95 protein-coding genes and 1 pseudogene (1 of these 96 cut by a window edge) are annotated in these 95,201 nt (G+C 67.2%); 52 read left to right on the forward strand and 44 right to left on the reverse strand.

The window, feature by feature from the left end; genetic code table 11:
* Both D577_RS0106335 and D577_RS0106340 read right to left on the reverse strand, forming a co-directional pair.
* Positions 1–138: the 5' end (the start) of a gamma-glutamyl-gamma-aminobutyrate hydrolase family protein gene (locus tag D577_RS0106335; RefSeq protein ID WP_018946689.1), read on the reverse strand. 642 nt of this gene lie to the left of the window's left edge; 138 of the gene's 780 nt are visible here — the first part of the coding sequence; it begins with the start codon at positions 136–138; its stop codon lies beyond the left edge, outside the window.
* Positions 139–154: 16 nt separating this feature from the next.
* A complete protein-coding gene (locus tag D577_RS0106340) occupies positions 155–1,150 on the reverse strand; it encodes an amidoligase family protein (protein WP_018946690.1) in 996 nt (331 codons plus the stop codon).
* A 144-nt stretch (positions 1,151–1,294) separates the two neighbouring features.
* Between D577_RS0106340 and folB the strand changes: the two genes are divergently transcribed.
* The 5 genes from folB (at position 1,295) to D577_RS13605 (ending at position 5,839) form a co-directional block, all read left to right on the forward strand.
* Complete coding sequence (gene folB, locus D577_RS0106345; protein WP_018869194.1) at positions 1,295–1,657, forward strand: dihydroneopterin aldolase; 363 nt, start codon at positions 1,295–1,297, stop codon at positions 1,655–1,657.
* Between the two features lie 308 nt (positions 1,658–1,965).
* Positions 1,966–2,688 carry a TorF family putative porin gene (locus D577_RS0106350; RefSeq protein ID WP_018946692.1) on the forward strand — a complete coding sequence of 241 codons (723 nt, stop codon included), beginning with the start codon at positions 1,966–1,968 and terminating at the stop codon, positions 2,686–2,688.
* Positions 2,689–2,761: 73 nt separating this feature from the next.
* Positions 2,762–3,100, forward strand: a complete 339-nt coding sequence (gene glnK / locus D577_RS0106355) for a P-II family nitrogen regulator (protein ID WP_018869196.1) — start codon at positions 2,762–2,764, stop codon at positions 3,098–3,100.
* Positions 3,101–3,139: 39 nt separating this feature from the next.
* Positions 3,140–4,390: an ammonium transporter gene (locus D577_RS0106360; protein ID WP_018946693.1), complete on the forward strand. Its 1,251-nt coding sequence runs from the start codon at positions 3,140–3,142 to the stop codon at positions 4,388–4,390.
* 375 nt (positions 4,391–4,765) lie between these two features.
* On the forward strand, positions 4,766–5,839 hold the full coding sequence (locus D577_RS13605) for an ABC transporter substrate-binding protein (RefSeq protein WP_038036096.1): 1,074 nt from the start codon (positions 4,766–4,768) through the stop codon (positions 5,837–5,839).
* Positions 5,840–5,846: 7 nt separating this feature from the next.
* Here the strand turns inward: D577_RS13605 and D577_RS0106370 are convergent, their stop codons facing one another.
* Positions 5,847–6,464 (reverse strand): TetR/AcrR family transcriptional regulator, encoded by a 618-nt coding sequence (locus D577_RS0106370; protein WP_081618818.1) that lies wholly within the window; start codon positions 6,462–6,464, stop codon positions 5,847–5,849.
* A 354-nt stretch (positions 6,465–6,818) separates the two neighbouring features.
* Between D577_RS0106370 and D577_RS0106380 the strand changes: the two genes are divergently transcribed.
* From D577_RS0106380 to fetB, 10 genes are all read left to right on the forward strand, one after another.
* Positions 6,819–8,066, forward strand: a complete 1,248-nt coding sequence (locus tag D577_RS0106380) for an NAD(P)/FAD-dependent oxidoreductase (protein ID WP_038036134.1) — start codon at positions 6,819–6,821, stop codon at positions 8,064–8,066.
* 13 nt (positions 8,067–8,079) lie between these two features.
* Entirely contained in the window at positions 8,080–9,297 is a 1,218-nt protein-coding gene (locus D577_RS0106385; protein WP_018946698.1) for a DUF1116 domain-containing protein, read from the forward strand.
* On the forward strand, positions 9,287–10,219 hold the full coding sequence (locus D577_RS0106390; RefSeq protein WP_018946699.1) for an ABC transporter permease: 933 nt from the start codon (positions 9,287–9,289) through the stop codon (positions 10,217–10,219). The genes D577_RS0106385 and D577_RS0106390 overlap by 11 nt, the downstream gene beginning before the upstream one ends.
* Positions 10,216–11,049, forward strand: a complete 834-nt coding sequence (locus D577_RS13610) for an ABC transporter ATP-binding protein (RefSeq protein ID WP_244263437.1) — start codon at positions 10,216–10,218, stop codon at positions 11,047–11,049. The genes D577_RS0106390 and D577_RS13610 overlap by 4 nt, the downstream gene beginning before the upstream one ends.
* Before the next feature lie 15 nt (positions 11,050–11,064).
* Entirely contained in the window at positions 11,065–11,385 is a 321-nt protein-coding gene (locus D577_RS0106400; protein ID WP_024329285.1) for a 2Fe-2S iron-sulfur cluster-binding protein, read from the forward strand.
* The gene (locus D577_RS0106405; protein ID WP_018946702.1) at positions 11,385–12,827 is read left to right on the forward strand and encodes an FAD/NAD(P)-binding protein; all 1,443 of its coding nucleotides are present in this window, start codon (positions 11,385–11,387) and stop codon (positions 12,825–12,827) included. The genes D577_RS0106400 and D577_RS0106405 overlap by 1 nt, the downstream gene beginning before the upstream one ends.
* Before the next feature lie 168 nt (positions 12,828–12,995).
* Positions 12,996–13,394, forward strand: coding sequence for a RidA family protein (locus D577_RS0106410; RefSeq protein WP_018946703.1), 399 nt, complete (start codon positions 12,996–12,998; stop codon positions 13,392–13,394).
* 1 nt (position 13,395) lies between these two features.
* Entirely contained in the window at positions 13,396–14,577 is a 1,182-nt protein-coding gene (locus D577_RS0106415; RefSeq protein WP_018946704.1) for an NAD(P)/FAD-dependent oxidoreductase, read from the forward strand.
* Positions 14,578–14,753: 176 nt separating this feature from the next.
* Positions 14,754–15,374, forward strand: coding sequence for an ATP-binding cassette domain-containing protein (locus D577_RS0106420; RefSeq protein WP_018946705.1), 621 nt, complete (start codon positions 14,754–14,756; stop codon positions 15,372–15,374).
* Positions 15,365–16,171 (forward strand): iron export ABC transporter permease subunit FetB, encoded by an 807-nt coding sequence (fetB, locus tag D577_RS0106425; protein WP_018946706.1) that lies wholly within the window; start codon positions 15,365–15,367, stop codon positions 16,169–16,171. The genes D577_RS0106420 and fetB overlap by 10 nt, the downstream gene beginning before the upstream one ends.
* A gap of 34 nt (positions 16,172–16,205) precedes the next feature.
* On the opposite strand, the gene speE is transcribed toward fetB, so the two are convergent.
* Positions 16,206–17,057: a polyamine aminopropyltransferase gene (gene speE, locus D577_RS0106430; protein ID WP_018946707.1), complete on the reverse strand. Its 852-nt coding sequence runs from the start codon at positions 17,055–17,057 to the stop codon at positions 16,206–16,208.
* Between the two features lie 103 nt (positions 17,058–17,160).
* Here speE and speA point away from each other — a divergent pair, with 103 nt between their 5' ends.
* Entirely contained in the window at positions 17,161–19,065 is a 1,905-nt protein-coding gene (gene speA, locus D577_RS0106435) for a biosynthetic arginine decarboxylase (protein ID WP_018946708.1), read from the forward strand.
* Position 19,066: 1 nt separating this feature from the next.
* A complete protein-coding gene (locus tag D577_RS0106440) occupies positions 19,067–19,336 on the forward strand; it encodes a YcgL domain-containing protein (RefSeq protein ID WP_018946709.1) in 270 nt (89 codons plus the stop codon).
* 13 nt (positions 19,337–19,349) lie between these two features.
* Here the strand turns inward: D577_RS0106440 and D577_RS0106445 are convergent, their stop codons facing one another.
* Positions 19,350–19,736, reverse strand: a complete 387-nt coding sequence (locus tag D577_RS0106445; RefSeq protein ID WP_018935906.1) for a type II toxin-antitoxin system VapC family toxin — start codon at positions 19,734–19,736, stop codon at positions 19,350–19,352.
* Complete coding sequence (locus D577_RS0106450) at positions 19,736–19,966, reverse strand: type II toxin-antitoxin system Phd/YefM family antitoxin (RefSeq protein ID WP_018946710.1); 231 nt, start codon at positions 19,964–19,966, stop codon at positions 19,736–19,738. Before D577_RS0106450 ends, D577_RS0106445 begins: the two co-directional genes overlap by 1 nt.
* 133 nt (positions 19,967–20,099) lie before the next feature.
* Between D577_RS0106450 and typA the strand changes: the two genes are divergently transcribed.
* The 3 genes from typA (at position 20,100) to D577_RS0106465 (ending at position 22,567) form a co-directional block, all read left to right on the forward strand.
* Positions 20,100–21,926 carry a translational GTPase TypA gene (gene typA, locus D577_RS0106455; RefSeq protein ID WP_018869218.1) on the forward strand — a complete coding sequence of 609 codons (1,827 nt, stop codon included), beginning with the start codon at positions 20,100–20,102 and terminating at the stop codon, positions 21,924–21,926.
* A gap of 84 nt (positions 21,927–22,010) precedes the next feature.
* Positions 22,011–22,220 carry a hypothetical protein gene (locus D577_RS0106460; protein ID WP_018946711.1) on the forward strand — a complete coding sequence of 70 codons (210 nt, stop codon included), beginning with the start codon at positions 22,011–22,013 and terminating at the stop codon, positions 22,218–22,220.
* Complete coding sequence (locus D577_RS0106465; RefSeq protein ID WP_018946712.1) at positions 22,211–22,567, forward strand: type II toxin-antitoxin system PemK/MazF family toxin; 357 nt, start codon at positions 22,211–22,213, stop codon at positions 22,565–22,567. Before D577_RS0106460 ends, D577_RS0106465 begins: the two co-directional genes overlap by 10 nt.
* Positions 22,568–22,628: 61 nt before the next feature.
* On the opposite strand, the gene D577_RS0106470 is transcribed toward D577_RS0106465, so the two are convergent.
* A complete protein-coding gene (locus D577_RS0106470; protein WP_018946713.1) occupies positions 22,629–23,015 on the reverse strand; it encodes a hypothetical protein in 387 nt (128 codons plus the stop codon).
* A gap of 85 nt (positions 23,016–23,100) precedes the next feature.
* On the opposite strand from D577_RS0106470, the gene D577_RS0106475 reads away from it, so the two are divergent.
* Positions 23,101–23,307 carry a hypothetical protein gene (locus tag D577_RS0106475; RefSeq protein ID WP_018935903.1) on the forward strand — a complete coding sequence of 69 codons (207 nt, stop codon included), beginning with the start codon at positions 23,101–23,103 and terminating at the stop codon, positions 23,305–23,307.
* Positions 23,308–23,360: 53 nt separating this feature from the next.
* Here the strand turns inward: D577_RS0106475 and D577_RS13995 are convergent, their stop codons facing one another.
* Positions 23,361–23,711 (reverse strand): nucleotidyltransferase family protein, encoded by a 351-nt coding sequence (locus D577_RS13995; protein ID WP_077243636.1) that lies wholly within the window; start codon positions 23,709–23,711, stop codon positions 23,361–23,363.
* 14 nt (positions 23,712–23,725) lie between these two features.
* Positions 23,726–24,808, reverse strand: coding sequence for a quinolinate synthase NadA (nadA, locus tag D577_RS0106485; protein WP_018946715.1), 1,083 nt, complete (start codon positions 24,806–24,808; stop codon positions 23,726–23,728).
* Between the two features lie 71 nt (positions 24,809–24,879).
* Here nadA and D577_RS0106490 point away from each other — a divergent pair, with 71 nt between their 5' ends.
* The 4 genes from D577_RS0106490 (at position 24,880) to D577_RS0106505 (ending at position 26,589) form a co-directional block, all read left to right on the forward strand.
* Positions 24,880–25,311, forward strand: coding sequence for a hypothetical protein (locus tag D577_RS0106490; protein ID WP_026288939.1), 432 nt, complete (start codon positions 24,880–24,882; stop codon positions 25,309–25,311).
* Complete coding sequence (locus tag D577_RS0106495; protein WP_018946717.1) at positions 25,308–25,850, forward strand: protein disulfide oxidoreductase; 543 nt, start codon at positions 25,308–25,310, stop codon at positions 25,848–25,850. The genes D577_RS0106490 and D577_RS0106495 overlap by 4 nt, the downstream gene beginning before the upstream one ends.
* Positions 25,851–25,963: 113 nt before the next feature.
* Complete coding sequence (locus D577_RS0106500; RefSeq protein WP_018946718.1) at positions 25,964–26,209, forward strand: type II toxin-antitoxin system Phd/YefM family antitoxin; 246 nt, start codon at positions 25,964–25,966, stop codon at positions 26,207–26,209.
* Positions 26,209–26,589 carry a type II toxin-antitoxin system VapC family toxin gene (locus D577_RS0106505; RefSeq protein WP_018946719.1) on the forward strand — a complete coding sequence of 127 codons (381 nt, stop codon included), beginning with the start codon at positions 26,209–26,211 and terminating at the stop codon, positions 26,587–26,589. The genes D577_RS0106500 and D577_RS0106505 overlap by 1 nt, the downstream gene beginning before the upstream one ends.
* A 194-nt stretch (positions 26,590–26,783) precedes the next feature.
* Here D577_RS0106505 and D577_RS0106510 read toward each other — a convergent pair whose 3' ends face one another.
* Complete coding sequence (locus D577_RS0106510) at positions 26,784–27,650, reverse strand: formylglycine-generating enzyme family protein (RefSeq protein WP_026288940.1); 867 nt, start codon at positions 27,648–27,650, stop codon at positions 26,784–26,786.
* A 143-nt stretch (positions 27,651–27,793) separates the two neighbouring features.
* On the opposite strand from D577_RS0106510, the gene D577_RS0106515 reads away from it, so the two are divergent.
* On the forward strand, positions 27,794–28,327 hold the full coding sequence (locus D577_RS0106515) for a GspH/FimT family pseudopilin (protein ID WP_038036135.1): 534 nt from the start codon (positions 27,794–27,796) through the stop codon (positions 28,325–28,327).
* 24 nt (positions 28,328–28,351) lie between these two features.
* Here the strand turns inward: D577_RS0106515 and D577_RS0106520 are convergent, their stop codons facing one another.
* Entirely contained in the window at positions 28,352–28,756 is a 405-nt protein-coding gene (locus D577_RS0106520; RefSeq protein ID WP_026288941.1) for a type IV pilin protein, read from the reverse strand.
* A gap of 191 nt (positions 28,757–28,947) precedes the next feature.
* On the opposite strand from D577_RS0106520, the gene D577_RS14000 reads away from it, so the two are divergent.
* From D577_RS14000 to D577_RS13615, 4 genes are all read left to right on the forward strand, one after another.
* On the forward strand, positions 28,948–29,511 hold the full coding sequence (locus D577_RS14000; RefSeq protein WP_081618819.1) for a GspH/FimT family pseudopilin: 564 nt from the start codon (positions 28,948–28,950) through the stop codon (positions 29,509–29,511).
* Positions 29,512–29,546: 35 nt separating this feature from the next.
* On the forward strand, positions 29,547–30,347 hold the full coding sequence (locus tag D577_RS0106530) for a prepilin-type N-terminal cleavage/methylation domain-containing protein (protein WP_155985565.1): 801 nt from the start codon (positions 29,547–29,549) through the stop codon (positions 30,345–30,347).
* A gap of 22 nt (positions 30,348–30,369) precedes the next feature.
* A complete protein-coding gene (locus D577_RS0106535) occupies positions 30,370–31,659 on the forward strand; it encodes a pilus assembly PilX N-terminal domain-containing protein (protein ID WP_018946725.1) in 1,290 nt (429 codons plus the stop codon).
* 85 nt (positions 31,660–31,744) lie between these two features.
* The gene (locus tag D577_RS13615; RefSeq protein WP_155985562.1) at positions 31,745–33,382 is read left to right on the forward strand and encodes a prepilin-type N-terminal cleavage/methylation domain-containing protein; all 1,638 of its coding nucleotides are present in this window, start codon (positions 31,745–31,747) and stop codon (positions 33,380–33,382) included.
* 49 nt (positions 33,383–33,431) lie between these two features.
* Here D577_RS13615 and D577_RS0106545 read toward each other — a convergent pair whose 3' ends face one another.
* The gene (locus D577_RS0106545; RefSeq protein ID WP_018946727.1) at positions 33,432–33,884 is read right to left on the reverse strand and encodes a hypothetical protein; all 453 of its coding nucleotides are present in this window, start codon (positions 33,882–33,884) and stop codon (positions 33,432–33,434) included.
* Positions 33,885–34,050: 166 nt separating this feature from the next.
* Here D577_RS0106545 and D577_RS0106550 point away from each other — a divergent pair, with 166 nt between their 5' ends.
* Both D577_RS0106550 and D577_RS13620 read left to right on the forward strand, forming a co-directional pair.
* Positions 34,051–34,242: a hypothetical protein gene (locus tag D577_RS0106550; protein ID WP_018946728.1), complete on the forward strand. Its 192-nt coding sequence runs from the start codon at positions 34,051–34,053 to the stop codon at positions 34,240–34,242.
* Positions 34,239–34,559: a type II toxin-antitoxin system RelE/ParE family toxin gene (locus D577_RS13620; protein WP_018946729.1), complete on the forward strand. Its 321-nt coding sequence runs from the start codon at positions 34,239–34,241 to the stop codon at positions 34,557–34,559. Before D577_RS0106550 ends, D577_RS13620 begins: the two co-directional genes overlap by 4 nt.
* Positions 34,560–34,636: 77 nt before the next feature.
* Here the strand turns inward: D577_RS13620 and D577_RS0106560 are convergent, their stop codons facing one another.
* From D577_RS0106560 to D577_RS0106575, 3 genes are all read right to left on the reverse strand, one after another.
* On the reverse strand, positions 34,637–35,158 hold the full coding sequence (locus D577_RS0106560; RefSeq protein ID WP_026288943.1) for a hypothetical protein: 522 nt from the start codon (positions 35,156–35,158) through the stop codon (positions 34,637–34,639).
* Positions 35,159–35,334: 176 nt separating this feature from the next.
* Complete coding sequence (locus D577_RS0106570) at positions 35,335–35,715, reverse strand: type II toxin-antitoxin system VapC family toxin (RefSeq protein WP_018946731.1); 381 nt, start codon at positions 35,713–35,715, stop codon at positions 35,335–35,337.
* On the reverse strand, positions 35,712–35,918 hold the full coding sequence (locus D577_RS0106575) for an AbrB/MazE/SpoVT family DNA-binding domain-containing protein (protein ID WP_018946732.1): 207 nt from the start codon (positions 35,916–35,918) through the stop codon (positions 35,712–35,714). Before D577_RS0106575 ends, D577_RS0106570 begins: the two co-directional genes overlap by 4 nt.
* Before the next feature lie 330 nt (positions 35,919–36,248).
* Between D577_RS0106575 and D577_RS13630 the strand changes: the two genes are divergently transcribed.
* A complete protein-coding gene (locus tag D577_RS13630; RefSeq protein ID WP_026288944.1) occupies positions 36,249–36,947 on the forward strand; it encodes a DUF3800 domain-containing protein in 699 nt (232 codons plus the stop codon).
* 127 nt (positions 36,948–37,074) lie between these two features.
* Here the strand turns inward: D577_RS13630 and D577_RS14005 are convergent.
* Positions 37,075–37,690: pseudogene (locus D577_RS14005) on the reverse strand (Rpn family recombination-promoting nuclease/putative transposase).
* 496 nt (positions 37,691–38,186) lie between these two features.
* Between D577_RS14005 and D577_RS0106595 the strand changes: the two are divergent.
* Positions 38,187–39,386, forward strand: a complete 1,200-nt coding sequence (locus tag D577_RS0106595) for a Fic family protein (protein ID WP_026288945.1) — start codon at positions 38,187–38,189, stop codon at positions 39,384–39,386.
* Positions 39,387–39,798: 412 nt separating this feature from the next.
* On the opposite strand, the gene D577_RS0106600 is transcribed toward D577_RS0106595, so the two are convergent.
* Positions 39,799–40,380 carry a thioredoxin family protein gene (locus D577_RS0106600; RefSeq protein ID WP_018946737.1) on the reverse strand — a complete coding sequence of 194 codons (582 nt, stop codon included), beginning with the start codon at positions 40,378–40,380 and terminating at the stop codon, positions 39,799–39,801.
* Between the two features lie 123 nt (positions 40,381–40,503).
* Here D577_RS0106600 and D577_RS0106605 point away from each other — a divergent pair, with 123 nt between their 5' ends.
* Complete coding sequence (locus D577_RS0106605; RefSeq protein ID WP_018946738.1) at positions 40,504–41,244, forward strand: ferredoxin--NADP reductase; 741 nt, start codon at positions 40,504–40,506, stop codon at positions 41,242–41,244.
* A gap of 259 nt (positions 41,245–41,503) precedes the next feature.
* Here the strand turns inward: D577_RS0106605 and D577_RS0106610 are convergent, their stop codons facing one another.
* Positions 41,504–42,274 carry a carboxylesterase gene (locus D577_RS0106610; protein ID WP_018946739.1) on the reverse strand — a complete coding sequence of 257 codons (771 nt, stop codon included), beginning with the start codon at positions 42,272–42,274 and terminating at the stop codon, positions 41,504–41,506.
* Positions 42,275–42,378: 104 nt separating this feature from the next.
* Here D577_RS0106610 and D577_RS0106615 point away from each other — a divergent pair, with 104 nt between their 5' ends.
* Positions 42,379–42,579: a YdcH family protein gene (locus tag D577_RS0106615; RefSeq protein WP_018869247.1), complete on the forward strand. Its 201-nt coding sequence runs from the start codon at positions 42,379–42,381 to the stop codon at positions 42,577–42,579.
* Positions 42,580–42,679: 100 nt separating this feature from the next.
* On the opposite strand, the gene D577_RS0106620 is transcribed toward D577_RS0106615, so the two are convergent.
* Positions 42,680–43,975 carry an NAD(P)/FAD-dependent oxidoreductase gene (locus D577_RS0106620; protein WP_018946740.1) on the reverse strand — a complete coding sequence of 432 codons (1,296 nt, stop codon included), beginning with the start codon at positions 43,973–43,975 and terminating at the stop codon, positions 42,680–42,682.
* 32 nt (positions 43,976–44,007) lie between these two features.
* The gene (locus D577_RS0106625; RefSeq protein WP_018946741.1) at positions 44,008–44,319 is read right to left on the reverse strand and encodes a c-type cytochrome; all 312 of its coding nucleotides are present in this window, start codon (positions 44,317–44,319) and stop codon (positions 44,008–44,010) included.
* Positions 44,320–44,549: 230 nt separating this feature from the next.
* On the opposite strand from D577_RS0106625, the gene D577_RS0106630 reads away from it, so the two are divergent.
* A complete protein-coding gene (locus tag D577_RS0106630; protein WP_026288946.1) occupies positions 44,550–44,861 on the forward strand; it encodes a PilZ domain-containing protein in 312 nt (103 codons plus the stop codon).
* 102 nt (positions 44,862–44,963) lie between these two features.
* Here D577_RS0106630 and D577_RS0106635 read toward each other — a convergent pair whose 3' ends face one another.
* Entirely contained in the window at positions 44,964–45,299 is a 336-nt protein-coding gene (locus D577_RS0106635) for a DUF2288 domain-containing protein (RefSeq protein ID WP_018946743.1), read from the reverse strand.
* 131 nt (positions 45,300–45,430) lie between these two features.
* Between D577_RS0106635 and D577_RS0106640 the strand changes: the two genes are divergently transcribed.
* The 3 genes from D577_RS0106640 to D577_RS0106650 are packed head-to-tail and all read left to right on the forward strand — an operon-like array spanning position 45,431 to position 47,769.
* Positions 45,431–45,697, forward strand: a complete 267-nt coding sequence (locus tag D577_RS0106640) for a hypothetical protein (protein WP_018869252.1) — start codon at positions 45,431–45,433, stop codon at positions 45,695–45,697.
* Positions 45,694–46,395: a response regulator transcription factor gene (locus tag D577_RS0106645; RefSeq protein ID WP_018946744.1), complete on the forward strand. Its 702-nt coding sequence runs from the start codon at positions 45,694–45,696 to the stop codon at positions 46,393–46,395. Before D577_RS0106640 ends, D577_RS0106645 begins: the two co-directional genes overlap by 4 nt.
* A gap of 21 nt (positions 46,396–46,416) precedes the next feature.
* On the forward strand, positions 46,417–47,769 hold the full coding sequence (locus D577_RS0106650; protein ID WP_018946745.1) for an ATP-binding protein: 1,353 nt from the start codon (positions 46,417–46,419) through the stop codon (positions 47,767–47,769).
* A gap of 16 nt (positions 47,770–47,785) precedes the next feature.
* Here the strand turns inward: D577_RS0106650 and D577_RS0106655 are convergent, their stop codons facing one another.
* The 8 genes from D577_RS0106655 to D577_RS0106690 form a co-directional block, all read right to left on the reverse strand.
* On the reverse strand, positions 47,786–49,042 hold the full coding sequence (locus D577_RS0106655; RefSeq protein ID WP_018946746.1) for an FAD-dependent oxidoreductase: 1,257 nt from the start codon (positions 49,040–49,042) through the stop codon (positions 47,786–47,788).
* Between the two features lie 18 nt (positions 49,043–49,060).
* Positions 49,061–53,032, reverse strand: coding sequence for an ATP-dependent RNA helicase HrpA (gene hrpA, locus D577_RS0106660; protein ID WP_018946747.1), 3,972 nt, complete (start codon positions 53,030–53,032; stop codon positions 49,061–49,063).
* A gap of 2 nt (positions 53,033–53,034) precedes the next feature.
* Complete coding sequence (locus D577_RS0106665; RefSeq protein ID WP_018946748.1) at positions 53,035–53,637, reverse strand: SPOR domain-containing protein; 603 nt, start codon at positions 53,635–53,637, stop codon at positions 53,035–53,037.
* Between the two features lie 4 nt (positions 53,638–53,641).
* On the reverse strand, positions 53,642–55,405 hold the full coding sequence (gene argS, locus D577_RS0106670) for an arginine--tRNA ligase (protein ID WP_018946749.1): 1,764 nt from the start codon (positions 55,403–55,405) through the stop codon (positions 53,642–53,644).
* Positions 55,406–55,498: 93 nt separating this feature from the next.
* Positions 55,499–57,733 (reverse strand): primosomal protein N', encoded by a 2,235-nt coding sequence (locus D577_RS0106675; protein WP_018946750.1) that lies wholly within the window; start codon positions 57,731–57,733, stop codon positions 55,499–55,501.
* Positions 57,734–58,127: 394 nt separating this feature from the next.
* Complete coding sequence (locus tag D577_RS0106680) at positions 58,128–59,516, reverse strand: NAD(P)(+) transhydrogenase (Re/Si-specific) subunit beta (RefSeq protein ID WP_018946751.1); 1,389 nt, start codon at positions 59,514–59,516, stop codon at positions 58,128–58,130.
* On the reverse strand, positions 59,513–59,821 hold the full coding sequence (locus D577_RS0106685; protein ID WP_018935870.1) for an NAD(P) transhydrogenase subunit alpha: 309 nt from the start codon (positions 59,819–59,821) through the stop codon (positions 59,513–59,515). The genes D577_RS0106680 and D577_RS0106685 overlap by 4 nt, the downstream gene beginning before the upstream one ends.
* The gene (locus D577_RS0106690) at positions 59,818–60,948 is read right to left on the reverse strand and encodes an NAD(P) transhydrogenase subunit alpha (protein ID WP_018946752.1); all 1,131 of its coding nucleotides are present in this window, start codon (positions 60,946–60,948) and stop codon (positions 59,818–59,820) included. The genes D577_RS0106685 and D577_RS0106690 overlap by 4 nt, the downstream gene beginning before the upstream one ends.
* A gap of 350 nt (positions 60,949–61,298) precedes the next feature.
* Between D577_RS0106690 and D577_RS0106695 the strand changes: the two genes are divergently transcribed.
* The 6 genes from D577_RS0106695 (at position 61,299) to D577_RS0106720 (ending at position 68,062) form a co-directional block, all read left to right on the forward strand.
* Positions 61,299–61,895, forward strand: coding sequence for an HNH endonuclease (locus D577_RS0106695; RefSeq protein ID WP_026288948.1), 597 nt, complete (start codon positions 61,299–61,301; stop codon positions 61,893–61,895).
* Positions 61,896–61,967: 72 nt separating this feature from the next.
* Positions 61,968–63,062, forward strand: a complete 1,095-nt coding sequence (gene hemH / locus D577_RS0106700) for a ferrochelatase (RefSeq protein WP_018946754.1) — start codon at positions 61,968–61,970, stop codon at positions 63,060–63,062.
* 48 nt (positions 63,063–63,110) lie between these two features.
* Positions 63,111–63,869, forward strand: a complete 759-nt coding sequence (locus D577_RS0106705; protein ID WP_018946755.1) for a molybdopterin-binding protein — start codon at positions 63,111–63,113, stop codon at positions 63,867–63,869.
* Between the two features lie 91 nt (positions 63,870–63,960).
* Entirely contained in the window at positions 63,961–65,862 is a 1,902-nt protein-coding gene (locus D577_RS0106710) for a diguanylate cyclase (protein ID WP_018946756.1), read from the forward strand.
* 107 nt (positions 65,863–65,969) lie between these two features.
* Positions 65,970–66,770, forward strand: coding sequence for a 2OG-Fe(II) oxygenase (locus tag D577_RS0106715; protein ID WP_018946757.1), 801 nt, complete (start codon positions 65,970–65,972; stop codon positions 66,768–66,770).
* A gap of 272 nt (positions 66,771–67,042) precedes the next feature.
* Positions 67,043–68,062 (forward strand): DUF4382 domain-containing protein, encoded by a 1,020-nt coding sequence (locus tag D577_RS0106720; RefSeq protein WP_026288950.1) that lies wholly within the window; start codon positions 67,043–67,045, stop codon positions 68,060–68,062.
* Between the two features lie 11 nt (positions 68,063–68,073).
* On the opposite strand, the gene D577_RS0106725 is transcribed toward D577_RS0106720, so the two are convergent.
* From D577_RS0106725 to D577_RS0106790, 14 genes are read right to left on the reverse strand one after another with little or no spacing between them, the layout of a single operon-like run.
* Complete coding sequence (locus D577_RS0106725; protein WP_081618820.1) at positions 68,074–70,566, reverse strand: S8 family serine peptidase; 2,493 nt, start codon at positions 70,564–70,566, stop codon at positions 68,074–68,076.
* A 45-nt stretch (positions 70,567–70,611) separates the two neighbouring features.
* Positions 70,612–71,316 (reverse strand): outer membrane protein assembly factor BamD, encoded by a 705-nt coding sequence (gene bamD, locus D577_RS0106730; protein WP_038036106.1) that lies wholly within the window; start codon positions 71,314–71,316, stop codon positions 70,612–70,614.
* Positions 71,292–72,074: a type II secretion system protein N gene (gene gspN, locus D577_RS0106735; RefSeq protein ID WP_018946761.1), complete on the reverse strand. Its 783-nt coding sequence runs from the start codon at positions 72,072–72,074 to the stop codon at positions 71,292–71,294. The genes bamD and gspN overlap by 25 nt, the downstream gene beginning before the upstream one ends.
* Positions 72,067–72,576 (reverse strand): type II secretion system protein GspM, encoded by a 510-nt coding sequence (gene gspM / locus D577_RS0106740; RefSeq protein ID WP_018946762.1) that lies wholly within the window; start codon positions 72,574–72,576, stop codon positions 72,067–72,069. The genes gspN and gspM overlap by 8 nt, the downstream gene beginning before the upstream one ends.
* Positions 72,573–73,835, reverse strand: coding sequence for a type II secretion system protein GspL (gene gspL / locus D577_RS0106745; RefSeq protein WP_026288953.1), 1,263 nt, complete (start codon positions 73,833–73,835; stop codon positions 72,573–72,575). Before gspL ends, gspM begins: the two co-directional genes overlap by 4 nt.
* 2 nt (positions 73,836–73,837) lie before the next feature.
* Complete coding sequence (gspK, locus tag D577_RS0106750; protein WP_026288954.1) at positions 73,838–74,665, reverse strand: type II secretion system minor pseudopilin GspK; 828 nt, start codon at positions 74,663–74,665, stop codon at positions 73,838–73,840.
* Positions 74,665–75,330, reverse strand: a complete 666-nt coding sequence (gene gspJ, locus D577_RS0106755) for a type II secretion system minor pseudopilin GspJ (protein ID WP_018946765.1) — start codon at positions 75,328–75,330, stop codon at positions 74,665–74,667. Before gspJ ends, gspK begins: the two co-directional genes overlap by 1 nt.
* Positions 75,317–75,697, reverse strand: a complete 381-nt coding sequence (gene gspI, locus D577_RS0106760) for a type II secretion system minor pseudopilin GspI (protein WP_018946766.1) — start codon at positions 75,695–75,697, stop codon at positions 75,317–75,319. The genes gspJ and gspI overlap by 14 nt, the downstream gene beginning before the upstream one ends.
* Complete coding sequence (locus D577_RS0106765; protein WP_018946767.1) at positions 75,697–76,212, reverse strand: prepilin-type N-terminal cleavage/methylation domain-containing protein; 516 nt, start codon at positions 76,210–76,212, stop codon at positions 75,697–75,699. The genes gspI and D577_RS0106765 overlap by 1 nt, the downstream gene beginning before the upstream one ends.
* Positions 76,209–76,649, reverse strand: a complete 441-nt coding sequence (gene gspG / locus D577_RS0106770) for a type II secretion system major pseudopilin GspG (RefSeq protein ID WP_018946768.1) — start codon at positions 76,647–76,649, stop codon at positions 76,209–76,211. The genes D577_RS0106765 and gspG overlap by 4 nt, the downstream gene beginning before the upstream one ends.
* Before the next feature lie 4 nt (positions 76,650–76,653).
* Positions 76,654–77,880: a type II secretion system inner membrane protein GspF gene (gene gspF / locus D577_RS0106775; RefSeq protein ID WP_018946769.1), complete on the reverse strand. Its 1,227-nt coding sequence runs from the start codon at positions 77,878–77,880 to the stop codon at positions 76,654–76,656.
* 4 nt (positions 77,881–77,884) lie between these two features.
* Positions 77,885–79,399: a type II secretion system ATPase GspE gene (gene gspE / locus D577_RS0106780; protein ID WP_018946770.1), complete on the reverse strand. Its 1,515-nt coding sequence runs from the start codon at positions 79,397–79,399 to the stop codon at positions 77,885–77,887.
* Positions 79,389–81,332 (reverse strand): type II secretion system secretin GspD, encoded by a 1,944-nt coding sequence (gene gspD / locus D577_RS0106785; RefSeq protein WP_018946771.1) that lies wholly within the window; start codon positions 81,330–81,332, stop codon positions 79,389–79,391. The genes gspE and gspD overlap by 11 nt, the downstream gene beginning before the upstream one ends.
* Positions 81,329–82,192, reverse strand: a complete 864-nt coding sequence (locus tag D577_RS0106790) for a type II secretion system protein N (protein ID WP_018946772.1) — start codon at positions 82,190–82,192, stop codon at positions 81,329–81,331. The genes gspD and D577_RS0106790 overlap by 4 nt, the downstream gene beginning before the upstream one ends.
* Before the next feature lie 187 nt (positions 82,193–82,379).
* Here D577_RS0106790 and recC point away from each other — a divergent pair, with 187 nt between their 5' ends.
* The 6 genes from recC to D577_RS0106820 all read left to right on the forward strand — a co-directional run bounded on the left by recC (position 82,380) and on the right by D577_RS0106820 (position 93,154).
* Positions 82,380–85,925 (forward strand): exodeoxyribonuclease V subunit gamma, encoded by a 3,546-nt coding sequence (gene recC / locus D577_RS0106795; protein WP_018946773.1) that lies wholly within the window; start codon positions 82,380–82,382, stop codon positions 85,923–85,925.
* Positions 85,922–89,734 carry an exodeoxyribonuclease V subunit beta gene (recB, locus tag D577_RS0106800; RefSeq protein WP_018946774.1) on the forward strand — a complete coding sequence of 1,271 codons (3,813 nt, stop codon included), beginning with the start codon at positions 85,922–85,924 and terminating at the stop codon, positions 89,732–89,734. The genes recC and recB overlap by 4 nt, the downstream gene beginning before the upstream one ends.
* The gene (gene recD, locus D577_RS0106805) at positions 89,731–91,794 is read left to right on the forward strand and encodes an exodeoxyribonuclease V subunit alpha (protein ID WP_018946775.1); all 2,064 of its coding nucleotides are present in this window, start codon (positions 89,731–89,733) and stop codon (positions 91,792–91,794) included. The genes recB and recD overlap by 4 nt, the downstream gene beginning before the upstream one ends.
* A 61-nt stretch (positions 91,795–91,855) precedes the next feature.
* Positions 91,856–92,275 (forward strand): nucleotidyltransferase substrate binding protein, encoded by a 420-nt coding sequence (locus D577_RS0106810; protein WP_018946776.1) that lies wholly within the window; start codon positions 91,856–91,858, stop codon positions 92,273–92,275.
* Positions 92,272–92,610 (forward strand): nucleotidyltransferase family protein, encoded by a 339-nt coding sequence (locus D577_RS0106815; protein WP_026288955.1) that lies wholly within the window; start codon positions 92,272–92,274, stop codon positions 92,608–92,610. The genes D577_RS0106810 and D577_RS0106815 overlap by 4 nt, the downstream gene beginning before the upstream one ends.
* A gap of 124 nt (positions 92,611–92,734) precedes the next feature.
* Positions 92,735–93,154 carry a hypothetical protein gene (locus D577_RS0106820; protein WP_018946778.1) on the forward strand — a complete coding sequence of 140 codons (420 nt, stop codon included), beginning with the start codon at positions 92,735–92,737 and terminating at the stop codon, positions 93,152–93,154.
* 85 nt (positions 93,155–93,239) lie between these two features.
* Here D577_RS0106820 and D577_RS0106825 read toward each other — a convergent pair whose 3' ends face one another.
* Positions 93,240–94,616: a VWA domain-containing protein gene (locus D577_RS0106825; RefSeq protein WP_026288956.1), complete on the reverse strand. Its 1,377-nt coding sequence runs from the start codon at positions 94,614–94,616 to the stop codon at positions 93,240–93,242.
* Positions 94,617–95,201: the final 585 nt, after the last annotated feature.

Raw genomic sequence — 95,201 nt, forward strand, 5'->3', positions numbered from 1 at the left:
CAGGGCGTCGATGCGCCGGTTGCGGCGGGGGCGTCCGGGACGGATGCGCAGGGGGCGGCCGCCGGCCCGCCACACCGCGAGGGCGGTGAACAGCCACGCGGGCGTGCCGCCACGGTCCGGGCCGGTGACGGCGATCACCGGGCGGTGCGGGCGTTCAGAACCAGGCACGCAGCCGCTGCATCCATTCGTCGGCCCAGCGGCCCACCGCCTGGCCCGGGCGTTCCAGGTACTCCTGCGCGAGCCGTTCCAGACGTTCGGGATGAGCGGCCAGCTGTTCCACTTCCACCCAGCCGTTCAGCGGGTGCGCCAGGCTCCAGTTCGGGTCGTCGATGCGGCAGTCCGGCAGGCGGTAGTGCAGGGCGGGACGCGCCTTGATCAGTTCGTGTTCCACCGGTGCCGCCGCAACGCGTTCGGGGTCCAGTTCCGCCAGCACCGGGAGCAGGTCCAGCGGACGGTTGCGCGTGGGGTTGTGCGCCAGATAGGTGTCGATCAGCGATGCACGGTCCGGGGTGAAATCGGGATCGAGGATGTAGCGCACGAAGGCGCCGGGGAACGGCCGGATGTAGGGCGACAGGCGGCGCGACAGGTCGATGGCCCCCGCCTGCGCCAGGATCTCGTACATGAGCACGAAGGCTCGCAGGATGGCCAGCAGCCATTCGGGCTCGCGGCTGTGGATCTCGATGTTCAGCTGCAGCCCGAACGCGTACAGGAACGAGCGTTCGGTGCCCAGCGCGCCTTCCTGTTGCAGCGCGGCACGCACCCGGTCCAGCCGGGGCAGCTGCGCAGGTTCCAGGGGTGGCGCGACGATCTCGTGCGGGACCAGGCGCCCGGCGGCATCGGCCAGCCAGGCCTCCAGTGCTTCCTGGTCGCGGTCTTCCAGGTCGACCCCCAGGCGGGCCAGGTGCTCGCGATAGCCGCGGTCCTTGAGTACGCGGGCGTCCAGCTCCAGCTGGAAATCCCCCGCGTCGCTGTCGCGGACATGCAGCACGAAGGCATGCTCGGCCTCGATGTGCCCGCCGAATTCGTCGATGATGGCGCGGGCCATCGTCTCCAGCGAGACGCCCGCCATTTCGATTTCCACGCCGACCCGGCGCAGGGCCCCCTCGGGGGTCCGGGTCCACGGCAGTGGCTGAAACGAAGTGGTGGACATGCGGCGGCTCTCCTGGCGACGCTGTTCGGTCGGACTGTTCGGGCATGGTAGCGCGTTGCGCCACCATCGCACGCCCCGGTGTACGCGGGCGGGGGCAGGCAGTACGATAAGCCCCTCCGCAACCCTGTGTCCCCGGTGTTCCGCATGGACCGTATCTATCTGCGCGATCTCGAAATCCCCGCCGTGGTCGGCGTCTACGACTGGGAACAGCGCATGCAGCGCCCGCTGCGCTTCGACATCGAGCTGGCGGCGGACACTCGCGTGGCCGCCCACTCCGGCGAGATCGAAGACACGGTTGACTACGAGGCCGTGGCCAACGCGGTGCGGGCCATCGTGACCCGCGAACCCCACATCCTGCTCGAATCCCTCGCCGAGGAGATCGCCGAGACCCTGATGGCGCAGTTCGGTTCGCCGTGGCTGCGCATTACCCTGGGCAAACCGGGCGCGGTGGCCGGGGTGCGCGAGGTGGGCATCACCATCGAACGCGGCTCGCTCGCCACCGACTGAGACCGAGCAGGCCCCGACCGACCGCCAGGACGCTTCCGCGCTTCCTGCTCCTGTTTCCCGCACAGATTTCCCGCACTGCTCCTTCCCGCGCGGCGCCCTTTCCGGTGGCGTCCCCGGCTCGTATTGCCCTCTTTTGGTGCGTCTGCACTTTGTGATTGCACCCGTTCGTGGCAATCACCCGTGGTTTGCCCGCAACAGCGTTGCATAAAACCGGATTTTGCCCCGTTTCACGTTTCTGGCACGCCCCCTGCAAGGAACGGGTGTCGACAAGCAGCGACATCCAGAAAACACGCAGAGGGAGTCAATCAATGAAGAAATTCGCCTATTCCGCCGTCGCCACCGCGATCCTGGCCGTCGGGTCCACCGGGGGTGTCGTCTTTACTTCCAGCGCGGCCGCCGAGGTGTCGGCCAATATCTCGATCGTGTCCGATTATGAACTGCGGGGCTTTTCCGAAACCGATGGCGGCGCCGCTATCCAGGGTGGTTTTGACTGGGAGCATGCCTCCGGGTTTTACCTGGGGACCTGGGCATCCAACGTGGATTTCGGGGAAGACGACGGCACGACCTACGAGCTCGATCTTTACGGTGGGTTTGCCGATTCCTTTGACAACGGCTTCGGGTACGACGTGGGTTACGTGTATTACGCCTACCCCGATGCCGAGTTCGAGGGGGATTCCGTCTCTTACGATTTCGGCGAACTGGTCGGGTCAGTCAGTTATGACATGGACATGATCGGTTTTTACGGCGGTGTTCAGTGGGTGGTGACCGACAGCGCGTCCGAGTCGCTTCTGGAAAGCGACGACGTCTATTTCTACGGCGGCCTGGATGTGCCGTTCGCCGAGGTCTACAGCGCCGGTTTCATGGTCGGACGTCAGACGTACGACGACAGCGACAATGACGATTACACCCACTACTCCGCCAGCCTCGCCCGCGATGCCGGCGAGTTCGGCGAATTCAGCCTGAACCTGGCCTACGCCGATGTCGATGACGAAGACATGCGCGCCTGGGTGGGCTGGTCGAAATCCTTCTGATCGTTGAACCGGAAGCAAAACATCGTTGCGGGTCGTTGCCCCCGGGCAGCGGCTCGCCGGAGAGGAGTCTGACATGAAGATGATTACTGCCGTGATCAAGCCGTTCAAGCTTGATGATGTGCGCGAGGCGATGTCCGAGATCGGTGTGCAGGGCATCACCATGACCGAAGTCAAGGGTTTCGGTCGCCAGCGCGGCCACACCGAACTGTACCGCGGTGCTGAATACGTCGTGGACTTTCTGCCCAAGGTCAAGCTGGAGGTTGCGGTGGATGACAGCCTGGTCGACCAGGTGATCGAAGCCGTTTCGAAGGCCGCGAGCACCGGCAAGATCGGGGACGGAAAGATCTTTGTCTCGCCGGTCGAGCAGGTCCTGCGAATCCGCACGGGTGAAACCGGAACCGAAGCGCTCTGAGCGCCCATCTCGGTCATTATTAGATGAGGTAATCCGAAAATGGATATCGAACAGCAAGTCGTCGAGGTGGCCTACGCCCTTGACACCTTTTACTTCCTGATGGCCGGCGCACTGGTCATGTGGATGGCCGCGGGCTTTACCATGCTCGAGGCCGGCATGGTGCGGACCAAGAGCGTGGCCGAAATCCTCACCAAGAACATCTCCCTTTATTCCATCGCCTCGGTCATGTACATGCTGATCGGCTACAACATCATGTACAGCGACGGGCTCACCTCGTTGATCCCGGGCCTGGGCTTCTTTATCACCGGTGACAACGCCGTGTCCGAGGTGCTGGGCAGCGGTGGCGACATCTACTACTCCGACCGCGCGGACTTCTTCTTCCAGGTGGTGTTCGTGGCCACCGCGATGTCGATTGTTTCCGGGGCGGTTGCCGAACGCATGAAGCTGTGGGCCTTCCTCGCCTTCGCCGTGGTCCTCACCGGCGTGATCTACCCGATCCAGGGCTTCTGGAGCTGGGGCGGCGGCATGCTGGACCAGATCGGCTATCTCGACTACGCCGGTTCGGGCATCGTCCACTTCACCGGTGCCGTGGCCGCGCTGGCGGGCGTCCTGCTGCTGGGGGCGCGCAAGGGCAAGTACGGCAAGGACGGCCAGATCAACGCGATCCCGGGCTCCAGCATGCCGCTGGCGACGCTGGGCGTGCTGATCCTCTGGCTGGGCTGGTTCGGCTTCAACGGCGGTTCCGAGCTCAAGGTGTCCGACGTTGAATCCGCGAATGCCGTGGCGGCCGTGTTCACCAACACCAACCTGGCCGCGGCCGGGGGCGTGATTGCCGCGCTGATCACCACCCGTCTGATGTTCGGCAAGGCCGATCTGACCATGGCCCTGAACGGCGCGGTCGCCGGCCTGGTGTCCATCACCGCCGAACCGCTGATGCCCAGCCCGCTGCTGGCGACCTTCATCGGCGCCGTGGGTGGCGTGATCGTGGTGTTCTCCATCGTCGCCCTGGACAAGGTCAAGATCGATGACCCGGTGGGTGCGATCTCGGCCCACGGCACGGCCGGCATCTGGGGCGTGCTCGCGGTCCTGCTGTCCAACCCGGATGCGACCTTCGTGGCGCAGATCGCGGGTCTGGCGGCGATCTTCATCTTCGTCTTCCTCGCCAGCCTGCTGGTGTGGTTCATCCTCAAGATGGCCATGGGCATCCGCCTGGGCGAAGAGGAAGAAGAGATCGGTGCCGACGTGACCGAGTGCGGCCTCGAGGCCTACCCCGAGTTCACGAACAAGTAACGCGAAACCCATAGCCTGTACGCAGGCTGGACGGGGCCGGGAGGCCGGCCCCGCAACTTGTCTCCTCCGACGCCGACAGCACGGTCTCTCCCAGGACCCGGAAGTTGGCCTTCAGGGCGCCCTCGCGGCGCCCTCTTTTTTGGGGCGATGAACGCGGATCCCGCAGACCTGCCGATCGGAGGGTGCCTGTTCGTTGCGAGTGCGAATACGATCAGTGGCGGGGCAATTCGCACCAGTGTTGATCTTCCTTGTTTGGGGTTGTCTTAATAACCAATTGAAATTGCGGAAAGATTATTTCTGGCATCCCGTTTGCAGGCCAGTTACATGCGAGACAAATCAGTCTCTTTGTGGTGATGGTCAGCGGAGATAGAGCCAATGAAATTCAAAAAGCTTGCAAACCTCGTTTCGCCCGGTCGCGCGGACGCCGCGAATACGGCATTCAGCCCCGATCGCCGTAAGTTCCTTCGAACGGGATGTGCCTGTGGTGCGTTGAGTCTTTCCTCGGCCGGCATGGCATTGCTAGCGACCACCGGAAGTGCCAGGGCCGGGGTTGCGGATGAACTGGTGAAGGCGGGGCACCTGCCCGCGGGGTGTATTTCTCACCTGCTCCTGGCCGCGCAACGGGGGCTCTTCAAGGAGGCCGGGTTGGCCGTGGACATTACCCAGTTCAACGGACCCATGGAGAATCTCCGGGCGCTCGGCGTCGGGGGAGTGGATGTGGCCCACAACCCATGGACAGCGTCCATGGCGGATTATGCCGAGGGCAATGATGGCCTGCGGATTATTGGCGGTAGCGGCATCTCCGGGATCGAGCTGGTGGCACGCGAAGGCTCGGTGACGTCCGTGGAGGAGTTCGTCGAAGCGGCGGGCCAGGGGCTGCGGGTCGGCACGTTGCGGCTGGACACACTGGAGCTGGTTGCCTACGGGACGATGTCGCAGAACGGGCTTTCATACAGTGACTACGAGATGACGTTCTTTAACGGCATGCCGGGGATGGGCGAGGCCCTGATCAACGGCAACGTCGATGTCTGTACCCTTGCACAGCCCTACGCCGAGACCGTGGTCAAGGAGTCGGGCGGCAAATACATCGCCACCAGCAACGATGTCTGGGGCCCGGATGCGGCGGATTGCGTGATTAATGCCACTGCCGATTTCATGGAAGAGCGCCCGGAGGTGGCGACGCGCTACATGGAGGTCCTCAAGGAGGCAGGGGAACAGTTCCATTCCGACTTCGAGTCGGCGCTGGACGACCTGGAGCCTCTGTTCAGCGCGTCACGCGAGGTGCTGGAAGTCGCCCTGAAGCGTCAGCCGCCGGCACCGGTAATGTCGCAGGAATCCGCGGATGGGATCCGCCAGGGCGTCGACTACCTGATCGAACTCGGATATTTCGATTCGAACATCGCGGACGAGGTGATCGATTTGCGTCTGAGTCCGAGCGAGACCGCTTGACTGTGGATCATGCGGTGCCGTGATGTTCGGCGCCGCATGTTTGCCGGACCGGTTGGTGTGACCGGAGCAGGACTTCCGCGATGGCCCTGGTTTCCCGGGCAGCACTCGCTGTCCGGGTCACCATGGCTGTAACGGTTGCGCCATCCACGAGGATGGTCAGCTGTTCGCCAAGTTCCTCGGGCCGCGGAAACCCTTCGTCACGCAATAGCCGGATAATGGCCCGCCTGATCGAATCGCGATGATTCAGCGCCATCCTGCGGTATTCGTCGGCCCGTTTGTCATGTTCCGCAACCGTGTTCACGAAAGGACATCCATAGAATTCCTCGTTGAGGAACCAGTCCTCCAGGATGTCAAACACACCTGCGACACGATCTGCCCCGGTTCCCGGCAAAGCATCCAGCCGGCTCTCGAACCATTCCATCCAGCGATGGCCATCCCGCTCCAGAACCTCCTTGAGGAGATTCTGTTTGGAGCCGAATTGTTCATAAAGCGTCTTTCGCGCGACCCCGGCTTCGGCGAGTAGTCGGTTGAGTCCGGTGCAATTGACGCCGTCGCGGCAGAACAGCCTTGTTGCCGTGTCGAGCAGAATTTCCCTGGGATCTTCATCTCGCGGTCGACGCCCCATGTCGTGTGCACCCCGATGGCTGAGCCTGAGCGCGATCGTAACACGCGATCATCACGCGGGCTTGCCGCTTTTCCGGGGTGGCGCAGCGACCCCGGCGCCCGGTTCGGAATGGGCTCCCGTCAATGCCACATCGGGGTGCAACTGCTCGCTGATGGGGCCCGCCTATGGGGCCTCGGGGTATCGGGTAACCCGTTGTGCGTTTCTTAAGGTTCTGATTCTGCGGTTTGTAAAGGGTTGGCATGCTCTCTGCATCAGTAGCCAGTAGAAAGACCGGTCTCTTTATTATTCACGATACAAGCTTATCGCCCGGTGAGCCGGTCTTTGCCAGGCGAGGAAGCAATGAAGGAGACGGACATGCCGGAACCCAAGCATTACGACACCATCATCGTGGGGGCGCGCGTGGCGGGCAGCTCCCTGGCCATACAGCTTGCGCGTGCGGGTCAGAAAGTGGCCGTGCTCGATCGCACGACGTTCCCGTCGGACACGCTTTCGACCCATGTTGTCTATCCCAATACGCTGAAGCGGATGGACGAACTCGGGGTCCTCGACCGGGTGCTGGAGAATGGTCCGCCCCCCCTGTATACCGCCTGGCATTATGACGGACAGATGGTGGTCGCCCCCCATACGCCAATTGCAGGACGTGACTGGGCGATCTGTGTGCGGCGGATCACCCTCGATTCGATCCTGGTGGATCAGGCCCGGTCTGATGGGGCCGAGGTCTTCGAGGGGTGCCAGGTCACGGGCCTGATCGGTGAAGCGACCGACACCGATACGGTTCGTGGTGTCACCGCGTCCGGCCCCGAGGGTGAATTCACTCTGACGGCCGATGTGGTGGTGGGAGCGGACGGTGCCAACTCGTCGATCGCCCGGCTTGTCGGAGCAGAGAAGTACTCCGTCATGCCCAGCGAGACGATGCAGTACTTTGCTTACTGGAAGAATGCCGACGTTCGCAACACGCAGGACTTCTTCTTTGAGCCCCCCTGGATCGTCACCCACTTTCCTTCCGACAACGATCACCATGTGGTCTCGATCAACGGCCCCAAGAGTGAACGGAAGTCCATCAAGAATCTGGAAGAGTTCTATCTCTCCAAACTGGAATCCGTGCCTGCCTTGTGGGGCAGGCTTTCTCGGGCCGAAAAGGTCAGTCAGGTAAAGGGCACCACCCGTCTGGAAGGTTTCTACCGCCGGTCCACCGGTGCTGGCTGGGCGCTCACCGGCGACGCCGCGCACTTCAAGCATCCGGCGACCGCTCAGGGCATTGGTGACGCCCTGCATGCTGCCGAGGTCCTCGCACCGATGATCTGCAACGGTACCTACCGGGAAGAATACCCGCAGTGGCGACACGAAGCGTCCCGGGAGCTGTACGCGTTCAGCAAGCATCTGGCCGAGGTCCCAACGCATGCCTCCATGGAACTCATGTTCAAGGCCCTGGTGCATGACCCGGATACCGCGCGTCGACTGTTCGACGTCTGGTCTCGTCGGTCGCGCCCGTGGGAGGACGTCATTCCGAATATCCCCGGAATGGAGGCCACTACGGGTACCAGTGTCGAGGACGTCCTGACACCGATCGAGAGCCAAGATGATCTCCGCAAGACCGCCTGATCTTTCCGGCTCCATGAGCAGCGTCGATGCGGCCAACCAGGAGGCGCTGGACAGGATCCGGTCGTGCGAACCGCACCTGACCGGGATCCGTGTCGCCGGAGAGGCCCTCGGCATGGCGGAGCGACAGCTGGGTCATGCCGGGCCCCCGTTCCGCGATCCTTCACGGATTCCGCCGGTTGTGCTTTCCGCACTCGCGGGGGCGGCGGTCCTGGAGGGCTGGGCCACCAACCATGAAGAAGGGCGCCGCCTGATTCTCGAAGGCTCAATCCGGCTTACGCCCAATCATGAGCTCGGTACCGCCTCTCCCATGGCCGGCGTGGTCCGACCCTCTCAACCGGTGATGGAGGTGCGCAACCGCGGTGGCTCCGAGACGGGGTTTGCCACCTTTGCGGAGGGTGGGCGCCAGGGCCTGCGGTTTGGTGTCTGGGGCTCCAGCGTGGTGCGTCACCTCGCGGAACTCGAGCAAAGGATTGCTCCGGCGATCGCGGCCGCCCTCCCGCAAGAAGGGTTGCCCGTTTGGCCGCTGGTTTCACAGGGACTGCGCCAGGGCGACGACATCCACCAGAGGAATGAGGCCTTCACGCAGGCCTTCATCGACGCACTGAAGGGTTTGCCGCCGGATGTCGCGGCGTGGCTAGGCGAAAACCCCCAGCACTGCCTCAACTACGCGATGGGTGCGGCCAAACTCGCCCTGGATACGGCCCGAGGTGTCTCCGGCAGTTCGATCGTGGTGTCCATTGCACGCAACGGCGATGAATGTGGCATCCAGCTCGCGGGTACCGGGGACCGCTGGTTCTGTGCCCCGTCCAATCTGCCTCGCGGCCAGTTGTTCGGGGAGTTCATGCCGGACGACTGCCAGCCCGACCTCGGAGACAGCGCGATCATGGAGACGATCGGCCTGGGCGGAGGTGCGGCGTTCTCGGCCCCGGAGCTCAATCGCAAGCTGGGTGTCGCACAGGATCAGGCCGACCGTGATGCCGTTGTCCAGCGTTCCTGGTTTCTCGCCGCAAATCCGTGGTTTGTGCCGCCGGATGTCCCCGACGCACGCGACTATGGCCTCGGGCTCGACGCGCGGAAGGTCGCCACTTCGCATGCCGAACTTCTGATCCATACCGGTATCGCCCACCGCGACGGCGCGACCGGCTGGATCGGCATCGGTCGTGTACGGGCGCCGGGTGCCTGTTTTTCACAGGCCGTGCAAACCCTGCAGGAGATTACTGATGCGCCATAGTCCCGATGTTGACTCGCATTCTCAGCCAGTCCCCGCTTCGGCCACAGAGCCCTCGGACGCGGGGTCCCTCGCTCAAGGCGATGGTTCCCCGCCGTCGGGCCACTCGCTCGGTACCTGGCTTGCGTTGCGCTGGCGTGACGTGCGCGGAACCGTGTCAACGGTTATCTGGTTTTTGCTGGCCTGGCTTCTGATTGGCGTCCTCTGGGAAGTAGCGGTGCACTTCCACTGGGTGCACGGCCGCATCCTGCCACCGCCCAGCGAAACGATCCCGTACCTTTTGTCGGGCCCTGCTCCTGCCGGTATCGGTACGCAGCAACTGACGTACGGCGGTGCCGTCCTCGACACCCTGGGTCGTATTGCCATCGGTTTTGTCCTTGGGGTCACCGTGGCCATTGTTATCGGGGTCATGATTTCCCTGGTTCGGCCATTCCGGAATCTGATCCTGCCCATCGTGCAGACCATCGCCCCCATCTCGCCGGTTGCATGGATTCCTTTTGCAATCGCCATTGTCGGTATTGGCGGTCCGGCGGCCATATTCGTGGTTTTCATGGCCATTATAGGTTCGATGACCATCTCGGTCGTGACCGCGATCGAAAATACCCCGCAGGAATATCTGATGGTCGCCCGCAACCTGGGGACCCGTGGGGTGCGTCTGTGGACGCATGTCATTCTGCCGTCGGCCGCCCCGACTCTCATCGAGACTGCCCGATTGAGTTTTTTTGCCGCATGGATGGCGGTCCTGGCCGGAGAGATGGCGGGCATCGATTCCGGCCTTGGCTATCTCATCATGCTGGGGCAGCAGATGTATAACATGAAGCTTGTCATGGTGGGCATCATTACGATCGGATTCCTTGGCTTCGCGATCGATCGAGCCCTGGTTCTGTTGAAGAAAAAGGCTGCATGGTGGGGGTCCCAGCAATGAATGATCATGCGCGCAACGTTCCAGCTCAGGATGCCGAAGTGATCTTCGAGGATGTGACGAAGAAATTCGATGGCCATCCTGCCATTGAGAATGTGAACTTTCGGGTCCCTCGAGGCAGCTTTACCGTCGTCATCGGACCCAGTGGCTGCGGAAAAAGCACCCTTCTGGGGATGGCGGCGGGCCTGTCCTCGCCCGACGAAGGCTATGTGTTTGCGAATGGTCGACAGGCCCTGGGTCCCACTCCGAAGACCGCGCTCCTGTTTCAAAGCTACAACCTTTTTCCGTGGCTTTCGGCCCAGGGGAACGTCGCATTCGCCCTGCGCAACCAGGGTTGCCGCCCTGCCGAGGCACGAAAACGGGCAAAGGCGCTTCTGGGCGCCGTCGGCCTGGGGGGCTGCATCCAAAAATACCCCATGCAGCTTTCCGGTGGGATGAAACAGCGGGTTGCGCTGGTGCGTGCCTTCGCCCTGAGTCCTCGGCTGCTGCTTCTGGATGAGCCGTTCGCAGCCCTCGATCACCAGACCAAGAAGCTCATGCACCAGTACCTCCTCATGACGTGGGAAGAAACCGGGTGTTCGGTCGTGATGGTGACGCACAGCCTGGATGAAGCGCTCGCGCTCGCCGACCGGATTGTTCTTGTGACGGGTTCGCCCGGGCGTGTTTCGGACATCATCGACGTTGATCTTCCGCGTCCAAGAGACCCCTTCGATGACGGCATGCGGGAGTTGCATGCACAACTGGAGAATCACCTGGAGCGCGAGGTTACAAGGGGAGAATTTACCGCCGAGGAACGAGAGATCCTGGGTGCGGCCGGCGGCAGCAAAAACTGAAAGAGGTTGACCAAGATGCCAAATGTGATTTTTGTCGAAAGTGACGGCCAGACCCACGAAGTGGAAGCCGAGGTCGGATCCTCGTTGATGGCATCCGCCGTGGGGAATGGCGTGCCGGGGATACTGGCCGATTGTGGCGGGGATTGCGCCTGTGCTACGTGCCATGTCTATGTGGATGATGACTGGTCCGAGCGGATCGGTCCGCCCAACCCCATGGAGGATGAACTCCTCTCTGCACGTGAAGACCGGCGGGACAACAGCCGCCTCTCCTGCCAGGTGAACATCGAACCGGACCATGAAGGGCTTCGGGTGTTTCTGCCCGAAGAGCAGTTCTGATGGAAACAGTGAACACCGGGACCTGTGACCTGGCGGTCGTGGGCGGGGGATTCACCGGCGCCTCGCTCGCCCTCCACCTGGCTCGCGAGAAAGCGGATCTCTCGATCGCTTTCTTCGAACCACGGGGGCGGCTGGGCTACGGGCTCGCCTATGACACCGCAGACCCGTTGCACCGCATTAACGTGCCGGCCGAAAAGATGACCGTCTTTGCGGATGCGCCTGACGATTTCCTGCAGTGGTGCTTGCACGAGGCGGGCGTCGACGAATTCGATCCGGATGCCAGAGGCGCGGACGGGCATTTGTATCCCGCGCGGGGCGATTTCGGACGATATGTGGAGGAGCGGCTCGCCGCACACCCCTTGCCTGTGGAGACGGTCCCTTCCGCCGCGAGGGTCGTGGAACGGATCTCCGGTGGTTTCCGGGTTGAGGCGGTGAACGGTCAATCGCTCGTAGCCCGGCGGCTGGTTCTCTGCAACAGCCATGGATCGCCGCAGTTTCCCTGGGCCACGGACAACGATGTTGTGGGGCATCCCCGGCGTCTGGATGACCCCTGGAAGCCCGAAGCGCTCGGGCGTATCGGAACGCGCGACGAGGTGCTGATTTTTGGTACGGGCCTGACCATGGCAGACACGGTGGTGGGCCTGCTGGACCGAGGCCACGTGGGTCCCATCCGGGCCGTATCCCGGCGTGGCCTGCTGCCCCGCCCGCACGGTTGCTCGTACGAACCCGTCCCGATCGATCCATGCCCGGGGGGCGAGACGCCCGGCCCCGCGAAGTTCCTGCGGATCATCCGCTCCATGCTCAGGGATGCGGAGAGCCGGGGAATGGAGTGGCAACCGGTGATCGAAGGCGTGCGTGCGGCGCTGCCGACGATCTGGCCGCAGTGGTCGATGCGGGAGCGTCGCTCGGTCCTCCGTCATCTGCGCCCGTACTGGGATACGCACCGTTACCGCCTGTCCCCGCAGGTCCTGCAGGTTCTGGCGGATGCACGCTCCAGCGGTCAGCTCACCGTGACGGCAGGATCCATCGTCGGCGTTCGGTTGGATGCAAGTGAAGACCGGTTCCGCGTGGGGATCAGGCCGAGGGGCTCGGAAGAAGCCAGAACGTTTTCCGCGGACTCGCTGGTTAACTGCATCGGCCCCGTGAGTGATATCCGGCGGTCACGTGACCCCCTGTTCTCGGGACTGCTGCAAAAGGAAATGATCGCGGCCGATTCGCTGGGCCTGGGCGTCCAGGTTGATCAGCAATGTCGGGTGCTGGATTCGGACCATGAAGTGGTGCCCGGGCTTTATGCCGCCGGCCCCCTGACGCGTTCGGTGTTCGGCGAGGTCATGGGCGTTCCCGAGATTGCGGCGCAGACCGCCGCGCTGTCCCGTGTGATTAAAAGGGACCCCTTGCCTGAAGCGCAGACATCACCGGACGAAGAGCGAGCGATGCTCTGAGATTCTCTCCATATGGAGTGAGGGGCGCCCGGCATGGAGCCGGGCAGGCGCCCTGGGCGCTGTCGCGTGGTTGCCGCCGTTCCCGGCGGCATGAGGCGTGTCCTTGAGAGGCCCGCCACGGAGGGTGATTAAAAATGCAAATCGCTAATGTTTGATAAAGGAGAAACCATGAGCAGCATCAGTTATCACAATGTCGAATCGGCCCCGGCGCCGGTCGCTCCCTATCACCATGCGGTCGAGGCGGATGGATGGCTTTATGTGACCGGCCAGTTGCCGATCGACCCGTACAATGACGGCGCTCCTCTTCCGGAGGGCATCGTCGCTCAGACCGAGCTGGTTTTTAAGAATATCCAGGAGATTCTCGATCAGGCCGGCTACAAGTTCACCGATGCAGTCTATGTGCGGATGTTCCTGACCCGGTTCCACGAAGATTTTGCCGGGATGAATACCGTTTATACCCAATATTTCGAGCGGGACACGCTTCCTGCCAGGACGACCGTTGGTGTGGCCGCGCTCGGGCGCGACGCCCTCGTGGAGATCGACATGGTCCTGTACCGAGGAAAATAAGATGAAGAGTGGCGGTGTGGTGATCGTGGGCGGTGGGCACGCGGCTGCGGAACTTGCGGCCCATCTGGTTCAGAACGGATACGAGGAGAGGGTCTCCATCATCTCCGAGGAGGACCGGGCTCCCTATCACAGGCCGCCACTCTCCAAGGGCGTTCTGGATGGCGCCCAGCAGCCGGAGGAGATTGCTCTTCGTCCGGAAAGATTCTACGAGGAGCGGGGCATTCAGCTGCTGCTCGGAAGAAAGGTGGTGCGGGTCGACCCGCAAGCCCGTGAGGTACTGCTGGATGACGGGTCGAGCGTCCGGTTCGAGAAACTCGTCATCGCTACCGGCGCTGCGCCGGTCGTTCCTCCGATTGAAGGGGCGGATCTTCCGGGGGTGTGCACGCTGCGCTCGCTGGAAGATGCGATCAGTCTTCGCGAGGCGTTCGGGAGGAGCAGCAGAGTGCTTCTTGTCGGCGGCGGGTACGTCGGCCTCGAGGTGGCGGCCAGTGCAAGGCGCATGGGCCTGGAGGTCGCGGTTCTTGAGGCGGGGGCAGAGGTGATGTCGCGGTCGGTCAGTCCGACGATCGGCGCTTTCATGCGAAGGATCCATGAAGGAAAGGGTGTGGAGATGAATCTCCGGGCCAGGGTGGAGAAGATCGAAGGGGATTCCCGTTGTCGGGGCGTAACTACGGCGGACGGGATGGTGCATGAGGCGGACCTGGTCGTGCTGGGGGTCGGGGCTGCACCGCGTGACGAGCTCGGGGTGGAATGCGGGCTGGCTTGCGACAGGGGGATTCGGGTCGACGAGTTCGGTTTTACGGGGGTGCCGGGCATCCATGCGATCGGTGACTGTTCGGTGATCCATGAGTCCGGCCGGGACGAGGGCCTGCGGCTCGAATCGGTCAGTGGCGCGGTGGGGCAGGCCCGTCGCCTGGCGGCGCATCTGACAGGACGGCCGGACCCCGGGCGCGACATCTTCAATTTCTGGACCCATCAGTACGACTACAAGGTTCAGGTGGCGGGTCTGCCGGGCGGTGACTGGGCGACGGAGATCGCCGGGAACATGGACGAGGGCGCGTTTGCGGTGTATCACACCGACGAGGAGGGTCGTGTGCAGGTGGTTGAGGCGGTGAACCAGCCCTCGGCATTCGTTCGGGGCAAGGCCGCTATCCGCAAGGGCGCGCCAGTCCCCGGGGGGTGAGGTACCCGCTCGCAACGAGTGGAAGGGTTTCAGTCGCGCCGGGGGCGCGTCTGGCAAGCCCGGTCGAACCGGACTGGCCCGCCCTGGGTCGCGGCCGCCGGTGACGACCGGAATGCATGCAAGGCTTGCCGGGCAGGTTACCATTCGTTCCTCGTGATAGCGGGGCCTGATCATTGATGGATTGCCTTCTCGAGGTGAGTCACCTCCAAACAGAACGTCTGGGGCCGCTGTCCCTCAGGCTGCAGCCCGGCGAGCTGGTGCAGATCACCGGCGCCTCCGGCGCGGGGAAGTCGCTGCTTCTGCGCGCGATCGCCGATCTGGATCCGAACACCGGCGAGGTGTGGCTGGACGGGCAGGCGCGTGACGCGCTGACGCCCCCGGAGTGGCGCCGGCAGGTGGCCTACGTCCCGGCGGAGACCGCCTGGTGGGGCGATCGCGTGGACGAGCATCTGCCCGCGGACTGGGCGCGCGACGATGCCGAGTCCTTCCTCGAGCATCTGGGGCTGGAACACGGCGCCCTGGACTGGGAGGTCGAACGACTGTCCAGCGGCGAGAAGCAGCGTCTGGGGCTGCTGCGGGCCCTGCTGACCGGGCCGCGCGTGCTGTTGCTGGACGAACCCACCGCCAACCTCGACCTGGAGAATACCCGCCGCTTCGAGCGGCTGGTGCGGGCCTGGATGGCCGAACGCGAAGCCGCGGCCCTGTGGGTCACCCACGACACCCAGCAGCGCGACCGTCTGGGCGGGCGCATCCTGACGCTGAGTGACGGCCGGCCGGAGGGCACATCATGGACCTGATCCGGCTCAGCCCGTTCGACCTCGCGCTGGCAGCGGTGCTGGTGGTGCTGCTCGCCGGCGTGACCATGTGGGCCCGCATGGGCGTGGGCCGCACCCTGCTGATCGCCGCCGTGCGCACCGTGATCCAGCTGTTGCTGGTGGGCCTGGTGCTGCAGACCCTGTTCGATCATGCGCATCTCGGCTGGGTCGCGCTGATGGCGATGGTGATGCTGGCGGTGGCCGGCTACGAGGTGATGGCTCGCCAGCAGCGCCGTTTTGCCGGAATGTGGGGCTACGGGATCGGCGCGGTCACCATGTTCGTTTCCTCGTTCGCGATCACCGTGCTGGCGCTGACCACCATGGTGGGGCCCAGCCCGTGGTGGGAGCCGCAGTACTCCATCCCCCTGCTGGGGATGCTGCTGGGTAACACCATGACCGGCATCGCCCTGGGGCTGGATCGGCTCACGCAGAACGTCTGGCGCGAGCGGCGCACCATCGAGGGCCGCCTGGCCCTTGGAGCATCGTGGAGCGAGGCCGTCACCACCATGCGCCGTGAGGCCGCGCGTTCCGGGCTGATGCCCACCATAAATGCCATGGCCGCGGCCGGCATCGTCAGCCTGCCGGGCATGATGACCGGGCAGATCCTCGCCGGCGCGCCGCCGGTGGAAGCGGTCAAGTACCAGATCCTGATCATGTTCCTGATCTCCGCCGGCACCGGCTTCGGGGCGATCGGCGCGGTCTGGTTCGCCTCCAGCCGCCTGTTCGACCACCGCCAGCGCCTGCGCCTGGATCGCCTGAAGCCCGGACGGCACACCTGAGCGTGCCCTTCGGGTCGGGTACGGTTTCGCGCGATCAGGCGAACAGTTTGCGGCGGAAGAACTCCGGGGTGGCGCCGGCGGCGCGGTGGATGGCCGCGTTGTAGTAGTGCGTGACGAACGGGATCTCCTCCGCGGCTTCTTCACGCAGGAAGGAGACCGGGGCGTCCCTGGAGGCGATGGTGCAGGTCCACCAGCCGGAGGGGTAGGTGGGCTGAGGGAAGTGCATGGTCAGGGCGTCGATGAAGCCGGTCATGCGCATGCTGTCGTGCATCGGCCGCAGGATGCTGTCGGTATGCAGCAGCGGCGATTCGCTCTGTTGCACCAGCAGGCCATCGGAGCCCAGGGCCTTCACGCAGTCGCGGTAGAAATCCGCGGAGAACAGGCCCTCGGCCGGACCCACCGGGTCGGTGGAGTCGACGATGATCACGTCGATGGAGCCCGGTTCCGCGTCCTTGATGTACTGGATGCCGTCGTCGAACAGGAGTTCGGCGCGCGGGTCGTCGTTGGCGTCGCACAGTTCGGGGAAATACTGCTCGGACAGGCGGGTGACGCGTTCGTCGATGTCCACCTGCGTGGCCTTTTCCACCTCGTCGTGCTTGAGCACCTCGCGCAGGGTGCCGCAGTCGCCGCCGCCGATGATCACCACGTTCTTCGGCGCGTTGTGCGAATACAGCACCGGGTGCGACATCATCTCGTGGTAGATGAAATTGTCGCGGCCGGTGAGCATCACGAAGCCGTCGATCACCATCAGGTTGCCGAAGCCCGTGGTCTCGAAGATCTCGATCTTCTGATAGGGCGTCTGCTCCTCGTGGAGCTTTTTCGTGATGCGCAGGGACATCGCGATGTCGCGGTCGGGCTCGGTGAACCAGTTGTCGTCGAGTGCCATCGGGCGGGCTCCCCTTGTGCATGGGTGAACGGTAGGATGCGCCGCCATGATAGTGCCCTGTATCCTGCGGGCAACTCCGACCCTCCCCAACCGCGGAACCGCCATGTCAGCCACGTCCTGGACCCTGGATGATGCGCGCCGTACCTACGGCATCGATCACTGGAACGGGGACTTCTTCGAGATCAATGCGTCCGGGCATGTCTGCATGCGCCGGCCGGACTGGCCGGAACACCCCGGCGTGGATCTGCACGCGCTGGCCTGCCGCCTGCGCGAAGAGCACGTGGGCCCGCCGGTGCTGGTGCGCTTTCAGGACGTGCTCGACGGTCGCGTGCGGCGCCTGTCGCGCGCCTTCGCCCGGGCGGCCGAGGAGCTGGATTACCACGGCGACTTCACCGCGATCTATCCGATCAAGGTCAACCAGCAGCGCTCGGTGGTCGAGCGCATCCTCGCCGCCGGCGACCACGCGGATGCCGAAGGCCACCGGCCGCAGGTGGGGCTGGAGGCCGGCTCCAAGCCGGAGCTGATCGCGGTGCTGGCGCAGTCGCGGCCGGGCTCGGTCATCATCTGCAACGGCTACAAGGACCGCGAATACGTGCGCCTGGCCCTGATCGGGCGGCAGCTCGGCCACCGGGTATACATCGTGATCGAGAAGCCCTCGGAGCTGGAGGAGGTGATCCGCCAGGCCGAAGCCATGGACATATCGCCGCTGCTGGGGCTGCGGGTGCGCCTGGCGTCCATCGGCAAGGGCAAGTGGCAGAACACCGGTGGCGAGAAGGCCAAGTTCGGCCTGTCCGCGGCGGACGTGCTGGCGATCCTCGAGCGCCTGCGCGGGCTCGACTGGCTCGACCGCCTGCAGCTGCTGCATTTCCACATGGGGTCGCAGATCGCCAACATCCGCGACATCCAGAACGGCATGGGCGAGGCGGCCAGTTACTTCGCCGCGCTGCGCGAGGCCGGGGCCGGGATCCGCGTGGTGGACGTGGGCGGCGGCCTCGGCATCGACTACGAGGGCTCGCGGTCGCGCAACGAATGCTCCATCAACTACTCGGTGGAGGAATACGCCCTCAATATCCTGCGCCCGCTCAGCCGTATCTGCCACGAGCACGACCTGCCGATGCCCGAGGTGTTCAGCGAGTCCGGGCGCGCGCTGACCGCGCATCACGCGGTGCTGATCACCAACGTGATCGACTGCGAACCGGCCCCCGGGGACGGCCCCGTGCCGCCGCCGGCCGTCGACGAGCCGCCCGAGATCGCGACCCTGCGGGCACTCCTGGAGGACAGCGCGCGTCCGCCGTCCGAGGTCTTCCACGACGGCGCCTGGCATCTGGCCGAGGTGCAGGCCCAGTTCGCCCGCGGCCTGCTGTCGCTGGCCCACCGCGCCCGCGCCGAGGCGCTGTACTTCGCCCTGTGCCAGCGACTGCTGGCAGACCCGGATACCCTGCCGGCCGAGATCCATGCCGAGCTGACCGACAAGCTGGCGGACAAGGTCTTCTGCAACTTCTCCGTGTTCCAGTCCATCCCCGACACCTGGGCGATCGACCAGATCTTCCCCATCATGCCGCTGCACCGGCTGGAGCAGGCGCCCACGCGCCGGGCGGTGCTGCAGGACCTGACCTGCGACTCCGACGGCCACGTGGAGTACTACGTGGAGCGCGAAGGCACCCACACCACGCTGGCCCTGCACGAATGGGAGCCCGCGCGGCCGTATTATCTGGGGATCTTCCTGGTGGGGGCCTATCAGGAGATCCTGGGCGATCTGCACAACCTGTTCGGCGACACCGACACGGTGAACGTCGAGCTGACCCCCGACGGCGGCTACCGTCTGGTCGACCCCGAACGCGGCGACACCGTGGACGAACTGCTGTCCTACGTGCACTTCGCCCCCGACGACCTGCGCCGCGCGTTCCGTGCCCGCATCGACGCCGCCGGCCTGCGCGGCGAGGCGGCCGGGCGGCTGCTGGCGGAACTGGAACACGGCCTGACCGGCTACACCTATCTGGAGGACTGAGATGCAGTGCTACGTCTATCGCGCCAGGCGGCGCGCCGACACCTATGTCTACCTGCCGGAGAAGGACGAATTCTCCGATCTGCCCGATACCCTGATGAAGGCCCTCGGCAGCCTCGAATTCGCGCTGGAGTTCGAGCTGACCCCCGACCGTACCCTGGCGCAGGAAGACCCGCAGAAGGTCCTCGCCAACCTGCAGGACCAGGGCTTCCACCTGCAGGTCCCGCCGCGGGAAGACAAGCTCGACCCGTGGCAGGGCGGGGCGTCGGGCTGATCGGAGTGGGCGCTTACCAGAGGCAGCGGATCGGGAATGTCTGCAGGGCCGGGTCCGCGGTGACCAGGGGGACCTGTTCCAGTTCGGCCTGAGCCGCGAGGACCCGGTCGAACGGGTCCCGGTGTTCCTGGGGGTAGGACCCGGCATGGATGGCCTGTCGGTAATTCACGGCCAGATGGGAGAACCCGTCGGCGGTAATCAGCTCATCGAAGTCGCGGAGCACCTCCGCTCCGATCGCGAGCTTGCCCAGGCGGTACTTGGTCGCGATCTCCCAGGCGCTGGCCGCACTCACCAGCACCGTGTGTGTTTCGTCCTGAATGGTATTTCTGGCAGTGGTGGAGAGTTTCGGGTCGTCGGTCATCCACCACAAAAGGGCGTGCGTATCCAGCAGGACTCGCATCACTCTTCCCATGCGCGAAGTTCTTCCTCGGGCAGGGGCTCGAAGAAGGATTCCTCCACACGGCCCTGAACCCTGCCGGGCTGCCGTTTCTGCGGTGTGCCCTCCAGCGGGACCAGCCGTGCATAGGGGCGCCCGGCGCGCGACAGGATGATCTCCTCGCCGTCGTGTGCCCTTTTCAGCAGACGTGATAAATGAGTTTTCGCTTCATGCACGTTCACGGTGGTGGTCATCAAGGCACCTGTACAGCTTGGTCACCTGGTTAGTCTATGCGAGGGACGCTGTCGCGACAACGAAAGCCAAGCACTACTCAGTATAAATCTGTATAGTGACGGCCCTTTTGCCAGTACCCAGAGTTCGTATTCCATGACCGAGAAGCTTCGCAACATCGCCATCATCGCCCACGTCGACCATGGCAAGACCACGCTGGTCGACCAGCTCCTGCGCCAGTCCGGCACCCTCGACGAACGTGGCGACCACGGCGAGCGGGTCATGGATTCCAACGCGCTGGAGCAGGAACGCGGGATCACCATCCTGTCGAAGAACACCGCCATCAAGTGGCAGGACTACCGCATCAACATCGTCGACACCCCCGGGCACGCCGACTTCGGCGGCGAGGTCGAGCGCGTGCTGTCGATGGTCGACTCCGTGCTGCTGCTGGTGGACGCGGTGGATGGCCCCATGCCGCAGACCCGCTTCGTGACCCAGAAGGCCTTCGCGATGGGCTTCAAGCCGATCGTGGTGGTCAACAAGGTCGACCGCCCGGGCGCGCGCCCCGACTGGGCCGTGGATCAGGTCTTCGACCTGTTCGACCGCCTGGGCGCCAGCGACGAGCAGCTGGACTTCCCGATCGTCTACGCCTCGGCGCTCAACGGCTTCGCCGGCATGGACTCGGACGTGACCGACGGCGACATGACCTGCCTGCTGGAGACCATCGTCGAGCACGTGTCGCCGCCGGACGTGGACGCCGACGGCCCGTTCCAGATGCAGGTCTCCTCGCTGGACTACAACTCCTACCAGGGCCTGATCGGCGTCGGCCGGGTGAAGCGCGGGCGCATCACCCCGAACACCCAGGTCAAGGTGATCGACCGCGAAGGCGGCGTGCGCAACGGCCGCATGCTGCAGATCATGGGCTTCCACGGGCTGGACCGGGTGGATGTCAGCGAGGCCAACGCCGGCGACATCATCACCTTCACCGGCATGGACAAGCTGTTCATCTCCGACACCCTGTGCGACCCGAGCAATGTCGAGGCCCTGCCGGCCCTGACCGTGGACGAGCCCACGGTCAGCATGACCTTCCAGGTGAACACCTCCCCGCTGGCCGGCAAGGAGGGCAAGTACGTCACCTCCCGCGTGATCCGCGAGCGCCTGGACGAGGAGCTCAAGCACAACGTCGCCCTGCGCGTGGAAGATACCGAGGACCCCGACAAGTTCCGCGTCTCCGGCCGTGGCGAGCTGCACCTGGGGATCCTCATCGAGAACATGCGCCGCGAGGGCTACGAGCTGGGCGTCTCGCGCCCCGAGGTGGTCATCCGCGAGGTGGATGGCGTGAAGCAGGAGCCCTACGAGACCGTGACCGTGGACATCGAGGAAGAGCACCAGGGCACGGTGATGGAGAAGCTGGGCGAACGCCGCGGCGAACTCACCAACATGATGCCGGACGGCAAGGGCCGGGTGCGCCTGGACTACACCATCCCCTCGCGCGGGCTGATCGGCTTTCAGACCGAGTTCATGACCGCGACCTCGGGCACCGGCATCCTGCACCACGTGTTCGACCACTACGGGCCGTTGTCCACGACGGGTTCGGTGGCCTCGCGCCAGAACGGCGTACTGATCGCCAACGGTCCCGGCAAGGCCATCGGCTTCGCCCTGTTCAACCTGCAGGACCGCGGCAAGCTGTTCATCGGCCCCGGCGAGGAGGTCTACGAGGGCATGGTCATCGGCCTGCACGCGCGTGAGAACGACCTGGTCGTGAACGCCCTCAAAGCCAAGCAGCTCACCAACGTGCGCGCGGCCGGCACCGACGAGAACATCCAGCTGACCCCGCCGGTGCGCATGACGCTGGAGCAGGCGATCGAGTTCATCGATGACGACGAACTCGTCGAGGTGACCCCGAGCGCCATCCGCATCCGCAAGAAGCTCCTGCTGGAGCACGAGCGCAAAAAGGCCTCGCGCGCCGCCGCCAACGCCTGACGCCCGTCTCCGCCCCGGCGCCCGCCGGGGCGGAGTGCTACCCTGATCCTTGACGTGTACGCTATATTGGCACGGAGGTGCGGGATGTATGCGATTGAGTTCGAGACTGATATTCGGGATGGGGTCGTCAGGATTCCGGGTGAGTATGCGCGTCTGAACAATACGCATGCCAGGGTGGTCGTGCTGGTTGACGACGGTGACGCGAAGGATGCCGACGTACAGGCTTTCTCCGAGCACTCCGCCAGTACGATCGATGAATGGCGCGAGCCCGCCGAGGACGACGTGTGGACTTGAAGGTTGGCGATGTCGTCCTCTGCGAGTTCTATTTCTCGGATCTTGGCGCGCGCAAACACAGGCCCGTGATCGTCTTCAGGGACAACTTGCCATTCGAGGATTTTGTCGGCGTTCCCGTCAGCAGTCAGACCGCCACGCTGCATGACGATGAGTTCATCCTCGAGCCGACTGAACTCGCCGAGGGAACGCTTCCCAAGCGTTCGAAAATCATGGTCCGAAAGACATTCGTGATCGCCCGCAAGGTGGTGGTCAAGCGCTACGGGCGCTTGTCGGAGGAGCGCCTGCAGCAGCTGCACGTCGACTTTTGCCGTTTCTTCGACTGCCACTCGTCGCGAGGCGCGACCTGACTCTGCCTGACAGTTAGCCCAATCGGTGGCTGTCGACTGAAACCGCCTGATCCTGGGATCATCAGGCTTGCGGTTCGGGCTGGTCTTCGGCGTCCATGCGGGCGAGCATGCGCATGCCGCCGGCCATGCAGGTCAGTGCCGAGTGGGTGGCTTCGTCGAATGTGGCCGGGGCGTCCTGCAGCACGTCGGCCGGAGGAAGGTGCCAGTATTTCGGACGGCAGCCGGGCGGGCGACCGGCCGGCATGGCCTCCGCGGCCTCGGCGTCCACCGCCACCAGCAGGTCCGCCCAATCCAGGTCCTCGCGCGCGAGTTCGCCCATGGCCGGGCGCGGGCGCACCTCCAGCCAATCGGCTACGTCCCTTTCCTGTGCGGCCAGCTCGGCCACGCGGTCGGCGCGGCCGTCATCCCCGGCGGCGGCCACCAGAAGACGCGCGCGGCGCTTAAACATCTCCGCGCCCCTGCGGGTTCATTTGGCGGTGGCCCGCGCGGGGCCGCAGGATGCCGGGATCATCATTCATCGCGGAGAACCTCTGATGGCCGAATTCGACTGGTCGCAGTATGCCCTGAGCGAACTGAAACTGGTGTACACCACGCTGCATGCCCAGCTGACCCTGCAGCCGGAGCTGATGGACTCGCAACTGATGGAAGACCTGCAGGCCCACCTGCAGCAGGCAGCGAAAGCCGACGGCGTGGACGCCTCCACCCACTCCCAGTGGGCCGCCTGGCTCAACGATCGCTGACGGGGAATTGCTCAAGCCCAATCACGGGATGCCATGCCCGAGAGGGTGACGATTCAGACATGAATGGCCTCGCGTTCCACATACGGCCGTAGTTCGGGGCGCAAGGCTCGTACGGTTACCAGGTCTACGGGGCGTCCGAGCAGGTCCTCGAGGTAGAACTGCAGCCCGAAATACTGTTGTGCCGACGCTGGATCGGGGAAATCGACGAGGATGTCGATGTCGCTTTCATGGTCGGCTTCGTTTCGGGCGAGCGAGCCAAACAGCGCGAGCTCTCGTACGCCAAACTCGCGGATCAGTATGGCGCGATGCGCCCGGAGTGTCGCCAGGACACGGTGACGTTCGAGCGGCGATGATGCGGGGGGCTGTCCCGCAAGCGTTGTACCGGTCGCATGAGGCGGCATCATCCCGCTCCCCGTGTTCAGGCGTCGCCGGCGGTGGCCTTGCGGTGCTCGGCGGCGAAGTCGAGCATGCGCTGCGTCGCGGTCAGGGCCTTCAGACGGGCGTCCTCGTCGATGAAAATCTCGTTGGTGGCCGGCTCGGCGGTGTCTTCCAGTGTATTGGCCAGCGAGACCAGATCGTTCATCGCCATCCACGGGCAGTGGGCACAGCTGGTGCAGGTCGCGCTCTCGCCGCCGGTGGGGGCCTCGATCAGGGTCTTGTCCGGGGCCGCCTCGCGCATCTTGTAGAAGATGCCCTTGTCGGTGGCCACGATGAATTCCGGCTCGTCGCGGTCTTTCACCGCGGCGATCAGCTGGCTTGTGGAGCCCACCACGTCGGCCTGATGGATCACCTCGCGCGGCGATTCCGGGTGCACCAGCACGGCCGCGTCCGGATGGCGGCTGCGCAGGTCCTCCAGCGCCCACGAGCGGAACTCGTCGTGCACCACGCAGGACCCGTCCCACAGCACCATGTCCGCGCCAGTGGTGCGGCGGATGTAGTCGCCCAGGTGCTTGTCGGGCGCCCACAGGATCTTCTTCCCCTGATCGCGCAGGTGTTCCACCAGCGGCACCGCGATGCTGGAGGTGACCACGTAGTCGGCCTGCGCCTTCACGTCCACCGAGGTGTTCGAATACACCACCACGGTGTGGTCCGGGTGCTGCGCGCGGAATTTCGCGAACTCGTCCGCCGGGCAGCCCAGGTCCAGCGAGCACTCGGCCTCCAGCGTGGGCATCAGCACGCGTTTCTCCGGGCTGAGGATCTTGGCCGTCTCGCCCATGAAGCGCACCCCCGCCACGACCAGCGTGCTCGCCGGGTGCTCCTTGCCGAAACGCGCCATCTCCAGCGAATCCGCCACGCAGCCGCCGGTCTCGTCGGCCAGGCGCTGCAGCGATTCGTCCACGTAGTAGTGCGCCACCAGCACCGCGTCGCGCTCGCGCAGCAGGCGCTTGATGCGGTCCACCAGCTCCGCGCGCTCGGCCTCGCCGAGGTGGTGCAGCCCGGCGGTCACGTGCGCCGTGGACGGCACGTGGAACAGCGGTTTTTCGGCCACCGGTGCGGTCATGGGAATCCTCGCCGTTATTACAGTCTGCTTATAATACGACAGCCTCCTTTCCGGTGTCGTTCGGCCCTGCCATGACCGAGCTTGAGCAACAGTACCGACAATTGTCCTTCGACCAGCGCATGGAGATGGCGCTGGCCGCCGACCTGGAGCCGTGCTGGCGCCCGTTCCTGGTGCGCGACCAGCATGCCCAGGTCAAGGCGTATTTCTCCCGCCGTCTCGATCTGCAGCCCGACGAAGTCGCCCTGCTGCTGGCGGACCCCAACCAGACCGTGCGCCTGAACTGTGCCAAGCGGCCCGACCTCACGCCGGAGCAGGTGGCCGCCTGCGTGAACGACCGCGACCCCAACCTGCGCTACTTCGTGGCCCGCAACCCGCTGCTGAGCGAAGACCAGCGGGAACAACTGATGGACGACGAGGACGAACTGGTACGCATTGCCGTGCGCAAGGGCCCCAAGCAGCGCGGCACCCGCGCCCGACCCGGCCAGGCCGAGATGATCCGTTGACCGACACCCAGCCCGAAAAACCCGAACGCCCGAAGCCCACCGCGCGCCGCCGTGCGCTCGGCTGGGGCATCCAGATCGCCATCGCGCTGGCCATCTTCCTGCTGGTGCGCGCCTGGATGGCCCGCGACATGGTGGAAGGCCCGGCCCCCGAGTTCGAGGCCGAACTGCTCGACGGCTCGCCCGTGGCACTCGCCGACTACGTGGGTGACGAACCCGTGCTGCTGCATTTCTGGGCCACGTGGTGTCCCATCTGCCGGCTGGAGGAAGGCGAGATCGTGCGCCTGTCGGACAGCCATCCGGTGCTGACCGTCGCCATGCAGTCCGGCGAGCCGCAGGAGGTCATCGACCACCTGAACGAGAACGAGCGCGAACTGGCCACCATCAACGACCCGCAGGGCCAGCTCGCCGCCCGCTACGGTGTCCAGGGCGTCCCCGCCAGCTTCATCATCAACACCGACGGCGACGTCGTCTTTCGCAAGCAGGGCTACGCCCCGCCGCTGGAACTGCGTTTCCGCCTCTGGCTCGCCCGCTGGCTCTGATGGTGCAGCCCCGGGTCGCCTGCACCAACGGCAGCTCATGGGGCGCGGGCAATGGGGTTTGGGCAGTACAGGCCCAAGGGTTACACTGAAAAGTGTAACTCCGGGAGGCAAAGATGGAAGCCACCACCAAAGACATGCGGCTCCACAGCCGCGAACTCCTCGCCGCGATCGATCGTGGAGAGGAGATCGTGATCACCTATCATGGCCGGAAGCGGGCCCGTCTTGTGCCCTTCACCCTCCGCGAGGAAAACGGGCGAGAAGAGGGGACTCGCAATCCGTTGTTCGGACTCTGGAGTGACCGGACCGGATCGGTAGACGACCAGGTTCGGCGGATGCGCCAACCGAGGGCGTTCGACTGATGCTGGTGGACACGGACGTCCTGATCTGGAACCTGCGCGGGAACCGGAAAGCGGGGGACTGGCTCGACAGTTCGCCCGGGTTCACGGTGTCTGCCGTTACCTACATGGAGCTGGTTCAGGGCCTGCGGAACCAGGCCGAATTCCGGATGCTTCGGCAGGCCATGAGCTACTGGGATGCCACAATTCATCCCGTCAGCGAAGCGATTTCGACTCGTGCCACCTTCCTGGTCGAGACGTATGCGCTCAGCCACAACATGCAAATGGCCGATGCCCTGGTTGCCGCAACGGCCACCCAGCTTGGCCAGCCCCTGGTCACGGCCAACGATCGCCACTACCGCCACATCGAAGGCCTCGAAATCCACCTGTTCCGACCGGAATAAGGTCTCACTCATGCCGTCTTCGGCCAGAGGACGGGCCCCGCGGCCCGGGGGCGCCTTGTGGGGGCGCAGCCCCCTGCGCGATGCGGTGCGGGGATGGCCCCGATCGGCCAGAGGGCTGGCCTCCTACGGGCCGGCGTTCCCCCCGTAGGAGCGCAGCCCCCTGCGCGATGCGGCGCTTCGTACAAGCCGCGGGGCTAGCCCTCCAGCTCCCGCAGCACGCGAAAGCCCAGGTTGGTGTCCATCTCGTCCACGTTGCGGCGCCGGCGCGCGGCGCTGCGCGTGAGCACCGCCGGGTCGAACCACGAGCCGCCCTTGGTCACCAGCCACTCGTTGTCCGGCTCCGGCCCGTAGATCCCGTCGCGCGGCAGGCTGGCGTGGTTGTCGTGCCAGGGCGTCGCGGTGAACTCCTGCACGTTCCCGTGCATGTCGTACAGCCCCCACAGGTTCGGCTGAAAACTGCCCACATCCAGCGGCCGGTTCAGCGGAAAGCACGCCGGGATATACCACTTGCGCCGCTGGCGTCGCTCCTCGTACGGGAACAGCGAATTGAAATGCACGTCGCGGCAGCCCACCACCTCGCCGAACGCGAACGGCGTGGTCGTCCCCGCGCGGCAGGCATGCTCCCACTCGGCCTCGGTCGGCAGGCGGTAACGCTGCCCGGTCTCCTCGCTCAGCCACTCCAGATACTTGCGCACCCCCGCCGGCTTGATGTTGAACATCGGCGTGCGCGGCGTCTTCGGCCGCACCAGCCAGTCCCAGCGCTCGTGCCCGGTGGCCTCCTCGAAGGCCAGCCACTCCTCCAGCGTGATCGTAAAACGCCCCAGCGCGAACGGCCGCTCCAGCGTCACAAGCCGCCGCGGGCCCTCGTGCTCCTGGCGCCCGAACTCCTGCGCATCGGAACCGATCTCCAGCTCCCCCGGCGGGATCACCACCAGCTCCGGCGTGGGCACCCCCGAACGGGCGCTGTCCCGGAATGCGGTGTCCACCCCGGCCGAGCGTGCCGCGCTGCGCTGCAGGTCCAGCAGACCCGCCTGATCCATTCGCTGAACGTTCTTTGCCATGTGTGCTCCCCTGTGCGGCATCTGCAGTGTAGTAGGCAAGGTCGGTGCCGCATTGTTCCGGTGTTGTTTTCAGGATGCCATGGCAGCGCCAGAGTGCCTGATCTATGATCATTGGCGCACTGGGTCTCAGGGAGGAGACGACGATGCGTACCGAGAAGGGGGTTACGGTCATTGAGCTGATGACCGCAGTGGCGCTGCTTTTCGTTCTGTTACTGGTGGCTGTGCCCAACTTGTCCAACGTACTGGAACGCCAGCGCCTTTTAGGGACGACGCACTCCCTCGTTTCTACGATGCATCTGGCACGCAGTGAAGCGATCAAACGGAATCAGCGGGTGGTGGTGTGCCCGTCTTCTGACGGGGTCATCTGCCGTGAGGACGGAGATTGGTCCCATGGCTGGATCTGGTTCGTGGACAACGAGAGTACGGGGGAGCGGTCGGCTGGGGATGTCCTCATCGGTTCCGCATCGCCGGACCATGCGGAGACGATTGACATCAACGGCAATCAGCCCGTCAGCGACTACGTGGCCTACACCTCCCGTGGCGTGACGCGGCGTTCCAGCGGGGCGCTACAGATGGGGAGCTTCACGTTGTGCTCCCGCCTCGGTGGGAGGCGGGTAGTGATCAGTAGCATTGGGCGTCCGCGAACCGCCAGCGCCCCGGCATGTGGCGGGGATTAGCGGATCACTTGTCCCGGCTGGCTGTTACCAGCATTCCCCCGGGTCGCGTTCCGCCGAGCCACCCGTGACGTCCAGCTCGATGGTTTGGCAGGCACTAATATCGTTCGTCTGGCGTCCCTGGGCGCTCGCTACAGCCCGAAACCCGGAGCCCGATACGTCCGTGATCCTCAGGGTGTAATGACCGTCATCGGATTCGTTCGAGAGGTCCAGATCTTCGAAATCGTCGGTGTACTCGGGATTGTTGGCTCGCCAGCGCTCCTGCGCCATCTGGATCCGCAGAAGGGAATCATGCGCATCCGCTCTCTGCGACTTGAGCACGTAATTCTGGTATGCCGGGTACGCGATCGCCGCCAGGATCGCGATGACAACAACCACGATCATCAGCTCGATCAGAGTGAAACCCGCCACTCTCGTCATGCGTGTCCCCATGTCATCTCCCTCCATGTCACCGATCGATCGTTGTTCATCCGGATTTCACCACACACCCGGGAGAGAAGCCGCCGCTGTTCCGCCGAACGGTCGATCCGGTCGGCCGAGCGGTCGCGCACCGGCGTGCCCATCCGTCGTCAGGCCCTATAATGGAAACGAAAGAATACACCATCCCGTGAGGGGGTTCCCGAATGGAGTCACCGAAACGCGTTCGCGGCTTCACACTGATCGAGCTTTTCGTGACGATCGCCGTTCTGGCGATACTCGTTACGCTCGCAGTGCCCGCGTTCAATCTGGCCGAGCAGCGCCGCGTCGTGGGTGCCGCGGAGGGGGCGCTGGACCAGATCCAGACGGCACGCGGCGAGGCGATCAAGCAAGGTCGCGATGTCCATTTCGTGGTCCGGGAAGACGGAGATGGATCGTGGTGTCACGGCATTTCGACGAACCCTGACTGTAATTGCTTCATCACGGATGCTGATGATCCGGCGGCTTGCACCATGACGCTTGCCGGGGATGATGCCCCGGTGCTGCGGACCGCCACCTCGGACGACGCCCGCAACATTGGTATGACGGGTGCGCAGAGCCTTAGCCTTACCTTCAGCCATGTACGAGGAACGGTTGCAGGTGGCCCGCAGGACCTCACGTTCACATCTTCACCAAATGGCTTCGAGATGCAGGTGCGGATCAACGCGATTGGTCGGCCCAGCGCCTGCGGAACCAATCGGCCGATGGGAGCTTATGACCAATGCCCCTGACCAGGAAACTCCATAAGGTATCCCAGATGGATCGCATGCAAACAGGGTTCCGCCAAGCTGGCGCGAAGGGATTTTCTTTGATCGAACTGATGGTCGGCATCCTCGTGGGGACCATCGTGATCGCGGCCGTGACAGCCCTGTATATCACGACCATCCGGGGGGCCGGGTTCGTAACACAGGAGGCGAGGCTTACTCAGGAAGCTCGTATCTCGCTCGACCTCATGGCGAATGATATTCGCCGCGCAGGGTATTCCCATCCGGACCGTATTGACGTGGACGAAGATGACGACACGGCTGTTCCGGACAACCCCTTCATGCAACCGGACCGGAAGATCGCTCTTCATGACGACGATACCTGCCTGATGCTCAGTTACGATCCCACCTACGACTACCATCCGAGTGACCCGATCGGCTCTCTTGACGAAATCGACCGCCAGCACGTGTTTGGTTATCGCCTCTCCGGTAACGTGATTGAGATGCTGAGCGACCCCTCGGGGCAGGTGAGTGAAACCACAGATTGTGACGCTGGGACTTGGGTTGAACTGACCGATCCGTCCACCACGAACGTCACTCGCCTGGAATTCTCGCTCGATGCATCAGGCTGTCTAAGCATCGATGGAGATGGAGAGGAATCGAGACAAGATGGAGCGTGCCCTGAAAACGGTGACGAAGGTGTTTTCTATTTTGAGAGTCAGCGCGTCACGATTCATCTGGACGCGGAACACGCCAGCGCCCCACAAACTCGCGTCTCGTTCTCTGACACCGATGAAGACATTGACCGGAGCCTGACGGTCGGAGTGCGTAATGCTCGGATATTCTCTGGCATTGATGAGTAACCAGACACAACGGAGCGGCCCCATGAGATTGCACAATTCCAGGCTGGCCCGGCGGGCTTCCCAGAAAGGCCTTGCCACCCTGTTGATTACGGTGGTCATCCTGGTCGCCATCACGCTGGTCATTATCTTTACATCGCAGACCGCAGTGCTGGAGCAGCGAATGTCGGCCAATGAGCTGAGGATGAAGCAAAGCAGCAACGCATCGCAGGCCGGCGTGGATGCCGCTCTACACTATGCCTCTGAGCATAATCGACCGCCTGAACCGGACGAAGAGGGCGGCATTTCTGCGCTCTCTCACGAGTCAGATGAATATGCCTATCGCGTGGTGTTCCTGGACCCGGGGGCCGACGAAGTGAAATCGGGCTTCACCGGCTCGCGTGACGCGGAGTCTCTCTGTGGCGCGACTCCATCGGCATTCCCGGCGATTGATGCGACCCTGATACTGAATCGCGCAGACTCGGATGCAAACCTGCGTGATACCGTTGTTCTGTCCTGTGGTTGGAGCGACGACCGTGCGGGACTCAGGGCATCGTTCGTGGGGGTACAGTCGTCGCCGTCCATGGCAGACCCGCCCGATAATCCGCTCACCACTCGGGGCGGTCTGGCGATCGACGGGACCGCTGCGGTGTTCAATGCCTACACGGATACCACCATTCGGTCGGGTGGCGACCTTTCAATCTCCGGTGGCGGTCAGGGTAACAGTTACCTTTGGGGGGAAGGGCAGCCCCGTCCGTCGGCCGATCCTGACGATCCTGACCCTGTCCCCGATGAACGCAGCGATTATGTGCAAGAGTCGCGAGGAGATCTTCTGGGTCGCGACGTCATTGATCGTGACGATAACTTTGGTGTTGGTAGCGATGAATTCTTTCGCTCCTTTATGGGGATGAGCCTGGAGGACTATCGCTCCAGCATGGAAAGTCAGATCATCGAGTCAGATGGGGATACCATGGAGTTCGGGGAGGACGAGTGGGGGCAGACGATATGGATCGACGGAGACGTCCGTCTTGAAGGGACCCTCGGTAGTCGGGAAAACCCGGCCCTCCTTATCGTGGATGGCAATCTAGAGACGCGGGGTAATTTCGACGATTTTCATGGGGTCCTGTATGTCACGGGTGACCTTGATGCGGGGGGTAATCCAAGATTCTTTGGGGCTGCTGTGATTCAGGGGAGAACGGAGGTGCCGGATGATGCAGAACTTGGTGGCACCCCGGAGTTTTATTTCGATCCTCTCGCAGCGTCGACGGCCGGGCGTTTGGGAGCTCGTACTCTCGTGGCAGGTACATGGAGGGACTGGACCCATGCGCCGGATTGATGCCTTTCGGCTGTTTCCGAAGCCAGTCTCCGTGGACCCAAACACGGGCCATGACCAGACAACCGCTCCAGGGGGGGTGACCAGGATGACTTCAAATCCGGACAGGAAGATACGCGGGATCACGCTGCTCGAGGCCCTTGTGGCGCTGGCCGTGATCGGGTTTGGAATCCTGGGGCTTACTCGGCTCTATGGAGACCTCATGGTGGCCACCAGTGACTCGAAGGCCAGGGCGGAGGCCGTCCAGGTGATGGAATCGCGCCTGGACAGGATTCGGGGTTCTCTCTCTGCGGAGGACTTCGAGACGGCACAGCAGCTGTTGGGAGAGAAATTCACCGGCACGAACGCGAACTTCGATTTTGTAGTGGCTGACGATGACGATTTGGATCTGAGTGGACAGGCACAAGCCGTTCGCATCACCGGGAGCTGGGAAAATGCGCGGGGTGACACCGAGACTGTGACGATGTCGAGCATCTTGTTCTGGGATGACCCGGTAAGGAGTCTCAGTCAGGCTCGCGGACGGTTGCCGGGTGGCGGTAATATCCCCTCACCGCAAGGGGAAGTCCGTGAAGGGGGGGAACCGCTTGACCCTGAACACCATGTCATAGATATCCCCGATGACCGGGGCGAAAGGGATCTCGAAATTCGTGACGATGGCGATGTCCAGCAAATCATCGCGGAAGATCGATGGGGCGATGAACAGGTCCTCCTGGAGGTGGATTCGGCGCTGGGCTTCAGTACCATTTCTGGAATCGTGGTGGATATTGCAGACAGGAATCAATTCAATTTCGAGGATCTACGAGCAACGGTGTCAGATGGTGGGTTCTGCGTAAATAACGATATTCAGCGGCCGCCGGGTACGGGAGAAGATGTGCCTGAGATGTTCTTTTACCGTTGTTATATCGGTCCTCGCTGGTACGGGAATATTGCGATCCGAGAACCCGGGGTGGATATCACGGACCAGGATGCTGACGCGTTCGCGGTCGGTGATCCTAACTGGCGTAAGCACGGGGAAGAAGAGGTCGGAGATCTCGAACCGTGGGTGATCGAGCCGTCGGTCAGCATTCGGCGCGCTTATCGCGGGAGCGGGATCTGGGAAGGGGCCCGGCTCGGCATGAATGATCCGTTGATGGTCGCCCTGATCGTTCGCGATAGCGATTGGGACGATTGGGAACTCGATGACGGGCCGGATTGGTTGCCGGATGAAGTGGATGAGAACGGTGTCGGGCCCCTGTTCCAGACAGTGGCCGGATTTCCAGAGCCGTTCCTGACAGAAGTGCGCAAGAAAGCCGATTCTCTGCACAGCGACAGGGAGGAGTTCCAGCCCTATTATGATTATGTCTGGAATTTTTCTCGCGAAATTGATGAAGACGATTATGAGGTCCTGAGGGATTTCGGGCAGCATTTTGTGCTTACCCGTTTGCCGTCCGGCCAACGCGATTGGGACGATGCGGCAGAGCGTCTGGAAGACACGGAAGAAATACTCCGGGAATATCTCTGGACGGAGTTCGTGCCAGAAGAAGAGGGGGACGAGCGCGAATGGTGGATCGGATGGCTGACTCGACTGTTTGACGCCGATGAGGATGAGAAAGAAGCCCTCAACCCGTTGGCAAAGAATACCGGGCAGTTCTACCGTTTCTGGTGTGATGAGCGGATGGACGAAGAGGAACGGGAAGAAGCAGGCGAAGAGTTGCGCGACAGGGCCGTGATCTGCCCCGGCTTCTGATTGGGGATCTTGCCACCACCACTAGGACGCTATGCATTGGTGGTGGGGCTCAGTAGCCGGCTTCGCCCTGTGAATGCAGTTCCGTAAGGTGTCGTTCGTACAGCTCCCAGATCCGCGGGGCAATCGCCCCGCGTGATCCGGGGTAGGTGAGGCGGTCGGGGTCGAAGTCGGTCAGGTATTCGATCTCGGTGCAGCGTAGTTCGCCGGCGATCACGTTGAAGATAAGAAGCTGGGTCCCGCGCTCGGCCAGCGGGACCAGGGCACCGATCACGCCGGTGTCGTTCAGCCCGGGTTCGCCCCGGGCGTCTCCTTCCTCGGCCGGCGGGCGCACCAGCGTGCCCAGCAGTTCCTGGAACGCCTGGTCGCAGGCGTAGCACACCTCCGGGGCGCGCAGCCCCTGTACCCGTTCGCAGGCCGCGCGGATGTCGTCATCCGGCAGCATGGTGCGTTCGGGCGGCAGGGTCACGCGGTTGGCGCTGCCGTTGGGCAGCAGTCGCGGCACCGATTCGCGGCAGGAGGGGCAATGCCAGGTGGCTACGCGCAGATTCGCGATCAGATTCCAGGAAAGGCGTATTTGGTAAGTGTTGCGGCGTTGGCGACGCGCTCACTCCCGATGACGAGCAACTGTGTGTAAAATGGCTGAGCTAGCTAGAGAGGCGAGGCGAAACATGGAAGCAACCAAGACTCCCAAAGCGCAGGCACACGACCTGATCGACGAACTTCCGGACACCGCCAGTTGGGAGGACGTCGTGTATCGCCTGGAGCTGCATGCGTCCATCGAACGCGGGCTGGCCGATAGTGAGGACGGGCGTGTGATGCCGCAGGTGGAGGTGGAGCGGCGGTTCGGCCTGCGGCGGTGAGCGCGGTTCACTGGACGGACGAGGCGCTTGCGTGCCTTGAGGAGCTGCATGCGCACATCGGCTCCGTGGATCCGGCAGCGGCCGCCCGGATGATCGAGCGCCTCCTTGCTCGTACTCGTCAATTACCCGACCATCCCCTGAGTGGTCGAACCGTTCCCGATTATCGTCGCGCCGACTTGCGCGAGTTGCTCGAGCGCCCTTACCGGATCATTTACCGCGTGTCGCCCGGGCAAATCGAGATCATTACCATCAAGCATTACCGTCAGCGCCTGCCACATCAACCCGAAGCTCTCGCGAGAAGCTCCGACGCTAACTGATGTCGCATTCGCCACATTGAAAGTGTCACGTTTGGGGAGGGCTGGCGGGGCGGCCTTGGTCCGCTGTGCTTGAGGTGTTATGAGGGTGAGTCACTGCCTGCATGCAGTTCGGCCAAGTGTCGCTCGTACAGTTCCCAGATCCGCGGGGCGATCGCCCCGCGTGATCCGGGGTAGGTGAGGCGGTCGGGGTCGAAATCGGTGAGGTATTCGATCTCGGTGCAGCGCAGTTCGCCGGCGATCACGTTGAAGATGAGCAGCTGGGTCCCGCGTTCGGCCAGCGGGACCAGGGCGCCGACCACGCCGGTGTCGTTCAGCCCGGGTTCGCCCCGGGCGTCGCCTTCCTCGGCCGGCGGGCGCACCAGCGTGCCCAGCAGTTCCTGGAACGCCTGGTCGCAGGCGTAGCACACTTCCGGGGCGCGCAGCCCCTGTACCCGTTCGCAGGCCGCGCGGATGTCGTCATCCGGCAGCATGGTGCGTTCGGGCGGCAGGGTTACGCGGTTGGCGCTGCCGTTGGGCAGCAGCCGCGGCACCGATTCGCGGCAGGAGGGGCAATGCCAGGTGGCTACGCGAGGGCCTTCGACGATATTGCTGGGGGGCATGCGGCACCGCTGGTTGCGTACACGTCCGGCGAGTATACGACCCCGCCGCACCCGCCCAAAATCGCGCCGCATCGCACAGGGGACGCGCTCCCACAAGGCGCCCCCGGCCCGCAGGAGGCGAGCCCTCTCGCCGATTTGGGTGTTGGACAGGCCCGATCGGCCAGAGGGCTGGCCTCCTACGGGGAAGGCTTCGGGATGTAGTGAACAGCTGGAAGCCCGTCGAAATCGGCGTCCTGGGTCCAGAGGTCGGCCTGATGGGCGCGCGCGGTGGCGTAGATGATGCTGTCGGCGAGCGGGAGACCATGCTGGTTGCCGAGACTGGCGGCGGACAGGGCCAAGGGGCCCGTGAGTTCGACGAGTTCGCCCTGCTGCATCAATGCGGCCGCCTGCAAGGCTGCCGCCTCGCCTCGTTGCTGGAGTACCCGTTTGAAGACTACGTAGAGGCTGATCGTGGGGACGATCAGTTCTGGCGTGGTCTCGATGGCGTCTGCAAAAACTTCGGCATTGGGGCCGTCGGCAAAGTATTCCAGCCACGCGGACGAATCGACCACGTTCACACGCGATCTCCCTCGCGCCGGACATCAGGGTCAATGCCCTTGAGGAACCCCCGCATCTCGCTCATACGCCGCTCGGGAATCAGTTCGATACGGTCGTCGTACGCAATAATCTGCACCTTCTGGCCTGCACGAAGATGCAGCGCCTCGCGTACCGCCCGGGGGATGACGACCTGATATTTCGGAGAGATGGTGAGGGCTTTCATTTTTAGCACCCTGGTCGATCGACGATTCGTTTTACCAATGTATCATCGATCCCGAAGATTGGCGAAGGTTCTCCCACCCCCGGCGGGAGGCGAGCCCTCTGGCCGATTGGGGTTATCCTGCGATGCCGCATCGCGTTGAGGCTCGCACTCCTCGCTCGTTCCCGTGTCCGGCTGTTGACATTGGGACGATCCGGTCGCAGCATCCAAGATGCGAGTCGGGTAGCGTTGCCTTATCCTGCAATGTTTGGAGTTCCGTTACTCCCTCGGCTCCCTCAAGATTTCTGAATGGCCGCCATCAGGGCGGCCTTTTTGTGAGCGGGCAGGGAAGCCATGCATCTCCTTTACCTGGATGAGTCAGGGAGCGTCGCGAATTCGGCCGAGGATTTCTTCGTCCTGGCTGGCGTGAGTGTCTTCGAGCGCAAGGCCCATTTCCTCGAGGACGAGCTTAACGCGATTGCGGCCCGGTTCGATCCACAAAATCCTCACGGTGTCGAGCTCCATGGCTCTCCCATGCGCAGCGGCAAGAATGCCTGGCGCAGGGTCTCTCGTGAAGATCGGACGCAGGCCATGGAGGATGCACTGGATGTTGTGGTGAGGCACCACCCTCAGGGTGTTCGCCTGTTTGGCGGAGCCGTGCGCAAGACGGGGATTCCGGGCGAAGATCCTGTGGAACACCTTTTCGAGCAACTTTGCAGCCGGTTCGATCTGTTCCTGAAGCGCTGTTACGCCCGGCACGGCGATCCTCAGCGGGGCCTGATCCTTCTGGATAAATCCTCGACCGAGCAGCGGATTCAGTCTCTGGCGCGAGATTTCAAGCACTACGGACACGCCTGGGGAAAGACGTACAACTACGCCGAAGTTCCGGTGTTCCTTGATTCGAGAGCGTCGCGTTTGATCCAGCTGGCGGATCTGGTGGCCCATGCGCTCTATCGGCATCACGAACGCGGGGACAGCGCGCTGTTTAACCGAATTTCGCACTGTTTCGATTCGCAGGGACCGACGCGACACGGGTATTACGTGCGTGATTGACCGCGCGCTGGATCGCGCAGGGGGCTGCACACCTAACCAGAACCGCGGTTTTGTTGCCGTCCCGGCGATCAAGGCACCGATATCGGTCCGGCATCGATCCAGGCCCGATAATCCGGACCGGAGCGGATCACTGCGGAGGATTTTCCCGCAGCCCGGTCACCTCCTCGATTGTCAGCCCGACAATCTCGGCGATCGCGCGGTCGTCCATCTCGGTTGACCGGATCAGATTGCGCGCGGTTTCGCGGCGTCCTTCCTGGCGCCCTTCCTCGCGCCCCTCCTGGCGCCCTTCCTCGATCCACCGGTCGGGCCAGTGCTTGATCCGTTCGGCCAGCATGTCGTGTACCTCGTGCAAGTCCTGAAGGTCGTTGAACGGCGGCAGTTCCATCCCCGGTGCTCGATGCGGGAGCATCACCCGGCGCATCCACACCACGAACGAGCGCCGCAATCCCGTCTGCTCCGGAGACCGCAGCCATTCCACCAGACGGCCCAGAACTTCCAGCAGGTCCTGCTCGTTGCGGTTGTGCTCCAGCCGGAACAGCGCCGCCGCCCCAGCGCACGCGCCAGACGATGTCGTCTTCGCGGTCGCGCAGCTCGTCGGTCACATAGGACCCGTTCACCTTCTCCAGGGTGGAGAAATCCAGCTCCCTCACCCAGTCCTCCCGGACAAAACCGGTCAGCAGGTCCCGCACCATCTCGGGATGCGAAAACAGGAGCTTGTAGCTGTTGTCGTGGTGATCCACCATGCCGACACTCCCTGTCCGGTCAGAGCCGAAGCGTAACACGGCCTCCTCACAGCCCTGACTACGAGTCCGGTCGCGCGCAGTCCGCGCGGGGGCGTGCTTCCGGATTGCTCCGCGATAGCGTCGGATCGCGCAGGGGGCTGCGCTCCTACGGGGGAACGCCGGCCCGTAGGAGGCCAGCCCTCTGGCCGATTGGGGTGTCCCCGCACCGCATCGCGCAGGGGGCTGCGCTCCTACGAGACCCTCCCCCGGCCGCAGGAGGCCAGCCCTCTGGCCGATTGGGGTGTCCCCGGCGCTGCGTCGCGCAGGGGCGTGCTTCCGGACTGCTCCGCGATACTGACCGGCGGGGCGCGACTTCCTCGACCCGGGCGAGCACAAACCGGCCACGGATCCGGCCATCGATCCGGTCATGGCTTGCTCAATACGAACGCCATGCTGAGATTAAATTGCTGATATGATGAGGCTCATGCAGATGGCGTGAAAGGACATCCAACCGGCCATGAGCGCAGTCATTGATCGAGGTGAACGCATTGCCCTGATGGAGCCCCTGGTGGTGGGGGAGGGGTCCGCCCATCGGGGGCGGCTTACCGATCGGGTGCTGGATCTGGTTGCGCAGGCCGCTGCCTTTCGCGCCCGCCTGCCGGTGGGGGTGGAATCGGCCCTGGCCGGTCTGGTGCGATCCATGAATTGCTATTACAGCAACCTGATCGAAGGCCACTACACGCATCCTGTGGCCATCGAGCGGGCGCTTGCCGGCGATTACAGCCCGGATTCCCGTCAGCGCGACCTGCAACTGGAGGCGGAGGCGCATATCCACGTTCAGAGCTGGATCGACGCCGGAGGGCTGAAGGGGCGCGAGACAGCGCCCGAGGGGCTGTGCGAGTTACATCGGCGCTTCTGCGAGCGGCTCCCCGACGATCTTCTGTGGGTTGAGGATCCCGACACGGGCCAGCATCTCCGGGTCTTTCCCGGTGCATACCGAACACACGATGTCCGGATCGGACGGCATGTGCCGGTCAGCCCGGGCGCCGTGGAACGGTTCATGCAGCGGTTTCACGCGGCTTATTCGCGGGGCGGGCAGGCCGATCGAATGCTGGGCGCGGCTTGTGCCCATCACCGGCTGTTGTGGATTCACCCGTTTCTGGACGGTAACGGTCGCGTCGCGCGTTTGATGTCCCATGCCATCCTGGTGGAGCACCTGAACAGCGGCGGGGTCTGGTCCGTGGCGCGAGGCCTGGCGCGTAGCGAGGGCCGCTACAAGCAGCTCCTTGCCGCATGTGATGAACCCCGCCGCGGTGATCGTGATGGCCGTGGCCAGCTCAGTGAAGCGGCCCTGGCGGATTTCGTGGATTTTTTCCTGGAGGTCTGTATCGACCAGGTGGCGTTCATGGAGCGTCTGATGGAGCCCGGCCGCTTCCGTGAGCGGATCCTGCGCTGGGCGGAAGACAGGGTGCGGGCGGATGAATTGCCGGGCAGGTCGGGGCGCCTTCTCGAGGCGGTGCTGTACCGGGGAGAGGTGCCCAGGGCGGACGTGCCCGGGCTGCTCGATGTGAGCGAGCGCCAGGCCCGCCGGGTGACCTCGGCGCTCGTCAAACAGGGAATTCTGGCCTCCGACAGCAGCCGAGCCCCTTTGCGCCTGGCGCTGCCCGCAGCGCTGGCCCCTGAGTTGATGCCGGGGCTATTCCCGCCCGAAGGATAGCGGCAGGCCTTCCTTGGGCGCCGGGGGCGGCTCCCTGGCCGATTGGGTGTATCCCCGCGCCGGATCGCGCAGGGGGCTGCGCTCCTACGGGAGCCGCCCCCGGCCGCAGGAGGCCAGCCCTCTGGCCGATTGGGTGTATCCCCGCGCCGGATCGCGCAGGGGGCTGCGCTCCTACGGGAGCCGCCCCCGGCCGTAGGAGGCCAGCCCTCTGGCCGATCGGGGCCATCCCCGCGCCGCATCGCGCAGGGGGCTGCGCTCCTACGGGAGCCGCCCCCCGGCCGTAGGAGGCCAGCCCTCTGGCCGATCGGGGCCATCCCCGCGCCGGATCGCGCAGGGGGCTGCGCTCCCACAAGGCGCCCCCGGCCCGCAGGAGGCCAGCCCTCTGGCCGATCGCGGCGTTCGTCGACCGGCCTCAGGCGAAATAGGCGGGCTCGTTGCCGGGCTTCCACTTGATGTTGCAGCCGAGGCTGGGGTGCTGAGGCTCGGGCGCGGGCTGGCCGGCGAGCAGGGCGTCGGTGGCGTTGCGCAGGTCTTCGCCGGTGACGGGCTGGTCGCTGCCGGGGCGGGTGCTGTCGAACTGGCCGCGGTAGTAGAGCTTGCGCTCGGCGTCGAACAGGTACAGATCCGGAGTGCAGGCGGCCTGGTAGGCCCTGGCCACGGACTGGTCTTCGTCGAGGCAGTAGGGGAACTTGTAGCCGAAGCGGCGGGCGTCGTCGCGCATCGCGTCCGGGGCGTCTTCGGGGACGGCCTCGATGTCGTTGGAGTTGATGGCGATCACTGCGATGCCCTTTTCGGTGTATTCACGCCCGTAGCGCGCGAACTCGTGGCGGATGAGCTGCACGAAGGGGCAGTGGTTGCAGATGAACGCGATCATGTAGCCCTTCGCGTCGGGGAAGCTGTCCAGGCTGATGGTCTCGCCGGAGACGACATCGGGCAGCTGGAAGTTGGGGGCTTCGGTGCCCAGCTCGATCATCTGCGAGGGGGTGCGTGCCATCGGTTTTGCTCCTGTCTGTGGTTTTCAGTGATGGACGATATTATAGGGGCCGCCCCGGGGATGCTTGAAATGCCCGGGCGCGGCCCGCATGCTTGCCTTTAACCAAGTACAGGAGTCAGGAATATGGGCTGGGTGACCGGCACCGTGCAGGAACGCAAGCAGTGGACCGACCGCCTGTTCTCGCTGCGCATCGATGCGGACGTGGAGCCGTTCGTGGCCGGGCAGTTCAACCGTCTGCGCATGGAGATCGACGGCGAACTGGTGGGGCGGCCGTACTCGTACGTGAACGCCCCGGACGAGCGCCCGCTGGATTTCTACATGATCACCGTGCCGGACGGGCCGTTGTCCAACCGCCTGGTGCAGCTCGAACCCGGCGACACGGTGGAGCTGATGCCGCGCGCCACGGGGTTTTTCACCCTGAACGAGATCCCCGACGGGCGCGATCTGTGGCTGCTGTCGACGGGTACGGGCATCGGCCCGTTCCTGTCCATCCTGAAGACCGACGAGCCCTGGGAACGCTTCGAGAACATCCGTCTGGTGCATGCGGTGCGCCACGCCGAGGAGCTTACCTACCATGACACCATTACGGGCTTTTCGGAGCGCGATGCGCAGCGGTTTCAGTACATCCCCTTTGTCAGTCGCGAGGCGCACCCCGGTGCCATCCAGGGGCGCATTACCACGGCGCTGTCGGAAGGCGAGCTGGAGGCGCAGGCGGGGATCGATTTTGCGCCGGAGCACTCCCAGGTGATGCTTTGCGGCAACCCCGACATGGTCTCCGAAACCCAGTCGATGCTGCGCGAACGGGGTTTGGAGAAGAACCGCCGGCGCAAGCCGGGGCATCTCACCACCGAGAGCTACTGGTAGCCCCGATCGGCCAGGGGGCTGGCCTCCTGCGGCCGGGGGCGGGCTCCGTAGGAGCGCAGCCCCCTGCGCGATCCGGCGCCGGGGAAGCCCCGGTCGGCCAGAGGGCTGGCCTCCTGCGGCCGGGGCGGGCTCCGTAGGAGCGCAGCCCCCTGCGCGATCCGGCGCCGGGGAAGCCCCGATCGGCCAGAGGGCTGGCCTCCTGCGGCCGGGGGAGGTCTCGTAGGAGCGCAGCCCTCTGCGCGATCCGGCGGTGGATGCGTCAATCGGTCAGGTTGGCGGACCAGGCGCGGATCAGGCCGGCGACGTAGCGGGTGTGTTCCGGGCGTGAGAGCAGGTGGTCGACGCGGTTGAGGGCGACGAAGCTGCGCGGGTGCTGCGCCATGCGGAAGATATAACCGGCGTGGTCGACGTTGACCACGGTATCTCCGGGGGCGTGCAGCAGCAGGATCGGCCGGTTGAGCTGTGCCAGCGCCGTTTCCAGCGTGGGCTCCTCGATGGACTCCAGCAGCGCGCGGCCGATGGTGACCGGACGGCCCCCGATGATCAGCCGGGCCTGACCCTCGCGCGCGATTTCTTCGGCATGATCCTGGAACAGGTGGCGCACGTGCCCCGGTTGGCTGGGTGCGGCGATGGTGACGACGGCGTCGACCTCCGGGCGTTCGGGAGCGACGAGAATGGCCAGCGCCCCGCCAAAACTGTGGCCGAGCAGCAGGGTGGGCTCCGTGTCCGGGTGGTGCGCGGCGAGGGTGTCCAGTGCCGCTTCCAGGTCTTCGCGGCCGGTCTGGAGGGTGGAGTCCTCGAACGCGCCATCGGATTCGCCAAGGCCGGCGAAATCAAAGCGCAGGGTGGCGTAGCCCTCTTCGGCCAAGGCGCGGGCCAGGCGCACGGTGGCGGGGAAGTCCTTGGAGCAGGCAAAGCAGTGGGCGATACAGGCCTTGCCGCGCAGCGGGCCGTCGGGTTCCACCAGGACGCCGCTCAGCCGGATCCCGCGCGGCGTGGGGATGGACAGCGACGTGTTGCGTACGGCCATGTTGCGGTCTCCGGAGTTGCGGGTGAGCGAGCCTGTGGCCCTGACCGGGCTGGTCTGGGATGATACGCGAGGCGTTGGATCCAGTTGGATCCCGGGGAGCGGACGTGGAATACGACAGCGAGATACGCGCACGACTGACGGAACTGGAGGCGGAGCACCGGGCGCTGGATTCGGCGATCGCCGCCATGCACGCCGGGCCGTCCCCGGATTTTCTCGAGATCCGCCGACTGAAGAAGCGCAAGCTTCAGCTCAAGGACACCATTGCGCGGCTGCGCAGCCGCCTGATCCCCGATCTGAACGCCTGAGGAAGGCGCGGTGGCGGGAGGGGGCGCAAAAAAAACGGCGCCCCGGAGGGCGCCGTCAACAGGGTCCATCCCGTTCGTGTGATGAGGCTAAAGGCTTCGGTCAGCCCCAGATGTCCGCGGTAATGCCGGCGTACCAGCCGCGGGTGTACTGAGCTTCCTGCTCGCGGAAGCGGCTGGATGCACCCGTCGGGCTGACACCACCGGCGCCTTCCACGCCGGCCATCTGGCCGTCCTTGAACTGGTACACCGCCGCCACGCTGATGCCGTAGTCCGGCGTGACCAGGCTGTAGCAGGTGTTTACCGCGGTCGGGGTGACCGGGTCGCGGCCGGCCAGTTCGTGGCTGATCGCCGCGGCGACCATCTTGCCCTGGGTGTTGGCGGAGTGGCCCGACTTCGGCATCGCACCGGCCACGGAGGCGTCGCCCAGCACATAGATGTTGTCGTCATGTTCGGACCTGAAGGTGTCTTGACGCACCGGGCACCAGCCCTCCGCGTTGGTGAGTCCGGCGTCGTGCATGACCTGGTTGGCGTGCTGGGCCGGGATGAAGTTCATCACGTCGGCCTCGACCCGTTCGAAACCGGCTTCGGTCACCGCGGTCATGTTGCGCACGTCGATCTCCTCGACCAGACCGCCGTCCGAGGCCGGGCGCCATTCGATCATGTCGCCGTATTCCTGTTCCCAGCCTTCCTCGAACAGGCCCTGCTTGGAGAAGCCGTCCTTCTGGTCAAGGATGATGATCTTGGAACGGGGCTTCTCCTGCTTGAAGTAGTTCGCGATCAGCGACACGCGCTCGTACGGCCCGGGCGGGCAGCGGAACGGGTTCGGCGGGGCCACCATCACGAACGTGCCGCCATTGGGCATGTCTTCCAGCTGCTGGCGCAGGATGCGGGTCTGGTCACCGGCCTTCCAGGCGTGCGGGATGCGCTCGGCGTCGGCCTCGCTGATGCCCTCGGTGCGGTCATAGCGGAAGTCGATGCCCGGGGACATGACCAGCTTGTCGTACTGCAGGGTCTCGCCACTGGCGAGACGGACGTTGCGGCCGTCGGCGTCCACCGCGGTCACGCGGTCCTGCACCACCTTGACTCCGTGGCGGCTTTCCAGCGCACCGTAGGTCTGCTCGATGAAGTCCATGTCGACGATGCCGCCCAGCACCCAGTTACTGCCATAGCAGGTGTAATAGCGGGCGTTGGGCTCGACCAGGGTGACGTTGAGTTCCGGCGAATACTTTTTCAGGTATTTCGCGGCGGTGGCGCCACCGGAGCCACCGCCGACCACGACGACATGGGCCTTGTCGGCGCCACGCGTCTTGTGCGGCGCACAGCCGATGCCGGTCAGGGCCACGGCGCTCCCCGCGCCGACGACCTTGATGAAATTACGGCGGGAAAATTCCTGCATGATGTCTCTCCCTCTCTTGTGTTCTGGGCCGTTCACTGACCGAAGTACGCGGCCAGGGCCTCGATTTCCTCATCGGTGTAGCCGGTGGCATGACGGTCCATGACCGTGGCCGGGCGATCACCATCGCGGAACGCCTTCATCTGGCTGACGATGAGGCTGGAGGGATAGTTACTGAGATCCGGGGCACCCCCGGCCTCGGCGGACGCGGCGCTGTGGCAGTTCACGCAGGTGTCGGCCATCAGCTGTCCACGCGTGATTTCGTCGCCGGCCGTGGCCTGCGCGAACGGAATGGCAAGGGCCACGGCCCCGACCAGCCCCGCGAAAGTAAGACGCGATTTCTTCATTGTTACGGACTCCTCCGTCTTGAAGGTTTGCTGTTTTAGCGGCGACAGCTGTGATGCGCTGCCTTCATCCTCCGGCCCGGTGTGACGATCCGGGCTCTTCATTGGCGCGGCCGGGTTCGTGCCCGGCCTTGCGCATGATCTCGCCTTGGGTCGATCATTGCCTCGACGGTATAGCACAAAAAAAAATCGTTTTCGATTAGCGTTTTCTAAGACAGCAAGGGGATGGAACCATGATCGAGGAGCGGCGACGTCATCCGCGGATACCGATGACGGTCAACGTGGTGGTATCGGCGGGCGATGGCGAGCCGGTGACCCTGACCACCAATGACATCTCCGGTGGCGGGGCCTTCCTGCGCTGGGAGGAGGGGCAGAAACCGGACCTCAGGGGCTTGCTGGAGCTCGAGTCGGACGACGAGCTGATGCTGCAGGTGTTCGGCCTGCTGGGGGACGGTGACGAGCCACCGAAGGTCCGTGCCCAGGTTGTGCGCGTGCACGACGACGGCATTGCGGTGAGGTTCGACCCCGAGGCGATGGGGGGTTGATCGCGCGGGGTCGGCCGCGGGGTAACCCAATCGGCCAGAGGGCTGGCCTCCTGCGGCTGGGGGGTAGGAGGCCGGCCCTCCGGCCGATTGGGGCCGACCCGCCTAATGCGCCGTCGTCCGCTCCTGGGCCAGCACCCACGGGGCGGCCACGATTGCGGTGAACACCGGATCGGCCTCGGTCCAGCGGCGGGCGTCCTCGTCGGAGGCGCGCGCCACCTGGCCGCTGGTCAGCCACGCGCTGACCTCGTGGGTGGCATCGTCACGGAAGGCACGGGCCACCTCGATCAGGTCCAGTTCGGGCGCCACGCGAATCACGACACCGCGGGCGAAATGGGGCATCAGCTCGCTCCAGCGGATGGGGCCGGCCTCCTCCTCGATGGGGATTTCGGCCTCGGGGTCGGCCGGTGGTTCGACGGGAAGATCGCTGGGTTCGGACATGGTGGCTCGGCTGTGTCGCATGCGGATTTCAGATGCGGTTCAGGCTAGGCGGATACCCTTGGCACTGCAACCGTCCGTCGAACTCAGTCAGGGAGAGATTGTTGATGTTGTCCAGTGTGTGGGGAATTCGAATGTCCCGTCTTGCCCCCGTGGTGTTCCTTCTGATCCTGTTGCTGGCGGGGGGCGCCGGTGCGCGCGAGGACGGGGCGGATCGCAACCCGGTGTGGACGCTGGACGAGGCGGTCGAACAGGTGGAGGCGCTGTATCCCGGGCGGATCCTTTCGGCCCGGGAAAATGACGGCGAGGGCAGCGTACGGGTCTTCGTGGTGCGTATCCTGACCGAGAATCAGGAGGTCCGGACGCTGCGGATCGAACAGGGCACGGAGGTGCAGCGATGAACCTGCGAATCGTGCTGGTGGAGGATGATTCGGCGCTGCGCGGCCAGCTGGCCGGAGAGCTGCAGGAATCGGGCTGCCGGGTGGACACCGCCGCCGATGGCGACACCGGGCTGTATCTGCTGGCCGAATACAACTGCGACATTGCCGTGGTGGACCTGGGTCTGCCCGGGATGGACGGCCTGGACGTGATCCGCCGGACCCGCGAACACAAGCCGCGGCTGCCGATCCTGGTGCTGACCGCCCGTGACCGCTGGCAGGACAAGGTCGAGGGTCTGGAGGCAGGCGCCGACGACTACCTGACCAAACCCTTCCACGTGGAGGAGCTGGTGGCGCGCCTGCGCGCGCTGGCGCGCCGCAGCCTGCAGTCGGGGCACGAGGCGCTGCGCTTTGGCCCGCTGGTGATCGACACTGCCTCCGATGCCGTGTGGCTGAACGGCGAGGGCGTCAGCCTGACCACCTTCGAGTACCGCCTGCTGCTGCATCTGGCCCGCCAGCCCGGCCGGGTGCTGAGCAAGGACGCCCTGGCCGACTATCTCTACGAACACGACGACGACCGCGAGAGCAACGTGATCGAGGTTCTGATCGGGCGCCTGCGGCGCAAGCTGGACCCGGACGGCGGGCTGGGCGTGATCGAGACCCTGCGCGGCCGCGGTTATCGTTTCGCCCTGCAGCCCGACGCCGCTTCGGCCGACGCCTGAACGGTTACATTACGCCTCTCCATGGCCCTTGCCGAGCGTTCCCTGGCCGATCGCGCCGCCCGCGCGCCGTTGCTCCTGCGCATGGGGCTGGTGGCGGTGGCGGTGGTGCTGCTGTTCTCGGTGCTGACCGCATGGGTGCTGGAAACCGCCTTTCGCGACAATGCCGCGGACGCGGCCGAAACCCGGCTGGAGGCGCAGGTGCTTCTGCTGATGGGCATGGTCGAGGTGCTCGCGGAAGACGACGTGCGGGTGCCGCAGATGCTGCCGGAGAGCCGGCTGCAGCTGCCCGGCGGCGGGCTGTACGCGCGCATCCTCGGGCCCACCGGCGATACCGTCTGGCGTTCGCCGTCGGCGGTGGCCACCGAACTGAATGACTGGACGCGCGACGAATACTTTGCCTACAGCATGACGGTGCGCTGGCAGCTGGATGGCGAATCGGTGCCGCTGGTGTTCCAGATGCTGGAGGATCGCAGCGCATTCGACGAGCAGGTTGAAAGCTACCGCTACAGCCTGTGGCAGGGCCTGCTGACCATGACCCTGTCGCTGATCGTGGCCCTGATCCTGGCGCTGTGGTTCTGGGGGCTGAGGCCGCTGCGCCGGGTACGGGCGGAGCTGGATGCCCTGCGCCACGGTGACCGGGTGCATCTGGAGGGGCCCTACCCGCGCGAGATCGGGGCGCTGACCGGCTCCATCAACGACCTGATCGACTTCGAGCGCGAGCGTCTGGTGCGCCAGCAGAACGCACTGGCGGATCTTGCCCACAGTCTCAAGACCCCGATCGCCTCGCTGCGCCTGAATCTGGAAGGGCACGCCCCCGATCACGAGGACCTGCGGCGCCAGGTCGACCGCCTGCAGGCGATGGTCCAGCACCAGCTCAACCAGGCCCAGCGGGTAGGCCCGGTGCCGTTCCAGACGCCCGAGCCCCTGGCCCCGGTGATCGAGCGCACCTGCCGCGCCCTGCGGCGGCTGGCGGAGCACCAGGGGGTGTCGCTGGAGACCGATCTGGCGGAGGGCTGTGCCCTGCGCATGGATTCGGGCGCGATGCTCGAACTGCTGGGGAATCTGCTGGACAACGCGGTGCGCCACGCCCGCTCGCGGGTGCGGATCACCACACACTGCGATGGGCGGGAAACCGTGCTGACGGTGGATGACGACGGGCCGGGTATCGAGCCCGCCGATCGCGAGCGGGTCCTCGAACGCGGCCAGCGGGCCGACACGCGCGAAGATGTGCACGGACAGGCGGCGGGGCAGGGGCTGGGACTGAGCATCATCCACACCCTGGTCAGCGACCATGGCGGCCAGCTGGAGATCGAGCGGGCGCCGGAGCTGGGTGGAGCGCGGCTGCGGCTGGTATTCGCCCCGGTCGGCGACTGAGGCCCGCGCGCCCGTCTCAGAGCCGGAAGTCCTCCAGCGAGGCCTCGGGCGCCCGCCCCAGCAGCCCGTCGCGCACCAGCGCCGCCGCGCCGCAGGCAAAGGTCCAGCCGAGGTGCCCGGAGCCGGTATTGAGATGCAGGCCCGGTACCGCCGTGGGACCCAGGATCGGCGTACCGCGATCGCTCATCGGGCGCAGCCCGGCCCACGGGGCCATGGTCTCGCGGTCGAGTTCCGCCGGCAGCGTGGTCAGCGTGCGCCGGCACTGGGCCAGTACGTTCGCCGCCCGGCGGGGTTCCATGCGGGCGTCGGCGCCGGCGAACTCGGCGGTGCCGGCCAGCCGCAGCTGATCGCCCAGCGGGGTCATGACCACCTTGTTGGCGTCGTCGATCAGCGGCAGGTTCAGTCGCCGTTCGGCATCCATCGGCAGGCTCAGGGAATAGCCCTTCACCGGGGCCACCGGCAGGTGCAGCCCGAGCGGGCGCAGCAGCGCAGGGGCCTCGTGTCCGCTCGCGACTACGCAGGCATCGGCCGCGATGGGTCCCTCATCGGTCTCGATCGCGTCGATTCGCCCCTGGAAAGTGCGCAGCCGCCGCACCCGTGTCGCGGGCCGATAGCGCAGGCCGCGGTCCCGCGCCAGCTCGAGCAGGCCGGTGGTGAAGCGCCGCGCATCCCCGATGGCATCATCCGGGAAATACAGCCCGCCGCAGAGTTCGTCGCGCACCCCGGCCAGCGCCGGTTCGCGGTTGATCACCTGCTCGGTGTCCCAGGCCTCGAATCGCACGCCCTCGTCCTGCATGGCCTCGGCCGCATGCCGGTTGCGGGCCTGGCTCTGCGGGTCGCGGAAGACCTTGAGGATGCCGGATTCACGGAAGTCGAAGTCCAGGCCGGAGCCGGCCAGTTCCCGATTCAGGCGCCGGGTCTCGCGCAGGGAGAAGGCGGCCAGCCGGGCATTGACGCGGGAGTGCCGCTGGAAGGCCAAACGCCGGCTGTGCCACAGAAAACGCAGGCCCCAGCCGGCCAGTCCCGGCAGGGCGCGCGGGCGCATCAGCAGCGGGGAGTCCTCGCGCCCCAGATAGCGCAGCAGATCGAGCCCGACGCCGGGGGTGTTCCAGGGCTCGGCATGGCTGGCGTGCAGCATGCCGCCGTTGGCATGGCTGGCGCCGGCCGCCGGTTCGGTCGCGGCATCCAGGAGGGTGACATCGAATCCGGCCTCGCGCAGATACCACGCGGTGGTGACCCCCATCACGCCGGCTCCGATGACCACCACATGCATGCGCTCCCCTCCCGTTGCCTACAAAGATCCGGCAAAGCGTTTGATCAGCGTGTCGTACTCGCGTTCCAGGCGCTGTGCCGAGACCTTTTCGCGGGTGCCCAGTTCCTGGGCGAACTGCGATACGCGGAACTCCTCGATGCGATAGCGAAAGGCCAGGACATCGGGGTCGTCGGGACGGCGCTCCAGCAGGTCGCGGGCCTTCTGCCACAGCGGTTCCACCGCCACCCGGCCGGCGCGGTCCTTGTCCGGGGCCCGGGTCAGGCGCTCCAGGCGCCGGTCGATGGCCTGCAGATAGCGCGGGAACTCGGGCAGCACGTCGGGCGGGGTGCTCAGCAGGAAGTCCGGCGGGACCAGGGCGTCGAGCTGATCGCGGATGTCGCGCGCCGCCTCGATCCAGGACAGTGGCAGATCGCCGTGCAGCCGGCTGCGCAGGTCGTGCCAGCGGGCGAGGATGTCGGCCGCCAGGCGCGCCAGTTCGGTCGCGGTCGGGCCCAGTTCGCCGCGCCCGGTTTCCAGTCGCTCGGCGAAGGCCTCGGCATCGCGCGGCCATTGTTCCGGGGCGTCGGCGAGGAACACCCGGTCGGCCGCCGCCTCCAGCACCTGGTCGCGCAGGGCAATGCCTTCACCCCGGCCTTGTCCCAGCGTGGCGTAATGCAGGCTGGCACGGTCCATGTCCGGCAGCTGGCGCTTGAGATCGCGCACCGCCGGGCGCAGGGCCAGCAGGAACAGCCGGCGCAGCCCGGCGCGATGGCGGCGCTCGGCCGCGGCGGGGTCGGGTTCCAGTTCCAGCGACACGCTGTCACCGCGGTCCACCAGCACCGGGAAGGCGCGCATGCGGGCGCCCTGGTGTTCGTGCTCCACGCTCTCCGGCAACGTGCCGAAGTCCCATTCGGTGATGCCCTCGCGCTGGGGGCCGTCCGTCGGGCCGGGGGCGAAGGTGGCCTCCGCAGTGCCGCCGAGTTCGGCCTTGAGCGCCGGCAGGTCGCGCCCGGCGGTCAGCTCGTGCCCCTCCGGGTCGAGGATGCGAAAGCGCAGGATCAGGTGCGGTTCGAGCGTGTCCGGGCGCCAGGCATCGGGCGGGATGGCGGTGCCGGTCATGCGCTCCAGTTCTTCCGCCAGCGCCGGCAGCAGCGGGCCCTGGCGGTGCTCCAGCCGGGCCAGCGCGGCGCGGGCGAAGTCCGGCGCCGGCACGAACTGGCGCCGCAGGCTCTTGGGCAGGCTCTTCAGCAGTGCCGTGACCCGCTCCTCCAGCAGGCCCGGCACCAGCCAGTCGCCCAGCCAGTCCGGCACCGCGTTGAGTGCGGCCACGGGGACGTCCACGGTCACCCCGTCGTCTTCCTGCCCGGGCTCGAAGCGGTAATGCAGCGGCAGGCGCAGGCCCTCCAGTTCGAGGTGGTCGGGGTAGGCGCCCTGCGGCAGGGACTCTTCGGGGTCGTTGCGCAGCTCGGCGGGGTCGATGCGCAGGCTGTCGGGGTCCTTCTGCTCGCGTTTGCGCACCCAGCGTTCGAACGACGGGCCGTCACGCACGTCCTCCGGGATGCGCGCGGCGTAGAACTCGAACAGCCGGTCCTCCTCGGCCAGCAGGTCGCGGCGCCGGCCGCGGGCCTCCTCCTCGGTGATCGCGGCCACCGCCTCGCGGTTGGCGCGCACGCCGCGCGAGCGGGTGCGAAGCTGGCCGCCGACCAGTCCCTCGCGGATGAAGATGCGCCGGGCCTCCTCGGGGTCGTGGCGGGCGAAGTCCACCGGCTTTTTCGCCGCGACCACCAGACCGTAGAGGGTGATGCGGTCGTAGGCGCCCACGCGCCCGCTCCGGCGCTGGAAATGGGGCTCGAAGATATGATGGCGCAGCAGGTGCGGCGCCACCTCCAGGAGCCAGTCGGGTTCGATGCGCGCGTTCTCGCGGGCATATACCCGGGTGGTCTCGGCGATCTCCGCGCTGACCACCCAGTTGGGCTTTTTCTTCGCCAGCACCGAGCCCGGATGGATCTGGAAGCGGCGGTTGCGCGCGCCGAGATAGTCGCCGCGTTCGGTCTTCTGCCCGATCTGGCTGACCAGCCCGCTCAGCAGGGCGCGGTGCACCGCCTCGGGTTTGACGGACGCGGGTTCGGCCGTCGCGCGGCCCGGGTGCAGTTCCATGTCGCGTGCCAGGCGCAGCAGCTGGCTGCGCAGCTCCTGCCACTCGCGCATGCGCATGAAGTTGAGGAAGTGCTCGCGGCACCAGCGCTTCAGGGCGTTCGAGCCGCGTGCCTCGCGCGCGTCGTGCCAGGCCTGCCACAGCCGCAGCATGCCCATGAAGTCGGAGCCCTCGACGCGGAACTCGGCATGCGCGGTGTCGGCCGCCTGCGTGGCGTCGGCGGGGCGCTCGCGCGGGTCCTGCAGGGACAGGAACGCGGCGATGGTGGCGGTCTCGGTCACGCAGCCATGGTCCGCGCCGGCCAGCAGCATCGCCCCGTGGCGCGGATCCACCGGCATGCGCGAGAGCTGGCGGCCGCGCTCCTGCAGCCGGTGGCCGGCATCCACCGCGCCCAGTTCCTCCAGCAGGCGGTAGCCGTCCTTGATCAGGCGCGAATCCGGCGGGTCGACGAACGGGAAGCGCCGCGGGTCGCCCAGTTTCAGCGCAGCCATCTGCAGGATCACCGAGGCCAGATTGGAGCGCTGGATCTCGGGGTCGGTGAAGGCCGGGCGCTGCTGGTAGTCCTCCTCGGAGAACAGGCGGATGCAGACCCCCGGCCCGAGGCGTCCGCAGCGGCCGGCGCGCTGGTCGCAGGCGGCCTGCGATACCGGTTCGAGGCTCAGCCGCTGCACCCGCGTGCGCCACGAATAGCGCGACACCCGGGCCAGCCCGGAGTCGATCACGTAGCGGATGCCGGGCACCGTCAGTGCGGTCTCGGCGACGTTGGTGGCGAGCACGATGCGCCGGCCCGAGTGCGCCTGGAACACCCGTGACTGCTCGCGCGCCGACAGCCGCGCGTACAGCGGCAGGACCTCGGTGTCGGGCGCGGACTCTTCGCCGCGCAGGGCGCGGTGGGCATCGCGGATCTCGCGTTCGCCCGGCAGGAACACCAGGATGTCGCCGGGGCCGGCGCGGCGGCATTCGCGCACCGCGTCGCGGATGCCGGTGAACAGGTCGCGTTCGCCGCCGTCATCGTCCTCGCCCGCGTCCGCGGTGTCCGCTTCCAGCGGGCGGTAGCGCAGCTCGACCGGATAGGTGCGCCCGGGCACGTCGATCATCGGGGCGTCGTCGAAGAAGCGCGACAGGCGTTCCGGGTCCAGGGTGGCCGAGGTGATGATTACCCGCAGCTCCGGACGTTTGCGCACCAGGCGCTGCAGGACCCCCATCAGGAAGTCGATGTTGAGGCTGCGTTCGTGGGCCTCGTCGACGATGACGGTGTCGTAGGCGAGCAGCTCGGGGTCGTGGGCCATCTCGGCCAGCAGCATGCCGTCGGTCATCAGGCGGACGAAGTTGTCCGGCCCGGTGCGGTCGGAGAAGCGGACCTTGCAGCCCACCGCGGCGTCGGACTCCTCGCCCAGCGGGGTGCCCAGCTCCTCGGCGATGCGTGCGGCCACCGAGCGCGCGGCGATGCGCCGCGGCTGGGTGTGGCCGATCAGCCCGCCGCGACCGCGTCCGGCCTCCAGGCACAGCTTGGGCAGCTGGGTGGTCTTGCCGGAGCCGGTCTCGCCGGAGAGCACGATCACGGAGTGGGTGCGGATCGCCTCGATGATCCGGTCGCGTTCCGCGTGCACCGGTAGATCCCCGGTATACACCGGCTGCGGCCGACGCGCCTCGGCCGCGGCCTCGCGTTGCTGTTCGGTCGCGAGGCGCTGCTGCAGGTTGCGGGCCAGGCGGTCGAACGCCTGGCCACGGTCGCGCCGGCGTCGCGCGCGGCGGAGCAGGTCCTGCAGGTCGCGCCGTTCGGCAATGCGCTGGAGACCGTCGACTTCGGCGGACAGCGCGTCGAGATCCGGCGCGGCGCTCTCCCCGGTCTCCATGGTCAGCCCCGGTCGCGCAGGCGCAGGGCCTCGATGCCTTCCGAGCGCAGCCGTTCCAGGACTTCGCGGGTGCGGTCCGGATCGCTGTACGGCCCGAGGTACACGCGGTACCAGGTGTCGCCGTCGATCTCGGCTTCCCGCACTTCGGGAGACAGGCCCAGCAGGGTCAGGCGGGCACGCATCTCGTCGGCCTGCTCGGGGCGCCGGAACGAGCCGGTCTGCAGCACCACGGGCCCGTCGGCATCCGGTGCATCCAGCGGCGCGGGCGGGGCGGCCGTATCCGCATCGTCGCGGGCCGGCGTATCGGGCACCGTCACTTCGTCCTCGGGCAGGAGTTCGTAATAGCGAAAGCGCGGTTCCTCGCGCTCGGGCTCGGGTTCGGAAGCGGGGTCGGGCACGGGTTCCGGGCGCGGTTCGGCCGCGGGGCGATCGCGTTCGCTCAGCCAGTCGCTCAGGCTGTCGGGGCGATCCGCCCCCTGGAGGTACAGCACTGCGGCCACGCCCAGCCCGATCAGCAGGCCGGCCAGCAGCCAGATCCAGCCGGGCAGCGGACCGCGTTCTTTCTTTTGTGCCGGCTTGCGGCGTACCTTGCGGGCCTGGGCCATGGGGTTACATCTGCTCCGGGGCGTGCACGCCCAGCAGGCGCAGGCCGTTGCCCAGCACCTGCTTGATGCCGGTCACCAGCGCCAGGCGGGCCCGGATCAGCTCTTCGTCTCCGGCGTTGAGGAACGGCACGGCGTTGTAATAGGTGTGGAAACCGCCGGCCAGTTCGCGCAGGTACTGGGCGATCTGGTGCGGCTCGCAGGCCTGCGCGGCGGCCGCGACCACTTCGGGGAAGCGGTCCAGGCGGTCCAGCAGCTCGTCCTCGTGCGGCTCGACGAGACGTTCGGCGAGGCCGTCGGCCTGTGCCGCGGCGGCCCGGTGGCCGCGTTCGCCCGCGGTGCGCAGCACGCTGGCGATGCGCGCGTGGGCGTACTGGATGTAGTACATCGGGTTGTCGTTCGACTGCGACTTGGCCAGGTCGAGGTCGAAGTCCAGGTGCTGGTCGCAGCGGCGCTGCACGTAGAAGAAGCGCGCGGCATCCGAGCCGACCTCGTCGCGCAGTTCGCGCAGGGTCACGAACTGCCCGGCGCGGGTGGACATCGGCAGGCGCTCGCCCCCGCGATAGAGGATCGCGAACTGCACCAGCAGCACGTCGAGGCGGCCGGGGTCCAGGCCCAGGGCCTGCAGCGCGGCGCGCACGCGCGGGACGTAGCCGTGGTGGTCGGCGCCCCAGATGTTGATGACGCGCTCGAAGCCGCGCTGGAATTTCTCGCGGTGGTAGGCGATGTCGGAGGCGAAGTAGGTGTAGTCGCCGTTCTCGCGGCGCACCACGCGGTCCTTGTCGTCGCCGTATTCGGTAGAGCGGAACCACAGCGCGCCGTCCTGTTCATACAGTGCGCCACGCGCCTGCAGGTCCTCCACCGCGGCGTCGATCGCGCCGGAGTCGGCCAGGCTGCGTTCGGAGAACCAGCACTGGTATTCCACCCCGAACTCGCGCAGGTCGTCGCGGATGTCCTCGAGGATGGCGTTCAGGCCGCCCTCGAAGAATTCGTCCCACAGGGCCTCGCCCAGAAGGTCCCGCGCGCGCGTCACCAGCGCGTCGATGTAGGTCTCCTTGTCGCCGCCTTCGGGCTCGTCGGGCGGCAGGTCACGGGTGACGTCCGCGGCCGGATGCACGCCGCGGTCGCCGATGTGCCGGGTCAGGGTATCGGCGACGGGGTAGATGTAGTCGCCCCGGTAGCCGTTGGCCGGGAACGGGAGTTCCACGCCGTGGCGCTCCAGATAGCGCATCCACACGCTGACCGCGAGGATGTTCATCTGCCGCCCGGCGTCGTTGACGTAGTACTCGCGGGTGACGTCGTAGCCGGAGAAGTCCAGCAGGTCGGCGACCGTCGCACCGAACGCCGCCCCGCGGCCATGGCCCACGTGCAGCGGCCCGGTGGGGTTGGCGGAGACGAATTCCACCTGCACCGGGCGTCCGCCGCCGGCGTTCGAGCGGCCGAAATCGCCGGCCTGTTCCGCGATGTGCCCCAGCACCTGCGTGCGCGCATCGGCGGCCAGGCGGAAGTTGATGAAGCCGGGACCGGCGATCTCGGTGCTGGCCAGGCCGGGGACCTCGGGCAGCGCGGCGGCGAGCGCCTCGGCCAGGTCGCGCGGCTTGCTGCGCGCGGGTTTGGCCAGCTGCATGGCGAGGTTGCTGGCGAAGTCGCCGTGCTCGCGGTCGCGCGCGCGGCTGACCTCCACCGACACGCCATGATCGGCCGGCACGCGGCCGTCGGCGACGAGGGTTGCGAGGGCGGTTTCCAGGGCCTGGGTCAGGGTGTCTTTCAAGGGTTGCGGGTCCGTGCTGGCAAAACGCGTATTCTAACCCGTCGGGCCCCGCGATGCCGCCCTGTTCGCCTGCTTGCAGGCGAACGGACGGGTTCAGGCGAGACTGACCGGATCCACGTCGAGCGCGATGCGCACCTCGCGCGGCAGGGTCAGCCCCTCCCAGGCCCGGCGCGCCTGGTGCAGGGTCGCGTGCAGGGCACGGCGGTCGCCGGACTGCACCAGGATCTGCTCGCGGTAGCGCCGGTTCACGCGGTGGCGCGGGGCCGGGGCGGGACCCAGGACGCGCACGCCGGGCGCGGCCGCGCGGCGCAGGGGCGCGGCCACCTCCCCGGCGCGGGTCTCCGCGGTGTTCGCGTCCTCGGCCTCCACCCGCACCAGGGCCAGATGACCGAATGGCGGGAAGCCGCTCTCCGCGCGTTCGTCCAGCAGGGGACGCACCATGGCGGTGTAGTCCGCGGCGTCCAGACCGCGGATCAGCGGATGCTCCGGGTGCCCGGTCTGCAGCAGCACCCGTCCGCCGGCTTCGCCGCGTCCGGCGCGCCCGGCGGCCTGCACGATCAGCTGCAGGGTGTGTTCGGCGGCGCGCAGGTCCACCGAGTACAGGCCCTGGTCGACGTCCACTACGCCCACCAGGCCCACGCGCGGGAAGTCGTGGCCCTTGGCCAGCATCTGGGTGCCGACCACGATCGCCGCGTCCAGCGAGCGGATGCGCTCCAGCGCGTCCTCCAGCGCCCCCTTGTGGCGGATGCTGTCGCGGTCCAGCCGGATCAGCGGGGTCTGCGGGAAGTGTCGCGCCAGGGCCTGTTCCAGGCGCTGGGTGCCGAGCCCGCGGCGGGCCAGCTCGGCGCCGCAGTCCGGGCAGCGGTCGGGGACCGGTTCGTGGTGCCCGCACAGGTGGCAGATTGCCCGCGGCTGGCCGGCATGGATGGTCAGGCGGGCGTCGCAGTGGCGGCAATCGGCGACCCAGCCGCAGTGATCGCAGGCCAGCGTGCGGGCATAGCCGCGGCGGTTGAGCAGGACGAAGCATTGCTGACCGCCGGCGAGGGTGGCCTGCATGGCGTCCAGCAGCGGCGAGGTCAGCCCCTCGTCGGGGGTGTGCACCCGGGTGTCCACGGCCTCGATCCGCGGCGGGGCGGTGCCGTCGGGGCGGGTGCGGAGCGGGCAGTGGGTGTACCGGCCCTGGCGGGCAGCCTGCAGGGTCTCCAGGGTCGGCGTGGCCGAGCCCAGCACCACCGGGATGGCCTCCAGCTGGCCGCGCTTGATCGCGAGGTCGCGGGCGTTGTAGCGAAAGCCGTCCTGCTGCTTGAACGCGGCGTCGTGCTCCTCGTCGACCACGATCAGGCCGGGTTCGGGCAGGGGCGTGAACAGCGCCGAACGGGTGCCCACCACCACCCGGGCCTCGCCGCGGGCCGCGCTGGCCCAGGCCCGCAGCCGTTCGCCCTCGGCCAGGCCGGAGTGCAGCAGCGCGACGCGGCCGGGGAAGCGCGCCTGGATACGGGCTGCCAGCTGCGGGGTCAGGGCGATTTCGGGGATCAGCACCAGGACCTGCTCGCCACGCGCGACGACCCGTTCCGCCATGCGCAGGTAGACCTCGGTCTTGCCGGACCCGGTCACCCCCTCCAGCAGCAGGGGTTGGGCTTCGCCGGGCGTGAGCGCGTCTACCGCGGCCTGCTGTTCGGGGGTCAGCGGTCGCGCCGCCGCGCTATCGGCCTCCGGCGGGACGTCTGTCGGATGTTCCGGGGGGCGGCACTCCAGCCAGCCGCGTTCGGCGAGGCGCTCCAGTTCGCGCGGGGCGGGTCGGCGGCCGAGGATGCCGGCGAGGGTCGGACGATCGAGGCGACCGCCGGGGGCGCTGTCGGGGTCGGCCAGCGCCGCGACGATCGCGCGCTGGCGTTCGCCGCGTACGGCGCCGTCGGCCAGGGCGCGGTGTCCCTGCTCGGTCACCGCCCACAGCGGTTCGGGGGTGGCGGCTTCCGGGAGCGGCCGGCCGCGACGCAGGGCGGGTGGCAGGGCCCCCAGCACCACCTCGCCGATCGGGTGGTGGTAGTACCGGCCACCAAAGCCGAGCAGTTCACGCAGCGAGTCGGGGAGGATCGGGGTAGCGTCCAGCACTTCGCTGACCGCACGCAGGCGCTCGGGTTCCATCTCGCTGGTGACCCCCGCTTCCATCACCACCCCGGTCAGGCGGGTGGGGCCGAACGGGACTCGCACGCGCATGCCGGGCCGCACGTCGCGATCCGGCGGCGAGCGATAGTCGAACAGGCGGTCCAGCGGGCGGTCGATGGCCACCCGGACGATGGACGGCGCGGATGCGGGGGTGTCGGGCATGGGGTCAGTGTACGCGACGTGGCCGCGCTTCCCGAGTCCGTTGGTGGCGCGAGGTTTTCCACAGAACCTGTGGATAACTCTGTGGAAGAAGCGGGGGGAAACTTCCTGAGCCCTTGTACTGTCGCGGATGATGACAGATTGGTCAAAAAATGGTCAGTACAATGAAAAGCCCGAAAACACAGTAATTTACCGTTTATATGTGAGCCTCTTTGAGCGCTGGTCCACGCAAGTGCCCCGTTGGCCCCGGGCGGAGGCGGCCCCTGCACGGGTTGTGTACAAGTTGCAAGCCCCGCAGGGCGTTCGGGCATAAAAAACCCGGCCACAGGGGGCCGGGTCTCCGGGTCCGTCCGGGGCGTCCCGGAGGAGCGGCGATGCCGCCCTCCGGTCGCGGGCTTCAGCCGAGCGCCTTGACGCTGGCCACCAGTTCCGCGGCGACCTTCTGGCCATCGCCGTACAGCATGCGGTTGTTCTCGGCATAGAACAGGTGGTTCTCGATGCCGGAGAAACCGGAACCGCGGCCGCGCTTGACGCAGATGACGTTGTGCGCCTCGTCGGCGTTGAGGATCGGCATGCCGTAGATCGGCGAGTCGGGGTTGGTCCGGGCGACCGGGTTCACCACGTCGTTCGCCCCGATCACCATCGCGACATCGGCGGTCTTGAACTCGTCGTTGATCTCGTCGAGGTCGTAGATGATGTCGTAGGGCACGCCGGCCTCGGCCAGCAGCACGTTCATGTGCCCGGGCATGCGGCCGGCCACCGGGTGGATCGCGAACTTCACGTCCACGCCGCGCTTCTGCAGCAGCTCGGTCAGCTCCCAGATCTTGTGCTGGGCCTGGGCCACGGCCATGCCGTAGCCGGGCACGATGATCACCTTGCTGGAATAGGCCATCATGATCCCGGCGTCGTTGGCCTGGATCTCTTTCATCGTGCCTTCGATCTCTTCTTCCGCGGCACTGGAGCCGCCACCGAACTGGCTGAACAGGATGTTCTTCAGCGGCCGGTTCATGGCCTTGGCCATCAGCTGCGTCAGCAGCGAGCCGGCCGCACCGACCACGATACCGGCGATCATCAGGGCCGGATTGTCCAGTACGATGCCCTTGAAGCCCACGGCGAGGCCGGTCAGCGCGTTGTACAGCGAGATCACCACCGGCATGTCGGCGCCGCCGATCGGCAGGGTCATCAGCACCCCGAAGGCCAGCGACAGGATGAAGAATGCCAGCAGCGTGCCGCCGCCGATCGTGCCGTCACCCAGCGCCATCACGAAGCCGAGGATGACCACCAGGGCGATGATTGCCAGGTTCAGTACCTGCTGCCCGGGGAAGTTCAGGGTCTTCTTCATCAGGCCCTGCAGCTTGGCGTAGGCCACCAGCGAGCCGGAGAACGCCACCGAACCGATGACCGAGCCGATCACCGCGATGGCCATACCCGTGGTGGTCACCGTCTCGGGCGTGGCCTGCAGCAGGTAGATCGCACCGATGCCGGCCGCGGCGCCGCCGCCCATGCCGTTGTACAGCGCGATCATCTGCGGCATGTCGGTCATCTGGACCTTCTTGCCGCTCCACCAGGCCAGCGCACCGCCGATGGCGATACCCAGAACGATCAGGGTGTAGTTCACGCCGCCGGAGATCTCCGGATGCGCGAAGGTCACGACGGTGGCCAGTACCATGCCGACGCCGGCCCAGATGATGCCGGGCCGCGCGGTGGTCGGCGACGACATCTGCTTGAGGCCGACGATGAACAGCACCGCCGCCACAAAGTAGGCGAGGTTGATGATCAGACTCATGCCTTGTCTCCCTTGTCGTCCTTGCTGGACTTGAACATCTCCAGCATGCGTTCGGTGACCACGTAGCCGCCGGCGGCGTTACCTGCGGCGAGGATGACGGCGATGAAGCCGATCGCCTGTTCCAGCGGCGTCTGGGCGTGACCCAGCGCGACCATGGTCCCGACCAGGACGATCCCGTGGACGAAGTTGGAACCGGACATCAGCGGGGTGTGCAGGATGACCGGGACCTTGGAGATCACCTCGTAGCCCGTGAAGGCCGCGAGCATGAAGATATAGAGTGCTACGAAACCTGAGATCTCGATCATGAGGAAGCTCCCTGGATGGCATCACGGGTGGCGGCATGCACGATCTCGCCGTCACGGGTGAGCACGCTCTGGGCGATGACCTCGTCCTCCCAGTCGGGGTTGAATTCCCCCTCGGGAAGCATCGGGGTCAGGAAATTCAGCAGGTTCTTGGCATACATCTCGGAGGCATGCAGCGGAACCTGCGACGGCACGTTGAGCGGGCCGTGGATGATCACGCCGTGCTGGGTGACGGTCTCGCCCGGCTGCGTCAGCACGCAGTTGCCACCGCCCTCGGAGGCCAGGTCGACGATCACCGCGCCGGATTTCATGCCCTTGACCATGTCCTCGGGCACCAGCTTCGGTGACTCGCGGCCCGGGATCGCCGCAGTGGTGATCAGCACGTCGGCCTGCGCGATGTACTCGCCCAGCGCGTCCTGCTGCTGCTTCTTTTCCTCGGCGGTCAGCTCGCGGGCGTAGCCGCCCTCGCCCTCGGCCGATACGCCCAGGTCGAGGAACTTCGCGCCCAGCGATTCCACCTGCTCCTTGGTCGCCGAGCGCACGTCGTAGGCTTCGACGATCGCGCCCAGGCGCCTGGCCGTGGCGATGGCCTGCAGCCCGGCCACGCCGGCGCCGATCACGATGACCCTGGCCGGGCGGATGGTGCCGGCCGCGGTGGTCAGCATCGGGAAGAACCGGCAGGCCAGGTCGGCGCCCTGGATGGCGCCCTTGTAGCCGACGACCGCCGCCTGCGAGGACAGCGCGTCCATGCTCTGCGCGCGCGAGATGCGCGGGATCAGCTCCATCGCAAAGCTCTGGATGCGCCGCTCCTGCATGGCCCGGACGACCTCGGGATGACGGTGGGCGTGGAACAGCCCCACCAGCGTCGAGCCTTCCGGCAGCCGGTTGACCTCTTCGACCGTGGGCGGCGCCACGCGGACCATGATGTCCGACTGTGAATAGGCAGCCTCGGTGTCCAGCAGGGTGGCGCCCTCATAGGCCGAATCGGGGAAACCGGCGGCTTCGCCGGCGCCCTTCTCGACCTGAACGCTCACGCCCAGCTGGCCGAATTTGCCGGTGACCAGCGGATCCAGTGCGACACGGCGTTCGCCGCTGGCACTCTCCTTGGGTACGGTTAGTCTGATTGCCATGCGCTTTCTCCCCGGGCCGTGCGTTCCCGCAATCCCGATGGCCCCAATGGCAAAGGGAGGCACGACCGCGCTCGCGGGTGGTGGAAAAACCGGATCCCGCGGGGCCGTAAAGCGCCCCGCAGCGAAAAACGAGCCCGTGAGTGTAGCGGAATCGCCGGCGCGCATAAACCGGAGTCCAGGCTGGAGTGTTGCGACGGGACGATTCATGTGGATGAAATTGTATTGCGCGCTGGCGCCGTTTATTGTGTGAAAACGTGCCGAGGAAGCACCGGTTTGTTCACGGGCGCGGGTGTCGCCGGAACCGTGAGCCGCGTGAGGAAATCCGTGTTTCCTTGAGGGTGGGCGAGGTCATGTTACCGACCGAGCATCAGGTCCTGCGCACGGATGCCTCCGGGATGCCGCTGGAGTGGATCGGCCTGGAACAGGCCGTGCGGCTTTATTACTGCGAGCAGGTGGCCTACGCCTGCGGCCGACCGCTTTATCGCGTGCGCGGCGGCATCAACGCGCGTTCCGGCCGCCAGTCCTTGGTGGAGGTCAACTCCATCATCGCCACCCACGGCACCCGCGCCCGCCAGGGCGCTCATTATGTCCCCCCGCTCAACAATCCCACCCTGTTCCGGCGCGACGCCCACCTGTGTCTCTACTGCGGCCGCCATTTCCCCGCCCGCGAGCTCTCGCGCGATCATGTGACCCCGGTCAGCCAGCAGGGGCAGGACATGTGGAAGAACGTGGTCACCGCCTGCAAGCGCTGCAACAACCACAAGGCCGACCGCACGCCCGAGCAGGCCGGCATGCAGCTGCTGGCGATCCCGTTCACGCCCACGCATGCCGAGTACATCTACCTGAAGGGACGCCGGGTGCTGGCGGACCAGATGGAATTCCTGCAGGCCCATTTCCCGCGGACCAGTCCGCTGCGGGGACGTCTCGAGGGCGACGCGCTATCCTGATGCGTTCCGGTCGAACCTTTGACGGTGGCCGGGACTCCCATGCATCGCCGGATCCAGCCATTAAGGAACGTCATGAAGTACTTCGGAGAGTCGGATTACCGCCACGGTCAGGCGCGCGACGCCGGCGTGCTGCTCACCAACCTGGGGACCCCCGATGAACCCACCGCGCCGGCACTGCGGCGCTACCTCAAGCAGTTCCTGTGGGACCCGCGGGTGGTCGAGGTGCCACGGCCGATCTGGTGGCTGATCCTCAACGGGATCATCCTCAACGTGCGCCCGCGGCGCAGCGCGGCGAAATACGCCACCGTGTGGACCGACGAAGGTTCGCCGCTGCTGGCCATCGGGCGGCGCCAGACGGCGGGCGTGCGCGCGCGCCTGGCGGAGCAGACCGGCGAGGACGTGCCGGTGGCGCTGGGCATGCGTTACGGCAACCCGTCGATCGAGGAAGGGCTGGACGAGCTGCGGCGCCAGGGCGTGCGGCGGGTCGTGGTGCTGCCGCTGTATCCGCAGTATTCCGGTTCGACCACGGGCTCGACCTTTGACGCCGTGGCGGAGGTGCTGAAGGGCTGGCGCTGGGTGCCGGATCTGCAGTTCGTCGCCAGCTACGACGCCGAGGAGGGCTACATCCGGGCGCTGGCCAACAGCGTGCGTGAACACTGGGAGGAGCACGGGCAGCCCGATCGCCTGGTGATGTCGTTCCACGGCGTGCCGAAGCGCTATCTGCTCAACGGCGACCCCTACCACTGCCTGTGCCATGCCACCGGACACAAGCTGGCGCAGGCCCTGGGGCTCGAGGACGACCAGTGGCAGGTCACCTTCCAGTCGCGCTTCGGCCGCGAGGAGTGGCTGCAGCCCTACACTGACAAGACCATGGAGGCCCTGCCGGGGCAGGGCGTGCGTTCGGTGGACGTGATCTGCCCCGGTTTCTCCGCCGACTGCCTGGAGACCCTGGAGGAGATCGCCGACGAGAACCGCGAGATCTTCCTCGAGGCCGGCGGAGAGCGCTTCCATTACATCCCCGCGCTCAACGATCGCGACGACCATCTGCAGTTCCTGGCCGAACTCGCCGGGCGGCATCTGGCGCCGTGGCTGGGGGATCCGGACAATAGTCCCGAGCAGCGGGCCGCGGCCCGCGAGCGTGCCCTGGCGCTGGGTGCGGAGAACTGAACGGACCGGTGCCGCCACCGGCGTGACAGCAGGGGAGAGCAGGGCGGGATGGAGCCCCACGACGGACGCAACATCGAGATCGGCGCGGTCATCATCGGCGACGAGATCCTCAGCGGGAAGCGGCGCGATCGCCACCAGGCCAACCTCACCGCCGCGCTGGCGGAAAAGGGCCTGGAGCTGGCGTGGCTGCGCATCGTCGGGGATGATCCCGTGCGCCTGACGCGGAACTTCCGCGAGACCGCGGACACCGATGCCGAGGTGTTCAGCTTCGGCGGCATCGGCGCGACCCCCGATGACCGCACCCGCGCCTGTCTGGCCGAGGCCCTGGGTCTGTCGCTGCGGCCCCATCCCGAATTCATCGAGCTGCTGGAGCGGCGCTTCGGCGCCGAGGCCCGGCCGCATCGCGTGCGCATGGCCGACCTGCCGGAAGGGGCCGAACTGATCCCCAACCCGGTCAACGGCATCCCGGGCTTCTCCTGCGCCCGTCATCACTGCGTACCCGGCTTCCCCGACATGGCCGAGCCGATGATCCGCTGGGTACTGGACCAGCGCTTTCCGGGCCGCGATGCCTCCGCCGGCTCGGTGGAGGAGGGCCTGACGCTGGAGGGCGTGACCGAGAGCCGCCTGGTCCCGGTGCTGGAGGCCATGGAAGCGGCCTTCCCCGACCTGCGCATCTCCTGCCTGCCGCGCATGCGCGACGGGGCCCCGCAGGTGGAGCTGGGGCTGCGGGGGCCCGCGCCGCGCGTGACCGAGGCCCGCGCTGCCCTGCGGCGCCATCTGGTGGACGGCGGCTTCCTCGAGCATTGAGTTCGTCCGCCCGGACCGGTCCGCCGCCGGCAGGATGCGACGGTCGCGCCAAAATGCGCTAACTTGGGCCCCGAAATCAGGGGACCTGCCGATGAAGAACCTTTATCACGCCTGGCTGTCGGGGATCCGCAGCCGTCTCATTCTGCTCACCCTGCTCTCCATGATTCCGGTCGCCCTGGTGATCATCCACTCCGCCGTGGAGGCCCGGGATATCAATTCCCGTCAGGCGGTCGAGAACCTCGCCACCCTGGCCGCGGTGATCCGGGAGCGGGTGGAAGCGGGACACGAGGAACCGCTGGGGGCCGTGGAACACCTGACCGCGATGGACCGCGCCGCCGTGCGCACGCCCGTCGCCACGCTCTGGGACCCGGAAGGCCGGGTGCTCGCGCGTGCCCCCGACATCGCCGGGCCGGCCGGAGGCGACTCGGCCGAGGCGGACCTGCTGCGTGAAGTGCGGACGCAGGGCGGTCATGCCGGGACCCTGGAGAGCGCGGGTCTGGATGGCGTGACTCGCGGCTACGCCTACACCGTCTTCGGCAGCGATGACGAGCGCCGGATCGTGACCGTCGGCCTGTCCACCGACGTGCTGTTTTCCGAAGTGGATGCCCTGTTCCAGCGCACACTGCTGCTTCTGGGGGCCGTGTTTCTGTTCGCACTGGGCATCGCCTGGCTGCTCGGCGAGGTGGCCGTGCGACGTCCGGTGGGGCGGCTGGCCAGCGCCGCGCGGCAGATCTCGGACGGGCGGCTGAACGTGCGGGTGGGGGATATCCACGGGGCCAGCGAGCTGACCACTCTGGCGGGGGCCTTCGATCGTATGGTGGAGAACCTGGAGCAATACGAGCAGGAACAGGAGGCCACCCAGCAGAAGCTCAGCCGCTCCCGTGACGAGCTGGAGGAGAAGGTGCGCGAGCGCACCGACCAGCTGGCCCGCGCCAGTGACGCGGCGACCGAGCGCGCCGCGAGCCTCGAGCGCCAGCGCAAGGAAATGACTGTCCTCAACGAGCTGACCGATCTGCTGCAGTCCTGCCGCACCCTCGATGAAACCCGTGCGATCATCCAGCGCTCCCTGGGCGAGCTGTTCGCCGGGCTGTCCGGCACGGTCTATCTGTTCAGCGAAGACGGGCACTCGCTGGAGCGCATCACCGGCTGGGGCGAGTATCACGAGGAACACCCCGACACCTTTGCGCCGGACGACTGCTGGGCCCTGCGGCTCGGCCGGACCTGGGTCTATGATCCGGAGGCCCGCAACCCCGCCTGCCGACATGACGGCAATTCGGAGATCGACTCCATCTGCGCCCCCATGCATGCCGAAGGCAAGACGCTGGGGGTCCTGCACGTGGCGGGCGGGGCGCACGGGGTTTCCCCGGGCGAAAGCGCGGGTGAAAACGAACGCCTGGTGGACGCCACCGCGGCGCGTCTGGGGCTGGCGCTGTCCAACATCCGCCTGCGCGAGGCCCTGCGCAACCTGACCATCCGTGATCCGCTGACCGGCCTGTACAACCGGCGTTTCGTCGACGAGACGCTCGAGCCCGAGGTGGAACGCTGCCGGCGGGCCGAACGGCCGCTGTCGGTGCTGATGCTGGACGTCGACCACTTCAAGCAGTTCAACGACACCTACGGCCACGATGCCGGTGACGTGGTGCTGGTGGCGGTCGCCCATCTGCTGCAGAAGCTGTTCATCGGGGCCGAGCTGCCCTGCCGGCTGGGCGGGGAGGAGTTCCTGGTCATTCTGCCGGAGGCGGACGGCGACCGGGCCCGCGACCGCGCCGAGGAACTGCGCGAGGCCATCGCCGAACTCGCCCTGTTCCACCAGGGGCGCAGCCTGGGCACCGTCACCACCTCCGTCGGAGTGGCCACCTGGCCGGAGCCCGTGAGCGAACCCGATGCCCTGATCGACGCCGCGGACGCCGCCCTGTACGAGGCGAAAGACGCCGGGCGCAACCGTGTCATGCTCGTGGGGGATGCGACCGCGGGCGCCGGCGCGGGCGGGTGATTCGCGGCCGGAGGGCGGATGCTTTCCGGGAGGGCGGGAACGGGGTATATTCGGGGTGATGCCCGCCGCGCCCCGGTTGGCGGGCCCGCAAGAGAATCCGCCCGTTCATGAAAGCGCGTCCCGCCGATACCGGCACCCCGGACATCGCGATACCCCCTGCCGCCCCGGTCCCGGCGGTGCACCGATTATCCGGCGCGGTCGCCGGGCCCCGTCCCGCGTGGCCGGACGGCATCCGGAAGGAATCCCCCGCCGCAGCATCGCTGGCGGATGACGGCTGGCTCGACACGCTTGCACGTGACGGGCGGGTGGTGTGCCCCGGGTTTCTCGAAGATCGCCTGTCCGATGCCCTGCGCCAGGAGGTGTACGCCCTGCGCAACGCCGCACGCCTGCGCTCCGCGCGGGTGGGGCGGGGTCGCGAGCGCCGGCACGATGCCGCCGAACGCGGTGACCGCATCCACTGGCTGGAAGGTGCGACGCCGGCCCAGCGGGAGCTGCTGGAGCGTCTGGAACACCTGCGTCGTGTCGCCGCCCGCGGCCTGATCCCGGGCCTGTTCGAGACCGAGGCACACTTCGCGCTGTACCCGCCCGGCACGGGTTACGCTCGCCACGTGGACGCCTTTCGCGAGGGTAACCGCCGGCGGCTGTCGCTGGTGCTCTATCTCAATCGGCACTGGCGTGCCCGCGACGGGGGCGAACTGGCGTTCTACACGCCGCAGGACGGGGCCGACGAAGCCCGCGAACTGGAACGCGTGCGCCCCGAGGCCGGCACCCTCGCGATCTTCCTCAGCCAGAGCGTGCCCCACGCTGTGCTCCCCACCCGCCGCTGGCGTGCCAGTATCGCCTGCTGGATGGGGCTGCGCGATACCGCCAGTCCGCTGGACAGCCTGGAACGGCGTTCTACCGGTTAGGTGTGATCTTTCAACAGGTTGTCCACGGGGCGACCCTCTCCAACGGAACAAGGTCCGAACGGGCCGGCCCTCCTCCGGGCATGTCCCGTTATCCCGGGAGTGTCGTGGCCCCGGCCGGTCCGGGGCCTTCCAACCGATCGAATCCCTGCCAGACTCGTGAAGGACTTCAAGCTTCCGGAAACGCCATGGCGTTGAACCCCCTCGTGAGCTTGTACCGGCGTGTCGACTGGCTAATCTTCTCACTGATTTTCCAGAAAACGCAGGGGAGAAACATGAGCCAGATGGGTATGTGGGTTCGGATGGCTGTTCTGGGAGCGGCCGGCGCAGGTCTGGTCGCCTGTGGTGGAGGAAGCGGGAGCAGTAGCAGCAGTGATGATGGTGGAACCGGGCAGATGAGTCTGGCGGTGACCGACGCACCCGTGGATTCGGCCGAACGGGTCGTCGTGCGTTTCACCCATGTGGAGTTGCAGCCGGCGGATGGTGAGCGGATCACGATCGAATTCGACGAGGAGGATGAAGAGAACTCCGTGCGCGAAATCGATCTGCTGGCGCTGCAGGGCGAAGATTCCGAATTCCTGTTCGAGGACGAAGAGGTCACGGCGGGGGATTATTCCTGGATCCGCTTCCATCTGGAGCCGGAAGAGGGAGCCAGCGCACCCCCGCTCTCGAATTACGCGACCAGTTCCTTCATCGAGTTCGTTGGCGGTTACAGCGAGAACCTGACCATTCCGGGTGGGTTGCAGGCGGGCCTGCAGCTGTCGAGCGGCTTCTCGGTGCCCGAGGATGGCGCGGTGTCGCTCACCGTGGATTTCGACCTGCGCAAGGCGATCCGTGAAGATCCCCGGTTTGAAGACTATCACCGCATGCGGCGTTCCCTGCGCCTGGTGGACAACGACACCGCGGGTAGCATTACCGGAACGGTGGATCCGGCCCTTCTCCCCGATGGCTATACCTGTGAAGACCGCGGTGAAGATGGCGTTGAAGCCTGCCCGGGCGCGGCGGTCTATGTATTCGAGGGCGAGGATCGCGAGCCGGTGGATCTGCGTGATACGGAAGACGACGCGATCACCACGGCCAACGTCGAGTATCGCCACGTGGAGGAAGACGGTGACTGGGAATACCGCTACACGGCCGGTTTTATCGAGCCGGGAGATTACACCGTCGCCCTGACCTTCGAGGCCGACGAGGACGATCCCGAAGAAGAAACGCCCATCGATTTTGTCGATCAGGCCAATGCCACGGTCGAAGCGGGCGAGACCACGGAGGTCGATTTCACCGGCAGCGATGACTGAACGGCGTCAGTTCACGGCGTGATCTCCGGTGGCCAGGCGATGCGGAAGTCCACGTCGTGGCGGTCACGGTCGAGTTCCAGGTCGGCGGGGCGGAGGGTGGACGGCCAGGTGCCGCAGGCCTCCGTCGCGCCGCAGGTCACACTGGAGCCGGTCATGCGGGTGGTGGCGGTGACCCGGTACTCGCCTTCGGCAATGCCGGTGAACCGGTACCGATAGGCGCCGTCCTCCCGCGATGCGGTCGTGCGGGCCACCAGGGTCTCGTTCGCATCGTGCAGCTCGACCACCACGCGGCCGACCGTATCGTGTTCGGGGTCGGGGCTTGCAGCGTGCAGCTCCACCGGGATTTCGACGCGGTCGCCGTTGTCGGCGGATGCCTCGATCCGGGCGGTATGTCGGCCCGGATCGACCCGTTCCCGTGACGCGCGGAGCTCATAGACACCGAGTCCGTCGTCATCGATCCGTCGGGGTTCGATCTGCAGCCATTCGGCGGTCACCCCGATTTCGTCAAGCGCCAGGTCCCCCGTGCCTGAATTGCGCAACTCCAGTTCCTGAACGGATTGCGTATATCCGAATGCCAGGCCCGGTGGTTGGGCCGACAGCCTGGGGGGCAGATCGTCGGCATCGAAATCCGCGAAGGCCTGTACCGTTCGATGGGCGTCGATCCTCCCCCAACCGGTTTCGGGCTCCCAGCCCTGGGCTCCCAGATCCTCGGTGAGCTCACCGGTTTCCAGCAGGTAGCGGACTCCGGGCGGCCCCAGGTCCGGATTGACCGCGCGTCCGAGGGCGAGGGTTCCGGAGACAACGGCGGTGGCCATGGATGTGCCCTGTTTGAACGCATAGGTGTCCGGCTCCCAGGTGCTGAGGATGCCGTCCGGATCTCCTGCCGAGGTCATCAGCCCCCCGGGGGCGACCAGGTCGAGCCCGATGCCGTAGTTGCTGTAGGGTGCTCGCCGGTCATCGCGATCGGTGGCGCCAACGGCCAGAACGTCCGCATAGTCGGCGGGCAGGGCGATGTCTTCGGCGCCACTGTTGCCGGTGGATGCCACCGTCAGGATGTCGAGTTCGCGCACCTCGTGGAACAGATCGGCTGCGGTTTCGGAGGGGGTGCCTCCTTCCTGCCCCAGGCTGAGATTGATGATGTCGGCGGGGCGATCCGGTTTTTCTCCGGAGTCGTTGTCCAGGCCGGCCGCATAGCGGACGCCCTGGAGCATGTCGTACACGGTCCCGCGTCCGTCGCCGTCGAGGGTGCGGACGGGCATCAGTTCCGCGTGCCAGGAAATGCCCGCAACGCCGATCCCGTTGTCGGTGTGCGCCCCGATGATGCCGGTGACGTGGGTGCCGTGGGGCCTTATGTCACCGGGATCGTCGTCCTGGAGGAAGGTCTGGCCCGGAAGCAGGCGGCCGGAGTCCATGTCTTCGTGGTCGCGGTGCAGTCCGGTGTCGATGATGGCCACGATGACGTCCTCGCCGGCTGATCCACCGGTGGTGATGTCCCAGGCCTCGGGCAGTTCAATGGTGTCGTGGAACCATTGCTCCGATTGTCTCGGGTCGTCGGGCAGGTTCTGCGCAGTGACGTAGTAGTTGGGGGCCGCGGAGACCACCTCGGGGTGGTTCTGGAGCGCCTGGATGACCCGAAGGGTACGGTCGCGGGCCTCGGTGGCGCGGTCGGCCCAGCCGCGGGCGGGGTGCGGGCCGCTTGCCGGAGGTGCTCCCAGGGCGCTCAGCGCCAGTTCGGCCCGGCCCTCGGGGATGCGCCATAGCTGCTCCCGGCTCGTGGCTCCGGCGAGGGCCTGCAGCCCGGCCTCCGCGGCCATGGCGGTGGCCGGGGTGTCGTCGGGGGCACGTCCGGCCGTGCTGATCTCCGTGCGCGTGTGTACGATCACTTCTCCGGGCGCGAAGGCCTCGGAGGCACGCGGCGAGGGCGAGGCCATGGCGGATATCGAAGGGGTCTGCCATGGCCCGTCGATACGCAGCTGATATCCCGCCGTGCCGCGGCGGGCCTCCACCGCCACGAAATACTCTCCGTCCTCGGGCGCCACCACGCGTTCGGAATGGCGTGTGCCGCGCGAGGCGTCGATAACCTTTTCCGATGCATCCAGCAGGAGCAGGTCGAGGTTGATGCTGCGGGAAGACGGGAAGTGCAGCAGGGCCTGCTGCCCGGCCTCCAGCTCGACCGAATAGAAGTCCCATTCGTCACCCGCCGGACCAAAGCGTGACAGGGTCCCCGGCGCGGCCACGAATCCACCGGTGATCGACGGCACCGGCAGCGGTTGCGCGGTGGCGGGGGTGTTGTTGTCCCCGGGGGTGCTCTCCGGGTCGTTGGTGTCGGAATCGACCCGATGCAGGGCGGCGGTCCGGATGGTACCGGACAGCTCGTAGGTATCCGGGCCGGACGACGAAGATCCGCCGCAGGCCGCGATCCCTGCCAGCGCCACCAGCGCAAGGGGCAGCCCCCCCAACAACGGGAAAAGCGAGTGTCGTCCGAGTGGCGTTGAATTTCGCATGACGTCAGTTTGTACCCGGAAACGGGGCCCTGGTAATGGCCCGTATCAATTCGGGGTTTGCACCGGTGCCGGTTCCGTACTTTCCAGTCGTTCGGCCGCAGTCCGGGCGGCGGTGGTGCCCGGGAAGTGGTCACGGATGTAGCGCAGACGTGCCCGCGCTTCGTCCTCCTGGCCGTCTTCGGCCGCGGCGCCGGCCACCTGCAGTTCGATATCCGCGAGGTCTTCGCGCAGTCTGGCCAGACGCGGAGCAAGCGATTCGGCATGGCGCGACATGGCATGTTCTTCGAGGAATCCGGCGAGGTGGCGGAAAACTTCCCGGCCGTGGCGGATGCGTTCCCGCGGCGGGACGGCGGTCGCCCGGTTCCAGATGCCCAGACGGGCCAGTGCGCCGAGATAGGCCGCGTAGTCCAGGTCGGGATGGCCCGGATGTGCCGGTTCGATGGCGTCGCTCAGGTCGCGGGCACGTTCGAATTCGCCCTGTTGCAGGCACAGATGGGCGACGCGCAGCCGGGTGTCCATGTCGGTGGTGTCGGGTGCATCGGTCGAGCCGGCGTCCGGCATTACGAGGCCCCAGGCTTCGCGGCAGTCCTCCCGCTCCAGGGCCTGCTGCAACGGGCCCTCGGCGCCGTCGGTACGGGTGTCGGGTCCGGTGGCACAGCCGGCGGCGAGCACGAGCATGGCCGGCGCCACCAGGACCATGGCGGCGTGCCGCGTGGTGTACCGGGTCAGGATTCGGGCTGGATGGTCCATCGATAGTGTCCCTGTGGGTCGGGTTCCAGTTGCTGGCGCAGGAAGTTGTGGAGGCCGGGATCAGCGTGATCCCGGGCCTCGAATTGCAGATCGGCCTCGACCGCGGGGGTGGGCTGTCTGAAATCAATCGCGAGCCGGCCCGAGGTCCTGAGCGCCGCCTCGGGGGAGGAGGCGAGCTGCAGTTGCAGGCGTTCATTCAGGGCGTCGAGGCTCGCCTGGTGTTCGCCCAGGGGCACGGGGCGGGGCAGTCCGGCGGCGGCTTCCAGCCACTGGAAGGAGCCGCCGGCGGCCACGATGGCTCCGTCGCGCCGGATCTGCAGCCCCACCCCGTGAGCGCGGAGCGTTCCATCCAGCAGCAGCGGGATGCCGGTGTCCAGGTGATTGAGGGTGGAGGCCGGCAGATCGCCTTCCAGCCCCCGGATTCCGTGTGAGGTCAGCCCCGCAAAGCCACGGCCTTCCAGGTGGCCGCCCCGGGGTGGCTCCCAGCTTATGTCCACGGCGAGCTGTCCGCGCAGCAGCGACATCGGACGAAGGTCCCAGCCAACCTGCCCGAGTTCGCCGACCGGGGCGACCACTTCGCTCGCGCGGCCCTGCCACGGTCGGCCGTGGACCGCTTCCCATCGGATCCCGTCGGGGATCAGGCCGACGCGTTCGGCCCCCGCGGCCCAGGTCGTGGCCGGCGCCCGGATTACCAGGGCCAGCCCCAGGGCTACGAGGAACACGAAGGCCACGGGCCAGAAACGACGCGCATCAGCCATTGTCGGGATCCGCTGGTTCGAGCTGCAGTTCGGCATTCACGTGGCCGCTGCGCGAGCCGCGCTCCAGCGACACGCGCACCGGCACCACCCCGTCTTCGGTTTCCAGTTCGCCCAGCCAGAGCATCAGTTCGTTGAACGCCGCATCTTCCAGCAACACACTGACCCCGTCTCCGGAGGGCCGGACCCGCTGCAGCGGGCCGGCCAGGCCGGCGGCACGTGCGGCGGCATCCACGTGGGCCAGCAGGGAACCGCCGGAGCGTCCGCCTGTGCGGGGCCCGCGTGTCGTTTCGCCGGTGTCCGCGCGTTCGGCCACGGTCTCCGCACGGGCCTCCATCCAGCTCAGTTGAGCGCGTGTTTCCGCCAGTCGCTGTTCCGCCTGCTGACGGGCCTCCAGCGTCGGCTCCACCAGGAACAGGAAGGCCAGGGCGGCGGCCAGGGCTCCGGCTCCCAGCAACAGTATGTGCTGTTCCCGCGCGCGCAGGTTGTTCCAGTATTCCCTCATGGCTCCTCTTCCAGGATCAGTCGGGCGCGGACACGGTCGTCGCCGGTTTCGGCCGAGGTGATGCGGACGCGTCGTTCGGTCGCCTGCTGCAGATTTTCGCGCAGGCGTTCGATATCGGCGAGACCGGGACCGTCGAGTTCCAGTTCGAGCCGGTTGGCGTCGCCGCGCAGATGGCGCAGGGTCAGCGTGTCGTCGTCGAGCTGTTCCGCGATCAGGGCGATCGGTTCGGCCAGCGGACTGGTGATGTCTTCGGAGCCCGCGGCGGTCTCCGGTTCGCGCAGCAGGATCTCGAACTGGCCGACCGGATCGACCATGCGACGCTCGGGAAGCGCCCGGGCGAAGACTTCGGCCATGGCATCCTCGGTGGCGGCCAGTTCCCGTTCCAGATGGTGGATCTGCAGCCATTGACCTCCCAGCCACGCCAGGCCGAGCACCACCGCCAGGGACGCCGGCAGGCGCCATTCCGGTCCCGGAAGGATCGACCGCCCCCGGTCTTGTTGCCTGCGGGTCCCGAGTTCGAACGGCCGGGCCGCGCGCAACCAGCGACGCAGGCGGCCGGCGTCCAGTGTTCCGGAACGCAGGTTCGCTGCCAGCAGTTCGAGAAGACTCCCCTGCCAGCCGGACGAAGGTGTCAGGGGAGCGGCATCCGCGTGACCGGGGTGTTCCGGCTCGGGCAGCTCGCGGGTTTTCAACCACCAGGCCGCCAGATCGCGCGGGAGGGCCAGGGGTTCGGCATCCGCCGGCACCAGCAGACAGCGCGTCTCCCCGGCCAGGACGTAATGGTGGTCGCCGTCGGCCAGTCCGCGCAGCAGGGCGATGTCCGGGATCAGACGCGCATGCCCCAACCCCCGCGCCGCCAGCCAGCCTTCCCATTGCTGCAGATGGCGCAGGGCGACCACGCAGGCGGTTGTTTCGCTGCCATGGGGCGGGCCGGGCACGATGTGGACCGACTCCAGGTCCTCGCTCAGACGTTCTTCCAGGGCATAGGGCAGGGCGCGCTGCCGTACACGGGCGGATTTGCCCGGTACTGCCACCCGGTGCAGCGGGGCGCGTTCGCCCGGGACCAGCGCCAGCAGCCGCTGGTCGGGCCGAACCCGTTCCGCGAGTTCCGCCGCGGTGGCCTCGCCGGACTGTACCTCGCCGTCACGCGCGATGCGCAGCCACCGCAGGGCTCCGCCGGCGTTCTCCGGGCCAGCGAGATCCTCGGGTTCGGGCAGTTCGAACAGCAGCCAGTCGGCCGTGCCTCGGGTGGCGATCATGGTCATGGCTCGCAGGGGGTCAGTTCGCGCAGCACGGTCCGACCGTTGGGGGCGTCGATCACTGCACAATGAAAATATTCGCGTCCGCCCGTGCGCACAACCAGTTGCAGACGGAAATATCGGGGGGCGTGCGGCTCGCCGGCCGCCGTGGTGTCGGCCAGGGGGTCGGTCTCGGCGGCGCGGCGCACCGCATCCGGCGCATGTTCGCGGTCGATGTGGTTGTCGGTGCCCGGAAGGGCCGTGACCAGCGGTGCCAGGGCCTGCCAGGTTTCGGCATTCACGCCATCCACCTGGAGCAGTTCCGAGGCGAGACGCATGGGGCGGTTGCCGCTCAGGCGCGGCGGCTCCAGGCCGCGGTACACCGGGTCGTCGGTCTCGGGATTCATCCAGTCGTGCACGGCCATCGCGATCCGGCGCCCGTTGACGCCGCGCCCGTCGGTCTCTCTCAGCGCATCGTCGACGAGCGCGGCAAAGGCCTGCAGCGGGGGCTCCCCGGCGCGACCCAGGCTGTTGAGATTGAACCGGCAGTGGAGGTTGTCCAGACGTCCGGTAACGGTCGTGCCCTCGATCTCGATCGGGATGGGGGGTGACTGGCAACCCTCCCACGGCAGTTCCGTCAGGTCGCGCTGTTCTTCCAGCAGATGGATTGCGACGGCTTCCGCACCCCGATTGAGCTGGCGCGCGCGGTCCTGTTCCTGCAGCAGGGTCGCGCGATGGATCTGCTGCTGGTCGCGCAGGGCCATGGTGGCGGCGGTGACCGTGGCGATGGCGACCACCAGCAAGGCGGTGATCAGGGCGGCCCCGGCCTGGCTTTGATGCCCGGGGCGCATCATGGTCGTGCCCCGGTCAGCGGGATACGGCGTTCGATCTCGCCCAGGCCGGGGACCTCGAGACGCACCAGGACCATCGCGGGCAGGCTCGCCTCGTGGCCGGTTTCCAGCGGTGGCCAGGCATCGATTTCCTCCCCGGTGCGCGGGTGCAGGAAATCGAAACGGACCCGTGGTGGTTCGGCATGCCTGTCCTCGCCGGGTTGCGGGGGAAGGAAACGACGCCGCCGTTCGCTTTCTTGCGGGGCCCCGTCCACGCTCGGCCAGGTGATGCGCTCCAGGCCTTCCTCGCCGATCCGCCAGGCCACGCGTCCCAGGCGTTCGTGGCCCCCCAGGCCCGCGCGCACGAATTCGAGCTGCTGCGGGTCGGTGACCGGGCTGTAGCGTAGCGGGGGTTGGCGATCTCCGAACCCGTCGCGCGGGCGCAGGGGCACCGCATGGCGCAGATCGCGCTCGAGGGTGGCCAGGGTGATCTGGAGGTCGGCGAGCCGACGGGTCTGTTCGCGCGTGGCTTCGTCCGCATCGAGCACGCTGCGCAAGCCGCCGATCGCCAGGAGACCGACGATCCCGAAGATCCCCACCGCCACCAGCAGCTCCAGCAGGGTGAACCCGTCCGCGCGGCCTGGCCCGCGTGTGCGTACGCACTGGCTGCGTTCAGGGCAGTGCATAACCGGTCTCGCGCCCCAACGGGTGATCCGGATCGCCGTCGGCCGGCCACACCCGGATCTCGATCCGGCGTACCGGTGGCAGCTCCAGCGGGGCGTCGAACTGGCGGTTTTCGATCTCCACCCGTGCCTCCCATTCGCGCCCGGCCAGGGTCTCGGAAGTTCGGCGGGTTCCCGCTTCCGCCGGCAACAGACCCGCTTCGTAGTCAGCAAGCACGTTGGCCGCGACCCACTCGGCGAGGGCGCGCTCCTGCAGATAAGCGGTGTTGCGCGCGTGTTCGCTGCCGGCCTTGATCAGCGCCCCGAGCGCCACGGCGAGCACCACCAGGGCCACGAGCAGCTCCAGCAGGGTGAAGCCGCGGCTGCCCATCACCGGTTCTCCCGATCCATGCGGACCCGGCGTGTACCATCGCTGTGCAGGCGCAGCGAGGCTTCATCGCCCGCGCGCTGCAGGATCAGTTCGAACGCCTGGATGTCGCCGGCACTGTTGATGGTGATGAGGTTTTCCTCGGGGCGCTCGCTCAGGCTGGCGCGACGGTCGTCGATCCACAGGCGGGGCTCCAGGCCCAGCGATCCCAGATCACGAGGCGCCAGCGGACCTTGCTCCACCGGGACCCAGGTGACCTGGCGGTCGTCCAGCCACTGGCGTTCGAGGACGGCAAGTCGTTCACGGGCGACCCCTATCGCCAGTGGCTGGCCGGTCAGCAGCGCCTGATCGCGGGCGAGTTCGATCTGTCCGGCCAGCTGGTGTCCGGTTTGTTCCAGGGCTCTTCCGCCCAGCTGGCCGGTGGACAGAAGCGCAGCGCCGGCCAGCACGCCGATGATGACCATCACCACCAGGACCTCCAGCAGGGTGAAACCCGTAACTTGCCGGGCCCGCGTCACAGGTCGTCGATGTTCCAGTTGCCGATCTCGCCTTCGATGCCCTCGCCACCACGCCGCCCGTTGGCGCCGAAGCTGAACACGTCGAAGTCGCCGTGGCGTCCGGGATGCAGGTACTGGTATTCGTTGCCCCAGGGGTCGTTCGGCAGTCGGTCCATGTAGCCGCCGTCACGATACTGGGCGGGTTCGGGGCCGCTCGTCGGTGGCTCCACCAGCGCCTCCAGACCCTGGTCGGTGCTGGGATAGCGGAAGTTGTCCAGGCGATAGAGATTGAGCGCGGATTCGATCGTCCGGATGTCCTGCTTGACCTTGGTCAGGCGGGCATCGTCCGGCCGGTCCATCACGCGCGGGACCACGATGGCGGCGAGGATGCCGAGGATCACGACCACCACCATGACTTCGATCAGGGTGAAACCGGTATTGCGACGGGAGTGTTTCATGGCTCTAGTTCACCAGCTGGTTGAGTTCGAATATGGGCAGCAGTATCGCCAGGACGATGGTCAGCACCACCCCGCCCATGGTCAGGATGAGCAGTGGTTCGAACAGCCCCATGCTCAGGCTGATGCGGGATTCGACCTCCTGCTCCTGGGTTTCGGCGGCGCGTTCCAGCATTTCGGTGAGATTGCCGCTGGACTCGCCGCTGCGGATCAGGTGGACGGTGATCGGGGGAAAGAAACCCGTGTCCTCCAGAGCCCGGCCGATGCTGCTGCCCTCGCGGATACGCAGCGACGCGTTCTCGATCGCGGTGCGCATGGGCCGGTTGGAGACTACCTCGGATCCGGTGCGCAGGGCCTCCAGCAGGGACACCCCGCTGGCTGACAGGATACTCAGGGTGCGCGCGAAGCGTGCCGTATTGATGCCGCGGATCAGACGCCCCACCAGGGGGAGGTGCAGCAGCAGGCGGTGGTACTGCGTGCGCGGGCCGGGGTGGCGCAGCGCCCAGGCCAGCAGTCCGGTCAGGGCCGCCAGGACGATCAGTCCCGCCAGGCCCCAGTCCCGCAGGGCATCGCTGGTGGCGATCAGCCCCCGCGTGATCGCCGGAAGCTCCTGGTCGAGCCCGTCAAAGACCTGGACTACTTCGGGCACCACGTAGACCACCAGGCCGACGGTCACCAGGATGGCGACCACGGTCAGGGCGATCGGGTAGATCAGGGCCAGCAGCACCCGCTGGCGCAGCGCGTGCCGGCTCTCCAGATATTCGGCAAGGCGTTCCAGTACCCGGTCGAGGTGCCCCGAGGCCTCGCCCGAGGCGACGGTGCTGCGGTAGATCTCGGGGAACACCCGGGGAAAGCCGGCCAGCGCGCTGGCCAGGGAGTGTCCCTCCATGACGCGAGTGCGCACCGCATGCAGGATGTTGCGCACCCGCGGTTTTTCGCTCTGGCGTGCGACGGTGGCCAGCCATTCCTCCACCGGCAGCCCGGCACGCGCCAGGGTAGCCATCTGCCGGGTGGCCAGGGCCAGGTCCAGGGGGCCGATGTGCCCCCGGCCGCCGGTCGCGGAACGGCCAACGGTGGCCGGCCGCGGGCCGGCATCGTCGATCTCGCGCAGTTCCAGCGGGGTCAGGCCGTCGCTGCGCAGCTGCGCCCGCACGCTGCGCGCGGTGTCCCCCTCGGTGACACCCTTGCGGGTGCGTCCCCCGGCATCCAGGGCCTGATATTCGAATGCGGGCATGGCGTCAGTCCTCCTGGGTGACGCGCAGCATTTCCTCGAGGCTGGTGGTGCCGTCGAGGACACGGCGGCGGGCGTCCGCGCGCAGGCTGTGGCTGTGCTGCCGGGCGGCCCGGGTCATTTCCTGTTCCCCGGCGTTGTCGTGGATCAGGCCGCGCAGGGTGTCGTCGATCTCCACCAGTTCGTAGATCCCGGTCCGGCCGCGATACCCGAGCTCGTTGCAGGCGGGACAGCCGCGGGGCCGATGGAGCGTGGGTGCCGGGTCGTCGCCGGGGTCTTCCAGTCCCAGCAGGGCGCATTCGCGAGCGCTTGCGGGATACGGCTCGCGGCATTCGGGGCACAGGACCCGCACCAGGCGCTGCGCCAGGATGCCGTTGAGCGTCGAGGACAGCAGGAAGGGCTCGACGCCCATGTCGCGCAGGCGCGTGACCGCCCCGATCGCGGTGTTGGTGTGCAGGGTGGAAAAGACCAGATGCCCGGTAAGGCTGGCCTGTACCGCGATCTGCACGGTTTCCAGATCGCGGATCTCGCCGACCATGACCACGTCGGGATCCTGCCGCAGGATGGCGCGCAGCCCGCGTGCGAAGGTCATGTCGATGCGGCTGTTGATCTGGGTCTGGCCGATCCCGTCGAGGTAGTACTCGATCGGGTCTTCCACGGTGAGGATGTTGCGGCTGCGGTCGTTCAGTCGCGTGAGGGCGGCATACAGGGTGGTGGTCTTGCCGGAGCCCGTGGGGCCGGTGACCAGCACGACGCCGTGCGGCCGCGTGACAATCCGCTCCAGGACCGCGTGGGTCTGTGCCTCCATGCCCAGATGGGCCAGGTCCAGGCGTCCGGCCTGCTTGTCCAGCAGTCGCAGCACGATGCGTTCGCCATGGCCCGAGGGCAGGGTGGAGACGCGCACGTCCACCGGCCGCCCGGCGATGCGCAGGGAGATGCGGCCATCCTGCGGCAGGCGCTTTTCGGCGATGTCCAGACGGGCCATCACCTTGATGCGCGAGACGATGAGAGGTGCCAGCCCTGCCGGAGGGGTGAGGACCTCGCGCAGTATCCCGTCCACGCGCATGCGCACGGCCAGGCGGTTCTCGAACGGTTCGACATGGATGTCGGAGGCGTTCTCGCGGACCGCCTCGGTCAGCAGTGCGTTGATCAGCCGGATGATGGGGGCATCGTCCTCGGTCTCCAGCAGGTCCCGGGGCTCGCCCAGCGATTCCGCGACACTGGAGAGGTCGAGGCTGTCGTCCAGTCCTTCCATCGACTGCATCGCGTCCGAGGAGCTGGACTCGTAACGTTCGCGCAGGCGCCGTTCGAAGGTGGCCTCGTCAACCGGGTGCAGACGCAGCGGCTCGGCGCTGCGTCGCCGGAGCTCGGCCAGTCCCTCGGGGTCCGCTCGTGGATGGAGAATGATTTCCCGCTCGCCGCCGCGGACCTCGCCCGGAACGGCGCCGACGCGCCGGGCGAAGCCGTAGCCGACGCTGAAGTCGTCTTCCGTGCTCGGGTCGGGGGCCTGTTCAGTCAGCATGGTCGGTGGCGTAAGCCGGATGCAGTTCTTCGAAGGCCGGGGGCAGCTCGGTCAGCCGGTCCCATTGCGGCAGGACCGGTGTGGTGTCGCCGCGGCCCCGGGTGCGGGCTCGTTCGCGCAGCTGTTCGGCGCGGATGAAGCTGTACTTCTCGCTGGTGAGTTCGGCGCCGTCGGCGCTGTCCCGGACGATGCGCGGGTGGAGGAAGACCATCAGGTTGCGTTTTTCGGTCTGGTTGCGGTCGGCGCGGAACAGCCGGCCCAGGCCCGGGATATTCCCGAGCCCCGGGACGCCGGCTTCCTGGTCGGTCTGCTGCTCCTCGATCAGCCCGCCGAGGACCAGCATGTCGCCGTCATCCACCAGGACATGGGTGGTCAGTGTGCGGGTGTTGGTGATCAGGTCGGCGGCACCCGCGGTGCCGGGCGCCAGCTGCGAGACCTCCTGTTCGATCTCCATGCGCACCGCGTTGCCCTGGTTGATCTGCGGACGCACGCGCAGCTTGACCCCCACGTCCTCGCGCCGGATGGTGTCGAAGGCCTGTCCGGAGTCCTCGATTGAGCGCCCGACCACGAACGGTACGTTCTGGCCGACCACGATCTCGGCCTCCTCGTTGTCCAGCGTGAGAAGGCTGGGGGTCGAGAGGATGTTGGTGGCACTGTCGCGCTGCAGCATGTTCACCAGACCGGCAATGGCGTTGTTTCCGGACTGGCCCGCGCCGCCGACCGTCAGCCCGTCGCTGAGCCCCGGCGGGCTGGCCACCTCGCCCCCGAGGTAGGCATCGATCCCGGCAGCCAGATCGACGATGCCGGTCTGCCTCTCGGAGAAGCTCAGGACTCCGGCGGCGCTGCTGCCGATCGCGCCCCACTGGACGCCCAGTTCCTCGACCCGGTCGGAGGAAACCTCCGCGATCACGGCCTCGACCAGGACCTGGGCGCGCCGGATATCGAGTTGGTCGATAATGTCGTCGAAATCACGCAGGCGCTCCGCCGGGCCCGAGGTGACCACAGCGTTGGTGCTTTCGTGGGACTCGATGTGAACGCGCGGGCCGTCGCCGTCCTCGGTTTCCATGCCCGGATCGTGCTCCGCGATGCTGCGCAGCAGTTCCGCGACGGTTTCCGCGCGGGCATAGCGCAGGTAGTGCACCCGGGTATTGCCCCGATGAACCTCGCGGTCCAGCTGGGCGATCAGGCCGCGCATGCGCAGGCGGTCGGTTTCGTCCCCCGACAGGATGATGGCGTTGCTGCGCGGGTCGGCCTGTGCGCGGGCATCCTGGAGCTCGCCCGGGCGTCCCGGCATCAGTTCGCGCAGGTGTTCGGTCAGGTCCCCGGCGCGTGCATGTTCGAGCTCGATGACATCGAACTCCGTGTCCATGGGGCGATCCATGCGTTCGACGATCCGCTGGAGGCGGCGGATGTTGTTACGGGTTGCGGAAATCAGCAGCGTGTTGGATCCGCTGGAGGCGGCCATGTGGCCGCTCTGGGGGAGGAGAGGGCGCAATGCGGGCACCAGCTGGGTGACGTCGACATGGCGCGGCTGGATGACGTGGGTGACGATCGACGCACCCCGGGTGTCCGGGGCTTCGGCATCCGGCGTCAGCAGGGGCGTGGGCTCCTGCGTGGTCTGACCATCCGGGATGATCCGGGTCGCGCCGTCACCCTCCACGGCCGCGAAGCCATGGATATCCAGGATCTCGTGAAACAGGTCCTCGAGTTCGTCACGCGCGACCGGACGGCTGGAAACCACCGTGACTTCGCCCCGCACCCTGGGATCCACGATGAAGTTGGTGCCCGTTTCTTCGGCCACCAGATCGATCAGGTTGTGGATGTCGGTGTCGCGCAGGTTGAGCGTGAGTGTGTCGGCGGCCAGCGGCGCGGCCGGGGTGGCCAGCAGGGCCGCGGTCAGCCATGCGCTGGCGAGGGACGGGCGGAGTCTCATTCGGTAAACTCGATGCTGAGCGAACGGGCTTGGCCGTCGCGTTCGACGGTGATGTCGACCCGGCGCGCGTCCTGCAGGTCCGCGAGCAGGGTTTCGGGGTCCTCGATCGCGGAGATCTCTCGCCCTCCGACCGAGGTGATGATGTCGCCGGGGCGCAGGCCGGTTCGCTCGAAGTCGCGCCGATTGCGCGTGGGCCGGACTTCGAGTCCGGCCAGCGATCCCTGGCGAATGACGGGGCGGGCGCGTACGGCGTCCATGACCCGTTCGGGATCGTTGAGCCAGCGGTCGCGACTGATACGACCGTCGGCAGAACTCGTTGCAGGCGAAGGCTCCGCACTCCGGTCCGCACCGTTGCCCGCGATGCGCGGATCCTCACCGCGTGGCAGTCGCAGGATCTCGTGTCGGCCATCCCGCAGCAGCACCACATGATCGGGGTGCACCTGGTCCAGCGTGGCCATTTGCTCTCCGATGGTATCGTCGGGCCGGTAGAGCTCGATGTCCCTGCCGCCAGCCGCGATGAACGCGGTTCCGTCGCCATGGCCATCGGCCAGGACACCTTTCAGATCCAGCTGCAGCCGGGTTTCGGGCGCCTGTTCGACTGGCGCGGGCGTGGCGGTTTCGAGCGGGCCGAAAGGTTCATGACGCGCGCTGCGACTGAATCCTGAAGCTCGGTCCTCGCCTGCTTCCGTCGTCGCGCTGGCCGGTGATGAAGAATGTGTGGTGTCGGTGGGTGCTGCGGCGGGATCCGGGGGTGGCAGAACCCCCTCCGGGGCAAGCATCAGCCATACCAGCCCGGCCGTCATCCACGCCAGCATGACCGCCAGCGCCAGGTTGAGCAGGCGGGGCAGACGCGTGTGCATGAACGTTCCGGAATCCGCAATCATGTCCCCGAGTTTACCTGAGCCACAGGGACGTCACAGCCTCATTGAACAGTGTTTCCTTGACCACTGTGACGAGGAGGGAACGCTGACTGGCGGGGTGGCTGGACAGCCCCCCGGGCTTTTGCGACGGTAGCCGGCACGACGACGGACAGCGGCAGGAGCGGGCGTGGAGGCAAGCGAGGAACTGCAGCCAGGGATGGTGGTGCTGCACGGCAACCGTCTGGAGTCGCTGCGCTCGCTGGTGGTCGAGTGGGTGCGGCGGGCGCCGCCGGCGCCGCTGGAGAACGAGACCATCCTGGTGCAGAGCAACGGCATGGCGCAGTGGCTGCGGCACGCGCTGGCGGCCGATCCGGATGCCGATCCGCCCGGCTGCGGGATCGCCGCGGCGCTGGACATGCAGCTCCCCTCGCGCTTCATCTGGTCCGCCTATCGCGCGGTGCTGGGTGCCGAGGCGGTGCCGCTGGAATCCCCGTTCGCCAAGCGCCCGCTGCTGTGGCGGCTGATGCGCCTGCTGCCGGCGCTGCTGCAGCGCCCGGCCTTTGCCCCGCTGGCCGAATTCCTGCGTGACGACGGCCCGGAGGCGGGCGGCGACCTGCGCAAGCGTTACCAGCTGGCCGAGCGTCTGGCCGATCTGTTCGACCAGTATCAGGTGTACCGTGCCGACTGGCTGGCGGACTGGGCCGACGGCCGTGACGTGCTGCGCGGGGCGCGCGGCGAGGAGCCCGAACTGGCCCCGGAGCAGCGCTGGCAGGCCGAGCTCTGGCGGGCCCTGCTGGACGACGTGGGCGACGAACACGCAGGGGTCAGCCGCTCTGCGGTGCACGAGCGCTACATGCGGGCGGTGGCGGATCTCGAGCAGCGCCCCGCCGGGGTGCCGCGGCGGCTGATCGTGTTCGGCATCTCCTCCATGCCGGGGCAGATCCTGGAGGCGCTGGAGGGGCTGGCGGGCGTATGTCAGATCCTGGTCTGCGTGCACAACCCCTGCGAGCACTACTGGGCCGACATCGTGGCCGACCGCGACCTGCTGCGCGCCCGCCGCCGGCGTCAGGCGCGGCGCCCGGACATGCCCGAGGTGCTGGACGAAACCACGCTGCACAGCCACGCCCATCCGCTGCTGGCCGCCTGGGGGCGCCAGGGGCGCGACTACATCGCCTTGCTGGATGAACACGATGAGCCGGCCGCCCGCAACCGCGTGCTGGAGGGGCTGGACTGGGAGCGCATCGATTTCTTCGAGCCGCACGGCGAGGCCTGCCTGCTGCACCAGCTGCAGGAGGACATCCGCGCGCTGCGCCCGCTGGGCGAGACCCGCGAGGCCTGGCCGCCGGTGGACCCGGCCGACGCCTCGGTACGCTTCCACGTCGCGCACAGCCCGCTGCGCGAGGTGGAGATCCTGCATGACCGCCTGCTGGCACTGTTCGACGCCGACCCCGACCTGCGCCCGCGCGACGTGATCGTGATGGTGCCGGACATCAACGTGTATGCCCCGTACATCGACGCGGTGTTCGGTCAGCACGGGCCCGACGAACCCGGGCACATCCCCTACACCCTGGCCGATCAGGGGCCGCGCGGGCGCGACCCGGTCCTGATCGCGCTGGAACGCCTGCTGGCCCTGCCCGAGAGCCGCATCGGCGTGAGCGAGGTGCTGGACCTGCTGGACGTGCCCGCGGTGCGGCGGCGTTTCGGTCTCGGCGAGGACGATCTGGCGGCATTGCACCGCTGGGCCGAGGCCGCCGGCGTGCGCTGGGGGCTGGATGCCCGCCAGCGCGCCGGCCTGGGGCTGCCCGAGGGGCTGGAGCAGAACACCTGGCGCTTCGGCCTGCGGCGCATGCTGCTGGGTTACGCGGTGGGCGACGGCGAGGCCTGGCAGGCAATCGAGCCGTTCGCCGAGAGCGGCGGACTGGCGGCCACGCTGCTGGGGCCGCTGGACCACCTGATCGAGGCGCTGTCCGGGGCCTGGGAGGCCCTGCGCCGCGCGCAGAGCCCGGAGGACTGGGCCGCCTGCCTGCACGGCCTGCTGCAGGATTTCTTCCAGGGGCACGACGAGGACGAGCTGCTGAGCCTGCGGCGGCTGGAGGACGCCCTGGAGCAGTGGCGCGAGGACTGTGACGCCGCCGGTCTGACCGAGGCCCTGCCGCTGACCGTGGTGCGCGAGCAGTGGCTGGCGAGCCAGGAGGAGGCCGGGGTGGGGCAGCGCTTTCTCGCCGGGGCGGTGAACTTTGGCACCCTGATGCCGATGCGCGCGATCCCGTTCCGGGTGGTCTGCCTGCTGGGGATGAACGACGGAGATTATCCGCGGCGCCCGACGCCGGTGGATTTCGACCTGATGACCCGCGATTACCGCCCCGGCGACCGTTCGCGGCGCGAGGACGACCGCTACCTGTTCCTCGAGGCCCTGCTGTCGGCGCGTGACCATCTGCATGTCAGCTGGGTGGGGCGCAGCGTGCGCGACAACGAACCGCGTCCGCCGTCGGTGCTGGTGGCCCAGCTGCGCGACCATCTGGCAGCCGGCTGGCAGCCGGCGGGCGAGGCGTCCCTGCTACAGCAACTGACGATCGAACACCCGCTGCAGCCCTTCGCGCCGGCGAATTTCCCGCCGGCGGGCGAGGCTTCTGCGCATTTCACCTATGCCGCCGAATGGGAGGCGGTGCATGCCGCCCCGGCGGCGGGCGTTGCGCAAACGGACGCGCCGGCGGAGGACGAAACCCTGCCACCCCCCGCGCCGGAGGCGGAGGACGCCGTGCACGGGCCGGAGACCCTGGTGCGGCTGCTGAAGGACCCGGTCGAGGTGTTCTTTAGCCAGCGTCTGGGCGTGCATTTCGACGAGGACCCGGGCGCGACCGAGGACCTGGAGCCGTTCGGCGTGGCGGGGCTGGAGGGCTGGCAGCTGCGCCAGCGGCTGGTGGCCACGGCCCTGGAGGACGGCGAGATCGGAGCGGACGAGGACGCGCAGGCCTGGCTGCAGCGGCGTCGCCCGACCCTGGAGGCGGAATCCCGTCGCCTGCTGCGCGCCGGGCACCTGCCGCTGGGGGCGGCCGGCGAGCTGCAGCGCACGGAACTGATCGGGGACGCCGAGCGGCTGCTGGAACGCATCGCCGAACCCCTGCAGGCCTTCCCGCGGCGGGCCCCGGCGCTGCCGGCGGTGCGCGTGGCGGCGGCGGGCTGGCAGCTGGAGGCCCTGCCGGCCGCGCTGCGGATCCCGCCGGAGGACGCCCCGCAGGAGGCGGCCCTGCAGCTGGAATCCACGGTCAGCCGGCTGAAGGACAAGAAGGCCTGGCGCATCGACAAGCTGACGGGCGCCTGGGTGCGTCACCTGGTCGCCTGCGCCGCGCGCGCCGATGTCGAGACCCGGCTGGTGGGCCTGGATACCGAGTGCCGTTTCCTGGCCCTCGACCGGGCCACCGCCCGCGCGCATCTGGAGACCCTGCTGGAAGGCTGGGCCGCCGCGCTGGAACGTCCGCTGCCGCTGGCGGCCGCGGCGGCCGGGGCCTGGCTGCGGGCCGAGGATGAAGAGCGGGATGCGCACGCGGCCGCGCTGCGCGTGCTGGAAGGGGACGGTTACCACGAGGCCGGCGAACTGGCCCGGCGCCCGGCGCTGGCGCGTGCCTGGCCGGATCCGCAGGCATTGCTGGCGGATCCGGCGATGGCGCACTGGAGCACGCGTCTGTATCGCCCGCTGTTCGACAGCCTGAGCACCGGGGAGGAGACGGCATGACCCACGCGCCCGGGACGGACACCCATGAGGACGTGCGCGAGCTGGATCCGCTGGCGCTGCCCCTGCACGGCTCGCGGCTGATCGAGGCCAGCGCCGGTACCGGCAAGACCTACACCATCGCCGCGCTGTACCTGCGTCTGGTGCTGGGACACGGCCCGTTGCCCGAGGGCTGCGGGGCGCTGACGCCGCCGCAGATCCTGGTGATGACCTTCACCGAGGCGGCGACCCAGGAGCTGCGCGAGCGCATCCGCGACGGCCTGGCCACCGCCGCGCGGGTGTTCCGCGCCGAAGCCCCGGAGCAGGTCGCCGGCGCCGAACCCGTCCACCTCGATCTGCGCGCGCAGTGGCCGGACCCGGACGAACGCGCGGGTGCGGCTCGGCGTCTGGAGGTGGCCGCCGAGTGGATGGACGAGTCGGCGGTATCCACCATCCACTCCTGGTGCCAGCGGGTGCTGCGCGAACACGCCTTCGCCTCCGGCAGCCCGTTCCGTCAGGAGCTGGCGGCTGACCAGCGCGAACTGCTGGCCGAGGCGGCGCGGGACTTCTGGCGCAGTTTCATGTATCCGCAGAGCGTCGATGCCCTGCTTTTGCTGCGCGGGGCCTGGGGTGCCCACCCCGAGGCCCTGCTGGGCAAGGTGCGCGCGCTGCTGGGGCGGGTGGAACCGCTGCCGCCGGCCACCGAGGCGCTGACCACCCCGGACGGGCTGAACGCCTGGCTGGGCGATCGCCTGCAGCGGCTGGCGGCGATGAAGCAGCGCTGGAACGAGGACCGCGAGGCCGTGGAGGCGCAGTTCCGCCAGCTGCATCGTGACGTGCTCAACGGGAAAAAATACCAGAAGCCCGAGCAGCTGCTGGAGGCGATGCGCGAATGGGCGGACACCCCGGGGCTGCTGCAGCCGCGCCACGGCGGCAGCACTCCGCTGCTGGAGCGCATGAGTGCGGCCGGCATGGCGCAGGAGGGGTTTCGCAAGAAGGGCCAGTCCCTGCCGGCCGACCTGCATCCGGCGTTCATCGCGCTGAACGACCACACCGAGGTCTGTGCCGACGAGAGCGAGCGCCTGCTCAAGGCCGCCGCGGCCGCGATCGACCGGCGCTTTCGCCGTGCCCAGCAGCAGCGCGCGCAGATCGGCTTCAACGACCTGCTCACCCGCCTGCGCGACGCCCTGTACGGTCCCGATGGCGAGGCCCTGGCGCGCACCCTGCGCGAACGCTTCCCGGTGGCCCTGATCGACGAGTTCCAGGACACCGATCCGGACCAGTACCGGATCTTCGACAAGGTGTACCGCATCGAGGAGAACCCGGACGTCACCGGGCTGCTGCTGATCGGGGACCCCAAGCAGGCGATCTACCGCTTCCGCGGGGCCGACATCCACAGCTACCTGCGTGCTCGCCACGCCACCGCCGGGCGGCATTACACCCTGCCGAAGAATTTCCGCTCGGTGGAATCCCTGGTGGCCGGCGTCAACCACCTGTTCGCTCGTGCCGAGGCCTGGCCCGACGGCGCGTTCGGTTTCGGGGGCGGGGAGCTGCCGTTTCATCCGGTCACCGCCCGCGGCCGCTCCGAGACCCTGACGGAACACGGCACCGCGCTGTCCGCGCTGACCCTGTGGCAGGCCGGCGGCGACGAACCGGTGGGCATCCGCGACTGGCGGGCGAGTGCCGCGGCGGCCTGCGCCAGCCGCATGGTGGAGCTGTTGAACGGCGGCGAGGATGGTCACACCGGCTTCGTCGAGGGCGGGGACGCGGGCGAGGCCCGCTTCCGCCGCCTGCGCCCGCGCGACATGGCCGTGCTGGTGCGCGATCGCAAGGAGGCCGCCGAGATCGAACGCGCACTGCGCGAGCGGGGCGTGCGCAGCGTGTACCTCTCGGGCGGGGATTCGGTCTACACCACCGCCGAGGCCGGGGACCTGCTGCGCTGGCTGCGCGCCTGTGCCGAGCCCACCAGCGAGCGGCTGCTGCGCGCGGCCCTGGCGACGCCAACCCTGGGAATGCCGCTGGCGGAGCTGCACCGGCTGACGGTGGACGAGCTGCGCTGGGAGGCGCGGGTGGAGCAGTTCCGCGCCTATCGCCGGCTGTGGCAGGCGCGCGGGGTGCTGCCGATGCTGCGCGCCCTGCTGCACGATTTCGACGTACCGCGTGCCCTGCTGGTGGACGAGGGCGGCGAGCGCGCGCTGACCAACCTGCTGCACCTGAGCGAACTGCTGCAGGAGGCGGATGCCGAGCTGGACGGCGAGCAGGCACTGATCCGCCACCTGGCCGAGCATCGCGATGCGGATTTCGCGCCCGGCGACGAGCAGATCCTGCGCCTGGAGAGCGACGAGGACCTGGTCAAGGTGGTCACCCTGCACAAGTCCAAGGGCCTGGAGTACCCGCTGGTGTTCCTGCCGTTCGTCTGCGGTTTCCGCGAGGTGACCAGCAAGGACGTACCGTTCCTGGACCGCTCGCCGGGCGCGGCCCCGCAGTGGCGCTTCCACATGGACGACGCGGCGAAAGAACGCCAGCAGCGCGAGCAGCGGGCCGAGGACCTGCGTCTGCTGTACGTGGGCATGACCCGCGCCCGTCATGCCTGCTGGATGGCGATCGCGCCCGTGCGCCACGGCAACCGCAAGGATAGCGATCTGCACCGCACGGCCGTCGGCTACCTGCTGTTCGGTCCGGAGGGCGTGGAGCCGCCGGCGCTGGCCGCGCGCATGGAGGAACTGCGCGACGACGACGGCCATGTGCGGGTGGAGCCGCTGCCGCCGCCGGCGGTCGAACGCTGCCGCGCGGGCGAGGCCGCGCCGGCCACCGGGCCCGCGCGGGTCCCGCGGCGCCGGGTGCGCGAGCCCTGGTGGGTGGCCAGCTACAGCGCCATCGCCCGGCGCGAGGAGCCGGGCCCGGACGACAGTGCCGCGCCCGCCGATGCCGGCCCCGATGCGCCGGATACCGCCGAGGAGGACATCCTGCGCGAGGACGCCGGCGCGCGTGATGTCGACGCGGCCGTCGATGGTGACCCCGGGGTGGACACCGGGACGGACACCGGGGCGGTGACCACGGCCCCGGCCGGCGGGCACCACGACTTCCCGCACGGACCGGAGCCCGGCACCTTCCTGCACGGCCTGCTGGAGTGGGCCGGCGAACAGGGCTTCGCGCGGGTGGCCGGCGATCCCGCGCGTCTGCACGCCGAGGTCGCGCGACGCTGTGGTGCCCGCGGCTGGGACGACTGGGTGCCGGTGCTGCAGACCTGGCTGCACCAGCTGCTGGCGGCCGGGTTCCCGCTGGACGGCGCTGCGGGATTCTCGCTGGCGGGGCTGGACAGCTATCAGGCCGAGCTCGAGTTCCTGTTCGAGACCCGCTGGCTGCACAGCGACACTCTGGATGCGGCGGTGCGCCGTGATGTCCTGCCCGGGGAGTCGCGCCCGCCGGCCGGCAGCAAGTGGATTAACGGGATGCTCAAGGGCTTCGTCGATCTGGTGTTCCGGCACGGGGAGCGTTATTACGTGGCCGACTACAAGTCCAACCGCCTGGGGGGCGGGCCGGAGGCCTACACCACGGCGCAGCTGAACGCGGCGGTGCTGGATCACCGCTACGACCTGCAGCTGGTGCTCTACACCCTGGCGCTGCACCGCCTGCTGAAGGCCCGCCTGCCCGGCTACGACTTCGACGCGCACATGGGCGGCGGGGTCTATCTGTTCCTGCGCGGGGTGGATGCGCCGGGGCGGGGCGTGTTCCATCAGCGCCCGCCGCGCGAGCTGATCGAGTGGCTGGACCGCGCCTTCGCCGAAGGCCCCGATCGCCCGGCGGTGCGCTCCACGGAGGCCGGGGCATGACTGCGGCCATCGCGGCGCGGCCGGATGCCGCCGGGGTGCTCGCGCGTCTGGCCGAATGGGAACAGGCCGGCTGGCTGCGCGGCGTGGACCGCGCGCTGGTGCGCCTGCTGCACGAGGAACTCCCGGAGCTGGATCCGCTGGCCCTGCTGCTGGCGGCGCTGGCCAGCCATCAGGCCGGGCGCGGGCATGTGTGTCTCGATCTTGACGCGCTGCTGGAGGCCCCCGACCGTACCCTGGCGCTGCCGCCCGAGGGCGAGGCGGCCTCCGCGGTGCTGCCCTCCGAGGCCCTGCGCGGAACCACCCGGGCGGAACTGGAACAGGCGCTGGCGGACGCGCGGCTGTGCGCCGACGACGCGCCGGGCGCCAGCCCGCTGGTGCGTGCCCGGGGCCAGCTCTATCTGCGTCGCTACTGGGAGGCCGAGCGCCGGGTGGGCGAGGCGGTGCGCGCGCGGCTGGAGGACGCACCCGCCTGGCGCGAGGCCCTGGACCCCGCCCGCACCCGGCAATGGCTGGACCGACTGTTTCCCGCCGCGCCACCGGGGGGCGGTCCGGACTGGCAGCGCATCGCCTGTGCCCTGGCCGCCGGCAGCGGCTTCGGCGTGATCACCGGCGGTCCCGGTACCGGCAAGACCACCACCGTGCTGCGCCTGCTGGCTCTGCTGCAGGGCCTGCAGGGCGACGGCGAGGCTTTGCGCATCCGTCTGGCCGCGCCCACCGGCAAGGCGGCCGCGCGGCTCAATGCCTCGGTGGGCGGGGCGCTGGACCGCCTGAACCTCGAGGCCCTGCCCGACGGCGAGCGCCTGCGCAGCCGCATCCCCGCCGGGGTGGTGACCCTGCATCGGCTGCTGGGGGCGCGACCGGGGGCGCGCGGCTTCCGCCATGATGCGGCAAACCCGCTGCCGGTGGACGTGCTGGTGGTGGACGAGGCGTCGATGATCGATCTGGAACTGATGGCCGCGCTGGTGGAGGCGGTGCCGCGCCACGCGCGCCTGATCCTGCTGGGTGATCGCGACCAGCTGGCCTCGGTGGAGGCCGGCGCGGTGATGGGCGAACTCTGTGCCCGTGCATCCGACGGCCATTACACCCCGGAGACCGTGGCCTGGCTGACGGCACATGCCGGTGCAGAGATCCCGGCCGCGCTGCAGGACGGCGCCGGCCAGGCACTGGACCAGCACGTGGTGATGCTGCGCCACAGCCATCGTTTCGATGCCGACAGCGGCATCGGCCAACTGGCCACCGCGGTCAACGAGGGCCGGGCCGGGGAGGTGCGCCTGCCCACCCTCGATGGCGCGGTGGACCGGCTGACCCTGGAGGCTGGCGACGGGCGTGGCTGGCTGGCGCGGGTGCTGGACGGCGACCCGCAGCGCGAGGCCGCCGGGTATCGCCATTACCTCGAGGCCCTCGCGCGGCTGCGGCCCGCCGGCGGGGCCGCGCGCGGTGCATGGGAGGACTGGGCGCGCGAGGTGCTGCAGGCGCACGGGCATTTCCAGCTGCTGTGCGCGGTGCGTCGCGGCCCCCGGGGGCTGGAGCAGCTGAACCGCCGCATCGCGGCGGCACTGCGGGAGCGGGGCCTGCTGGCGGGCGAGGGCACATGGGTCGAGGGACGGCCGGTGATCGTGACCCGCAACGACTACGCCCTGGGCCTGATCAACGGCGACATCGGCATCGCGCTGGCCGTGCCACGCTGGCTGGCCGCGGGCGAGGACGGGCCGCAGGGCGACGCAGCCACCTCCGGGCCGGAGTCGCGGGTGCTGCGGGTGGCCTTCCTCGCCACCGACGGCCGGGTGCGCTGGATCCCGCCCAACCGCCTGGAGGGCGTGGAGTCCGCCTTCGCCCTGACCGTGCACAAGGCGCAGGGCTCCGAGTTCGACCACGTGGCCCTGATCCTGCCGGACACCGACAGCCCGATCCTGACCCGCGAGCTGGTCTACACCGCCATCACCCGCGCCAGCCGCCGTTTCACCCTGCTGGAACCCCGCCCCGGCCGCCTCGAAACCGCCGCGGGCCGCCGCATCCGCCGCGGCGGCGGCCTGCACCGCTGGCTCGAGAGCAGTCCGTGACGGTGAATGCCGTGACAGGCGAGACGAGATAGAGTGTGACGCGACGCGAAAGGAGGTCGTAATGGCGGATCTGGATGTGCGCTGGAAACAGCGCCTGACGAATTTCCGGCGGGCCCTGGCACAGCTGGAGAGTGCCGTGCGTCTGGCGCAGCAGCGCGAGCTGTCGGATCTGGAACGCCAGGGGTTGATCCAGGCCTTCGAGTTCAATCATGAGCTGGCCTGGAACGTGATGAAGGATTATTTCGCCTGGCAGGGCAATACCGCGATCACGGGCTCGCGCGACGCGATCCGGGAAGCCTTTGCGAAGGGGCTCGTCGAAGATGGCGAAGGCTGGATGGAGATGATCCGCAGCCGGAATCTGACGGCCCATGCCTATAACGAGAAGGTGGCCCGCGAGATCGCCGAGCAGGTGGTGTGGCGCTATCACGCGCTGTTCGATGCGTTCGCGAGGCGCATGGGCGAGCTGGAAGGGCTGGCATGACGGCAGCGGCCAGTGTTACGAAGTTCGGGTTGCCGGCCGATGTGGTCATGCGCCTGTGCGCGGTGTTCGCCGGCTGGCCGGAGATTACCGGCGTGTTATTGTACGGCTCGCGCGCGAAGGGGACCTGGCGCAAGGCCTCGGATATCGATCTGTGCCTGCAGGCGGATACCCTTGGCGTGCGCGACCTTCTCCGGATCGAGGGCGAGATCGATGACCTGCTGTTGCCGTGGAAGGTGGATCTGTCGTTGTGGCACCAGATCGAGGAAGAAGACCTGCGCGGGCACATCCGCCGTGTGGCGGTGGAGCTGTGCCCTTCGGACATCCTCGCCGGGTGAAGCTGCCCGCACCTCGCCCGGGCATCGGGGTGGATAACCCCTCGGCGGGCGCGGCCGCCGTGGAAATCTCCCGGGGTGTCTCGTACCCTCCGGGGTCGTTCGCCCATCCCGATCCGGAGACACCGTGGCCGATATCCTGAATCCGTACGCCGACGATCAGCCCGAGTCGAAATACATCGTGCTGCGCGCACGCAGTGGCCAGGAGGTCTCCGCCAACTTCACCCTGCAGGACCGGCGGGGGCGCCAGAGCGCGGCGGAGTACCTGTTTCACCTCTACTCCACCATCAAGGAAAAGGTGGGCGAGCCGACCCTGGACACCGCCGCACCCTCGCCGGACGACCAGGACGCCATGCAGCGATTGATCCTCTACACGGCCGGTGCCCACGACACCATGTTCGGCACCTTCAATGGCTCTGCGGAAATACCCGAGGAGGAGCGAAACGAGTTCGTGGAGCTCTTCCTGCTGGCCTGCGCCACGGTCATCGAGGGCAAGCGGATCACCATCGACCTCCAGCGGGGCCTCATCGACGCCGAGGCGGCCTGACTTCGAGGGACCCCTGGCCGTCGCCCGTAGCGGGCGGACCCGGGGTCCCGTACCGAAAGGGGACCCGGGATGACGCCGAGGACGTTTACTGGCAAGCGTGGACGACCCTCTCCCCCTCCCCGGAGAACTCGATACCGTCCCTCTCGTACTCGACGATGACCCTGAGCGAGCCTTCCTCGCCATATTCAAGTTCGGAATCGAAGTCGATCTCGTATTGATCGCTGAACAGCAGGCTGGTCACTTGCTGAAAGACCTGCTGAAGGTTTTCGTCACCTGCCGCTTCGTAGAACAGGCCGCCCGTCTCGCGCGCGAGCTTTCGCAGATGGTCTTCGTCGAAGTCGCCGAACCCGATGGTGAACACGGGGATGCCGGCCGCGTTGGCCAGTTCGATCGCATCGTCCACATCGGCGTCGGACTCGTTGTCCATGCCGTCGGTCTGGGAGATGATGGCCTTGCGGTCCTTGTCGCGTTCGGTGGTCCGCTCGATGGCCTCGACGGTGGCGTCGTACAAGGCGGTGCGACCGCCGGCACCGTCGGGTTCCTTGTCGATCGCGGCTTCCAGCACGCCTTTGTCCGAAGTGAACTGCGGGGTCATGAGCTCGACCTCAGTGGCGTATTTGATGATGTCTGCTTCATCCTCGGACAGCATCGCGTCGACCAGTAACTTTGCTCCCTCTTCCATGTTGGGTACCGCGCCGGGGACGTCGGTGATACTGCCGCTGTAGTCCATGGCGACGCTGAACGCGAGGTTGGTGAAGCTTTCTTCGATCCAGGTGACGTGGACCGGTTGGGATTCCATGCCGGAGCTCTCCACCAGCGTGAAATTTGCAGGGTCCTCGTGCAGCCCCTTGACCGGGTATCCCGCCTGATCGATGACGGAAATATAGGCTTTGTCCAGCTCCCCCGGGCACGCGTTGACCTGGTTGACCTGGACGTTGAGATCCGGATCAATATGGGCATATTCGCCGTCCAGGCTGGCGGCATGCCCGACCGAGGGGGCGTTGGGATCGTCGCTCTCCACGATCAACAGCGCCCGGTACTCGCCGAAATTCTGCTGGCCGGGGCCGAATTCCACCGCAATGGTGCAGCTGTCGCCGGGGTCGAGTGTCAGGCTCAGCGCGTCGCAGGGGGCGTCACCACCGCCCTGGTCCAGGATGAAGGCGTTCGGATCCTGCCCTGCCAGAGACATGTTCGAGATGTCGTAGGACGTCGAACCTTCGTTGCTGATGGTGAATTGCCGCGGGGGCGTGTGTTCCTGGTTGCCCTCCGTAACGACTCCGAAGTCGAAATGTTCGGGCAGTACGTTGACGTCGGTCGAGTCGTCCCCTCCGCTACTGCCACCACTACTGCCGCCGCCACCGCTGCTTCCGCCGCCCCCTCCGCCGCCGCAGCCAGTCAGGCCGATTGACGCAGCCAGCAGGGCCGGAACCAGGAGTCGGGACTGTCCGATATCAAACCTCATGGTGTTCTTCTCCATCGATGTAGGGGGGACGGTGCTGTTGGAGAAGCCGGCCCATCCGTCCGGCGGCCAGGTTCAGCATCGCAAGCCTTTTCGGAAGTTGCCCCTGCGGGTTTTGTGAAACCGTTCTCTCGGGGGTTCCTGTCCAATGCCCTAGCAAGCCTCAGGCCAGAGAAGATCACCTTCCTGTTTTCAGCAACTTGGTGAGTTGGCTGCGTACGGTTACGAACCGGGATGTAAAATGCGCGGACAGGCTGAGGCTTGTTTGCCCTGCAGGGGCGAGGCAGGCAGCCGCGGTGCGGTACCGGATGCAGTATTTATCCCGGGGCGTCGTCGAAGTCGAGGGCGTGCCTCCCGCCGGCCAGTCGGTGGCTTCCGTGCGCTCCCGCCTGCTCGCACGGGTACCAAAAACGGGACGGGTCCTGGGACTCCATTCGAGGAATGGGGCGATGACGGCGTAAACCGGACGGACAGATCGAGATTCACGATGAGGGGCGCGAGCGCAAGCGAGTGGTGGGCCCGGTTGGGTGGAGGCCGGTCGCGTAGCGACGCGAAGCATGGCTTCGCGAGGCCGGAACGGCGTGCGCC

This window comes from Thioalkalivibrio sp. AKL17, assembly GCF_000377885.1.
Lineage (GTDB): Bacteria > Pseudomonadota > Gammaproteobacteria > Ectothiorhodospirales > Ectothiorhodospiraceae > Thioalkalivibrio > Thioalkalivibrio halophilus.

Excerpts from the sequence above, each read along its gene's own strand:
- D577_RS0106340 (WP_018946690.1), bottom strand. The coding sequence starts at position 1,150 with ATGTCCACCACTTCGTTTCAGCCACTGCCGTGGACCCGGACCCCCGAG.
- folB (WP_018869194.1), top strand. The coding sequence starts at position 1,295 with ATGGACCGTATCTATCTGCGCGATCTCGAAATCCCCGCCGTGGTCGGC.
- D577_RS0106350 (WP_018946692.1), top strand. The coding sequence starts at position 1,966 with ATGAAGAAATTCGCCTATTCCGCCGTCGCCACCGCGATCCTGGCCGTC.
- glnK (WP_018869196.1), top strand. The coding sequence starts at position 2,762 with ATGAAGATGATTACTGCCGTGATCAAGCCGTTCAAGCTTGATGATGTG.
- D577_RS0106360 (WP_018946693.1), top strand. The coding sequence starts at position 3,140 with ATGGATATCGAACAGCAAGTCGTCGAGGTGGCCTACGCCCTTGACACC.
- D577_RS13605 (WP_038036096.1), top strand. The coding sequence starts at position 4,766 with ATGAAATTCAAAAAGCTTGCAAACCTCGTTTCGCCCGGTCGCGCGGAC.
- D577_RS0106370 (WP_081618818.1), bottom strand. The coding sequence starts at position 6,464 with ATGGGGCGTCGACCGCGAGATGAAGATCCCAGGGAAATTCTGCTCGAC.
- D577_RS0106380 (WP_038036134.1), top strand. The coding sequence starts at position 6,819 with ATGCCGGAACCCAAGCATTACGACACCATCATCGTGGGGGCGCGCGTG.
- D577_RS0106385 (WP_018946698.1), top strand. The coding sequence starts at position 8,080 with ATGAGCAGCGTCGATGCGGCCAACCAGGAGGCGCTGGACAGGATCCGG.
- D577_RS0106390 (WP_018946699.1), top strand. The coding sequence starts at position 9,287 with ATGCGCCATAGTCCCGATGTTGACTCGCATTCTCAGCCAGTCCCCGCT.
- D577_RS13610 (WP_244263437.1), top strand. The coding sequence starts at position 10,216 with ATGAATGATCATGCGCGCAACGTTCCAGCTCAGGATGCCGAAGTGATC.
- D577_RS0106400 (WP_024329285.1), top strand. The coding sequence starts at position 11,065 with ATGCCAAATGTGATTTTTGTCGAAAGTGACGGCCAGACCCACGAAGTG.
- D577_RS0106405 (WP_018946702.1), top strand. The coding sequence starts at position 11,385 with ATGGAAACAGTGAACACCGGGACCTGTGACCTGGCGGTCGTGGGCGGG.
- D577_RS0106410 (WP_018946703.1), top strand. The coding sequence starts at position 12,996 with ATGAGCAGCATCAGTTATCACAATGTCGAATCGGCCCCGGCGCCGGTC.
- D577_RS0106415 (WP_018946704.1), top strand. The coding sequence starts at position 13,396 with ATGAAGAGTGGCGGTGTGGTGATCGTGGGCGGTGGGCACGCGGCTGCG.
- D577_RS0106420 (WP_018946705.1), top strand. The coding sequence starts at position 14,754 with ATGGATTGCCTTCTCGAGGTGAGTCACCTCCAAACAGAACGTCTGGGG.
- fetB (WP_018946706.1), top strand. The coding sequence starts at position 15,365 with ATGGACCTGATCCGGCTCAGCCCGTTCGACCTCGCGCTGGCAGCGGTG.
- speE (WP_018946707.1), bottom strand. The coding sequence starts at position 17,057 with ATGGCACTCGACGACAACTGGTTCACCGAGCCCGACCGCGACATCGCG.
- speA (WP_018946708.1), top strand. The coding sequence starts at position 17,161 with ATGTCAGCCACGTCCTGGACCCTGGATGATGCGCGCCGTACCTACGGC.
- D577_RS0106440 (WP_018946709.1), top strand. The coding sequence starts at position 19,067 with ATGCAGTGCTACGTCTATCGCGCCAGGCGGCGCGCCGACACCTATGTC.
- D577_RS0106445 (WP_018935906.1), bottom strand. The coding sequence starts at position 19,736 with ATGCGAGTCCTGCTGGATACGCACGCCCTTTTGTGGTGGATGACCGAC.
- D577_RS0106450 (WP_018946710.1), bottom strand. The coding sequence starts at position 19,966 with ATGACCACCACCGTGAACGTGCATGAAGCGAAAACTCATTTATCACGT.
- typA (WP_018869218.1), top strand. The coding sequence starts at position 20,100 with ATGACCGAGAAGCTTCGCAACATCGCCATCATCGCCCACGTCGACCAT.
- D577_RS0106460 (WP_018946711.1), top strand. The coding sequence starts at position 22,011 with ATGTATGCGATTGAGTTCGAGACTGATATTCGGGATGGGGTCGTCAGG.
- D577_RS0106470 (WP_018946713.1), bottom strand. The coding sequence starts at position 23,015 with ATGTTTAAGCGCCGCGCGCGTCTTCTGGTGGCCGCCGCCGGGGATGAC.
- D577_RS0106475 (WP_018935903.1), top strand. The coding sequence starts at position 23,101 with ATGGCCGAATTCGACTGGTCGCAGTATGCCCTGAGCGAACTGAAACTG.
- D577_RS13995 (WP_077243636.1), bottom strand. The coding sequence starts at position 23,711 with ATGATGCCGCCTCATGCGACCGGTACAACGCTTGCGGGACAGCCCCCC.
- nadA (WP_018946715.1), bottom strand. The coding sequence starts at position 24,808 with ATGACCGCACCGGTGGCCGAAAAACCGCTGTTCCACGTGCCGTCCACG.
- D577_RS0106490 (WP_026288939.1), top strand. The coding sequence starts at position 24,880 with ATGACCGAGCTTGAGCAACAGTACCGACAATTGTCCTTCGACCAGCGC.
- D577_RS0106500 (WP_018946718.1), top strand. The coding sequence starts at position 25,964 with ATGGAAGCCACCACCAAAGACATGCGGCTCCACAGCCGCGAACTCCTC.
- D577_RS0106505 (WP_018946719.1), top strand. The coding sequence starts at position 26,209 with ATGCTGGTGGACACGGACGTCCTGATCTGGAACCTGCGCGGGAACCGG.
- D577_RS0106510 (WP_026288940.1), bottom strand. The coding sequence starts at position 27,650 with ATGGCAAAGAACGTTCAGCGAATGGATCAGGCGGGTCTGCTGGACCTG.
- D577_RS0106515 (WP_038036135.1), top strand. The coding sequence starts at position 27,794 with ATGCGTACCGAGAAGGGGGTTACGGTCATTGAGCTGATGACCGCAGTG.
- D577_RS0106520 (WP_026288941.1), bottom strand. The coding sequence starts at position 28,756 with ATGGGGACACGCATGACGAGAGTGGCGGGTTTCACTCTGATCGAGCTG.
- D577_RS14000 (WP_081618819.1), top strand. The coding sequence starts at position 28,948 with ATGGAGTCACCGAAACGCGTTCGCGGCTTCACACTGATCGAGCTTTTC.
- D577_RS0106530 (WP_155985565.1), top strand. The coding sequence starts at position 29,547 with ATGCAAACAGGGTTCCGCCAAGCTGGCGCGAAGGGATTTTCTTTGATC.
- D577_RS0106535 (WP_018946725.1), top strand. The coding sequence starts at position 30,370 with ATGAGATTGCACAATTCCAGGCTGGCCCGGCGGGCTTCCCAGAAAGGC.
- D577_RS13615 (WP_155985562.1), top strand. The coding sequence starts at position 31,745 with ATGACTTCAAATCCGGACAGGAAGATACGCGGGATCACGCTGCTCGAG.
- D577_RS0106550 (WP_018946728.1), top strand. The coding sequence starts at position 34,051 with ATGGAAGCAACCAAGACTCCCAAAGCGCAGGCACACGACCTGATCGAC.
- D577_RS0106560 (WP_026288943.1), bottom strand. The coding sequence starts at position 35,158 with ATGCCCCCCAGCAATATCGTCGAAGGCCCTCGCGTAGCCACCTGGCAT.
- D577_RS0106575 (WP_018946732.1), bottom strand. The coding sequence starts at position 35,918 with ATGAAAGCCCTCACCATCTCTCCGAAATATCAGGTCGTCATCCCCCGG.
- D577_RS13630 (WP_026288944.1), top strand. The coding sequence starts at position 36,249 with ATGCATCTCCTTTACCTGGATGAGTCAGGGAGCGTCGCGAATTCGGCC.
- D577_RS0106595 (WP_026288945.1), top strand. The coding sequence starts at position 38,187 with ATGAGCGCAGTCATTGATCGAGGTGAACGCATTGCCCTGATGGAGCCC.
- D577_RS0106600 (WP_018946737.1), bottom strand. The coding sequence starts at position 40,380 with ATGGCACGCACCCCCTCGCAGATGATCGAGCTGGGCACCGAAGCCCCC.
- D577_RS0106605 (WP_018946738.1), top strand. The coding sequence starts at position 40,504 with ATGGGCTGGGTGACCGGCACCGTGCAGGAACGCAAGCAGTGGACCGAC.
- D577_RS0106610 (WP_018946739.1), bottom strand. The coding sequence starts at position 42,274 with ATGGCCGTACGCAACACGTCGCTGTCCATCCCCACGCCGCGCGGGATC.
- D577_RS0106620 (WP_018946740.1), bottom strand. The coding sequence starts at position 43,975 with ATGCAGGAATTTTCCCGCCGTAATTTCATCAAGGTCGTCGGCGCGGGG.
- D577_RS0106625 (WP_018946741.1), bottom strand. The coding sequence starts at position 44,319 with ATGAAGAAATCGCGTCTTACTTTCGCGGGGCTGGTCGGGGCCGTGGCC.
- D577_RS0106630 (WP_026288946.1), top strand. The coding sequence starts at position 44,550 with ATGATCGAGGAGCGGCGACGTCATCCGCGGATACCGATGACGGTCAAC.
- D577_RS0106635 (WP_018946743.1), bottom strand. The coding sequence starts at position 45,299 with ATGTCCGAACCCAGCGATCTTCCCGTCGAACCACCGGCCGACCCCGAG.
- D577_RS0106640 (WP_018869252.1), top strand. The coding sequence starts at position 45,431 with ATGTCCCGTCTTGCCCCCGTGGTGTTCCTTCTGATCCTGTTGCTGGCG.
- D577_RS0106645 (WP_018946744.1), top strand. The coding sequence starts at position 45,694 with ATGAACCTGCGAATCGTGCTGGTGGAGGATGATTCGGCGCTGCGCGGC.
- D577_RS0106650 (WP_018946745.1), top strand. The coding sequence starts at position 46,417 with ATGGCCCTTGCCGAGCGTTCCCTGGCCGATCGCGCCGCCCGCGCGCCG.
- D577_RS0106655 (WP_018946746.1), bottom strand. The coding sequence starts at position 49,042 with ATGCATGTGGTGGTCATCGGAGCCGGCGTGATGGGGGTCACCACCGCG.
- hrpA (WP_018946747.1), bottom strand. The coding sequence starts at position 53,032 with ATGGAGACCGGGGAGAGCGCCGCGCCGGATCTCGACGCGCTGTCCGCC.
- D577_RS0106665 (WP_018946748.1), bottom strand. The coding sequence starts at position 53,637 with ATGGCCCAGGCCCGCAAGGTACGCCGCAAGCCGGCACAAAAGAAAGAA.
- D577_RS0106675 (WP_018946750.1), bottom strand. The coding sequence starts at position 57,733 with ATGCCCGACACCCCCGCATCCGCGCCGTCCATCGTCCGGGTGGCCATC.
- D577_RS0106680 (WP_018946751.1), bottom strand. The coding sequence starts at position 59,516 with ATGAGTCTGATCATCAACCTCGCCTACTTTGTGGCGGCGGTGCTGTTC.
- D577_RS0106685 (WP_018935870.1), bottom strand. The coding sequence starts at position 59,821 with ATGATCGAGATCTCAGGTTTCGTAGCACTCTATATCTTCATGCTCGCG.
- D577_RS0106690 (WP_018946752.1), bottom strand. The coding sequence starts at position 60,948 with ATGGCAATCAGACTAACCGTACCCAAGGAGAGTGCCAGCGGCGAACGC.
- D577_RS0106695 (WP_026288948.1), top strand. The coding sequence starts at position 61,299 with ATGTTACCGACCGAGCATCAGGTCCTGCGCACGGATGCCTCCGGGATG.
- hemH (WP_018946754.1), top strand. The coding sequence starts at position 61,968 with ATGAAGTACTTCGGAGAGTCGGATTACCGCCACGGTCAGGCGCGCGAC.
- D577_RS0106705 (WP_018946755.1), top strand. The coding sequence starts at position 63,111 with ATGGAGCCCCACGACGGACGCAACATCGAGATCGGCGCGGTCATCATC.
- D577_RS0106710 (WP_018946756.1), top strand. The coding sequence starts at position 63,961 with ATGAAGAACCTTTATCACGCCTGGCTGTCGGGGATCCGCAGCCGTCTC.
- D577_RS0106715 (WP_018946757.1), top strand. The coding sequence starts at position 65,970 with ATGAAAGCGCGTCCCGCCGATACCGGCACCCCGGACATCGCGATACCC.
- D577_RS0106720 (WP_026288950.1), top strand. The coding sequence starts at position 67,043 with ATGAGCCAGATGGGTATGTGGGTTCGGATGGCTGTTCTGGGAGCGGCC.
- D577_RS0106725 (WP_081618820.1), bottom strand. The coding sequence starts at position 70,566 with ATGCGAAATTCAACGCCACTCGGACGACACTCGCTTTTCCCGTTGTTG.
- bamD (WP_038036106.1), bottom strand. The coding sequence starts at position 71,316 with ATGGACCATCCAGCCCGAATCCTGACCCGGTACACCACGCGGCACGCC.
- gspN (WP_018946761.1), bottom strand. The coding sequence starts at position 72,074 with ATGGCTGATGCGCGTCGTTTCTGGCCCGTGGCCTTCGTGTTCCTCGTA.
- gspM (WP_018946762.1), bottom strand. The coding sequence starts at position 72,576 with ATGAGGGAATACTGGAACAACCTGCGCGCGCGGGAACAGCACATACTG.
- gspL (WP_026288953.1), bottom strand. The coding sequence starts at position 73,835 with ATGATCGCCACCCGAGGCACGGCCGACTGGCTGCTGTTCGAACTGCCC.
- gspK (WP_026288954.1), bottom strand. The coding sequence starts at position 74,665 with ATGCGCCCCGGGCATCAAAGCCAGGCCGGGGCCGCCCTGATCACCGCC.
- gspJ (WP_018946765.1), bottom strand. The coding sequence starts at position 75,330 with ATGCACTGCCCTGAACGCAGCCAGTGCGTACGCACACGCGGGCCAGGC.
- gspI (WP_018946766.1), bottom strand. The coding sequence starts at position 75,697 with ATGGGCAGCCGCGGCTTCACCCTGCTGGAGCTGCTCGTGGCCCTGGTG.
- gspG (WP_018946768.1), bottom strand. The coding sequence starts at position 76,649 with ATGAAACACTCCCGTCGCAATACCGGTTTCACCCTGATCGAAGTCATG.
- gspF (WP_018946769.1), bottom strand. The coding sequence starts at position 77,880 with ATGCCCGCATTCGAATATCAGGCCCTGGATGCCGGGGGACGCACCCGC.
- gspE (WP_018946770.1), bottom strand. The coding sequence starts at position 79,399 with ATGCTGACTGAACAGGCCCCCGACCCGAGCACGGAAGACGACTTCAGC.
- gspD (WP_018946771.1), bottom strand. The coding sequence starts at position 81,332 with ATGAGACTCCGCCCGTCCCTCGCCAGCGCATGGCTGACCGCGGCCCTG.
- D577_RS0106790 (WP_018946772.1), bottom strand. The coding sequence starts at position 82,192 with ATGCACACGCGTCTGCCCCGCCTGCTCAACCTGGCGCTGGCGGTCATG.
- recB (WP_018946774.1), top strand. The coding sequence starts at position 85,922 with ATGACCCACGCGCCCGGGACGGACACCCATGAGGACGTGCGCGAGCTG.
- recD (WP_018946775.1), top strand. The coding sequence starts at position 89,731 with ATGACTGCGGCCATCGCGGCGCGGCCGGATGCCGCCGGGGTGCTCGCG.
- D577_RS0106810 (WP_018946776.1), top strand. The coding sequence starts at position 91,856 with ATGGCGGATCTGGATGTGCGCTGGAAACAGCGCCTGACGAATTTCCGG.
- D577_RS0106815 (WP_026288955.1), top strand. The coding sequence starts at position 92,272 with ATGACGGCAGCGGCCAGTGTTACGAAGTTCGGGTTGCCGGCCGATGTG.
- D577_RS0106825 (WP_026288956.1), bottom strand. The coding sequence starts at position 94,616 with ATGAGGTTTGATATCGGACAGTCCCGACTCCTGGTTCCGGCCCTGCTG.